We start from the raw sequence: 115,343 nt of genomic DNA, 5'->3' as shown, positions 1-115,343 counted from the left end.
GGCCTGCCTGACGATCATATCCACTTTATGGCCCTGCCTTTTTATGAAACCGGTAAAACCAAAAAGAACACCGTTGGCGAGGAGGATATCCTGTTAACTATCGACCTGTTACAGAAAATAAAACCACACCAGATCTTCGCTGCCGGTGATTTTGCCGACCCTAACGGAACCCACCTGGTTTGCTTCAATATCATTTTAGCTGCCCTTGACCGTTTGAAGGCAACCGAAGAATGGGTAAAAGATTGCTGGTTATGGATGTACCGCGGTGCATGGCACGAGTTTGAAACTCATGAAATTGAAATGGCTGTACCGCTTTCTCCACAGGAGGTTATCCGCAAGCGTAACGCTATCTTCAAACACCAATCTCAAAAAGATCGTCCGGTTTTCCCAGGTGATGATGCACGCGAATTCTGGGTTCGTGCAGAAGACAGGACACGAGATACCGCGAAGAAATATGATAGACTTGGTTTAGCAGAATATGAAGCCATGGAAGGATTTAAGCGATTTATTTTTTAAAATAGGTTATGTCATGTGTACTGCGAATAATTGGAGAAGACTTTGATGTAGATAGCTTTATCTTAAAGACCGGAATTGATCCATATAAAGTTTTCTACAAAGGGGATCCTAAAGTTAAGTCGAAGCCAGATGGAAAAAAATTTGAACACTCTGGCTGCGCGATAGATGCCAGTGAGGCCGATTTTACCGACTTTAAGCAACAGGTGAAAGATGTTATTGAATTTTTGGAAAGTAATAGGAATAAATTGCTGTTCATCAATTCTGGTTCTGAAATTCAATATGCAGTTTTGGATTTTGGAGTTGCATATAACCCTGATAAGTTCACGCAAACCCAATATCTACCAAAGGAATTGTTAAAACTGGCAGCTGATTTAGGTATAGGCATCGAAATCTCCATTATCAACCGAGCGAATGATTGAACATGCCATAGCGATGGGTTTCAAATCCATCGCTATATTTATAAAATAACACCAGTATTTAAATGAGCGAAACCAATACTCAAAAACCAGTAAGACTTCTCTCCCTCGACGTAATGCGTGGGGTCACAATTGCCGCCATGATACTCGTGAACGATCCCGGCGATTGGGGCCACATCTATGCACCGCTTGAACATTCCAAATGGAATGGATGTACGCCTACAGACCTGGTATTCCCATTTTTTTTGTTTATGGTTGGGGTATCGGTTACCTATGCCATGGAAAGCAGGAAAGCAACCGTTTCTCATTCCAAACTAATTCTGAAGGCCCTGCAGCGCACCGCTATCTTAATTGCCATCCCCTGGATAACGCAATTGATATTTCATTGGGACCGTGGCTTTTCGCATTTAAGGTTTCCCGGCGTATTGCCCCGTATTGCTTTGATCTATTTCATTTGTACCATCATCTATCTAAAAACGTCACAAAAAACACGCGATTGGATTTTTGCCGGCGCGTTAATTGGTTATTTTATCATCATGACATTTATCCCCGTTCCGGGTGTAGGTTATGCCAACCTGGAGCCGGCCACCAACATGGGGGCCTGGATAGACAGGTTGGTATTTACCACCAATCACCTCTGGAGTGAATCGCACACCTGGGACCCCGAAGGTTTATTGGGCACCTTACCTGCTGTGGCAACCGGATTGTTCGGTATCAGGATTGGCACCTGGCTGAAGCGGAAAGATGTAGATGACAATGTTAAGGTTAGCTGGATGTTTACCTATGGTGTTATCGCCGTTGTTGCGGGCCTGGTTTGGGACTTATTTTTCCCAATCAATAAAGCCCTGTGGACAAGCTCTTTTGTGCTTTATACCGGCGGATTGGCCACCATTGCGCTTGCACTAAGCTACTGGCTTATTGATGTGCAGGGGCGTAAAAGGTTTACCTATCCTTTTGTGGTTTTTGGGGCCAACGCCATAACGGCGTATGTGCTTTCGGGTTTTATTCCGCATTATATGAACATGATAAAAATTGGCGGTTTATCTATTTATCAAACCTTTTTTGCGCCCCATTTCTCGCCCCTGAATGCCTCATTGGCAAGTGCCATATTTACAGTTATTATATTATGGCTGGTGATGTGGATATTGTATCTTCGAAAAATAATTATCAAAATATAGTAAATGAAATTTAAACCAACCCTTATCGCCTTAATGGGCATTTTGCTCTTCTGCATCACCAACTCAAAGGCGCAAACCACCACTCCATCCTTCAGTGCATCGCAATTAAAAGCGGCCGAAAATTTTTTAATAGCCACCGGTATAAACAGCCAATTTGGAGGAATTGTTGATAACATGATAAATACGTCAAGCGCCCAGGTTCCTGAAGCGCAACGAGGCGAATTTGTAAACGTAATGAAACGTTTTATGGTCAAATACTATTCGTGGGATATATTGAAAGGTGAATTTGCAAAAATATACGCCACAGAGTATACCGAAGATGAACTCAATCAATTAACGGCCTTTTATAATTCGCCGCTTGGCAAAAAGTTAAGCGCGAAAACTCCAATTTTAATGCAAAAGGGCATGGCTTTAGGACAAAAAACCATAGCCGACCACAGGCCTGAGCTGGAGCAAATGATGCAAGATGCATTTGCGAAAAAAGAAGCGCCCGCGGCCAGGCAATAATTAAGAGCCACAATTTGTAACTAATACTTTCGTTTAGCATCTTAGCATAAAATATTCCCTATAATAATATGAATTTAAATAAACAGCTTTCTGTAGCTGCTTTAGCTTTCCTTATAGCTTCAGGAAGTGCTTTTGCACAAGTTAAAAAAAAGCCGGCGCCATCGCCTAAAAGCAAACCGGTAGCATCGCAATTGCTTGCAAAAGCAGATGTATTGCCTATAGATAATAAGGTAATTATTGGCAAACTGTCCAATGGCCTTACTTATTACATCAGGCAAAATGTTGAACCTAAAAACAAAGCAGAACTTTACCTGGTAAACAAGGCGGGGTCTGTTTTAGAAACCGACGATCAGCAAGGCCTTGCCCACTTCACCGAGCACATGGCATTTAACGGCACCCGCGATTTTCCTAAAAACCAAATGGTTGATTACCTGCAAAAATCGGGTGTGAAATTTGGCGCCGATTTAAATGCATACACCTCATTCAACGAAACCGTTTATCAGCTACCCATTCCTACCGATACGGCAGCTATTTTTAATAATGGCTTTAAAATATTGGCCAACTGGGCGGGCTACGTAAGCTTCGACCCTGCTGAAATTGATAAAGAACGCGGTGTTGTTTTAGAAGAGCAGCGGCTACGCGGCAAAAACGCGCAGGAGCGTTTGCAACAGCAGATATTACCGGTGTTGCTTAATAATTCCCGCTACGCCTTGCGTTTGCCTATAGGTAAAGAAGATATCCTTAAAAACTTTAAACCCGAGACAATAAAAAGCTTTTACCATGATTGGTACCGCCCGGATTTACAGGCTGTAATTGCTGTAGGAGACTTTGATCCGAAACATGTTGAAGAACTGATAAAACAAAACTTCTCGGGCCTGCAAAATCCAACTGCCGAAAAACCACGCACAAAGTATACCGTGCCTGCTACCCCGGGGACTGCTGTTAAAATAGCTACCGATAAGGAATTTCCTTACACGCTGGCCGAAATCATTGTAAAACATCCGGGTACAACGGTTAAAAATACAGTTGACTATATGCAGAGTGTCAGGATCCGGTTGTTTAACCAGATGCTGAATGCCCGTTTAGGCGAATTGATGCAAAAACCAAATCCACCGTTTTTGTTTGGCCGCTCAAGCTATGGTGGCTTTTTGGGCGAACAGGATGCCTTTACTTCCATTGCCGTTGCCAAAACGCCTGCCGAGTTAGAAGGCGCCATTAAAGCCGTTGTTGCCGAAACAGAACGCGCCCGCAAGTTTGGCTTTACCCTTACTGAGTTGGAACGCGCCAAGCAGGATGCGCTGGTGCAAATGGGTAATGCCTATAAAGAGCGCGATAAAACACGGTCAGCAAATTTTGTACGTGAGTATCAGCAACACTTTTTAGAAGGCGAAGCAATCCCCGGTATTGAGTATGAATACAATTATTATGTAAACAACATTAACAAGATTACGGTAGACCAGATGAATGCTTTGGCCGGTAAATTTATTGGCGACCAGAACAGGGCCGTGATTGTTGAAGCCCCCGAAAAAGACAAAGCTACCTTACCAACTGAAGCTACTTTGCTGCAATGGATAAGTGCGGCAGGACAAGGTGTTACAGCCTATGTTGACAATGTATCATCAGAGCCTTTGTTGAGTAAATTACCCGAGGGTACCAAAGTTGTGAATACCGTTGTCGATTCTCTGATCGGTACTACTACATTGACCCTTGGCAACGGTCTTAAAGTGATATTAAAACCAACCGATTATAAAAACGACCAGATCTTGATTAACGGCTATGCCTTTGGTGGCTCGTCGTTAGCAAGCGATGATGATTTTACATCGGCTAATTTGGCTTCGTCTATCATTAGCAGCAGCGGTATTGCCCAGTTTAACCAGGGCATGCTTGATAAAAAAATGGCTGGCAAAAATGTGAGCATTACGCCTTACATCAGCGAATTTGCCCAGGGTATCTCGGGTAACTCTTCGCCTGCCGATTTTGAAACGGCGTTGCAGTTAATTTACCTGTACTTTACCCAGCCACGTAAGGATAACGATATCTGGCAATCAACAATTGCCCAAACAAAATCTGTATTGGCTAACAGGGGCCTCGATCCGCCGAGCGTGTTCCAGGACACGGTATCAGCAACATTAAGCAACCACAATTTCAGGGGAATGGTTACCACGCCCGAAAGGCTGAGCAAAGCATCGTTGGATAAGGCCTATAGCTTTTATAAAGCAAGGTTTGCCGATGCAAGCAATTTCACCTTTACCCTGGTGGGTAATTTTGATGTGGAAACGGTAAAACCATACCTGGAGCACTATTTAGGAGGTTTGCCATCAACCAATAGCAAAGAAACCTACAAGAATTTGAACATTCAACCTCCGGCCGGCCAGATCACCAAAATAGTTAACAAGGGTGAAGCCGAAAAAAGCAGCGTGCAGCTGGTATTTAGCGGAGATTATGAGTATAACGATGCCAATAACATCCAAATGGATGCGTTGGAGGAAGTATTGAATATTAAATTGATTGAACGCCTGCGCGAGCAGGAAAGCGGTGTTTATGCTCCTGGTGTAAGGGCCGGTTACCACAAAACGCCAAGCGGCAGGTACAGTATCACCGTTTATTTTGGATGTGCGCCGGAGAATGTAGACAAAATGATAGCCTCTACCCTGGATGAGATAGCCAAGCTTAAACAAAATGGTGCCCAGGCAACCGATATCCAGAAGTTTGTAGCCGAAGAAGCCCGCAGCACACGCGAGCAAATGAAAGAAAATGTTTTTTGGGCTGGATACCTGGCATCATCGTCACAAAATGGCGAAAACCCGGATCAAATTTTGCAACACGTAGGTAACCTTGAACAGGTAACCGTACAAAGCACCAAAGATGCCGCCAACAAATACTTAAGCGGCAAAAACTTTATCAAATTGATTTTACTGCCCGAGAAGAAATAATTATTTCTTGCTGATGGTAAAAGCGCCCTGTTGGTTTATCCGGCAGGGCGCTTTTTGTTGACTGAGAAAAACTTGCGAAGTTTTTGAAACTTCGCAAGTTTGGTTAGCTAATGCATATTGATATAAGCAGAAGCCGCCTCATGTGCTTTGTGCACCACAACGGCTACACATTTTTTAGTAACGTCATCTACCTCGAAGGATATGCCCTTATCGGCATCTGTATAAACCTGTACATTGTGGCCGTTGGCTTTATACCTGGTAACAGGTTTTAACGAATAATTTCTTTTAACAACATCTAAAGCAGCACCAACACCCAAATGACCGGCAGTTTTAAACCACGGCGATGTTACCAGTATTTTTTGGACACGGCTGATAGATTCATCTTTGCCACCCATGTTACGGTGCGAATAAATGCTGGTGCGGTAGCCTTTGGTATCGTGTTTGGCAAACCATACCATTAATGAGCTGCCCATGGCTGCATCCGAACTATCGGGCTTGCCTAATTGCTTTAAGGCCAGCTCCAGGTCCTGGTCAATCAGGATATGGCCTACTCCTTTTCCCGGCAAAATAAGTCGGTCGGTAGCAACGTTACTCATAGTTGAGGTATCTGACGTTATCAGCTTATCGGCTGCAGAATCGTCGACAATAGATTTATCGGTTAGTGTAGTATCAGCTGCCCCGGTTTTGGAGGTATCGGCAGTTGGTTGTTTTTGGGCTGGCTGGTTACAGGATAACAGGCCTGTTGCCAGCAATATGATCAGGCTATTTTTTATCATACTATAGCTAACAGGATTTATCACTAATTTGTTGGCGCGTATTTGTTGCACTGGCTAACTAAACGCAAATTAAATTGTTAGGCAAAAAATGAGTACAAAAGGCCGGCAGGTTATACAGCATTGGTACAAGCAAAAAAAATGGCAGCAATTCCCCTTTCAGCAGGAAATGGAAGCGGCCTACCTGGGCGGCTACTCCGGCTTGCTTAACGCACCTACGGGGAGCGGTAAAACATTTGCTTTGTTTTTGCCTTTCCTGGTCGATTTTATTAACAAGCACCCGGATAGTTACACCACGCAAAAAAACAATGGCTTGCTGATGCTATGGATAACCCCATTGCGTGCGCTCACCAACGATATCCGCAAAGCCATGCAGGAAGCCTGCGACGAAATGGGCCTGCCCTGGCACATAGCTACCCGCACGGGCGATACATCTGCAGCAGAAAAAGCCGCACTGAAACGGAAATTGCCCGAGGTGCTGCTTACCACCCCCGAAAGCCTGCACCTGATGCTGGCCCAAAAAGAGTACCCCAAATTATTCAGTAACCTGCAGGTTGTAGTGATTGACGAGTGGCACGAACTACTGGGCACCAAACGCGGTGTGCAGGTGGAGCTGGGGTTGTCTAAGTTGAAAGTTTTGGGTTCGGGGTTCGGGTTGCGAGGTTCGGGAATTGATAGCGTAAATATAACGCGAGGCGAAAGGCAACCCGAACCTGATAACCCGAGCCTCGAACCCGGCTCCCCTAGCCCCACTTCCCGAACCTCGCTCCGCATCTGGGGCATCAGCGCAACCATAGGTAACCTGGAGCAGGCGGCCGAGGTTTTGCTGGGCAATAATTTCCCGGCAGATCAGATCAGGATGGTGCGGGCCAACCTGGAGAAGAAACTGGATATCCAGTCCATCATCCCCGATAATGTGGAGAATTACTCATGGGCAGGCCATATTGGTTTAAAGCTGCTGCCGCAAGTGATGGAGATTGTGGCCAAAAGCAAAACCACGCTGATATTTACCAATACACGGTCGCAATCCGAGATCTGGTACCATGCTATTTTAGATAATTACCCGGAATATGCCGGCATTATGGCCATGCACCATGGCTCGTTAGATAACGAGCTGCGCAACTGGGTAGAGCAGGCCCTGCATGCCGAGGCCCTGAAACTGGTGGTGTGCACATCCAGCCTCGATCTTGGCGTCGATTTTAGGCCGGTTGATTGCGTGATACAGGTGGGCAGCCCCAAGGGCGTGGCCCGTTTTATGCAGCGCGCCGGGCGAAGCGGCCACCATCCGGGTGCGGTATCACGGGCGTATTTTGTGCCCACGCACTCGTTGGAATTGTTGGAAGGGGCCGCGCTTAAAGCCGCCATCAAACGCGGCATATTCGAAAGCCGCGACCCCATGCTGCTTACCATGGACGTGCTGATACAATACATGGTTACCTTGGCCGTATCCGACGGTTTTAGGGCCGATGACCTGTTTAACGAGGTAAAGGGCACTTACGCCTTTGCCGACCTTACCCGCAACGAATTTGGCCAGTTATTGGAGTTTATAACCACCGGCGGCAAAACACTGGCCCAATACGACGAGTTTTTAAAGGTAGAAATAGAGAACGGCCTGTACAAAGTAAACAGCCGCCGGGTAGCCATGCGGCACCGGCTAAGCATAGGCACCATCACCAGCGAGCTGAGCATCCGGGTAAAATGGCTGAGCGGCGGCAGCCTGGGCACTATCGAAGAATCCTTTGTATCCAAGCTTAAGCCGGGCAATACCTTCTGGTTTGCAGGCCGGAGCCTGGAGTTTATCCGGGTAAAGGAAATGACGGCCTTTGTCAAAAAATCCAACTCCACCAAGGGTTTAATACCCAGCTGGAACGGCGGGCGCATGCCCCTGTCGTCACAATTGGCTGCGGTGTTCAGGGATAAGCTGGACGAGGTGGCGCATGGCATCGAAAAAGATGTGGAGGTGCTTGCCCTCAAACCCTTGTTCAAATTGCAGCAGGAGTTATCGCACCTGCCCCAGAGCCACGAGTTTTTGATCGAGTCGTTTAAATCCCGCGAAGGGCACCACTTGTTGTTTTATCCTTTTGAAGGGCGGCTGGTACACGAGGGGATGGCATCATTGCTGGCCTTCAGGATCAGTAAGATCAGGAATGCCAGCTTCAGCATTGCCATGAACGATTATGGCTTCGAACTACTTACCGACGAGGACGTACCCATTGAGGACGTGCTGGAAGACGCCAGTTTTTTTTCGATAGATAACCTCATTGATGATATCCAGCACAGCCTTAATGCCAATGAAATGGCCCGCAGACGGTTCAGGGATATAGCGCATATTGGGGGGCTGGTATTTACAGGCTACCCCGGTCAGCAGGTTAAGAATAAGCATTTGCAGGCATCTACGTCCCTATTGTTCGAGGTGTTTACCGAGTACGAGCCGGATAACCTGCTGGTGCGCCAGGCATATAACGAGGCTTTGGCTTTCCAGCTGGAGGAGTTTAGGCTGCGTGCAGCTTTACAACGGATAGCCACCCAAACCATCATCCTGAAAACCATTGAGCGGCCTACGCCACTTGCCTTCCCGATAATGGTTGACAGCCTTGGCCGTGAAAAACTGACTACCGAAACTATGGAAGAACGTATTGCCAAAATGGCCCGCCGCTACGGCGCAGAAGGCGTTGGCGAAGTTGATGAAACCCGCAAAAACCGCAAGCCCGGCATCACCCGGAAGAAGGGATTTTAAAGTGCCTGTAAAACCTGCACTTTACAAATATCCACCTGTAGTTAATTAAACATGCCATGTAAATAAAAGCTGTTTAGCAGCGCGGTATATCATCGCATATTTTTTATATTTATAAGCAGTCAATCACCTCAAAAACCTATCGCCATGGCCTCAAAAATTAGCTTCAATACCGATAAAATACCGCGTTTAAATACGTTTATTCCACAGGCCGTAATAGCAGGAGGATTAATATACGTTTCGGGCATGGCGGGGCTTAATCCCGAAACCGGCAAACTGATCGACGATACTTTTGAAGGGCAGGCCCGGCAGGCTTTCACAAACATCCAAACCATATTGCAGGAAGCCGGCAGCAACATGGATAACATCGTAAAAACCACCATCTGGATGGTTAGCGGCCAGGACCCAACCTTTGCAGCCATCAATAAAATTTATGCCGAGTTCTTCCCCGAAAACCCGCCGGCACGCAGCGCCCCGCAGGTAATGCCTTTTCCGGGCGGCATCCTGGTTTCGGTGGAGTGTGTGGCGCTGGTGTAAGGGAGATTGCAGCACATCACGTTATAATTTGCAGCGCAAATATTTGGATTGTTTAAAAAGAATAAAAAACGGAGAACCTGGCCGATAACCGAATGGGAAATGTGCATCATGTACAATGCCCTAAACCAGTTGCCGGCCGGGTTTGCGCACCTGAAACAGCAACTTGAATACCCGCTGTTTACAGTAGCTTCTACCGGCAATAGCACATACGATCCTGATTATATATCATTCAGCTTCGACCCGGATATCTACCGCGATTTTGAAAACCGGCGCGTGCAAGATTATATGATCAGCAATATTAAAGTATCCAACATCGATAAAAGGATTTTTGATTATAGCATCCTGGTTGCTGCCGATGTGATTTGCGGCTATTCGTTAAAAGGCTACGATCAGTCGGTTATCGACCTGAATAGCGTTGATGCGAGCGCCTATACCAAAGTTTACTACCCCAATGCCGATTTTGATAAACTGGCCACCCTGTTAAACGCCGATAATATTAAAGAAATTAACCCCAGCGAAGTATACGAAGTAGTTTTAAACGGAAGCACCTATTACCACATTAAAGACCTGGAAGACGGCGATTTCATCGGCATCAGCACCGATAAAGTGATTTATACCATTACCCATGATCCGTTTGAGATTGTTCCGATGAATGAAAGTTTGAAAGAGCTATTTAATGACAATAAACTCGATCAATAAAGTTAAACAGGGCAATGCCTTCGGCCCGGGCTATCCGCTCATACGCGCACAAGCTTTAGGCGCAGGCCGGTACCCGCTGCTATCCCTATTGCTGAATTTTGTTTAAAAAAGAACCCCGCCGGAACCGTGAACAACTGAAATAATATTAACAACCCCTATACATTGAAAAATAAAACTATTCTATCCATCATTGTGCTATTCTTGCTTTTGCCGGGCTTTCATGTTTTGGCTGCAAAAAGCATTGGGCGTATTTTGGGCATCACAAAAACCGATACCTCCCGTAAGCCAAAGCTAAATCCGCGGCTTGAAGATGACCCCACACCCACGCTAAAAAGCATCTTGCACGATGAGCTCAAACACCATCATGAAATTACTAAGGTGGATACACTGTTTGTATTGAAACAGGGTGATACCCTGAAAGTTAAATTAAGGCACTATTGTACTTATGATGGTAAAATAAACCTGCCGCCCCGGTACTTACGCATGTACGGCCTCAAAAAGTTTAAAACGCATAACTTTATAACCGCGTTACTGGTAAAGCGGAACAGCAAGCTGATATTTAAAGGATTTATCAAAAAGGATGATTTTTTACACTTACTGGACGATAGCTTAAAAAAGTATGGTGTATTGTTATTCCCGAACGTCGAATTTGACCAGGACAACCTTAATATACAGTATAGCATATCGATACCCTTAACTGATGTTGGTAGGGGTTTTACTTTGACAATTAGCAAGCTGGGTGAAAAAACGGTGAGGGTAGATTGAGCGGTCGGTGTTATCATTGCACCAGCCAAGTTGTATTTTACGTATATTTCAGTGCCAGAACTATAATGCGGCGTTTCTGTGAGCTAAACGAACAGTGATGACGCGATCACAGTCTGAACTGACGGTACTTACATTAGCTGAAGATCAAAAACAAATAAGATGGAAGATATCGAAGATATATATGTAGCTATTGAATTTCCCAAAAGAAACGAAAGTATAGAGGCATTCACCCAAAACTACTTAAAAGGCTTTAAGGAGACTAACGGTTACTACGAATACCCACGTTTCAGAGGTGAAACCGAATTTGAAACGGACGATTACAAATTAATGTTATCATATATTTTGCAAAAGGAAAAGAGCAGATTCTGTTTTTATTTTGAAAATGAGGAAAATAGTGAAGCGCCCTTCGCGATGATGTTTTTTAACGAAGACGGATCGTTGTTTTTAGGCCTCGGGGTTCATGAACAGTTTGAGTCGAAATATGAACAGATGCTAAAAAACGATTTTAAATCATCGTTAATTATGTTTTGCTATAACGTCATGCCGCCAAATAATTTGGCCGAATTTAAATCGATAATAAAAGGTATATGACGATCATCCTTAGCTACAGTTGGGGTTTTGCTTCTATTTTAGTCAATCAAAATTCACCTATTCAGCCTGTGTTCGGTGTTATCACACCGACCCCTCAGGCTGAGTCAGCGGAAAAACTTGCGCATTGTCTTGCCATGGTAGTGGCAGAGCCGGTCATAGGCGTCTATCAATAGCCAGATCTAAACCAAAGCCCCAAAAATCAGATGCCGGTATACCACGACCATCCTGAAGTAATGTCGGGCCCCGGATCAGTGAATTTATCAGTCAACACAATGCGCTGCAAAAATTTAACGTTTTTGTAGCCCAGCTGCGTTTCTACCCTCAGGCGTAAGGGCGCGCCGTTACGCGCAGGTAGGTCTTCGCCGTTCATGGTATGGGCCAGGATGGTTTGCGGGTGAAATGCATCAAGCATATCAATGCTTTCGGCATAATTATCGAAGCCGTACAGGGCTACATAACGGGCGGTTTTTAAAATACCGGCATCTTTTAGTAGGGCGCTTAGCGGTACGCCTGTCCATTCGGCAATGGCGCTCCAGCCTTCCTCGCAGGTGTGCCGGGTTATTTGGGTTCGCTCGCCCAGTTTTTTGAGCTCATCTATTGAATACTTACGCGGTGTGGCCACGCAGCCTTCTACAACAAGTTCAAAATCTTTAAAATTATTGAGTTGCAGCTGCTGATAGGCTTTGCTGTAGGCTTTTTTGCTCGCCGGATCGGCGGGGTCGCCAATATCGGTTACCGGGAAGCTGGTTATCTCGCTTTTTTGATACTCCACAGCCAGGGCCCGCTGCGAAAGCAGGCCGCGCTGGGCAATGTAGGTTAAATCGTCGCCCATCCGCAAAATATTGCCGTAGGTGGGCGGTGCTTTTTTAAGGCAGCCCGAAAGCAAAAGCGCACCAGCAGAGGTAAGTCCTGTTAAAATAGCCTGGCGGCGGTTCATCAGTAGTTTTCTTTTCATAGCTACCTGCCAAAAGTTATTGCCCAAATATTTCGTTTAAACCCCGATCTGATCACCATAACCACGTGTACCAGCAAAAACAGCAACAGTAAAACTGCCGCAAAAAAGTGGATAGTGCGCGCCGATTGGTGGCCGAAGAATATTTTCAGCAAAAAGGGATAAGATGCTGTAATAGCCGGCGACATGGCAAAGCCGGTTAAAATAACCACCGGGAACAGTAAAAAGATAACTGATAGATAGGTAATCTTTTGCAATAGCCCATATTTGCCCGTGTAGTGCATGTGCCTGCGCAAATGTGCGGCAACATCGCGCCAAAGTAGTTTTAAACTAAATTCGCGGCGGCGCGGCAGCAGGTTGCGCCAAAAATGACCGCTGTAAAACCCAGCTATAAAATAAATAAGGCCGGTTAATACCATGAACCAGGCGGCCAAAAAGTGGGTACTGCGCCCCCAGCCGTTCTCATTAAAAATATCATAAGTGCGGGCGGCGGTAACCTGCTGCCCGGTTACGTGCTTAAACGGTATGCTTTTATCCCAGCCACCATGGTGGTAGTTGCGGCTTATCGGGAGCTCAAACAGTGCCGGGGTAAGGTCGTTACCTGCCTTGCCCCAGTAAAGCCTGGGATGCGACATCAGGATAACAAAACCGCTAACTGTAAGCGCCAGGAAACTTAGGGTGATGATAAAGTGCGCGCCTTTAACCCAGGGTTTGTGTGGTACAACTTCGATTTTAGTGCTTTGCGATAAGTTCATTCCTGCGGCGGTGATAACTACGTTTATATAAACAGAATAAATATAATGGTATTGGTTTAAAATATCAAGAAGCCAGGGCTTTGCCGCAGGGTAAATGCATATAATTGGGTTAACATAACTTAACACATTTCGAATATATTTATTATAAATATTTGATAATAAATGTTTTATATTTTATCATGGTTAACACTAAACTGATCGCCTTCGCTGCCTCCAGGCTTGTGTGCCCGCTGATAACGCTATGCTAAATAATACATATGCAACTCCGGAATGTTTAATTTCGTCCGGGAGTTTTTGTATTTTTAAACGGGGCATAAGAGTAATACGAAAGCATTAAGGTTAACAACAAACATTCTTGATTGTCCTAAAAGCATGGCGTGTACTTAGCACGCGGGCCACAAGTGAGGACACTTGCGGTAGCGTGGGGCTGGTTTTGTGACAAGGCTGAAAAAGAAATAAAACAGACATGCTATATTCTCTCAGGGAAAAATGTGCAGTAGCGTGAAAGTCGGTTTTGTATAAAATAAAGTCTGTTTGGAGTAATTCAGCATGGTAGACTTTATATAGTTTTGTTTTAATCAAATAGCCCGACTGACCAACATATGAGTTATTTGCAAAAGCCTTTATAAGCCAACCGATAAATAGACCACACTTTAAAAACAGCCGCGACCGGTATTGAAACGAAGCCTGTATTAATTGTGCAAGGTTTTTATGGATACCAGCCAGCTCAGTGTTTTCACAACCACGCCATGCGCCTAAATTTTTCATCGGAGTTTATATGACAATTTTTAACGCTAAGTTAACCAGTTCAACTATAAATAGGCGAAAAAGATGGCAGCGTTGGCCAATTATTTAAATAGTTCAAATTTTGAAACCAAAATGATATACAAACGAAAAATAACGATTAAGGTGACCGGCCTGTTGTTAATACTATTGAGCCATTCTTTTGCCGTAAAGAGCCAGCAGATGGGCGACGCAGAAAAAAAATCAATGGAGAAAGGAACGATCTACACTGCATTAAAGGGTGCAGGGCAAGGCGTATCCGGTCCGGGTTCCAATCTTCCGCCCGAAAAGATGCAATGGTGGGAAGATCAGAAATTTGGAATGTTCATACATTGGGGCTTATATGCAATTCCGGCCACAGGCGAATGGACCATGTTTAATCAAAAAATACCGGCTGAGGAATATGCCAGACTTGCCGGTCAGTTTGATCCGAAACACTTCAGCGCTGCGGAATGGGCAAGGGTAGCCAAAGAAGCCGGAATGAAATATATGGTAATGGTTTCCAGGCACCATGATGGTTTTGCGCTTTGGAACAGCCCGTCGAGTTACCGGCATTTTGATAGTTGGGAAACTGCCGCTCACCGCGATTTTGTAAAAGAGTACACCGATGCATGCCGTAAGGCGGGCCTCCATGTAGGGATCTATTACTCGCCGCTGGATTGGCGCTTTCCTGGTTATTTCGACCCTAAGGGACTTCCTGACAATGCCGCGCTGCTTAAGAAACAAACCTATGGGCAGGTAGAAGAGTTAATGAAAAATTATGGCAAAATAGATATTTTGTGGTACGATGGCGGCTGGTTGGCACATAAGGGTAGCGATGCGGATGCAGCCTGGTTTTGGGAACCCTTAAAACTTAATGCAATGGTACGTAGCTATAACCCGGATGTGGTTATTAACCCAAGATCGGGAATGGTTGGAGATTTCCAGACCGACGAAGGCGGCGCGGATGTTAAAGGGCCGATTATTCCTTTTCCATGGGAAAAATGCCTCAACCTCAATTCAACAAGCTGGGGGTATAATAGAGCTCAGCAACTGATGCCCTTGAAACAGATTATAGATATGCTTGTTAATACGGTTGACCGCGGGGGAAATATGTTATTAAATGTTGGACCAGACCCGGATGGTGTCATTCCTCCTACTCATGTGGAGCGTCTGAAAGAAGTGGGGCAGTGGTTAGCCAAAAATGGCGAAGGTATATATCAAACGCGTCCGGGGCCATTTCAACCCGTTGATGATTTTTATGGAGCTACGTACAGAGGTAATAATATATATATCCACCTGCTGAAAATTCCGGAGGGAACTGCTGTTATTAAATTACCACCAACCAGGCAGATTATTACAGCGTGTACGGTTCTGCATGGTGAAAAAGTTAAATTTCAACAGGACGCGACAGGCATCACCCTTGACCTGGCTACAATGCAATTAGATTCACTGGTAACCACCCTGGTATTAAAAACAAAAGACAGATAACAGCCACCAGCTCCCGCAAGCATTTTTCGCTGCCGTCTCCAGGCTTGTGCGCCCGTTGAGAGGTTAAACGCCTTGCTAAGTAATAAATATGCAACTCCCGGATGTAAGTTTCATCCGGGGGGGGTGGCGTTTTAAACAGGGCAAAAGAATAATACAAAAGCGCTAAGCTTAACAACCTATATTGTCGATTGTCCTAAAGGCATGGCATGTACCTGGCATGTGGGCGCACAAGCCAGGAAGCTTGCTGCAGCGCGGGCAACCTTTTTGTCTTTAAACTATGTGTTTTGCGACAAATTATTCTGATATTTGGATAGAAATAAAGTTGTTTAATTTATTATTTACCAAACCTTATCGTGAAAAAATACTTCCCACTTTTAATTGCGTTAGTTGCTATTGCACTGTTTAATGCGTGTTCGAAAAAACACGATCCCGTGCCGGTTGAATTAAAAACTATAAGCCTCGGCCGGGATACCCTGACTCTTGTTGCAGGACAAACTTATCAACTTAATTTAGCGGTTACACCTACAGATTATGATCAATCGCTGCTTCGTTTATCGTCGTCGGATACTACTGTTTTAACGGTGACTAACAAGGGCAAAATTGTTGCCATAAAAGCGGGTATTGCCATTGTTAAAGCTACCAATGATAAACAAACCATATCTGTAACATGCCTTGTGAATGTAGTTCCAAAAACCATTATAGATAGCTTAAAAGTGGGCTTGCTTGCATACTTTGCTTTTAATAACAGTGGTGTTGACTCATCCGGCAATGCCAACCATGGGATGGTTTACAATATTAGTTCGGTCCCAAACCGGTTTGGAACAGCAAATAGCGCTTATTATTTTAATGGCACAACAAGTTACATCAAGGTAAAAGATAATCAGTCGCTTAGATTGAACAATACCGATATTACCTTAAATAGCTGGGTCAAATTAGATGTTTATAATGCTTCTTATGGTGTCAATTTATTATCTAAACGTATTTCCGGAGTTGACAATGGATGGGCCTGGGGCATAACGGGCTATTCAATAGCCACTCAAGGCATCGTTACATATGGCCCGGGCGGCGGAAGCGCATTTGCCAGGGGTACAGCCATTATTGGTTTAAACCAATGGCACATGGTTACTACCGTGTATAATTTAACAAAACAACAAATAAGCATATATGTGGATGGTGCGTTAGACAATGTCACTTACGGCCTGCCTTCTCCTAATGCCAACATAACAACTGACTTGTATATCGGCAAGGACAATCCAGAAGTACCAACTAACGGCTATTATGTACAGGGAGCTTTAGACGAAATTCGAATCTATAAAAGGGCTCTTACATTGAATGAAATAAAAAAGCTATACAACCTGACATATTAAATTATTCGTTTAGCCAAATAAAGAAAGTGACTTCGTAAAAATGCCCCCTGTGACCGTAAGCCTTTTCCGCGCTGTTCAATTTCTCTGCCATCGAACGGCTATGCTTGTAGTTTGTAACTACTGTATTTCACGCGGCTGTAGCAAGAATTTTGCCAAGTAATGAATATGCAAAAACTCCCGGATGTTTAATTTCGCCCGGGAGTCTTTGTATACCGGCAGTTCGCGTTAAGGATTGCAGTGAAAAGCCCACAGCGTGTGCAGGACAGGGCGGCAAATGCAAAGCGAGGACTTGTAACGGAAAGCCTGACCGCCGCTTCTACCAGCGGGGAACGCTCTGTTAATTCAAAAGTCAAAAAGTTTGTTGCGGGTGGCTAGCAGGTGTGTTTTGGTCCAGCCTAAACATCAATTTTTTGAACCAACCAACACCAGCCCGCGCCCCATTACGGAGCGGTTAGGGTTTTCCTGGAAATTGGGTGCACGCTGAAATAGCCCAACGCGCCGCCGGTAATATTGCTAAGCGGGTTGGCCGGGGCGGCATTATTGCCATCGCCGGTAGCGCCGGTACTAAGGCTAAAAAAGTATTTGTACACGGCCGGGTCGATGCTTTGCATCTCGATGGTTACCTGGTTGCCGGGGCGGATGTCGCGGGCCGGGTCGTCATTATTGTTGTCGAAGTTAAGGCGGGTGTTTACTTCCTGGCCGTTGGTAAATTCATCGTTATCCAGGAGTACCGATTCTTCTTTGCGGTTGTTTACATATTGCACAAAGCGATAATAGTTTTTGGTAGCCACCGGGTCGTGGTATTTTACGGTTACAAATTTACGGATGCTGCCATCCTTGTTGTTGCCAAAGTCGCTTTTTACCAGGTAAATGCTATCCAGTGGTACCAATGCGGGCATGGCGCAGGTGGAGGTGAATGTTTTGCCCGCAACAAGCACATTCAGCTTATAAATATGGCCATAGGCCCCTGTCAGGGTGCTGTTTTTATAAATACCGCCGCCCGCTGCGGTAAGCGGGTAAACGGTATTATCGTCGGTAATGGTTACCTGTGCGCCATCAATACCTGCTATATCGTTATTATCGGTAAAGTTTTTGGTTTGGCTCAGGGTTACTTTGCATCCGCCGGTTTCGTTGGTGAGCACGCCTTCAACAACATATTGGGGTGTGGTATCTTTCAGTGTCAGGTTAATGGCCTTTTCGCACGAGCATAGCGCTATGGCAAACAGGGTGGGTATGATATATTTTATAGTGGTGTGCATACGGTTAAAATTTAAAGTTATAGGTGATGGAAGGCACAAAGGTGAATAGGGTAGTCCTCACGGCTTCAGTGCGGCTGGCATCGTCTTTATTATTGCGGAAATAAATGCGGTAGGCATTGTGGTTGCCCAGGGCATTGTACAGGCTAAAAGTTAAATCCGACTCAAATTTGCTGGTCTTTTTTAGCTGGCGGGTGGCGCCAAGATCAAGCCGGTTGTAGGCCGGCATCCTGTCGGCATTACGGCTGGTGTAGTAATAGTAATTGGCCCCATCTACCTGGTACTTGCCGTTGGGGAAAGTTACCGCATCGCCGGTGTAGTATATAAAATTGGCCGATAGGGTCCACTTTTCGGTAGCTTTGTACATGGCTACAATGGCCAGGTCGTGCGTACGGTCTTGCCGGGCGTTGTACCATTGGTTGTTGTTAATGCCATCAATCTGGCGTTCGGTTTTTGCCAGGGTATAGCTTATCCAGCCGGTTAAGCGGCCGGTTTTCTTTTTAAGCAGTACCTCGGCGCCATAAGCGCGTCCCTTGCCGTAAAGCAGCTGGGTTTCAATAGGCTGATTGGTAAAAATATTGGCGCCGTTACGGTAATCAACCTGGTTTTGCATTTTTTTATAATAAGTTTCAAAGGTGAACTCATATTTATGGTCGCCGAAATCGCGGTAATAGCCTACCGAAAACTGGTCGGCCAGTTCGGGTTTAATAATGTTGGTGCTGGCCACCCATTTATCTGTTGGCGAACCCGAGTTGGAATTGGATATAAGGTGCAAATTTTGCGCGTTACGTGCATACGATGCCTTTACCGAACTATAATCATTGAGCGAATAGGCTGCCGCGATGCGTGGCTCGGGGTTAACATAGGTTTTAACCGCCTGCCCCGTTGAATAGTGTTTTGTGCCCGTGATATTGCCATCGACATCAAGGGTATAATAATCGCCCTGCCCCAGGATGGTAAAGGCCGACAGGCGTACGCCATAAGTAAGACTAAAACGATCAGATGCTTTCCAGGTATTGGTAGCATATAACGAATTTTCGAGCGCGTACCTGTTTTGCAGGTTCTGCGATATAATACCCGAGTTGCCTGTCGACGATATTTCACCAGGCTTAATGGTATGATAAATGGCGTTAAAGCCAAAGCTGATGGTGTTTTTATCGCCGGCATAGTATTGCAGGTCTTCCTTCAGGTTAAGATCTCTTATTTGCGAATAGATCAGGAATTCGTTTACATCCTCCTTGATATTGATTTTGTAATCGTAATCGCTGTAGATAAGCGAGGTGTTTGAAAATAGCTGGCTGTTGAAAATGTGGTTCCAGCGGAGTGTGCCGGTGGTGTTTCCCCAGTTAATGCCTGCTATATCGCTTGCTTTCAATACATCTTTACCAAAGTATCCGGATAAAAAGATCCTGTCCCTATCGCCCAAAATATAATTGGCTTTGGCGTTGATATCATAAAAATACAGCTGACTTTTTTTGGCGATGGAATCTTTAGAGAAAGCCAGGAAAGCATCCGCATAAGTACGGCGGGCCGAGATCAAAAACGATGATTTGTTTTTTTGGATAGGGCCTTCCACATTAATGCGGGCGGCTATCAGCCCAACACCGCCGCTTACGCCAAACTTTTGATTGTTGCCCTCGTTCATTTTAATATCCAGCACGGATGATAGCCTGCCGCCGTATTGGGCAGGCATGTCGCCTTTATAAATGCTGATGTTTTTGATGGCGTCGGAGTTAAAGGTGGAGAAGAAACCCAGCAAATGCGATGCGTTGTAAACAGGTGCTTCATCCAGCAGTATCAGGTTTTGATCAGATGCGCCGCCACGCACATAAAAGCCGCCACTGCCTTCGCCGGCCGATTTGATGCCCGGCAACAGCTGTATGGTTTTGATGATGTCGCGTTCGCCCAGCAACACAGGGATATTTTTGGTTTCCTGTACGCTTAAATGTTCAACCCCCATTTGCGGGCTGGCCAAATCGCGGGTGCCGGGTGCTTTGGCACTGATGGTAACCTCCTGCAGGGCCTGTTCGTTATTATCCATGCTGATGTTAAGCTGCTGGTTGGCTGTAAGGTCTACCTGCACAAAAGTGCTTTTTTGACCAACAGCGCTGATGGCCAGCTGATGGCTGCCGGCCGGCAGGGTAATGGAGTAAAAGCCGTATTCGTTACTTGAAGTGCCCTGGCCGGCGTCGGGCACCCTGATGGTGGCGCCAATAATGGTTTCGCCGCTTTGTTTTGATTTAACGGTACCGCTTAGGGTGAATTTGCCGCCTGCCACGGCGGCCGGCAACTTTTTTATTTTAGCCGCATCATATTTAATCATGACGTCCTGGTCTAACACCGAAAAGCTGAAGGGGACCGATGCAAAAGCCTGTTTTAATACATCGCCTAAAGGCTGATTTTTGGCATCGATGCTGATTTTTGCGGGGCTTTGCGCGACGGTTTGGTTATAGGTAAACCTAACGCCGCAGGCGGCGGTTATTTTATCTAAGGCCTGTTTAACAGGTTCATTATTTATGCTGATGGTTACGGTTTTGTCCAGGGGGCTTTGCGCGTAAACCTGTTGACTTGCTATCAATAAAACGATGGCGCAAAGTAACGTTCGGAACAGGATAGGTATTTGCAGTACAGCGCAAATCAACATGGATAACCATGTGGGTTTGGTTTTATTCATTTTGTGTAGGTTTTTTAAATGTGGGTAAGCCGGTAAAAAGCTTCCCTAATTTGAGTTGATTTTCATGCCCGGCAATTAGCCGGGCTAAAGGTTAATGTTTAGCAATAATTTCCCGGATGTAATACTGGTTGCCCACTTTTTGCCAGCGGGTGTTGTCCATTACGGTACAAAGCACATCAAGCTCGGTGCCGATAAGGCGTGTGGTGTTTAAGTGCCCGTAGTATAAACTATTGGCTATGCGCGGGTCGACGTTTATTTGCACGCCATACTGCCGGGCCAGTTCATCGGCAACGGTTTGCATTGATGCGCCTTCAAAATCGTAATTGCCATTACGCTGAGTAAGAAATTTTTCGGCGTCGGGATAGTTTTCTTTCACCAGCAAGCCATCAGTTTTGTTGAATACCGCCCTTTGCCTGGCTGTCATGATTTGCCGCTGATTTTTGCCGCTTGCCGATGTGAGCACGCCCACCTTCCCGCTTACCACCGTAACTTCGGCCGTTTTTGCATCCTTATAAGCTCTTACGTTAAAGCTGGTACCCAGCACCACGGTTTTGATGGCACCGGATTGAATGATAAACGGATGATTGGCATCGTGCTTTACATCAAAAAATGCTTCGCCATCCAGTTTTACTAAACGCTGCGCACCCCTGAAATTATCCGGGTAGCTGATGCGGGTCGACGGGCTTAGCCACACCAGGGTTCCATCGGGCAAACTGATTTGCCGGTGCTGGCCCGCTTTGCTCAATAAATCCACCTGTTTTACCGGGTCGACAATATCCAGGATAGCGTTTTTGTAAAAGGCCGCAAAGGCAACCAATACCACTATAGCCGCTGCAGCAACCATGTTACGCCATAGGTTAATAATCTTACGCTTTGGTTGCACCGGCGCTTCCATTTGCGATGCAATACGATTAAAAATGCTATCCTTAAGTTCACTGGTTCCGGAGTGCCTGCTGCCCGTGAGCAGTACTTCTTCATCATTAAACCCCTGGTACCATTGCTCAAACCAGGCCATTTCCTCGGGAGTAATGGTTCCGTTTTCAAGCTTATGGGCAAGCTCTTTAATATCGTAGGCGTTGTTTTCCATCGTAAAATATATCTACCTTTTGTACATATAGTCAACGGCAGGGCCGGATACCCTTAGTGAGAAATGAAATTTATTTTGCGTGTGGATTAAGTTAAGAGAAATATGAGGGTTTTGATTTCGCGCTAAGATCGCTAAGGCGCTAAGAGAAAATAAGTAAACGCCCCTACTATCTTGCACGCGACATCTAAGAAATAAGTTCTTTTGATGCTGTTTCCCAATCCAACAACAGGTCGGGATTTGTATCAGATTTACTTTTTCTATCCTCAACCAAGTTTTGATATCCAAGGGGGATAGCCATATCGTCATTCCAAATCAACTTACTAAGTTCAAGTTTTTTGGAGGGAGACAATTGCTTCACAGCATCCATCAATTGTTTGAGTGATAGTTTTACAGTTATCATAACAACATCAAAGGTCATTGGCTTTAAGCGATGCTTCTATTTCAACCAAGGCTTCTTTTGCATTTTGAAGCTGAATCTTACCTTCCTGGTGTAATTTGATTTGTTCAAACGAAGCTTTAAGATTGTTGTAGACACGTAACTCAACTTTATTTAAAGGATGTTTAACCGGGGTAATGCCAAGTTCTCGTTCAAACTCTTTGTTACTGATGTCTACAGATGGCGTCGTCATATCCCGGGTATATTAGCTGTTTATCTAAGGTACTAATTTCTCGCTACAAAAACCGGTCTGCATTAAGCAATATGAAAGCCAGTACGGGTGCCGATACGGCCAGCGTTTCCCTTAATTCGCGCAGGGCTTTGCTCATGTGTGCTTCTACTGTTTTTTGCGATATGTTCAGTTCGGCGGCAATTTCGGCATAAGTTTTATTTTCGTCGCGGCTGAGCAGGAAAACAATACGACATTTTTCGGGGAGCTGGCTGACGGTTTTCTCTAACAGTTGCCGCAATTCTTTTTCATGCAGCCAGTCGGCAGTGCTGTCGGCAACCACCGGCGATGTGATGGTAAGTTCATCATGCTGCAATTGCCGGCGGTGTTGTTTGGCCAGGTGGTTAATTACTTTATATTTTACAGCAACAGAAAGATAGGTAGCCACCGTATGGGTTAGTTGTAGCGTCGCGCGGCGCTGCCAGATGCTTAAAAATACTTCCTGTACCACTTCCTCGGCCTCGTGTTCGTCGTCAAGGCGGTGCAGGGCAACGGCATAGGTTTTATCCCAGTAACGGTTGTACAGTTCGGTAAATGCACCGCGGTCATCCGTCCTGATCAAATCCAGGAGCTGCTGATCGGTATAGGGCTTAGTGAGGGTCAAAATGGGCATGTTTTACTCATAGGATGCCCCAATTTGTTATTGGGTGATGTATTGATAGGACGAAGTTAAACGGCTAAAGTTACACTAAACGCAAATAATGGTAATTTTATATGTGTTACCGCAAAGAAATGTTGGGGCCCTGGGTTTGATGTAGCGGCTTCACCAAATCAGCTCTATTTAAAAGTGTAACCGCCGGTATCCAATGAGCAATTTTTTAGGCACATAATTTTCAATTATCATTTCAATCCCAAACAAAACATATAATTCCTAACTTTAGGTTATATGCTGCCTTTACTCCTCTCCGAACAAATACGCCAGGCCGATGCTTTTACCATCGCCAATGAGCCGATAGCTTCTATAGATTTGATGGAACGAGCTTCGAAAGCGTTTGTAGGATGGTTTATCAACCATTTTCCGGATAAAAATGTAGGTATATCCTTTTATTGCGGCACCGGTAATAACGGCGGCGACGGACTGGCCATAGCCCGACTGCTTAAAGATCATCAATATAAAAGACTAAGCGTTAAAATAGCTTACTTCAGCGAACGGCAGACCGACGATTTTAAGGCTAACCTGCAAAGGTTAAAGCAAACCGGTGTTACTATCATTAACATAAACAAAAGCGCAGAGCTGCCACCAGACGACGGCATTATATTAATTGATGCTTTGCTTGGCACCGGGCTAAACAAACCGCTTAGCGGCGACTATGGACGCCTGGTAAATTACATCAATAACCTTGACAGAACAATAGTTGCGGTAGATGTGCCAACCGGCTTTTTTTCAGAACGCGAAATATTACCGAACGCAGTAGCTATAAAAGCCGACCTGGTGATTACTTTTCAACAGCCTAAAATCAGTTTCCTGCTGCCCGAATCGGCACCTTACATCATTTGCTGGGAAGCCGTAAATATTGGCATTAATGAAAGTTTTGTGCAATCGCTAAACTCCGCATACCAGTTTATTGAAGAGAAAGACATTCGCAAAATATTGAAAGCCCGCCGCCCTTTTAGTAACAAAGGCACTTACGGGCACGCGCTGATTATAGCCGGGCAGGAAAAAACCATGGGAGCGGCCTTGCTTAGCGCATCGGCCGCGGCACATGCGGGCGCTGGTTTAACAACGGCCTGTGTACCCGCAAGCGGCCTGACTGCTTTAAATAGCTACCTGCCCGAAATTATGGTGATTGTACGTAATGAAAATGAATTGCCGGAGATTGAATGGGAGAAATTTAACGCCGCAGCCATTGGGCCTGGTTTGGGCAAGCACGATGATGCCGTAAAACTGTTAGCGGCCCTCATAAAAAACTATAAAAAACCATTAGTTATTGATGCCGATGCCCTTAATTTATTAGCCCAGGATAAAGAATTGCTAAAAAAATTGCCCGCAGGTAGCATTTTAACGCCCCACATGAAGGAGTTTGACCGCCTGTTCGGCCCGCATACAAGTTGGTGGAAAAGGCTTGAAACCGGACTGGAAGAAGCCCGGCAGCTAAATATTTATATTGTATTAAAGAACGACTATACTATAACTATAACACCCGGGGGCAAATGTTATTTTAACCCCACAGGCAACGCTGCTATGGCATCAGGAGGCATGGGCGACGTACTTACCGGGGTAATTACAGCTATGCTGGCTCAAAAATATACACCTTTAGAAGCCTGTTTGGCAGGGATTTATATACATGGAAAGGCCGGGGACGAACTTGCCTTACCAAGCCGGCTTAATGTAGTGTTGCCAGGCAAAATCATTTCTCAATTGCCGGTTACCATGGCAAAGTTGATGGCATAAAAAAAGGATGCAAGTATCATACATCCTTTTTTATTAACTATTAACTGATCTTATAAAGAACTAAATACTCATGTTTATGAGTTAGATCTATCACTTTCATTTTCGTTACTTCACAGGCTCTGTTTAATCTAACTGGTTATAAGACGTCGGTGACATCCTAATAGTTACAAAAAAACGAATAAATGGTTTGGCTTATTGTTAAATAAGTATTAAATATTTTGCAAACCGGGTATTAGCTTAACAAATACGCCTCAAATTACCTCAAAATGACAATTATTGGATATAAAAAGCCAGCAACATCCCGTGTTAGCTGCTTTAAATTATAATTATTAGGGAAGGACTGCGTGTTTTTTTTTAAAATTTGCCAATAACCATCATCTGATCCATAGTTGGGTTAACACTGCCGCCACGCGGTTCAAGTGTTACCGCAAATGCATCTGCCGAGGCCAGCGACCTCATCTCTTTAATATTGGTTAGGGTATCACCCGAATCAAAAACGCCCAGGTCAACCGGCTTACCGCCTACCAGGGCCCAAAGCTGGTATTGATGTGCTTTATCATTCACTGGCATTTTCATATTGGCCAGATCGATAACAACTTTTTTATGTACCGGGCTAAACGCAACAGTTAATACCGACTCCGGCGTTTTGGCTGTGCCCTTTAATCTTAGCAGTTTGTAGGTGGTATCGCGGTAAACCGTCAATTCTCCATCCATTAGCTTAACCTGGTTGGCAAAATGCTGTTTGTCGGCCTGTAGTGCAACCAGTTGCTCATTTGAGGCCTGCAGCTTGCTGTAAACATTTACCAATGCAATGGTACTTGCTACCAACAGCGCCAGGCTGGCCGCGAAAGCATATTTGTAAAAACCACTTTCCTTTTTTTGAACAGGCAGGGTTACAATATTATCTTCATTATCTTCATCCTCATCATCGGTCTCATTGTCCTTTTGCGGATGTGCTTTACTGAAATTCCTGTCATCGCCTAAGTTGGTGAGCAGGCTGCCTAAAACCCGGCTGCGTAAATTTTCTGATGGTTCAACAGCGTTTTCCTTTGCATATAATTCCATCGAGCGCTCAATTCCATCCAGCTCGGCTTTTATCTCCGGATGTTTTGAAGCCATCTCTTCCACCTGGCGCTTCTCGTCGGGGGTTACATCCCCCAAAACGTAAAGTTCCAGTATCCCTGTCTCTATATATGCTTTTAAATCTTCCACTTTCAATTAAAATGTTTTCTGAGTTCCTGTATACCCATTCTCAGCCTTGTTTTAATAGTACCCAGCGGAATACCCAGCTCTTCGGCTGCCTCCACGTGTGTGTACCCTTTAAAATAAACCAAGTCGATAATTGATTTCTGTTCAGGCTTCAAAGTCTGAACTAAATCTTTAACCCCCATTAACTCAGGCTTGTAAGCAGTGCTCCTTTGTTCGTCAATAAAAGTTACGTTATTTTCAATCTCCTGGTTTTTGTTTTGGTTTTTAAAATCTTTTGATCTGATTTTGTCAATTGCCAGGTTACGGGCAATGTTAACCATCCAGGTAAATAAACGGCCTTTTTCGGCGCTGTAACTGGAAAAGGAATGCCAGATTTTTACGAAAGTTTCCTGCAAAATATCTTCAGCTACGGCGGTATCAACAACAATGCGGGATATTACACCATATAACGACGATGAGTACATGTCATAAAGCGCCTCGACAGCAATTTTTTCATGCTTCCTCAATGCAAGCACCAACTCATCTTCCGAAAGCGATATTTTATGTTTCTTACTCAACGAGGTGAATATATAAAGGAATTGTTATAATTCAAATAAGTGTTTTTCGGCATGGTAAGATGATCTTACCAGCGGGCCGCTTTCTACATATTTAAAACCTTTTTCCAGGCCAATTTGTTTTAACCGGGCAAACTGATCCGGGTGAATCCAATCCAAAACAGGGTGGTGGTTACGGGTTGGCTGCAGGTACTGCCCCAGGGTTAATATGTGCACACCTGCCATCAACAAATCATCCATCGCCTCCAGCAAATCGTCCTCAGTTTCGCCCAGGCCAAGCATTATGCCCGATTTGGTACGCAAACCGGCGGCTGATACATGTTTCAATGCTTCCAAACTACGGTCGTATTTAGCCTGGATACGCACTTCCTTAGTCAGGCGCCTTACAGTTTCCAGGTTGTGGGATACTACCTCGGGGCGGGTTTCCAGTACGCGGGCAAGGTTATCCCAGTTACCACGAAAATCGGGCAGTAAGGTTTCCAAAGTAGTTTCAGGGCTTTCGCGGCGGATGGCATTGATAGTTTCGGCCCAGATGATGGAGCCACCATCTTTAAGGTCGTCCCTATCTACAGAGGTTATAACGCAATGTTTTACCTGCATTAATTTAACCGAAGTAGCTACGCGGTTTGGCTCATCAACATCAACAGCCAGCGGCCTGCCGGTTGCTACGGCACAAAATGAACATGAGCGGGTACAAATATTGCCAAGTATCATAAAGGTGGCCGTACCGGCACCCCAGCACTCGCCCATGTTAGGGCAGTTACCACTTTCGCAAATAGTATGTAGTTTGTGCTCGTCAACCAGGCCGCGCACGTGAGCGTATTCTTTTCCGATGGGGAGCTTCACCCTAAGCCAATCGGGCTTACGTTGGATCTGGCTCGCTGCAGGAACTACCGGCAATTCAATCATGGTGCAAATGTAGTTAAAAACCACTTAACCAATCACAAGGTTGCGTGCAGGTTGTAAGAATTATTACAGAATACTGATGTGCAAATAAGTTATGCAGAGTGGCCGTGCTATTACGCTTATTTCCCGGGGGGGATTAGTTGAAATGCAGCCCCGGGGATACTGCCAATTAATTAGGAGAAGTAAGGCTTTTCGTACCAGCGTTTAGAACCGGTACGAAAAAGCTTACATATATCAAGTTATTCGTTAATTGCTTTTACACCGGGCAGCTCTTTACCTTCCATATATTCAAGCAGTGCGCCACCACCTGTAGATACGTAGCTAACCTCGTCGGTAAGGTTAAATTTAGCAACTGCCGCTGCAGAATCGCCACCTCCTATTAAGGAAAATGCGCCATTTTCGGTTGCTTTAACTACGGCTTCGGCAATAGCCTTGGTACCTACCAAAAATGTTTCCATTTCAAAAACCCCCATCGGGCCGTTCCATAAAATGGTTTTTGATTCTTCAACTACCTTGCTGAATATTTTTACGGTTTCGGGGCCGATATCCAATCCCATCCAGTTATCTGGAATTTCGCCGGTTTTGGCCACACCTGTTTTAGCTTCATTTGAAAAAGCATCGGCAATAACGTTATCTACCGGTAAGTAAAGGTTTACACCTTTATCTTTAGCTTTTTGCCTCAGGCTTATTGCAAGGTCAAGTTTATCAGCTTCTACCAATGATGTGCCAATATTGCCGCCATCTGCCTTGGCAAAAGTATAAGCCATACCGCCACCAATAATCAGGTTATCTACTTTATCCAACAATTTTTCTATCAATTGAATCTTATCAGAAACCTTAGATCCGCCCATGATAGCTGTAAAAGGTTTGGTAGCGCCGTTCAATATTTTTTCGGCGTTAGCCAATTCGCCGGCCATCAGATAACCGAAATATTTGGCATCAGGAAAAAACTGCGCGATGATTGATGTTGAGGCATGCGCACGGTGAGCGGTGCCAAAAGCATCGTTCACATATATATCGCCTAATTTTGAAAGCTTTTCGGCAAAGGCAACGTCGCCTTTTTCTTCTTCTTTATAAAAACGAAGATTTTCCAATAAAAGCACCTCGCCGTTACCTAAGTTTTTTGACTTTTCAACCGCTTCTTCGCCAATGCAGTCGTTAGCAAACTGCACTTGCTGGCCCAACAAATCTGAAAGATGAGTAACTACGTGTATCAAAGAATCTTTTTCATTAGGGCCATCTTTCGGCCTGCCCAGGTGCGACATCAGGATAACCCTGCCGCCATCTTTCAAAATCTTTTTTATAGTAGGCAACGCAGCCGTCATCCGGTTATCGTCGGTAATGGTGTAATCTTTATCCAAAGGCACGTTAAAATCAACCCTGATAAGGGCTTTTTTGCCTGCAAAACTAATTTGATCTACGGTTTTCATATAAAATATGGGTCGTTTAATGGTAAGGCGCGCAAATTCAGCATTTTATTCTTAATTCTTAACTAAAAAAGTAAAAAGCTGTTCTAATTTGCCCAATATTTCATATTAACTTAACATACATCACAAAATGCGGCCCTATTCCCGGTACTTCAAACTCGGCCGAAACAACCTCAAAACCAGCGTTGAGATAAAATGGAACAGCTTTTTTGCGGGCATTGCACCAAACATAATTTACCTTTTGGCCGCGCAGATAGGTAAGCGCAAAATTCACCAGCCGGTTGCCCAGCCCCCGCCCTCTATATTGGGGGATAGTAGCCATTCCGCGTAACTGGTAGCCAGTGCCCCTAAATTCGCCATAGTTTTGTGGGTGAAAAGATGCGATGCAAGCCAATTCATCATTTTTGTAGTACCCTAAATGAAAAGCCGCTGCTATTACATCTGTCGGGAAACGGCATTCATCAGGGGTAAGCCGCCCCTCGCGCAATACTTCGTTCCTAATGGGTAGTAATGCTTCAACCTCAATAAATTTTATCATTCTTAAAACTAGTATTAAAAGTGCAAACCTGTGTTTTGTAAAGCGTTAAGCTAATAAAACACAACTGCAGGTGGCATATCAAGGCACTTTAGATTATGATTTTTTAAAATGGGCTATTTTTTCAACCAGGTCGGCAAGGCGGCTGCTGTAACCCATTTCATTATCGTACCAGCCAACAACCTTTACCAGCCCGCCAACTATTGATGTAAGCTGGGCATCAAAAATACAGCTGTGCGGGTTATCTAAAATATCGGTAGATACTATTGGATCTTCTGTATATTCCAGTACGTTTTTCATATCCCCGTAAGCCGCCTGTTTAAATGCCAGGTTAATTTCGCTTATAGTTGGCTGCTTTTTTAAGCTGCAGGTAAAATCGGTTAACGAACCATTGAGCACCGGCACCCTGATACCCGCGCCCCCTAAACGGCCGGTTAAATGCGGAAATATGGCAGTTATAGCTTTGGCGGCACCTGTGGTAGTTGGAATAATGGAGGCCGATGCCGCACGGGCCCGCCTCAAATCTTTATGCGGCGCATCATGTAAATTCTGATCGCCGGTCATCGAGTGTACAGTAGTAATATAACCGTCAATAATACCCCAGTTTTCATCAAGAATTTTTACCATTGCCGCAACATTATTGGTTGTGCAAGAAGCATTTGATAATATGGGCGATGATAAATCAACCTGCCCGTCATTAACGGCCAGCACCACTGTTGGCACACTTTTATCTGTTGCCGGCGCCGAGATGATTACTTGCTTTGCACCGGCGGTTAAATGCATTTGCGCACCTTCCCTTGACGTAAATTTACCGGTCGATTCGATCACGAGGTCTATATCCAGGTTTTGCCATGGCAATGCCAAAGGGTTGCTTTCGGCCAAAACCTTTATTGCTTTACCATCAATATAAAGATTACCGGCATCAAAATTTACCTTGCCTTTATAACCGCGATGAACTGAATCATATTTAAATAAGTGGGCAAGGGTTTGGGTATCGGTAAGGTCATTAATAGCCATTACCTCGATACCTGGCCGGTTTAGGATATTTCGCAAAAATATGCGCCCAATACGGCCAAAACCATTTATAGCTATCTTCATCTTCTTTTGTGTTTTTTTTATGGAGAGCGCAAAGTTAATGAAGATGAACGGGTATTTACAACGACACTGATTTAGTGACGTTGTAAATACTTTAGTTGTAAATACTTTACAAAAGATGGCAAAATAAACAAATGGGATTAAGCGAAAAAATTACGGAGAGCAACTCGCTCACGTTCTTTTGAGCGCAGGCTAAATGTAATAATCCAGTTAGTTATTATCGAAATAAACAGGATGAACACGATGAGCAACGAATTACTCAAGCCATCAAACATAAACACCATCCCTATTGATAATAAATTTATTATTGATAAGCACAGGGTTGTTTGCAGGTGATTAAGTCCTAACCTCAAAATACGGTGATGAACATGGTTCCTGTCGGCCTCAAAAGGCGATTTACCGCTTACTATTCTCAAGACAAACACCCTTAAAGTATCAAATACCGGGCCTATCAATATGGCTATGGCCAATGCGGGTGCATGGCTGATAGCCGGGATGTTTTTATGCTCAATTTTTGTTACCTCGATAAACTTAACAACCATCACTGCCGATATTAAGCCAATAAGCAACGCGCCTGTATCGCCCATGAATATTTTGGCAGGCGTAATATTGAATTTTAAAAACCCGATAACAGCACCCACCATTGCCAGCGAAACGGCGGCAAGCTCATATTGCCTGATATACATAAATAAAAACGCAAATGCGCCGTTTACAATAATGCCGGTAGTAGCGGCCAAACCATCTATCCCGTCAATTAAATTGAAAGAATTTACGATAAGCATAATAAGCAATACAGATAATGCAGCGCTTGGCAGGTAGGGCAACAGCGTAATGCCAAATACACCATACATACTGGTAATACGGATATCGCCCAGCAACACCAATATTAACGCAACTACAAACTGGATTAAAAACTTGGTGCTTGAATTAACGCCGGAAAGATCGTCCTTTAATCCCATTGCAAAAAGTATGATACACGAAATAAGCACATAACTGAGCGGGAGTGCTTTATCAATTATGCTAAATAACAGTGTAGTAATGGTAAAGCTTACAAAAATGGCCACACCGCCCAAACGCGGAATGCCATGGTCATGTTGTTTCCTGAAATGGCCAACGTCATCATACAAGTGCCTTGAACGCGCAACATGTAATATAGATGGGATACATAGCAGTGTAATTAATGCTGAAAATACTACTATTAAAATATTGTAAATTAAATGAGACGAATGTAAAAGTTCAAGCATTGTGTGGGGGTATTAAGATCAATTCGTTTTATTGTTAAGCCGTTATACGCAAGCGTTTAATAAAAGTTTAATTTCAAATTAAAAATATTGATAAATTTTCCGCAATGGTTTTAATACAAGTGCCAGCACAGGAACCATGATGTTATTTTGGCGCATCGCCTTTAAATCAAAGCTCCAGGCCTTAACCCTGTTTATTAAACTGCTGTTGCTAACTCCGCCACCCTGCATAATTACCATTACTTTATTTAAATAAAAGTTCCTGATTTTATACTGGTGCATAAACCTCAGCATTAACTCGTAATCGGCGGCAGAACCGTATTGAAGACTGTAAAAACCCAATTTTTGAAACAATTCCCGTTTGCAGTAAAAGGTGGGATGCGGCGGCATAAAGCCCAGGTTAAAGGAATTGACCCCGCATTGCTTAGAATTCCATTTGCGTTTAACCTGGCCGGCAAGGTTTACAATCAGCAAGTTGCCATATACAGCCTCGGCGCTATTTTCAATAAATTCCTTAACTACTGCCGATAAAACATCAGCACCGGCCAAACTATCATCGGCATTCAGCGTCCCTATAATTTGGCCGGTAGCCAACTTAATGCCTTTATTCATGGCATCATATATTCCCTTATCAGGCTCGGAAACCAAATGGCTGATTGATGAACGGTACCGATTGATGATTGGAAGGGTGTTATCTGTTGATCCGCCATCGATGATTATGTGTTCGATATCGGGATGTTTTTGGCTGATAACAGATTCGATACATCTGGCAATTGTATCCTGGGCATTATAAACAACTGTAATTAACGATACCTTCAAACCCTGAAAATTGAAAAAATACACCGCACTAATACCCGCAAATTATGTATTTTTGAAAATATTGCAAAATTATAAACACATTAAGCATAAGTTATCGTCCCTATGCGTATAATAATCTACTTTTTTTCCTTCTTTTTAATAACTCTTGTTTTAACCTCATGTTCGGGTAAACAATACCAAATACTTTTTGAACAAAAAGCAACTAATATTAATCCTGATACATCACAAAGGAGCAATGGTGATTTGACCAGCTACCATATAAAGCCCCAGGATTTACTGCAGATACGAAACCTGCAAAATATCAAATATGTTGTTGATGAAAGTCCGTCGGCTTCGGGCACCGGTGGTGGCGGAGTTGCCGGTACAGGACAGGTTTACCAGGTAGAAGAAGATGGCACCATAGCGCTGCCTGTTATTGGGCATATACTTGTATCGGGACTTACACGTGTACAGGCAGCAAAACTTATTGAGGACCTTTACCGTAAAAACCTACTTAAAGATCCCATAATTGAATTAAAGATTACAAATTTAAAAGTGACGCTACTTGGAGAATTTAAAGGACAGGGAAACTTTCCTTTAGTAAAAGACAGGACTACATTAGTTGAAATGATTGGACAGGCCGGAGGCCTGTCAGATAAGGCAAACGAAACAAACATAAAAATTATACGCGGCGATCAAAAAAACCCGCAGGTAACCTATATTAATCTGAGGGACATACAATCCATAAACGATCCGAGGGCCATACTTCAAAACGGTGATATTGTTTATGCATCGCCCAACAAACGTTCCATACGTAACGATAATTTACAAAACATATCAACTCTTGTACAGCCCATATTACTTTTATTTAATACGGCCTTATTAGTTTTATCGCTTTCACGTCGCTAATGGAAGAGACAGAAAAATTTCAACGAAAACTACCCAATCAAGAAATTGATTATTTTAAGTTAGGTAAAATATTATTGAGCCGATGGTACTGGATAGCAACATCTGTAGGTATTGCCGTAGTCATTTCATATGCTTATTTGTGGTATACACCAAAAACATATGCAACATCCGGTACGCTTAAAATAGAAGAAAAAAAATCTGAGGTATCTGACCTGATAACTGTTATGGCAGTACCCGAGCGCGGTCCCTCAAAAATACAAAGCATCACATCGGTGCTGCAAAGCCGCAACGTTATACTTAGCGCTATTAAGGATATGGATTACCGGGTAAGTTTTTACCTCTCGGGCCGCGTGCGTACTACAGAAACCTATCCATCAAAACCATTAAACATTCAGTTAATAAAATTTGACAGCTTAAATTTTTTTCATGAACAAATTAGCTATAGGCCAATTGACAGGCAAACGTTTAGCCTAAGCTATAAAGCGGGCGATAAAGAAATAAAAAATAATTACAGGTATAACAGCCCTGTAACCATTGGCAATACCAGTTTCAATATAAAATACCCCGGAGCCATTGATAATAGCACCATTTACCTTTTTAATTTCAACATCCCCGAAGATTATATAGGCAGGGTACAGGGTGGCCTAAGGGCCGGAGAAACAGGAAAAAATACCAATATCATCTCCATCCAGGAAACCGACTCGAACCCACAGTTTGCGGCCGATGTGCTTAACAATATCATGAAAGAATACGTGATATTCGACCGTAACCAAAAAGCACAATCGGCCTCGCAAATGATCGATTTTATCGATAGTCAGCTATCATTCTTATCAAATGAGGTAAAAGGGTCCGAAAGCTCAATAGAAAAATATAAAAATAAAAACAAGATACTTGATGTAAACTCGGCATCAGCCACATCGGCATCAAAAGCCGCCGAGATTGAATCGAACAGATCGTTGCTAAAAATCCAGCTTATTTCGCTCGATCAGCTCAAAGATCAAATTACCAAAGAAAAAGATAACGTCACATTAAACTTCAGCGCCGGCGGAACTGATTTACCTGCGCTAAACGCCCTGATTACTAAGTTAGATGGGCTGATATCTGAAAGATCGGGTCTATTAAAAACATTTACCCCCAACTCGCAACCTTTACAAGAGGTTAACCAACAAATTTTACAAACCAAGCTTACCGCGTTAAATAACATAAAAGGTATTCGCAGCAGCATCGAAAAAAATATGGCTTATTTAGATAGCCAGCTATCGCAGGTAAACCAAACAATAATGGCCTTACCCGCTGCCCAGCGCGACCTGGTGAGCTTGCAACGCGACTTCGAAATTAACGATAAAGTATACTCTTTCTTGTCCGAAAAAAAGCTGGAGGCGCAAATAAGTCGCGCTGGGATATTGCCGGGCGCTACGGTAATTGAATTTGCCCAACCCAACTTTAACGCGGTATCGCCAAATGAGCATGATATCCACCGGTCGGCAATTATTTTTGGCCTGGCTATTGGTCTGGGGCTTATTATTTTAATACGCGTGCTAAACCCTTATATTTATGATAAGGAGACTATCGAAAGCCTTACGGCCATACCTATCCTGGGTATTATAAGAAAATACCCCGACATAATTGACGAAAACAGCAAGCAGGTTTTGGCGTTGAGCAAACCACGGTCTATTTTCGCCGAGTCAGTACGTTCGGTACGCACAAATCTTAGTTTCCTTGCCTCAGAAAAATTGAGTAAAGTAATTTGTATTACATCCGAAGTTGCCGGTGAAGGCAAATCGTTTGTAGCTGTAAATTTATCGAGCACCTTATCGCTTATTGATAAAAAAGTAGTACTTATAGGCGCAGATTTAAGACGCTCAAAACTACATAAAACCTTCCATGTACCTAATGACCTGGGATTAAGCAATTACCTTGCCCATCAAAACGAGATGGAAGACATTATACTACATTCTGACCAACAGAACCTCGATTTTATAGTTTCGGGACCAGTGCCCCCTAACCCATCTGAATTATTACATAGTGACAGGATGCAGGCTTTGATAAACCAGCTAAAATTAAAATATGATATCGTAATGATTGATACCGCTCCTATAGGCCTGGTATCTGACGCTATTCCGTTGATCAGGATTAGTGATATTAATGTTTTTGTAATCCGATCGGGCAAGTCAAAATTTTATGCGGCCAGTGTTCCGCAGCGGATTGCCCAGGAATATCATCTTGATAATACAGTAATAGTGCTCAACGCTTTTGAAGAGGACCTTTTGCATTCAAGATATTACACTACCAAATTCAGTGGCGATAGCGCCGGAGCCCGGTATTACTATTATTCAGATTATAGCGGCTATTCAGGATCAGGATATTACCTGGAAGACGACAAAAATAAATGGTGGGACATACGGCGATGGTTTAAATAAAATTTGCATACTTATATAGAGAATGGATTTAAATGCACGCTCAACAAAAAACTGGTATCCGGTTTATACTCAGCCACGTGCCGAAAAAAAAGCATACCAGGCACTAACCGGTAAAGGGTTTGAAGCTTACCTTCCCTTGCACCGCCAGTTAAAACAATGGAGCGACCGCAAAAAATGGGTTGAAGAACCCTTCATTAAATCGTACATATTTGTTAACATTGCCCAACATGAGCAGGCTGATATATTGATGACAAAAGGTATATCAAGATTTTTATATTTCATGGGAAAGCCCGCCTCAATGCCCGATCGCCAGATAACAGAGTTAAAGTTATTAATGGCCAGCCCCTATGAATTAGAGGTAACCGAACAGGACCTGCAACCCGGGGAAAAAATCATGATAAAAGGCGGGCCGTTAAAAGGGATGACCGGTGAAATAATATCACAACGATCACAAAAGCAATTGATATTGAGGCTTGAAAGTATTGGATGCTCCATAATAGTACATGTTGCTGCCTCATACATTGAAAGATTTTAACTGAATTTTACTTTATTTTAAATAAAAGTTAAATTGAACCCATTTCGGGTCGACAACATAATAAACAGCAGCTAAATAAAAACACAACAGGCTGTTTAATAATAAGTTACAAATAATACATGTGACTTACCGGGCGAAGCTATGAACAGACTTAACTAAAAATGTGCCGGATAACAGGTGTAATTAACAATCGCTTACAGCCTCAACTAATCAAAGAACAAGTTAAGGCCATGTGCCAGGCATTGAAGCACGGCGGTCCTGATGATGAGGGCGTGTTTTTCGACGAAAAAAACAGCCTTGCTTTTGGGCACCGCAGGCTATCAATCATTGATTTGAGCATAAACGGGCACCAGCCAATGGCCGATCCCGGGCAAAAAACGTGGATAACTTTTAACGGCGAAATCTATAATTACCTGGAAATCAGAAACGAGCTTTTAACCCTTGGTGCACAATTCACCTCGGTTACCGATACCGAAGTTATCATAGCCGCATACATGCAATGGGGCACCGAAGCCTTCTGCAAGTTTAGGGGCATGTTTGCTTTTGCATTGTTTGATAGCATTAAAAAACTCACCTACCTGGTACGTGATACCGCGGGCGTAAAGCCCTTGTATTATTTTGCCCAGGCCGGCCAGTTAAGCTTCGCATCTGAAACAAGGGCTTTTATTGCTGCCGGTATAACTAATAGTAACGATGCTTCATGGCCGATACGTTTTTTGGCTTTTGGACATATACCGGAACCTTATACTACGTTAAAAAACGTATTCAGCCTTGCCAAAGGCCATTATTTATGCTGGGACCATACATCGTCTACCTATTTTATAGCTGCCTACAAAATAACAGGAGGATACAACAATCAGATAACAGATGCTGATGAAGCGCGGCACCTTATTAAACAAGCTTTGATAAACGGAGTAGGACGCCAGCTAATAGCCGATGCCCCGTTAGGGGTATTTTTAAGCGGCGGTACCGATTCGAGCCTGATTACGTTACTGGCCGATAAGCAAAAAAAAGAACAGCTTAAAACTATATCCATTTTTTTTAATGAAAAAAGCTATGACGAGCAGGCGTATCAGCGCCTGGTACTTGATAAACTAAGTGGCCAAAACTTCTCGCATTTAGTAAGGCAACAGGATTTTGAAACCCACCTGCCGCAAATTATCAGCGCCATGGATATGCCGACCACTGATGGCATCAACAGTTGGTTTATCAGCAAATACGCGCACGAGGATGGCTTAAAAGCAGTATTGTCTGGCATAGGCGCCGATGAATACTTTGGCGGTTACCCCTCATTTACCCGGATCGGATATCTAAAATATTTAAAAAAAATCCCTCCTTTCCTGTTCTCGGCCGTTCAGGAATTATTGCCCGATCCGTACAAAAAGCTTACTTTTTTGGCAAATGACAACCCGATAGCCGATTATCTTTTATTGCGCGGATTATTTTCAACGGGCGATATTGCGCGGATGCTTGACATTGGCGACAGAGAGGTAAAAGAAGTACTTTTTGACAGTCAGGAAGTGCAAAAAGGTGTTTACGACGCAGAACAAGCTTCATGGTTTGAGGCAAACCTTTATATGAAAAATCAGTTATTAAGGGACACCGATGTAATGAGTATGAACCATGGCCTGGAAGTAAGGGTACCATTTTTAGATGAAGATTTCACAACCCTGGCCGAACGCATTTCGCCCGCAATACGTTTTAACCCGCTACAACCCAAAAAAGTACTTATTGACAGTTTTAACGACCTGTTGCCACAGGCTGTCTGGAACAGGCCCAAAATGGGCTTTAGCTTTCCTTTGCAGCGCTGGATGAGCCAGTATAAGCCAATAGGCGATAGTAATTTATATAAAGGCAAGCTGGTAAAAAAAACAATAAAAAAGTTTACGAACAATCAAATCCACTGGTCAAAAGCTTTTGCACTTTACCAGATACAACCCTATGTCTAAAAAAGTGATCCTTTTTACCTTACAGACGTTTAGCAGCACCGGTGGAATTCAAAAAATGACCCGTACATTGGGGCATTCCTTATATCAGCTTTCGCAAAACATTAACTGGCATTTTGAGTTATGGTCGGCCTATGATAAAAACAACGACCTGATGCCACAATACCTGCCATCCGGCGCGTTTAAGGGTTTCGGTGTAAACAAAATAGGCTTTGTTTTAAGGGCCATAAGCAGGTCTGTAAAGCCCGATATAGTTATTTTGAGCCACATTAACCTTGCAGTTATTGGTTTATTTATAAAATTAGTTAATCCTAAATGCAAAGTATGGGTTATTGCCCATGGCATAGAAGTTTGGCGGCCACTCTCGCCGGTTAAAACATACATGTTAAAACGTTGCGACAAGGTTATATGTGTAAGCAATTTTACCCGTGGGCAAATGATAATAAGGCACAATCTTAACCCCGCTGTTTGCACCGTACTGAATAATGCAATTGACCCTTTTATGAAATTGCCTGTCAATTTTCAAAAACCGCGGCATTTGTTGGCCCGCTATAAATTAAACCCGGAACAGCCTGTAATTTTCACCCTCACCCGCCTGGCATCTACTGAACAATACAAGGGTTACGAGCATGTTATACAAGCTGTAAGTAAAATAAAAAGCTGCTATCCCGATATCAAGTATATCCTGGCTGGGAAGTACGATGCCAAAGAAGAGGTCAGAATAAAAAAACTGATAGCAGAACACGACGTAACCGAACAAGTAATTTTGACCGGCTTTATTGAGGAAGATGAGCTATCTGATCACTTTTTACTGGCCGATGTGTTTGTGTTGCCAAGCAAAAAAGAAGGATTTGGCATTGTATTTATCGAGGCGCTGGCCTGCGGCCTGCCTGTTATTTGCGGCAATGCCGATGGTAGCATTGATGCTATAAGGGACGGTGAATTGGGCAAAGCCATCAATGCCGATGATCCTGCCCAGCTATACAATTGTATTACCGGCTACTTAGACACCCCATTAACACCGGCAAGACGGGAAAATTTACAAAAAAAATGCTTGATGTATTTTAATGAAACAGATTATATGAAAAAATTACAACTGCTACTAAACGAATGAGCTTACCTATAGAAGAAGAATGGGATATTGAATTAAGCCCGAATGGCAGCCTGCTCGATTTAAAGCTGAAAGACGTATGGCATTACCGCGATTTGCTGATGCTGCTGGTACGCCGCGATTTTGTTTCTTTTTATAAACAAACCATCCTTGGGCCGCTATGGTTTTTTATCCAACCTGTATTTACAACCATTATATACACTTTTGTATTTGGAAACCTGGCCAACATATCTGCCGATAATTTAGACAAGCCTTTGTTTTACATGGCCGGTATTACCGCCTGGAATTATTTTGCTGATTGCCTCATCAAAACGTCGGCAGTATTTGTAACAAATGCCGGCTTATTTGGTAAAGTTTATTTCCCCAGATTAATTGTTCCGTTAAGCATTGTTGTTTCCAACCTCATCCGTTTTGCAGTGCAGATGGCGCTTTTTGTGCTAACCATGATATTTTATTCTATAAAAGGTTCAAATGTTCATCCCAATGCCTACCTTTTGCTGTTTCCGTTTTTGCTTATATTAATGGCTATGCTGGGCTTAGCGCTTGGTATGATCATATCTGCATTAACCACAAAATACCGCGACCTTAGTTTTCTGATCACTTTCGGCATTCAGCTTATGATGTATCTGACAACGGTTATATATCCTTTGTCTGCCGTAAAAGAAAAATACCCCCAATATGCCTGGCTGGTAGAGTACAACCCGATGACGCCCATAATAGAAGCTTTCAGGTATGGTTTTTTGGGCAAGGGAACATTTAGCATGTTATCGCTGGGTATAACAACCCTGATAACTACTATTATACTTTTAGCTGGAATAATAATTTTTAACCGCGTTGAACGCACCTTTGTTGATACTGTATAAAAAATATGTCACCGGTAATTAAAGTCGAAAACCTTTCAAAAGCTTATCAACTGGGCGAAATAGGCACCGGTACCTTATCCCGCGACCTGGAACGCTATTGGGCCAGGATCCGTGGCAAAGAAGACCCCTTTTTGAAAATAGGCGAGGTTAATGATCGCTCAAAAAAAGGCGATAGTGATGTTGTCTGGAGTTTGAAAGATATAAACTTTGATATTCAACAAGGCGATGCTATTGGAATTATAGGCCGCAATGGTGCTGGCAAAAGTACACTTCTGAAAATATTAAGCCGGGTTACTGCCCCTACAACCGGATCGGTAAAAATAAAGGGGCGTATAGCCAGCCTGCTTGAAGTTGGTACGGGTTTCCATCCCGAATTAAGCGGCCGCGAAAACATCTACCTCAACGGCGCCATCCTGGGAATGCGAAAAGCCGAAATAAAACGAAAGTTTGATGAAATAGTTGATTTTTCGGGCGTTGAACGTTATGTTGATACGCCGGTAAAACGCTACTCGTCTGGAATGTATGTGCGCCTGGCTTTTGCAGTGGCCGCCCACCTGGAATCGGAAATTTTGATAGTTGACGAAGTGTTGGCCGTTGGTGATGCGGAATTCCAGAAAAAATGCCTGGGCAAAATGGGCGATGTAAGCAAAGGTGAAGGACGAACAATACTATTTGTAAGCCACAATATGGCGGCTATACAAAAGCTTTGTAAACATGGCATGTTACTGGAAAACGGGAAGCTGATATGCGTCGGAAAAACAGAAAGCGTTATTGACCAGTACTTACAGGATTCGAAGGTAAAAAAGGCCGTGTTCGAAATCCCGTTGCCCCATAACGCCGACGAAATGATTGGCTATACTTCAAAAATACAAATTGAAAATAGCTACGGCGACGTTATCCAGGAGATACCGGTTGGCCAAAATTGGCAAATACGCGTATTTTTTAAAATCAATAAAAAAGCACAACACTTTATTATTGGATTGGGCATCAATAGTTTTATCGATGTTAATATTAGCACCTCCTGGAGCACAAAAACAGATTTGGATGAAGGTTATTATGAAGCCGTTTTTAAAGAAACGCACTTAATACTTGCGCCTGGCAATTATAACTTAACAGTTGGGCTTTCTAACTTTGAACGATCAGTTCATTACCTTGAAAATGTGGCCTCATTTGTCATATCAGAAGCAACAGATACGTTCATAGATAGCTCAATTGTCAGAACGACTAATGTTGGGTTCCTGCTCAATCCCATGCAGGTAGAAATTTCTTCGCTATAATAAATTGCAAAAGGTATCCCGGTTTGGCAGCGGCAACAATTTATTAAAAAACAATAATGCTTATTGTTAAACTACAGGGCGGCCTTGGTAACCAAATGTTTCAATATGCTGCCGCCAGGAGCATATGCGGCAACAAACCGGTATATTTTGATCTGAATTTTTTAAGCAGCAATACCACAAGCACAAACACACTTACTGCAAGGCATTTTGAATTAGCCATTTTTAACAATATCCGGTTCAAAACGGCAAACAGGTTTATGAAACCTTTAATAGAAAGCAGGAAAGTTTTTTACAGGTATCTTAAACGCATCCTGATGCCCCGGGCAGTGTTCATCTGTCAAACAGAAAATAATGAGTTTATCAATCTTCAGGCAATAACCTCACCTGCGATTTATTTGGATGGCTATTTTCAAAATGAAGATTATTTTAAACCGATAAGAGAACAACTTTTACACGATTTTAAATTTCCGGCAGGAAACATCGAAAAAAAGGATGCGATACTCGAAGCATTAAACCCGGTAAGCATTCACGTACGCCGCGGAGATTATTTGAGGCCCGAGGTAAACGCATTTCATGGCACGCTACCTCTATCTTACTATCAACAGGCAAAAGATAAATTAGAAATGCAGGTAAGCAGCCCTCATTATTTTGTTTTTTCGGATGACCCGGAATGGTGCAGGTTAAACTTTGATTTCCTGGGTGATAAGGTTACCATTGTTTCAGAAGCCTCGGCCAACACCTGGGAAGATATGTACCTGATGAGCCTGTGCAGCCACAACATTATTGCCAACAGCAGCTACAGCTGGTGGGGCGCCTGGTTAAATAACAATCCCAATAAGGTGATTATTGCACCTGATAACTGGTTTGTATCGGCCAAAACAGACATTGTTCCGTTAAATTGGATAAAGATTTAGTTTCTGTAATAATGCCCGCGTATAACGCGGCAAATTATATTGCCGAAAGTATTGAAAGCGTTATCAACCAATCATATCCTCACTGGGAATTGCTTGTTGTTGATGATGGATCCACAGATGACACAGCCACAATAATAAAACGTTTTGAAACTACCGACCAAAGGGTTAAATACCTGTATCAACAAAATGGCAGACAGGGAAAAGCCCGTAACCTGGCCATACAAAATAGCAAGGGCAAATACATAGCCTTTTTAGATGCCGACGATAAATGGACAAGCGATAAACTGACCATCCAGACGAAATTGACATCAGAAGATAAAAACACCGACCTGCTTTTTTCACAAGGCTATAGCCTTACAAACAGCCAGGTTGAAGATTATAATGTAGAAGTAAAAACGGCTTGGAACAGCGATAATTTCGCCGATTTTGTTCAGCAAAACCGTATCCCTATTCTTGCTGTATTGGTAAAAAAAGAAGCTTTGCTACAGGTGGGCGGATTTACAGAGGATGCTGATATCCAAAACGCAGAAGATTACCACCTTTGGTTAAAATTACTTATTGCGGATAAAGTGTTTAAATCAATTCCCGACAGGCTTTTTTATTACCGGGTACATAGCAACCAATCAACCTTTCAAAATACAGGTATCGCTGCGCCTATATTTCACGCTTATAGCAATTTGCTTAAAGAACACGCCCCCGATAAATTCAGGCAGGTACTTATAGATAAAGTAAAATGGTACATCTTTAATCAAGACTTCCATTCCCAATGTCTCAATCTTATCATATCCCATCTTAATTACAAAGGGAAGAAGGTGGCGCCCTTTATTATTAAAAAACTTTTTGCAAAGCCCGAACCCATATCCCAAAGGGCAGTGTTTAAACTCGTTTCTGTTTTTGGGTGATGTGTATATTCAAACCGGTTATATCCCCATTCATTAAATCATGTATAAATTATCAGTCATAATTTGCGTGTTTAATGAAGAAATGTGCTTAATTGAGGCATTAAGATCGTTATACCACAACGATATTTATAAACAAACCGAGGTAATTATTATTGACGACTGCTCAACAAATCCGGTTACATTAAGGCTTTTGCAATTGCTGGCAAAACACACCAAATACAACGTGATTTATAGCCAACAGAACCTTGGCCTATCCAATTCACGTAACATTGGTTTTGCAAACGCCACCACCCCCTACATATTACCGCTTGATGCCGACGATATTTTCCCCGAACATGCCATTGATGATATTTATACGGCCTTTACTCAAAATCCTGGGTTTGACTTTATAGTTGGCAATTATTACCTTAATGACGTACAAACCGGCCAAACCGGGGTTGTAGATTGCAGCGGCATAACAACGGCAGGCACAGTTGACATTAAAAAACTGGGGATAGATTGGAAACTATTGGGTACAAGCCCATGCAAAAAAGCCGCCTGGGAAAAAGTTGGCGGCTATAACCTCAAATACTCCTACTCGGTACAGGATGTTGATTTTTGGATCAGGGTGATAACCAGTGGCAACCAAGGTTTTTACTTAAGCAAGCCCATTTACACCTGGAACAAATCGGCAACGGGCATGAATATGAGTTTTAACCGGCTTGATATGGTTAAACTTATGGAAGATCACCGGGAGTTTTATTTGTTAAATAATACCGCTGCCAACCTGGACAACAGGATATTTGAGGCCTACTATCCATATAAACAAAAAAGTGTTTTACTGCTACTGGGCAAAAAATCCTTCTGGAGGCTAAGGCCCGTTAATAAGCTTAGGCTGATCCGTTTTTACGCTACAACCATATTTAATGGCGCTTAAAGCTGTTAACGATCCCAAAATTTCTATCATAATCCCAACGTACAACGCGGCGGGAACTTTGGCTAATTGCCTGGACAGCATTGTTAACCAGGACTACGCCAATATGGAGGTATGGTTGATGGATGGACTATCTACTGATAATACGTTAAACATTATCAAACAATATCAATCTGCATTCCCTTATATAAACTTTGTATCCGAAAAAGACAATGGCATTTATGACGCCATGAATAAGGGAATAAACAAATGTAATGGCGATTGGCTATATTTTTTGGGGAGCGACGATACATTATACAATGATAAGGTAATTACGTTGGTTGCAAATGTTTCTAAAACAACCGCTGCCGGTGTTATTTACGGTAACGTAAAAATGCGGGGCCAAAATCAGTGGAACCTGGATAATGTAATTTTCAACGGCGAATACAATCTTGAAAAATTACTCGACCTTACCATAAATCACCAGGCCATGTTTTACAATAAGACGGTGTTTGAAAAGTGCGGTTTTTACAATTTAAAATATAAAACCAATGCCGATTATGATTTTAATTTACGATGCTATACCGCAACGGCATTTGAATATGTAAACATTATTATAGCAAACTTTTTTGTTGGTGGCCAAAGCACCAATTTTCCTGACAATGAATTTCATAAAGACCGCGGTGCACTGTTTTTGAAATACTTTGGTAAAAAGATTTTTGGCAAAGAATTTGTCAACTCCCGGCTTTACTTACAAAGAGCGGCCTTATCGGCCAACTCGCCGCTAAACATTTGGAAACGGGCCATATGTTTAATTGCTTATACAAAATTAAAACTCCAATCCGCCCTCACCTAACGTGTTAAGTACGCCTATTTTATTCCTGATATTTAACCGCCCGGACACCACGGAGAAGGTTTTTGCTGAAATCCGAAAGCAACAGCCAAAATACTTGTTCATTGCTGCCGACGGGCCACGGGAACATAAACCTGCCGACATCGAACTGGGCAATCAGTGCAAGCAAATAGTATCACAAATTGATTGGGACTGCGAGGTAAAAACACTATATCAATCTAAAAACCTGGGCTGTGGGTTCGCGCCGGCTACAGCCATCACCTGGTTTTTTTCGCAGGTGGATGAAGGCATCATACTGGAAGATGACTGTATCCCTAATCAGAGTTTTTTTGAGTTTTGCGAAAATCTGTTAAAAAAATATCATAATGATGCCAGCGTAATGATGATTTGCGGTACCAGCTATCAGCCCAAACCATTAAATGCCGATACATACTATTTTTCACGATATCCGCATGCCTGGGGTTGGGCAACCTGGAAGCGGGCCTGGGCCAATTACAACTTTAAGCTGGATGATGAAACCGAAGCTGTAAGGACCAATGTGATACAAAACACATTTGCCAACAGCAGGGAACGCCGGCTTTGGGAAGGCAGTTTAAAAATGATTATCAACGGGCTTGATGCCTGGGATTATCAATGGATGTATTGGATTTGGAAAAATAACGGTCTATGCGCCGTACCATGGAAAAATATGGTTTCAAATATAGGCTTTGGCCCACACGCCACACATACTTTTGATAGCAACTCGCACCAGAGCCAGATGGAACAACATACAATTATGGCTATTCACCATCCTCAAAAAATCAGCATTAATAAACAAGCCGATAATTATGAGCGATACAATATATTGATAGGCTCAAACGCAGGGTATTACACCAATAAATTAAAATCTGTTATTAGCAGGTTTAGCAAACTTTGGGTTCAAAAAAATGGCAAATAAGCTTACCGCGGTAGTTATCCCAATATACAAACAACAGCTTTCTGATAATGAGGTTATTTCGCTAAAACAATGTTTATCTGTCTTAAAAAAACATCCTATCATATTTGTAGGCCCAAACAGGCTAAATCCGGATGCCTATAAAAGCATTTGCGCAGATGCCGGGTTTAACTTGTTAACTTTTGATGATTGTTATTTTGAAAGCATAGCCGGGTATAATCAATTAATGTTATCGCCCAGCTTTTATAAATCATTTTTTGACTATAAGTTTATCCTTATTTATCAGCTGGATGCCTATGTTTTTAAAGATGAGCTAACCTACTGGTGCAATAAAAATTACGATTTCATTGGCGCACCGCATATGCCACATGAAAACCGGGACGGGCGAATGCAACTTTTGAAAGGTTATACAAAGTTTATAAATCTTATTAACCACCTTTTTAAAACAAACCATAAAATAAGCAATGTTGGCAACGGCGGCTTTTCTTTACGAAAAACCAAAGCCTGTTACTGGCTGCTTAAGATATTAAAGGGAAAAGTTAAAGCCTGGGGAACCCATAATGAAGATGGCTTCTTTAAATATTGGGGAAACGTTTTTTACCCGTTTTTTAAATTACCGGCCGACGGAGTGGCTTTAAGGTTTTCGATAGAGGAATCTCCCCTCCTATCATTAAAAAAACTAAATGGCGAACTGCCCTTTGGCTGCCATGCTTTCGAAAAACATGATTGGGAAACATGGAAGCCCCTGATAATAAAACATCATCGAACACTAAATTGAACTTCCCGCTTCCTGACCTTGCCGCATACCGGTCGTCATTCCAAAAAAAAGGCGTAGCCTACCCTGTCCCGGTGGTGCCATCAGCAAAAAATGGTTTATTAAAATCACTACCTGCCCAGCCCGCCGGTAAAACCGGCTGGCCCTGGACAGAAGAAAGCAGCCCGGTCATTTACAACAATAACACAACATGGCCTAAGTTAACTATTGTTACGCCCTCTTATAACCAGGGCCGGTTTTTAGAGCAAACCATCCGCTCGGTATTGTTACAAAACTACCCTAACCTGGAGTATCTTGTAATTGATGGCGGCAGCACAGATAATTCTAAAGATATTATCGAAAAATATTCGCCCTGGCTCAGTTACAGTCAAAGTGAAAAAGATAAGGGCCAAAGTCATGCCATTAACTTAGGCTTTAGCCTGGCATCGGGCGACTACATGGCCTGGATAAACAGTGATGATTATTATTTGAAGGATGTATTTGGGTTAGTAGCCCGTGGCTTTATAGCGGGCAAGGTTGATTTTATATATGGCTATGCTTATAATTTTCACGTTAACACAGCGCGATTTGAACTTTTAAAAGTTAATCCGTTATTAGATTATTTTATCCGTATCCCTGCGCTGCCACAGCCCTCGTGCTTCTGGGCTGCCCGCATCCATCAGCCAATTAATGAGGCCTTGCAATGCTCGTTAGATTATGAGCTTTGGCTTCGCATTATTAAAGGCAATACACGGCGGTTAATTAAACAGCCATTATCGGTTGCCAATGTGCATGAAGATGCCAAAACATCGAGTCCCTACCTGGATGCGGCACGAGAAAAAGACCACCAGCTTATTTGCAGCCAGGATGGCCATGGCCCGGTTTATGACTGGGATAAGAAAATGTTACTTTACCGGGCATACAACAGGATCATTAACATTTTAGACAAAATTAGCCTTAAATAAAACCAGTGAAAGTTGTTTTTTGTGCTTACGACGGAAAAAACATCATTAACGGGATAAATACCTGGCTAATAAGGTTACTGCCTGATTTACTAAAAAACAATATTGAAGTAAGCGTAATTTTTATAGCCTGGGCGGCCGAGGGAGATTGTACTACAATTCCCCAGCTAAGGGCAAAAGGTATAAAATGTACAATAATACCCACCCCGCACTATACCGGGAAGCAGGTTAACTGGATACTGAAATATTTAAAGGCCGAAAACGCTGATGTATTTGTACCGGGAAACATGGTACCAGCCCTGCACGCCGCCAAATGGGCAAAAGAGGCCGACTTACCAACTATTGCAGTACTACACAATGACGATGCTGAATATGCCGCGATAATTGACCAGTTTGTTGCCGAAGGTAACCACACCAATGTCAGTGTAGTTGTAACGGTATCAGAAGCATTATACAAAAACGTAAAACAACGCAACCAGCACATCAAGCTATATAAAATACCATGTGGCGCCCCTGTACCTAAACAGAAGGCCTTATTAAAGCCGGGGGAAACATTTAATGTAGTGTACATTGGGAGGATAGTTAAGGACCAAAAAAGGATAGATGATATAACAACTTCTTTTTGCAGATGTGCGCAAAAGTTACCCGATGTTGCCTTTTATATTTATGGTTCCGGTCCTGACACTTTTTTGGTAAATAGTATTATTAACGCGTACAACAACCCCGAAAATGTTTTTTTTAAGGGAAGCATTTTACCAGATGATGTTCAACGGGTGCTGCTTTCCAGTCACGTCTTTGTATTGATGTCTGATTATGAAGGCATTCCTGTAGCTTTAATGGAAGCGATGGGCTGCGGTGTAGTACCGGTTTGCAAATCCATCAATTCGGGCGTCCCCGAATTGGTACACGATGGCATTACCGGCTTACTTACCAATGGTCCGGAAGGCCTGTTATCGAAAATTGAATACCTAAAGCACAATGCCGGTAAATGGGAAGAGATCTCTTTAAACTGTCAAAAATTGATAAATGACCAATTCTCTTCAGATAAAAACCTGGCCAGCTGGATTAAGTTGTTTAACGATTTAGCGGGTAGGCAAAAAAAAACAATCGCAATTCCATCCAGGCTCAACCTGCCACCGGCTCACCCCTACTTTGCAGGACTCGACAGAAGAGAGCCGCCAATGCTGGTTAAAGCTTACAAAAAATTAAAACGGATTTTGCACAATTAAACAGTGTATAGCTTATTAGTTCCATGTTATAATTCAGAAAAATTCATTGACGGCTTTTTAGCCAACATCAGTAATTTAAACAAAGCATTCGACGAGGTGTTGTTTTATGACGATGCAAGCACTGATAATACGGTTTCGATACTGCAGGCAAGGGGCTGCACGGTAATAAAGGGAGAAACCAACCGGGGGCCCGGTTTTGCACGGAATACACTTGCATCGGCGGCAAAAGGCGATTGGTTTCATTTTCACGATATTGATGATTTTTTAGATCCCGATTACCTGGTAAAGACTGTGGCCGTTGCGCAAACCGGCAATTACGATGTTATACTCTGTAATGTTGACTGGTACAGCACCGATCAAAAAAATATTTTGCTTAGCTGGAAATACTCGAACGAGCAAATAAATCAGTCCCCTGTTTCATATACCATCGGCCATCCTATCGGCGGCATTAATGGTTTGTACCGAAAAGAAAAATTTTCAGTGGCAGGCGGCTTTGATACCAGCTTACGTATTTGGGAAGATGCCGATCTTCATGTCAGGCTGGCTGGCGCAGGCGCAAGGTTTTATGTTATTGAGGAGGTACTTTCTATTTCTATCCGATATTCAAACTCTGCAAGCGCAGATCAAACATCTGGCTGGCTAACCAGGCTGACGCTTTTAAAAACATACCAGAAACATTATACTGATAAAAACGTTCTGCGCACGATAGGAAAACAAGCTCAACTGACGGCCAGTAAACTTATTCTTTCGCGCCGATATCCCGATGCCAAATCTGCCTTAAGGCTAAGTGAGCTATGCGGATTAAAGGTTCCGGATAGCAAAAGCCCGGTTTGGGGTGTGATAAACACTATATTGCCAGCATGGTTAAGGATCAACCTGCGGATGACTCAACTCAAAATTGCATTTAAAAACAGTGCCGATGACTAAACAACAACAATCGGGTTATGACCATAAATTGGAGGGATTGAGAGGATTATGCGCGTTGGTTGTCGCCATATCCCACTTCCTGACCTTCGATTTTTTTCATTCATTCCAAATTCCGCATTATGATTTTTTTGTGCACCTTGAGTTTGCGCATGAAGCGGTGCTCATATTTTTCGTGCTTTCGGGTTACGTAATCGGATTAAATCATATCTATACGCCCTTTAATAAAATAAATGTTATTGCTTATCTAAAAAAAAGGGCCGTCCGTTTATACCCTATATATATTTTAGCAATCATCATTTCGTTCCTGGTTTATAAAGGCGGAGCTTTTTCGGTACGGCAACTGTTAGGGCATCTTTTTTTTATGCAGGAGTTTTTTGTAAGCACCATTTCGTCAAATAGTGCTTTATGGTCTCTTAGCTATGAGGTAACGTTTTATATACTTTTTTTAGCTTTATGGAAGGCTGGCAGATACAACGTGCATTGGTGCTTAGCCATTAGTGTTTTATCAGTTGCATTTGTATTGAGCAATCGGGATGCTACAATTTTAAAATCACTGTTAGTTGGCGCAATCTTTTGGATGCTTGGCCTTTATATAGCCCAAACTAAAACTACAGTTATAGTCGCAACCAAAAAAAGGTGGCATTCATTGATCAGCTATTTCGCTCTTCTCCTGGCGATCCATAGTTTTGATACCCGCAATCTTATCCCTCACTTTGTACATTTAAAACTTGACTTTGCTTTTAAAGTTTCTTTTGGGGATTTGGTTTATTTGCCTGTCTGCTTCATTATAATTATGGAACTAACCAACAGGTCAGTAAAATATATGAATTGCATAAAGCTTTTGGCCTACTCCATTCCGGTATTCCACTTATTGTTATTACTTTACTTCAAACACCCTTTATTTTCGCAGATTAATTGGATTTATGGCATATTTTATTTTGCCCTTGCAATTATCACACTGCCCATCAATTTCAAAATTGACTTTTTAGGGCGGTTAAGTAAATTAGGGCGCATCTCATATGCCCTGTATGTTTTCCATTTCCCGGTGCTTTATTTTTTAAATAGCTGCCTTACAAAATATCTTTCGGGCGTTACTTTATTAATAGTTGGCCTATCGGCATCGGTGTTAATCGCCGGTGCCCTGTCAACAATTGCCGAACTCGTTATTCAACCCAGGATAAAAAAACAGCTCATTGGTAAAGGTTAACTTTGATGATACAATTAAAAAAAGCCAGCTTATAAAATGATCTCGAAACTTTTAAAAAAAATATGGATCAGATGCTTCACCGGCAACCCATATCAAATTAAAAGTTTTACAGACCTGTACCGCCCCAAAACCGGCGAAGCCATTGACCGTCCCGAATCGCTTACCGGCATTTTACTGCACGAAGCGGGCCAACCAATAGCTTACGATTTACCGCTTATAACTTACAACCAAACCGTCCCGAGGCAAACAGTTGGGAAAAAGCCAAGGTTTAAAACCAATGGTGTGTTTAAAGAGCCCCACAGGTACTTATATAGTGTATCAGAGGGTACAGTTTGGTGCGCTATCGGATTGGTATACGATAGCCAGCGGAGATGCTTTATTGATGAATCTGCCAAGGAATGGACGGTTGATTTAAGCGATTCTGCTTTAACCAATGTTGTCCATTTCCCGCAAAAAACGTACCTGGATGGCACCACACTCTCCTGCCTGACAAATGGTGCCGACGGTGGTTTTTATCATTTTTTATTTGAATCGATAGTTAAAATCCATTTTGCCATGCCACTAATGAGGCATGTTGACCATATATTGTTTAATGGACCGGCAACCGACTGGAAATTAAAGTGGCTTCAAAGGGCAAACGTCGATACCTCAAAAATAATCTGGGCCACTAACACCGCACATTACGAATGTGAGCAGCTGTTATTTACCGGCAGATTGGTTAACGATCAGCAGATAAACCCATGGAGCATTGACGCCTTAAAGGCCCTGTTCAATATCACTCCAACAGAACAACCCGCTCCATGCAAAATAATTTGGATCAGCCGTAAAGGGGCCGCTTCACGGGATATTGTTTGGGAACGCCCATTGCTGGAGCATTTCCCATCGATTGAAACCATCGACCTTTCGGGACTGAGCGCTATCGAAACTATCGAAAAGATGCAGTCGGCCACACACATTATTGCGCCCCATGGCGCAGGTTTAAGTAACATTTATCTATGTAACAAGGGTACACATATTTTGGAGTTATTCCCCGATGGGATGCTTTTTAAACCTTGTTTTTACAGGCTATCGTCAGTATGCCAACTGAAACATCATGTAGCCTGGCTCAATTTTGAAGATGAACACGACAGTAAGAAGGGCCTTGCCTTTTTGAAAACATTATTGAATGATTTTGTATGTCAAAACTAATAAGTAGCCTGTATGCCACGTTTTTTAGGTTATTAGGCATAACTATTCATCAACCTGTTATCATAAAACCAAATACCTTTTTGTCACGGGGTTTTTTGAACGGCAAAAAGGGTGAAATTACAATCGCGCCTCAATGCGAACTTTCGCGGGGCGTAATTATCAAGGCTTATGGAGGAACCGTCAACATACAAAAAAACACTTTTTTAGGCGAATACGTGTGTATCTACGGCCATGGCGGGGTCGACATAGGCGAAAATACATTGATTGCTATGCATACCTGTATTGTAAGCGCTAACCATACCATTCCCGATAAGGGCACGCTAATCCGCTCGCAGGGTGATATTTTGCTGCCGGTTAAAATTGGCAGCGACGTTTGGATAGGCGCCGGGGTTAAAGTTTTAGGCGGCGTTACCATTGGCGATGGCTGCGTTGTTGGCGCCGGTTCGGTGGTTACCAAAAACCTGCCGCCCTATGCTATAGCAATGGGTGTGCCCGCAAAAGTAGTTAACTACAGAAATGGCTGATATGCTAAGTGTTATCATCCCCACTTACAACCCTGATGCAAACAGGCTTGCTAAAACGTTAACCGGTTTACAAAAGCAAAGCCTTCCATTGCAGGCATGGGAATTAATAATAGTTGATAATAACTCCAACCAACCCATTAATGCAGACCTTGGATGGCAACCTAATCATAAAATTGTCAGGGAAACAGCGCAAGGGCTAACCTACGCCAGGCTAAAAGGCTTTAAAGAAGCCCAGGGGCAAGTTTTGATATTAGTTGATGATGACAACATACTCGAAGATAACTATCTGCAAAATGCATTAAAAGCATTCCTGGAACAACCTAAGCTTGGTGCTATAGGGGGCAAATCGCTTGCTGTATTTGAAGGCACACCACCGGCATGGCTACCGGAGTTCTATTCAAGCTTAGCTTTGCGCGACCTTGGCGATGAGATTTTAACTGCTTCATGGAATCATAAATACCCCGTTTGTGCACCCATTGGTGCAGGGATAGCTATCAGGAAAGTGGCGCTGAACACGTATATCAAAAAAATTGAAACACAAAAAAATGTTATTACCGATAGAAAGGGCGATTCCCTAAGTTCGGGTGGTGACAATGATATTGTTTTAGAAATACTGAAAGCAGGCTGGCATGTGGCCTATTTACCAGGCCTGGTATTACACCATATTATCCCGGCCCAAAGACTGGAAACCGGCTACATGGCGCGGTTAATCAATAACAGCAGCAACTCATGGGTGCGGCTGCTGCAAAGCCACGGGATAAACCCCTGGCCGCAAATTGCCGGTTGGACAGTATTTCCACGCAAGATAAAAGCATGGTTTACTTATAAAGCCTGGAAAAATAAGGTAAACTACATCAGGTGGCAGGGTGCCTGCGGCACTTTTGATGGCCTGGCCAAACAATGAAAATTTCTTTTATCTACTTAAATCGGCATTTTATAAGTGTTGCAGTCAGTAATTAATGTTTTATATCGTTACCCTAAGGCCCGGTTAAAACACTTTAACCGTTTTGGTGGATATTTTAATTACCGTAAAATGCTGCAGGGTCAAAAACTGATGCAGCATGCGGCCACTCATTTGCCGCCCGTTCAATCCGCGGCAGATGGCCTGGAGGTTTACTTTTTAACCGGGAAAAAGTACCTGTACCAAACACTGTTCTGCATACAGTCATTAATAAAGGTCAGCCAAACTCCTTTTAAATTTATATTGGTTGATGATGGTAGTTTTGACGAACAGCTAATTAAACAAATAAATACCCAATTACCCGGTGCCGGTATAGTGAGCAGGCAAATGATAGATCAAAACATTAATAAAATATTGCCCAAACACCAATACCCGGTTTTACACCATAAACGCCAGGTTTATCCGCATATTAAGAAACTGACAGATGTACATACCATCCCCGGTGAGGATTGGAAATTGGTTTTAGATTCGGATATGATGTTTTGGAACGATCCGTTGGCCATCGTTAATTGGCTAAAAGAACCCCAAAACCCTATATATATGCAGGATTGCCAGGAATCATATGGTTACAGCAGACAATTGATGGAGCAGCTTTGTAAAAACAAGATTCCGTCATTGTTAAATGTAGGCGCAATTGGCCTCAAAAGCAGTGCTGTAAATTGGGCCCATTTAGAAAGCTGGACAACAGGACTGGAGGAAAAGGAAGGCAGCTCGTATTACCTTGAACAAGCTTTAACGGCCATGTTATTAGCCAACGTAGAAGCAGTGGTTTTACCGGCAGACGAATATATTGTTAATCCTGATACGAACAGGATTAACAGTCATATTGGGACACTTCATCATTACGTAGATTTATCAAAAGAAGGATACTTTAAGAAAGCATGGAAAGCGATATAAATAAACATATCCAATCCTTATGGATAGGCGGCCAGTTATCAAAGGTTGAACAATTATGTATACAATCGTTTATTGATCATGGGCACAATTTTCATTTATATGCCTATGAAGAAATAACCAACGCACCTAAAGATACCATTATCCATAACGCAAGAAGTATTATTGGTGAAGAGGCTATTTTCAAATACAAAACCGGCTGGGGCGCTGGTTCTGTATCAGGCTTTGCCGATTTGTTCCGTTTGCTGATGGTTCAAAAAAACGGGGGATGGTGGGTTGACATGGATATCATTTGCCTCAAAAAATTCGACTTTGAAGCCGATACCGTTTTTTGTTCGAGCTATGAAGGTGAATATGACCAACTGGTAAACAACTGCGTTTTTAAAGCACCAAAGGATAGCGATTTTGTACAATACTGCCTTGACCAAATTGCCCTGATTGATCTCAAAACCATGTCTTTCGGTTTAGCTGGTCCGTTTTTATTTCAAAAAGCGGTAAAAGAACTGGAGTTAGAAAAACTTGTACTGCCATATCGTTATTTTAACCCTATTGCCTGGAAAAATGTAAGTGAATTGATTTTGGGGAAAATGAGCACAAGCAGTAAAGTAAAAGAAGTGTTAAGGCCTCTGTTAAAGCCTGATACCATGCCCGGCAGAAAAATAGGCCCGGAATCGTACACTGTACATTTTTGGAACGAAATATGGAATACCGGCAAACTTGATAAAAATGGCCAATACGATAAGGGTTCATTGTTCGAGAAGCTAAAGCGTAAACACGGTATCAAATAAAATGTCTGTTTCCGCTCCTTTAGTTTCTGTGTGCATCCCGGTTTATAATGGTGAAAACTATATCATTGATACGATTAATGCGGTAGTTAATCAAACCTACAAAAACATCGAGATAATAGTAGTTGATGATGGCTCTACAGATAGCACCAAAAGTTTATTAAAAAGCCTGCAGCATCAAAATATCAGCATTTATTATCAGCAAAACCGTGGTGCTGCCGCTGCCCGTAATTTGGCTTACAACAAATCAAACGGGCAGTATATCAAATTTTTAGATGGCGACGATATCATCAATCCTCAAATGATTGAAAGCCAAGTTAAGCTGGCCGTTGAAAACCCGGATTGTATTATTTCGGCAAAATGGGGGAGGTTTTACGATAACAGCCTGGATACTTTTAAGCTGAGCCCCGAAGATTGCTGGCAAACACTGCCTGCATATGATTGGATTTGCTCATCATGGAAAAACGGCCACTCCATGACACAATCGGGCATTTTTTTATTGCCCAGGCAAATCATTGAAAACGCCGGCCTTTGGGACGAGCAGCTTACCTTAATTGACGACCTTGATTTTTTTACCCGGGTTATATTAAAGTGCAAATTGGTAGTGTTCGACCCCAATTCTATATTATACTACCGGTCGGGCAATAGCGGCAGTTTATCCGACCGTAAACAGCAGGAGGCCATGCAATCGGCGTTTACCGCTATTGATAAAGCCACAAAAAATCTGCTGGCAGTAAGGTCAGGTGCCGAGGCAAAACTGGCATGCGCCAACACCTGGCAGCATTATGTATACATTGCTTATCCCAAACATTCCAGCCTGGCAAACGAAGCGCAAAAACGCGTATTCGAGCTTGGCGGTTCTACATTAAAATTCATGGCAGGGGGCATAACCAAAATAATTGCCGGTTTAATTGGCTGGAAGGCTACAAAACGAGTTAAACATCTATTTAATATCCCTTAATTGAGGATCCTCCTTTCATTCTTACAGGATAACGGCCACCAGCCACATGCCATACCGGCGTACCGCTTTTGGACATACTATATCAAAAACGGGATAGAAGAAGCCGGGATGCAATGGACTGAAGTACCAAACCTTGACTGGGCTGCCGGCCTTGTACCTTATGAAAATGACCCGGCCCTGCAACAATGGCAACAGCAGGCATGGGAAAAAACGATAAACCACATTAAAGCAAACCGCGCGCAAATAGATATTTTTTTGTGTTATTTATATCCCAAACAAATTGATACCGGGGCAATAAAACAAATTAAAGCGATGGGAATACCATGCGTTAATTTTTATTGCGATAATGTGCGCTCGTTTACTAAACTGCCACTCCAGTTTAAGGTATTCGACCTGGTGTGGGTGCCTGAATTTGAAGCCCTGCACCTTTATCAAACCGCCCGGGTTCCGCACGTTAATTTGCCCATGCCCATGTGGGTTGATCCTAAATACCGCCATTTTAATGAGCAGGAAACTGACATCATCTCTTTCATCGGATCAAGAGATGATTTACGCGCGCAGCTTTTGGCAGATGCGATTACCAGGGGCCTCCCAATACAAATAAGGGGAAATGGCTGGAATGATACAAACGAGCCTGCAGCACAGCAACTGTCGCCAAAACCCTCATCCAAAATTAAAAATCAATTCAACCTGCTGCGTAATGCAGGGATCAAGGTGTTTGTAGCGTATCATTTTCAACGCAATAAAAAAGTAATACCTGCGAACATACCTGTTGAAAACATATTTGAAAAACCTGGTTTCGACGAATACATCCGCCTTAGCCGTGAAAGCCTAGTAACACTTGGCATCAACCGGGTGCCAACATTCAATACGCTTGGCAAAGATATCATAACCTATAGCCGGCTTCGTGACCTGGAAGCGCCTATGCTGGGTGCCTGTTATCTGACGGAATATACTGCCGGCTTATCCCAGTTATATGAGTTGGGCACCGATATGGAAACCTATACCAATGCCGATGAACTGGTTTACAAATGCCGGGAACTTATTGCTTCAAAAAACAAGCGCAAAGAACTGAGAATGAAAGGGCAGCAACGCGCGCTTAACTCCCATTCCATTCCGCAATCATTACAACTCATAAAAACCAGGCTGTTTAGCTAAACAATTAAAGCATTTGCAAAAAAAAATCTGCATCATCACACAATCGCACCTTTGCCGAAACCCCAGGGTTTTAAAAGAGGCAACCACTTTGGCTACTGCAGGTTATGATGTTCATATTTTAACAGGCATTATTTCGGAAGACCTTTACCGGCAAGACCTGTTAGCTATAGGCTCCTTTGCTAACATTAAGTTACAGTTAATCTCAAATGTTTCTGCATCAACCCTTAATTCATTTACTGATAAGCTCCTGAGTAAAATTGGCCGCGTGCTTGTGCGTAACTTTAAAATAGAAAACAGCCTGGCACTTGGTTATGGCGCTATGCGCTATTATAATAAAGCTAAGGCTGCAAAAGCAAATTTATACATCTGCCACCAGGAGCTGGCTACGTACATAGGTACCAGGTTGTTAAATGAAGGTTACAAAGTGGCGTTTGATTTTGAAGACTGGTACTCGGAGGACTTGCTGCCCGAAGCACGCGCCGAAAGGCCCATCAGCTTACTCCAGCGGATAGAGGCTATAGCTTTAAATAAAGGCTCCTGTTGCATTACAACCTCAAATGCCCTGGCTAACCAATTATCGAAGGTGTATTTATGCCCGCAACCAAAAGTCATTTATAATGTTTTTCCGTCACCTGGATTCATTCATAATAAAATAAAAAAATTTAGCACGCCACTCAAATTATTCTGGTTTTCACAAACCATTGGCCCTGGCCGGGGGCTTGAACAATTTATAAACGTATTGAGCACGTTGAAAACAGGCATTGAACTACACTTGCTGGGCAATATAACTACAGACTATCGCGAAATACTCACCACCCTAATGCCCACTCAGTACGGGCTATATTTCCATCCCCTTGTTGATGAAAATCAGCTGGCCGCAAAAATAGCCGGTTTTGATATTGGCCTGGCATTGGAACTGGATACCCCCCCAAGCCGTAATTATACCATTACCAATAAATTTTTCCAGTATATCCAATCGGGACTGCCTGTTATCGCCAGTGAAACAGAAGGCCAGGATGAAGCCTTTGATAAATTTAAACCGGGTTTCAAATTAGCGCAACAGCCATCGGCACAGCAAATAAACGAGTTGGATAGGTGGCTTAGCAATCCCGTCGAACTACAATTAGCCCAACAACAAGCCATTGAGGCAGCTGCGTTTTACAATTGGGAAAACGAGTCGAAAAAATTGCTTCAATTAGTAAACAACGCCCTTGGAGAATAAGGTAAGCCTACAAATAAACCTGGCGCCCGGCGATTATCCGCATGCCAGGTATATCCTTAAACATCAGTTAGCTATTTTAAGTACGCAGGTAGATGAGATTATATTAACGGTTGATACCCGGCCAAGCAAAGGCCGCTTTGCCGAGGGATGGGAGGAAAACAAAGAGTTGCTAAACCAATTCCTGTCAACAGAAATTGAAACCAAGTATAACGTTAAAGTTATCCCGGTTGATTATTCTGTAGTAACCAAACAAAAAGTTGCAGGCTACTTCTTCGGTAAAAAGGATATGCCCGAAAAAGACTTCAGGGGCGGTCCTTTTTATGCTTATTTTTTCGGAATCTATTCGGCTGCCAATAACCTCGTTTTCCATTTAGATTCCGATATATTTTTAGGTGGCGGAAATGGCGGATGGGTTGCCGAAGCCGCACATTTTTTTGAAACAGATCCCGCCTGCTTTGTTATGGCACCTTTGCCTGGCCCGCCCAATAGTATGGATACTTTAACCGGGCAACAGGTGGTTAATAAAATTGCCCCTTACGCCTGGCAACTGGCAGGCATGAGCACAAGGATTTTCATGATTAATAAAAGCTGGTTTAAAACCGATAAGTTAATACTAGCCAAACCGCCGGTACGAGGGCAGATAAAAGCCATAATTGAAGGTAACTCCAACGCCGATTTGCCCGAACACCTGATCTCTGCCTATATCACCGGCCATCATTTAAAACGGATTGATTTTTTAGGCAGCGGCAAAGGATTATGGTCGTTACATCCACCCTATCGTACCAAGGCTTTTTATGATGGGCTGCCGCAACTGATTAAAATCATAGCGACAAATAACCTGCCCGAAAAGCAGCAGGGTTTTTACGATATTATTGATGAGGTTTGTGATTGGTCGGCAGCGCGCGAAAAAATCAGCAACAATCGCTGGTGGAAAAGACTGATAAAATAATCCTGTGAAGAAACTGCTCATCATATCACCCTACTTCCCGCCCGTAAACGGGGCCGATATGCAGCGCATCCGCATGAGCCTGCCCTATTTTGCGGCCAATGGCTGGGAAGCCGAAGTAATAATGGTGGATGAACAATATGCCGACCTACCTACCGATTACCTGCTATTACAAAGTATTCCCGAGCAGATCAGGATCTATAAAGTTAAAGCGTTAAAAAAAAGCATTACATCTAAACTGGGTTTGGGCAGTATTGCTTTACGCTCACTGTGGTTTTACAGGCAAAAAATAAAGGAGCTTTTAAAAACACAATCCTACGATCTGATATATTTTTCGACCACCCAATTCCCGGTTTGCATTTTAGGTGCCTATTTTAAAAAACGATATGGTATCGCTTACGTAATTGACATGCAGGATCCCTGGTTTTCTGATTATTACGAGGATAAGCCCAAAGCGCAAAGACCACCCAAATACTGGTTCTCTTATCGCCTCAACAAATACCTGGAACCCATTGCTATGAACAGTGTAGATGGCATCATCAGTGTATCTGATAATTACATCAGCGATCTTAAAAACCGTTATCCTTTAATTAAACACATCCCATCAGCAACTATAACCTTCGGGGCATTTAAGCCGGATATGCAGATAGCCGAACAGAACAAGAATGCCTTCCCCAATCTGCTCGACTCAAATTACACCAACGTAGTGTACATAGGCCGTGGCGGTGCCGACATGCACCCGGCGATTACTCCACTGTTTAAAGCCCTTAAAGCAGTGTTGGATAATGGCAACGAGACTTTAAAATCATTGCGATTTTATTTTATAGGTACAAGTTACGCCCCCAACGGGCAAGGCAAGCCAAGCATTTCACCGCTTGCCCGGCAACTGGGCGTTGCTGAAAGCGTAATTGAAATTACCGACAGGATAAGCTACTATCATACATTAATAACCCTGCAACAGGCCGATGCATTATTTATTCCGGGCTCGGATGATCCTAAATACACGGCTTCAAAAATTTATCCGTATTTACTTACCCCCAAGCCACTATTAGCTATATTTAACAAGGCAAGCTCGGTAATAAACATTATGAAGGAATATGGCGTTAAACAGGTATATGATTATGAAACTGTTACCGAGGCCAACATCAGCGCTTTTTTTTCTTCCCTTATCAACGGCAGCCCGGAACCGCCCCAATATCATGCCGGGGCCGTAGATAAATATTCGGCAAGGCAAATGACTATAAACCAATGCAAACTTTTTGACAGCGCTACCGGTGGGAAAAATTAAAAGAACATTCGGTTTTATATTAAACCATCCTTTAGGTAAAAGGCATCCGCTTAAAGCCTTCATCCGTTTTTTAACCTGGCAGGCTCAAAGCAGTATGCAACCGGCTAAGTTTATAGTGAAACCCTATATTGCCGGTATCAATTTTTATGCGCGCAAGGGCCTTACAGGTATTACAGGCAATATTTATACGGGCTTGCATGAGTTTGATGACATGGCGTTTCTGTTGCATTTTTTACAACCCGGCGATGTTTTTTTTGACATAGGTGCCAACGTTGGATCGTACACCCTATTGGCTTCAGGAGTATGTAACGCCAAAACTTTTGCCATCGAGGCATCGGCAAATACTGCGGCCATAACTACAAAAAACATTAGCCTGAATAAACTGGAGAGTAAGGTTACTTTAATAAACGCGGCCGCAGGCGCCAAGGAAGGCATATTAACTTTTTCAAAAAACGAAGACACCACCAACCACATTATCAGTGCCAGTGAAAGCCAGGCAACGGATGTAGAAACGGTAAATGTGATCAGCGTTGATTCTATCAGCCTTAATGATAAACCAGCCCTCATAAAAATTGATGTGGAGGGCTTTGAAACCGAAGTATTGAAAGGGATGAATGACACCCTAAAGCCGCCCACACTCAAAGCAATCATTATTGAATTGAATGGTAGTGGTTTGCGCTATGGCTTTAATGAAGATGATATACACAAAGCACTTTTGTCAGTAGGTTTTAAGCCATACCAATATGATCCTTTTAAACGGGAACTAAATTTGATGGATTCATTTGGCAGTTATAATACCATTTATTGCCGCGATGTGGAGTTTATAAAAACACGTATAAAAGCGTCGAAAGGATTTAAAATCATGGGCGAGGCTATTTAAAATGCGTTTGGCAATCATTACTACTCATCCCATCCAGTACTACGCCCCTGTATTTAAATTACTGGCAGATAAAATTGATGTTAAAGTATTTTATACCTGGGGTAATGAGGCGCAGGAAAAATTTGATCCAGGCTTTGGCAAAACCATCTCATGGGATATCCCATTGCTGGATGGTTATTGTTACGAGTGGATAAAAAACACATCCACCCAACCGGGTTCCCATAATTTTAAAGGCATTGTAAATCCGGGTCTTATCAATCAAATAAAATCATGGCAAGCCGATGCGGTTTTGGTTTACGGTTGGGCATATGATAGCCATTTAAAGGTTATCAGGCATTTTAAAAATAAAATACCGGTTTACTTTCGTGGCGACTCAACGCTGCTGGATGTTAAACCGGGCGCTAAACAATTATTGCGGACTATTTTTTTAAGATGGATTTATGGCCACGTTGATCATGCGTTTTATGTGGGCAGCAATAATGACGCTTACTTTAAAAAATACGGATTGAAAGATAAACAGCTCACTTTTGCGCCGCACGCTATAGATAACGACAGGTTTGCTGCCGAAAAAGGTGAGGAAGCTTTCAAAATCAGGTCGAATTTAGGCATCAAGCCGGGTGACATTTTAATATTGTTTGCCGGTAAATTCGAAGAAAAGAAATCGCCAGATTTATTACTAAATGCTTTTTTAACTTTGGACGTGCCAAACACTCATTTATTATTTGTTGGTAACGGTATTTTGGAAGAGACGTTAAAAACAAATGCCTGCAGAAACAGCAATGTTCATTTTTTAAGTTTTCAAAATCAATTGGCAATGCCGGCTACTTACCAGGCCTGCAACCTGTTTTGCCTGCCCTCACAAGGTCCTGGCGAAACATGGGGGCTTGCAGTAAATGAGGCCATGGCAGCTGGTAAACCAGTATTAGTATCAAACAAATGCGGTTGCGCTACCGACCTGGTAAACCCGGGCGTTACTGGCGAAATATTTGAAGCCGGTAACGCATCATCACTTAAAAAAAAGCTGCATTCGCTCATCGGGGAAAAAAATGGGCTAACAATTTTGGGTAGCAATGCCGAAGCTAAAATAGCAGGCTGGACCTTTAGTAAACAGGCCGATGCCATGTTAAACGTAATTAATAACAGCCATGCAAACTAAACAGGCCCCGATGGAACGCATTATTATGTTATATGTCCCCTGGGCATTGGCTGCTTTGTTAAGCAGCGATGCCCAGCTGTCATATATCATAGCCTGGCTTGGATCATTCCTAATATTTTTTTTAACACTAACGGGGTGGGTTAAGCCTATACCTAATGACATGAGCGTAGCCGAACAATTGATGCGCCCGATTTTTTTGGTACAGATCATTTTTGCAGGCTACATGGCATGTACCTCCATATTTTACTTTTTGGATGTATTGGGCTATCAAAACTTTGAAAAAGTGAGCACCACCTTGGTTGATCAGAACCGCTTGCAGTATACCGCGCAATGTCAGCGCTATTATTGTTTAGGGCATGCTGCTTTCGTATCGGGTATTTTGATTTTTATGGATTATAGTACCAAATCAAAATACTACATCGCCAAAGATAAGCTGGCTAATTTACTGATGATGTTTGCCGTTGTCAGTTTCCCTGCATCAATATTTTTCATTCGCATTCCGGGCTTATCGCAGTTTGCCAACCAGTTTAGTTCGTTGAGTTTTATAGCCGGCACCCTGGCGCTCGCTTTTGCTATCCCTCAAAAAAAAATCGGCAATACCCTTATTTGCCTGGCCTTTTATTTTTTTAACTTTTACACCGCCTTAACTTCGGGATTTAAGGAGCCTATTATTATTAGCGTACTGGTTTTGGGGGTTTTCCTGTATCCCAATTACAAAAAAATGGTGGCAGGCATATTTATACCTGCGTTGCTTATTTTATTTATGTTTTTGCCTACCTATAACCGAATTTTCAGGCAAAACGCGTGGTCGGGCGATGCCTCGGCAGATGAGGCCACCCAATTGGCACTTGATGCCGCGTTGAATAGCGATTCGGGCGATGAAGATGATTCAAACTGGGGCTTTATGGTTTACAGATTAAGCGAAATTGATATGTTCATCAAATTCACCCAGTCAACGCCCAAGACTGTTGATTTTTACCGCACAAAATTGCTTGCCCAATCGGGTATGGCTATCATTCCGCGCATTTTCTGGCCCGGTAAACCAAGCACCGAAGATTTGATTATGGAGCGGGTGTATGATGCCGGAGTAGTTAACAGGGCCTCGTCGGTATCAGCAAAGCCCGCTTTTATAGTAGATGCCTACCTTACACTTGGTGGTTGGGGAGTTTTTGTCATGATGCTTATTTACGGGGCCGTTGCACAAATTATCTCGGTAAAAGCCGAAAAACTTTTTGGTGGATATATTTTAGGAACCGCGCTTGTATTTAGCGGCTTGTTCCAGATCATGTGGCGCGGCCTTAGTTTTGAGTTCCTCATCAATACGGTATTCTGGAGCTATATCAGTATGCTGGCTATCCATAAAATACTTACGGCATCTAACATTTTAAAAGAAGTTTGAGGATTTTACAAATTTCGGCATCATACAAACCTGCTTACGTTTATGGCGGGCCAACTATGTCGGTAGCGATGCTAAGCGAACAGTTGGCAAATGCAGGTTGCGACGTGTGCGTATTTGCAACAACAGCCAACGGCGTTTCCGAACTTGATGTAACCCCTAACCAAACGGTAATGGTTGATGGTGTAAACGTTACTTATTTTAAGCGCATCACTAAAGACCATAGCCATTTATCGCCTGCCTTGTTAAAAGCCGTTTGGAAAAACGCTAAAACTTATGATGCCGTACATATCCACGCATGGTGGAATTTGGTTTCGGTAATATCCTGCCTTATAGCGGTAATACGTGGGGTACCGGTGGTGGTATCGGCCAGGGGTACTTTAAGCCCCTACTCTTTTCAAAATAAAAACCGGGCAATCAAATCACTCATTCATAATCTATTGAGCAAACCCATACTGAAACGCTGCCATATCCATGCCACTTCGCAGCGGGAGAGTGATGCTGTCAACAGTATTATCAGCCCAAAAAGTTCGGTTATCATACCTAATTTTGTAAAACTGCCGGTTTATCATCCATCGGTACAAAACGCAACAACAGCTTCAATTAAGCTCATATTCTTTTCCAGGATAGAAGAAAAAAAAGGCCTGGATATATTGATCGATGCACTGTCTTTAGTCAAAGCCGCCTTCCATCTTACCATTGCAGGCAGTGGCAGCGAAGCCTATGTTGATAGCCTGAAACAGTTAGCTGCCGATATAAGCGTTAGCGATAAAATAACCTGGACGGGCTTTATAAATGAGGACAAGTTTGAGTTATTACAAAAACATGATCTTTTTGTACTGCCATCCTATGATGAAAACTTTGGCAACGCCGTAATTGAAAGCTTAAGTGTTGGCACGCCGGTACTCATTAGCCGCGAAGTGGGCCTTGCTGATTATGTTAATAAAAATAAGCTTGGCTGGCTGTGCGAAACAAGCGCGATATCTGTCGCCGGAATGATTGACCAAATAGTGGCCCAGCCCCATGAACTGGAACGCATCAGGCAACAAGCACCCGATATTATTTATACCGATTTTAACGCGGGTAGCATAGTTGAAAAATATATAGGTTTGTATACTAAAATTAGCACACAGCATTGAACCCGGCATATTCATTTATCATCATTACCCATAATGAAGCGCAGCACCTGCCCCGTTTGCTGGATTCCGTCGGCGGGCTTGATGCGCCTGTTTTTATTTTAGATTCGTGCAGCGATGATGATACTGTAGCCATAGCCAAAAAAGCTGGAGCAACTGTTTTGCAGCACGCCTTTGAAAATCATCCTAAACAATGGGACTTCGCCCTTAAAAACTTCGATATCAAAACTCCCTGGATTATTTGTTTAGATGCCGACCAGGTTGTTACCCCGGAACTGAAAGAAAAACTGGCGAATTTCAGAGACCAGGATTACCAGGGCGTTAACGGCATTTACTTTAACCGGAAGAATTTTTTTAAAGGCAGCTGGATAAAACATGGCGGGTATTATCCCTTTTACCTGCTTAAAATGATCCGCTTTGGTGTCGGCTACTCGGATCTGAATGAAAATATGGACCACAGGTTCATCGTACCTGACAAAACCGAAGTATGGAAAGACGGGCATATCCTGGAAGAAAACCTGAAAGAGAACCACATCAGTTTCTGGATAGCCAAACATAACCGGTACAGCGATTTACTGGCGCAGGAGGAGGTAGAACGTATGCAAAAAACGCGGCAGCAAACCCTTAAACCATCAATATTTGGCTCGCCGGACGAGCGTACCGCCTGGCTTAAGCAGTTGTGGTGGCAATTGCCCCGCTATGTAAGGCCAATGCTTTACTTTACCTATCGTATGATATTCCAATTGGGTATATTAGATGGACGTACAGGCGTAATTTTTCATTTTTTACAAGGTTTCTGGTTCAGGCTGATTGTAGATGTTAAAATTGATGAAATCCTGAGAAACGGGCAACAAGGCAGGGCAGCAACAACAGGCCATATCTCGCCAGTGAAATTTATCTTCAGGTTTCTTGCGTTGTTTTTGATATTCTATTACTTTAACATTTTGTTTTTTGGGATAACCAATCCGGGCAAACATTACTACCCGTTTTTGGCTAATCACTTAAATTACATACGGGGCCTCCGTTGGTTATTGCTGAGTATCAGCGCCCAGGTACTTAACTGGTTTGGTTTTTCGGCTATTCATAATGGCACCGAATTGCTGGTGGCAGGCAAAGGGGCTATAGTGCTGGTATACTCCTGCCTCGGGCTTGGGCTGATGAGTTTTTTTGCGGCATTTGTTATTGCCTATCCTACAAAAACAAAGCAAAAAGTTATCTTTTTAGTCACCGGGATTTTAGCCATCCAGCTTTTAAACATTTTGCGTTTTGTGCTGTTGGCATTATTCTGGAATAAAAATTCAAGCCGGATTGTTGACCATCATACGGTATTTAATATCATTTTATACATCATTATAATGGCAAGCCTGTATTTTTGGGTTAAACAAGGCGACAATCACTTAAACAAACATGCACAAAACCAACCTGTCAACTTATAACAACCACCCTTTTCACCCGGGTGGCAATGCGTTAAAAAGGCTGTTATGGTTTTATGTGAATGCCGTTTTCTTTAAAACCAGCTTTATACCATCAAGTGGTTTTAAAGTATTTTTATTGCGGCTATTTGGCGCCAGGATAGGCAAAAAAGTAACTATAAAGCCTTGCGTAAATATCAAGTACCCCTGGTTTTTGCAAATTGGCGACCATACCTGGGTTGGCGAAAACGTTTGGATAGATAGCCTTGTAATGATTACCATTGGCGCCAACGTATGCTTATCACAGGGGGCAATATTGCTAACCGGCAGCCATAACTATAAAACAGCATCGTTTAACCTGATAACCAAAAGCGTTGTTTTGGAGGATGGGGTTTGGATAGGCGCCGGCGCTATGGTAAACCTGGGTATAACTGCCGGAAGCCATGCTATGCTTACCGCCGGCTCAATAGCCACAAAAAACATGGAATCTTACAGCATTTACCAGGGTAACCCGGCAGTAAAAATCCGCGACCGCGAAATTAGCCTGTAAAAAACAACCACTATATATGATCGCACAGCAATCTCAAACGCATAAAATTATACTGATAGCATTAAGCTTGTTTGTGCTCATTTTAGGAATAATGATATTTATAGCCCCGGCAGCCATTTTTCCGGATCCGGCCTGGGGTTTACAGGTTATGCATAAAATGCAGGCAGGCGGGGCTTTTAATATTACAAACAAGCCAGACCGTACTGATATCGGCAAAAACTATAGCGAGTTTTTATCATGGTGGTCGCCGGGGCAATATCTGGCTCCGTACTTTTTTAAATCATTGCCAGGTGTTAACGATGGGGGCGCAGCGGCCATTACTACTGCTGTATGCGGTTTGTTAGGCATAGCCGGGCTGTATGCCTTTTTTAAAAAGGTAGGCTTTACAAAGCTTTTAGCTGCCGTGAGCGTGCTGATTATAGTTATTCAGCAGGCTTTTTTTGTACCTTATGTATTTTATAATGGTGGCGAGGTTTTACTTTTCGGCTTCCTGGGCTGGTTTTTGTATGGTTGTGTTAGCTTCGACAACGCCAACTGGAAGCTTGCCTTATTTTTGCTGCTATCCGGCTGGATAGGGTTCTTCTGTAAATCATCTTTTTTGTGGATGTACGGCGCCGGGTGTATCTACCTGTGGATCAGCCTTTCTAAAAATAAAACAGCAGTGCTTGATTGGATTAAAAATGGCATCTGGATTGGTATTCCCGCCGCGCTATCATTTGCTGTAATTTATTTTCAATATATGTCAAAAGGGGCAAACCCGGCCGGCATATCATTTGGGTTTAAATTTAGCTGGGAAGCATTAAGTTTTCCTTTAGCTTCGCCGATATTGACGGGCTTTTCTTTAGATGATATATTAAATGGCCTCATAACGCATAGCAATACACCCATACTTAATCCGTTGTGGTCGTTAGTGGTTTTGATATTGGCCGCGGTATTAAGCGTAATTTTAGTAATACGTATTGTTAGGGTTGTTCCTGATAAAAACTATACGCTGCTGCTTGCCGTTTTTTATTCGGTATCAATATTGTTTTTTGGGTATAGCTTTTTAAAGCAGGCCAATATCTCTTACGAGGGAAGGCATTTGCGGATCATAGGCTTGCTGATAACGCCGGGCATTGTTTACCTGGTAAGTTTAAGTAAGCTGCCTGTTAAAATTGGTTTTGGTTTGGTGTGCCTGTTTATTACTGCTTTAAGTATCAGGTATTTTGCCCCCAGCTATTATCAAAATTCAACCAAAAATGCCAGGGGAACATCTGGTATAGCGCAGCTGTTTATTGATCAACAATCGTTAGACCAGATTATGGAACTCGACCGGAAAAACACCGATGCTATCTTTGTATTTATCAGCCCCGACCTGGGCCTGGAGATAAACCATAACCGCTACGTAATATTAGACCCCATTGGCCCCGATGTAAAAATTGCGTTTGATGACTATGTACATTATGGCCATGCCGGTCCCATCTTTATCATGCTCCCGGCAAGTTACATGGGACCAAAATCAAACATCATACGCAAATGTTTCCCGGGTTATAAGGGTTTTCGTATGGACATGCTGAGTGACAAATATGTACTGTATTCAGCTAAATGAGCTGAAGGCGTAAAGCTGAAAGCCTAAAGTTTTTAGTTGGGTGTACAACTTATTGCGGAAACCAGCTTTCTGATTTGGGACCTAAACTCTCTGCTTTTAAACGCTCGCTTTATTAATCTCGGCCCAAAGCAAATCTTTCAATCCGGTAAGATTTTTTTGGGCTACCGACGAGATGAAAATCGAAGGCACTCCTTCCGGCAGCTCCCTCTTCATTTCGGCCTGAAGTTCGTCATCCAGTAAATCCATTTTTGTTACAGCTAAAACGCGGGGCTTGTGCATCAGTTCGGCATTGTATTCCTGCAGCTCGTTTAGTAATATTTCATACTCTTCCTTGATGGTGCGCGGCGTATCAGCGGGTACCATAAACAACAGTACCGAGTTGCGCTCGATATGCCTCAGGAACCTAAAGCCTAAACCCTTGCCCTGCGATGCACCCTCAATAATGCCCGGTATATCGGCCATTACAAATGAGCGGTTATCACGATACGATACGATGCCCAGGTTGGGTACCAGGGTTGTAAAAGCGTAATCGGCAATTTCGGGCTTGGCGGCGGATACTACCGAAAGCAGGGTTGATTTTCCCGCATTGGGGAATCCTACCAAACCAACATCAGCCAGGATCTTTAGTTCCAGTATATTCCAGTCTTCCTTACCATCTTCGCCGGGTTGGGCAAAGCGGGGGGTTTGCTGGGTTGGGGTTTTAAAGTGCCAGTTGCCAAGGCCGCCACGGCCGCCAGGGGTTAAAATCCGGGTTTCGCCGTCCTGGGTTATCTCGAAGATCACTTCGCCGGTTTCGGCATTTTTAACTGTAGTACCCAAAGGTACCTCCAAAATCTCGTCTCTTCCGGTTTTGCCGCTGCGTAATGAGCTGCCGCCCGAATCACCGTCGCCGGCAATAACGTGTTTGCGGTATTTAAGGTGCAGCATGGTCCATAGCTGGGCATTACCTTTAACAATAACATGGCCGCCACGACCGCCATCGCCACCATCGGGGCCACCCTTTGAAGTTAATATATCACGGTGTAAATGCGCAGAGCCCGCCCCTCCGTGGCCACTGCGGCAACAGATTTTCACATAATCAACAAAATTGGAACCTTGCGACATAATTTTTTCTTTTTTTGGAGACCGAAAGTCCGAAAGTCAGTAAAGTCCGAAAGTTTAAGAGTTTTAACTTCCTAACTTTCGGACTTTACCGATTTCCTCTCTTCCCGACTTTATCCTTCCTAACTTCCGGACTTTACTGACTTCCCGTCTTCCGGACTTTAAATATTAATCTTTTAACCAGGCTTCAATAATGGCATGTATCTGGCCAAAAATCTCATCTACCGAGCCTATGCCATTAATACTTTTAAATTTACCCTGGTTTTTATAAAAACCGGCCACAGGAGCCGTTTTATCATTGTATTCATGGATGCGTTTGCTAATCACTTCCGGATTAGCATCATCGGGCCTGCCCGAATCTTTACCACGAAGCAATAGGCGACGCAATAATTCATCATCATCAACCTCAAGCGCTATCATGCCGGTTATAGCCGACTGTTTGCTGGTTAGCAGGCTATCCAGCGCTTCTGCCTGTGCAACCGTGCGGGGGAAACCATCAAAAATGAAACCCTTGCCATCTTTATTACTGTCCAGCTTATTGCTGATCATGCCAATTACAACCGCATCTGGAACCAATTTACCATCGTCCATCAGCTTCTTGGCCTCTAACCCAAGTGTTGTTCCTTGCGCAATTTCGCCACGTAAAAGATCGCCGGTTGATAAATGGATCAATCCATATTGTTCAATAAGCTTTTGTGACTGAGTCCCTTTCCCGGCTCCGGGAGGACCAAACAATACCAGGTTTAGCATGCTCGTTATAAATTAAAAGCCTTTCGGTACTACACAGAAAGGCTTAGGATTAACTTTGTACCCGTATGGACAAAACCATTTAAAGGCATATTTTATGTGCACTCGAAGGGAGTCGAACCCCTAACCTTCTGATCCGTAGTCAGACGCTCTATCCAATTGAGCTACGAGTGCTTTTCGAAACGGAATGCAAAGATAGAATTTCTTTTTAATCTCTCATACTTTTTTTCAAAAAACCCATAAACCGCAGTATTGCATAGTCTTACTTTGCTTCATAATTAGTTATTTGTTTTTATATCTTTAATTTTTTAACCGGATAATAACCAACGTGAAGTTTAACAATAGCGCCAGCCTTTTCTCCGAAATAAAGTCGGTGCCTGCTATTTTAGATCAAAAAAAATATCCGTCGCTTGATGGGTTAAGGGCCGTTTCAATCATCATGGTGCTTATCCATCATTTCATCCTCAACTACAACCCTTATTTTCAAAGCCTTGTATTTATCGGCCCCCTGGGTGTTGATGTGTTTTTTGTGATCAGCGGTTTTTTAATCACCACTTTATGCATTAAGGAGAAAATCACAACCGGCGATTTATCGCTCAAAAACTTCTACATCCGCCGCGCGTTAAGAATCCTCCCGGTGGCTTACCTGTACATAGTGGTGATTGCCATACTTAATTATTTTTTTAAATTGCAGGTAGGTGCGTTAAGCTTTATTTCATCGGCGCTGTTCATCGCCAACCTTTCCTATTTCAGAAGGTTACAGTTCGACTGGAGCCTGGCCCATTACTGGTCGCTATCGGTCGAAGAGCAGTTTTATTTGTTATTTCCGGTATTTATCAAAAAGAAATTCCAGCTATACGTAAGCATTCTATTAGTGATCATTCTGTTGGTACCGACACTGGTTTACCTACAAACCATCGTAAGCTTTTTAAATAACGGCGTGCTCTCCGCTGCTTTACGTTACCTGGTTAAATTCCAGGGCATCGCTGTGGGTTGCCTGTTCTCGGTTTTGTTATTTAAAGGTTATTTAAACTTTGGCAAATTGAGCCTGGCGGCTACGCTGGTATCCGTTTTTATGATATTTTACCTAAAGTTCGATGCCTTTTTTACGCTGCAATCCTGCTTTATCAATTTGTTCATATCTATTTTTGTCGGCATTATCATTGTCAATAACATCAGCCCTAAAACTAATTTGATCTATAAATTTTTGAACTTAAAGGAGTTGAGCTTTATAGGCGTCCTATCGTACAGTATCTATATCTGGCAGCAACTATTCCTATCTAACGATACCCGGTTCCCGCTTACCAAATATCCCATCAACCTGCTGTTCCTGGCGCTGGTGCCATTGTTATCGTATTTTTATTACGAGAAGTTTTTCTTAAAGCTGAAGAAACATTTTGCCAAAAACAAAAAGGCATAAAAAAAACCTGCCAGGCATTTCTGCTTAACAGGCTCGGTGTGCTATAGTATACAAAATTATTTTACCACTTCGGCAATGGCCGCAAAGTTTGGCAGGTCGGTAGCAACTTCCAGTACTTCGGCGTAAATGATATTTTGCTCCTCGTCGATAACAAATGCGGCACGTTTTGAAACGCCTTTTAAGCCCATTACAAAATCGGCATAAATGGCTTGGTAAGCGGTAGATACCTCTTTGTTAAAGTCCGACAACAAATCAAACTGGTAGCCATTTTCTTCTTTAAACTTAGCCAGCGAAAAAGGCGAATCAACAGAGATGCCCAGTATGGTAGCATTTAAACCATCGTAATAGCCAAAGCTATCGCGCATGGTGCACAGTTGCGTGGTACAAACGCCTGTAAATGCCAAAGGGAAAAAGTGTAATACCACTTTGCGCCCCTTAAAATCGGACAGTGATACAGTTTTCAACCCTGATGATACTAATGTAAATTGAGGTGCCGCCTGGCCTGGTTGTAATGACATGATGCGTGTTTTTATACTGCAAATGAATGATAATTAAATGAAAACATAGTAAATAAAGGGTCAAAATTTCACTACGATCTTTCTCGAGTGCGCCGCCATAATATCTCTGTTTACTGATATGGCAAAAACAAATCAGATCCATTTTCTTTCAACCCTTGATTAACTAAATATTTAGTTATAGCTTTATCCTATCAACCAATAAAGCTATGATCAGGAATTACCTCAAAACCGCGTTCCGTTCCCTTTTAAAAAATAAGGGTTTTACTTTTATCAATATTTTAGGGCTGGCGATGGGCCTGGCAACCTGCCTGCTCATTGTTTTATATGTGGTTGATGAGTTGAGCTACGATAGGTACAATGCAAAATATGAACGCATTTACCGGGTAAACACCGATTTAAAATATGGCGGCGTTATAACCTCATTTGCAATTGCCGCGCCACCCGTGGGCGATGCTTTAAAAAGTAATTTCCCCGAGGTAGAAAACGCGGTAAGGGTCTCGCCTGCATTAAATATCCGCTTTAAAAAAGGCAGCCAGGATATTGCCGAAGATAAAGTGATCTATTGCGACCCATCCCTGTTTTCGATATTTACCTTACCCATGATTAATGGTGACCCGAAAACCGCGCTGAACGACCCGAACGCCATTGTACTTACCGAATCGTCGGCCATCAAATACTTTAACAAAACCGACGTGGTGGGCCAAACACTCACCATTAATACAGATAGCGTTCCCCATAAAATAACCGGGGTTGTTAAAGATGTACCCGTGCAATCGCATTTTACGGCCGGTTTCTTCTTGTCAATTTTGTCGCAGGAGTCATCGCGCGATAAAACGTTTAATCATTTTAGTTTTAGCACATATATTTTATTGAAGCCCGGTGTAAGCGCTTCCCGCCTCGAAGCCAAGCTCCCGGCCATGATGCGCCAATGGCTTAACGGCAGTATGAACATGGATAAGTTTGAAAAAGGCGGTAATTATATCCGCCTGAATTTAACGCCGCTAAAAGACATTCACCTGCAATCAAACCGCCAGCGCGAACTGGGGCCAAACGGCAACATTCAGTATGTATACATCTTCTCGGCCATTGCATTGTTTATTTTGGTGCTGGCCTGTATCAACTTCATGAATCTTTCAACCGCCCGCGCCGCCAACCGCGCCCGCGAAGTTGGGGTGCGCAAAGTACTGGGCTCCTCGCGCTGGTCGCTCATTGTACAGTTCCTGTCCGAATCATTTATTGTTACCATGGCAGCTACCATTATTGCGGTATTAGTGGCATGGGCGTTGTTACCTGCATTTAACCACTTGGCCGGTAAACAAATAACGATAAGCACGCAAATGGTTAGCTGGCTGGTGCCTGCTTTGGCGATTATTATCGTTATTGTTGGCATTGTTTCCGGCTCGTACCCTGCATTTTTCCTGTCGGCCTTTCATCCTGCCCATGTTTTAAAGGGAAAAATATCAACCGGGTTTAAAGGAGGCATGCTGCGCAGCTTTTTGGTGATATTCCAGTTTTCGATTTCCATTTTCCTGATCATTGGAACCATGGTAGTTTACAACCAACTCAGGTATATCCAAAATAAAGACCTTGGCTTTAACCGCGACCAGTTACTACTGGTAAAAAATGTAAACGCCTTAAACAATCCGCAGTTGTTAAAACAGCAGGTAAAGCAATTACCGGGCGTTGTTAACGCCACACTTAGCACCTACTACCCTACCAACACAACCCATTTCCCAAACAGCATCAGCAGCGAACATAAAAGCGGTTTGATGGCCGAATATTGGTCGGTTGATGAAGATTACCTGCATACAATGGGCATGCACCTGTTAACAGGCCGCGGATTTTCGAGCCAGTTCCGTTCCGACTCATCGGGAATGGTCATCAATCAAACAGCTGCCAATATGCTGGGCTTTAATAACAATGCCTTAAACAAAACGCTTACTACCGGGCAGGGGCCAAATGCCAGAACATATCACGTTATTGGTGTGGTAAAAGATTTTAATTTCAGTTCGTTAAGGGACAACATCAGTCCGCTGGTAATGGTGATGGACCAGGATTGGCGGCAGTTGCTTTGCGTTAAAGTGGATACCAAAAACCTGCGGCTTTTTTTAAACCATGCAGAACATGAGTGGAAAAAGCTTGCCCCTAACCAGCAATTCGAATACTCGTTTATGGATGCCGATTTTGACGCCCTTTACCGCACCGAGCAGCGCATGGGGAGCCTGTTTGTGGCATTTACCACCCTTGCCATCATGATAGCTTGCCTGGGCTTATTTGGCCTTGCAGCTTATGCCGCCAGCCAGCGTAACCGCGAAATAGGCATCCGCAAAATATTAGGTGCCGGGGTATTTAGCCTGGTAACCATGTTATCAAAAGATTTTATCAAACTGGTACTTATTGCCATCGCTATTGCTACCCCCCTGGCCTGGCTGGTCATGCAAAAATGGTTGCAGGGATATGCTTACCGGCAAAATATCCAATTGTGGGTATTTGTGCTTACCGCACTGGCGGCCGTTGTAATTGCCATGATAACCGTGAGTTTTCAATCTATCAAAACAGCAATAGCCAATCCGGTGGATAGTTTAAAGGAGGAAGGTTAGTTCATTGGTTCGGTTAGTTCACTGGTTCATTGGTTCATTAGCTCATTGGTGAAAAGCTGGCAAAACTTTGCGGGGATATAACATCGGCGGGTTGACTCACCCCGACGAGGCTACGCCCGTCTGCCCTCTCTCCGACTGCGGTGGCTGTTGCACAACTTAGTCGCGAGAAAAAATACACTTTTTGTAGTCGTTTGACATGCTGAGATTTCAATACTGGCAAACTTGTTTCTATCAATTGTTGAATATTTAAATCTCAGACGATTGATCGGCAAGATTTCAAGCCTTGTAATTTATGTCCACCTACGTCGCATAGAGGGGCGAAAAAATAATAAAATAAAAATGGAGTTAACCCTCTTTGCGGCGCCAGCCGGAGAGAGGGTCGGCCAGCGAAGCGTAGCCGGGGTGAGTAGTGGCCAGCGTTCGACAAACACTACATTAAAGTCAATCTGCCCTTACGGCCCCACAACTTTAATCCCCTGATTATCTCGTCCGTAGGGTTACATAAATGGCCTTTTTGGTATCAATAGTAACCAAAAAACAAATTAACATCATGAAAACAAAAATTTTTACTGCCCTTGCGGCGGGAGTATTGCTGCTGGGCGCTTGTAAGGGAGGCAGGTCGGGAAATTACGAAGCTATTAACAACAGCAGCAGCGCCGATTCGGCTAAGTCAGATAAAGAAACGATGGCCGATACCTCCCTATTTGTACAGCCCAAGCTTGTAAAATCGGCCGATATGCGTTTCAAAGTAAAAAACGTACAGCAAACGGCCGAGAAAATAACAGCACTGACAGTTAAACACAACGGCATGGTAATGCATCACCAAATGGAGTCATCGGCTCAGGGCAGCCAGGATTACCGCATCAGTGGTGACTCCGTACGCAGGGTATCGGCATTCAATACCAACGAGGATATGACCATTAAAGTCCCCTCGGATAAACTGGAGGATTTTATGTACCAGGTGGCCCATATGGGTACGCATGTTACCTTAAGCAAAATGGATATTGAAGATAAATCGCTCGATTATTTATCTGCCAGACTAAAACTCAAAAGCCGCAAAGAACTGGTAGATCAGCAAAAGAAAGGCAAGGTGACCATCAAAAATCCGCTGAATGTATTGTTGTTAAAGGATGATATGGTAGACGGGCAGATTGACAATCTTAAAATAGATGCTGCCGTTAAGTTTAGCGTAATTACCCTTAACTTTTATGAAAGCAATACCATCATCCAGGAAAACATCGCCAACGATGATCCATCGGCCTATCAGCTATCTTTCGGCAAACGTTTTTTCAATTCGGTGGCTTACGGTTGGTTTTTGTTTACCGAATTAATTTTGGCGCTTACCAATCTTTGGGTATTTGTTTTAGCCGCGATAGGCGTATGGATGTTATTCAGATTTTATAAAAGAAAACACCCGGCTTTTTTAGGTGCGATAAAACCCTGAATAGCATTTTCATTCCTTTCGGCAAAGGCGACGAAGGGTGTTGAAAATGGCGTGGAGCAGATTATGGTTAGATAATACCCATGAGCGGGGTGAATCTTTAACCAACGTCCAGGCGCTCGTCATAACTTACTGATTTTCTAAAAACATAACGGTTACCTAAATACCCTTTTTGGTATCAATAGTAACCAAAAAACAAATTAACATCATGAAAACAAAAATTTTTACTGCCCTTGCGGCGGGAGTATTGCTGCTGGGCGCTTGTAAGGGATCTGGCGGAAGTTACGACAACGAAAAAAGCACCAATAGCGCAGATACGGCCAGCGTATCGCCTGCTGCAGTTACGGCCAAAACCGACAAACTTGACGATGCTAAGCTGGTTAAAACGGCCGATATGCGTATTAAAGTAAAAGATGTTGGCAAAGCCACAGAAACGGTTACCGCCTTAACTGCAAAATATGGAGGCATGGTAATTCATCACCAAATGCAAACCACAAACGAAGGCAGCCAGGACCTTAGCGTCGGTAATGATTCTATGATGCACATTTCTTCGTTTAGCAGCGTTGCCGATATGACAGTCAACGTTCCACCAAATCACCTGGAAGATTTCATGAACCAGGTTGCGCAAATAGGGCTATATGTCGAGAACAGGAAAATGAACATCGAAGATAAATCTCTTGATTATTTATCATCAAAGCTCAAGCGCGAAAACAGAGAAAATGCGGTGAAGCAGGAGGCGAACACCGGTGAAAAGATCGACCCGGAAAAACAACTCACGGCTAAAGATGACATTGTCGACAGAAAAATTGCTAACCTTAAAACAGACCAGGATGTAAAGTTTAGTACCGTAATATTAAGTTTTTACCAAAGCAGAACGGTATTAAAAGAGGTACTGCCAAGTAATGATGCATCAGCATATCAGTTGCCTGCTTCTAAACGTTTGGTTAGCGCATTAATTTATGGATGGTCGCTTTTTATCAATCTGGCCGTTGGTTTCGCCAATATCTGGGTATTCGTTTTAGCTGCCATCTGTTTATGGCTATTGTTCAGGTATTATAGGCGAAAACACCCGGCATTTTTCGGCACTATAAAATCATAAAAATTTAGTAGCATTTTCGGTAAACATTTCTATTTTTGCGGTACAAAAAATATCGGTATCATGGAGTCAATGGAAAACGCTAACGCAGAGAAACATTACAAACTATTAGTTGTCGCAATCATCATAGGCATTTTTGGTGTATTTATCCGTTTTGCAGGTGATGAAAACTCAGCTTATTTCTCATGGATAGCCAACGCAGCATTGTTAATTGGTACCCTGATAGCTTTAAAAGCTGTTTTCGCAATTATGAAGTAAAGCCCCCTGCCCCCTGAAGGGGGAGTTTGGGAAAATACATATTATAAAGAAGCCCCGTTCATTTTTTGGATGGGGCTTTTTTGGTTTAGGTGCATTTTTAAAAAGTGGTCATATTCAGTTATAAAATTGTCAAAATACCAAAGCGGAAATGACTTTCAAAAATAAAAACTGTCATGCTGAGGAACGAAGCAATCTATTCGCGAACTTTTCTATCGGTTATGCACGGTTGATAGATCCTTCGTGCCTCAGGATGACAGGGGAATTGGATTCGTCATGTATCCTATCGAAGCATTGCGGGCAAAGGCCTCTCCGCGCGAGTCTTCGACAGGCTCAGACTGACAAGCCCTCTCTATATCTTATAAAACTTTCTTTATCCGCAAATCAAAAACTTCCCCTTCAGGGGGTCGGGGGGGGGGGGCCGTCCTACTTAGGCCTGTACTTTGATTCATTCAATATTTTCTGCGCATCCTTATTGGCCATCAACTGTTGCAGGGTAACTTCGGGATGTTTATCCATATAAGCGCGTACAATTTGCCAGCCCGTCCATACGGCCAGTTTTGGGGCCGATTCATTGCGTTCGCCAAGGCCGGGGGTAAAGGGTGCTTCGGTAAGGTATTTTTGAATTTTGGGATAGTCGGTTTCGTACAGCAGGTTTTCTTCTAAAAAGTAAGCCCATATCTTAGGCTCAAAATCGGTACACCATTTTAGCTGGTCGCGGGTGTAGCTTATTTTCAGGGTATCGCCGGCATCGGGCAAAATTTTGTCCATAAAATACATGATCTTACCATTGTAAATCATTTTTGTCAACAACGATTTATCATCGTCACTTTCGGGGAACATATCTTCGCGGGCAATGCCTTCAACCACCCGCGGCGTAATGTTTTCGGGCGTAAAATGCTTTGATAAATAATGCGGGAACGCGCTGGTGATGGAAGGGTAAAACCGCGAATTAGCACCCAAAAACAAATCGAGCCCGATAGCAAAATACCCATCGCCTATGGATGTTTGCGCCTGGAAGCCCGAAAAATAACTGTAAACCTTAGGAATCCTTTTTTGGGGGTAATAATATTTAATATGCTTAAAGGCATCGGTAAGTTCGGCTTCCTGCTTATCCAGCTTGGGGTAAGTAGCCTCCACATCGTGCCTTAGGTCGTTATAGGCTTTGTTGGCAAAAACATTGCGCAGGGTTTTAAAATAAGCGGTATCCTTAATGCTGCCTACCGGTAAAATACGTTCAATAAAATCCTGGTAAAACACCTTGTACTTATTATGCAGGTGGATAGCCTGCTGTGCCATAGGGTGGGTGCGCATGGCGTCGAAATCCTGGTCGAAGCGTTCAATCTTCACCTCAAGGTCAATATTACTTACATCAACCTTTTTGTTGCCGCGGCAGGCCGACAATATCATACCGATAAAAAAAATTAAGTAAATTTGTTTTGCTTTATACCGGGTAGTTATCATATTTATCCTTTGAGCAAAAATAATTTTTATTTGCATTAATACGTTACTATACCATCCATGAAAATTGCATTAGCCCAGCTTAACTATCATATAGGTAACTTCGAATCGAACACAGCCAAAATAATTGACCACATATTAAAAGCCAAACAAAACGGCGCCGACCTGGTGGTTTTTGCCGAGTTGTGCGTGTGCGGCTATCCGGCGCGCGACTTTTTGGAATTTGACGAGTTTATTGGCCTGTGCGAAGAATCGGCAAAAAAAATAGCCGAAGTGTGTATTGATATCGCCTGTATTATCGGCCTGCCTACAGTTAACAATAAAACCGAAGGCAAGGACTTAAATAATTCGGCCTATTTTATTGAGGATGGTAAAGTAAAGGCAATTGTAAACAAAGCGCTGCTGCCCAACTATGATGTATTTGACGAATACCGCTATTTTGAACCGTCAACGGATTTTAACTGTATTGAATTTAAAGGCAAAAAAATAGCGCTTACCATTTGCGAAGACTTGTGGAACACGATTGAAAACCCTTTATACATCACCCGACCTATGGATATCCTGATCCATCAGCGGCCTGATGTAATGATCAATATCGCAGCTTCGCCATTTGCCTATAATCATGATGAAACACGGGTTGCTATTTTAAGCGATAATGCCAGCCGTTACAAGCTGCCTCTTTTATATATCAATAATATAGGCGCACAAACCGAACTGATTTTTGACGGCGGATCGCTGGTGTTTGATAATAAAGGGACACTGATAGATGAAATGCCCTATTTTGAAGAAAGTACGGCATACTATACCCTCAATGAGGATAACAGTATCAGCTTTGAGCATCCGTCAACCATGAAAACAGACCGTCCCGGCGATATTGAGCAAATTCACCAGGGCATCATATTAGGCATCCGCGATTACTTTTATAAATCGGGCTTTAAGCAGGCAATTTTAGGTCTGTCCGGCGGTATCGATTCTGCCGTGGTTTGCGCTTTGGCTGCCGAGGCCCTGGGCGCACAAAATGTAATGGCAGTATTATTGCCATCCCGTTTTTCAACCGATCACTCGCTCAAAGATGCCGAAGACCTGGTGGCTAACCTGGGTTGCAAGAGCGAGACCATCGCCATAAAAGATATAACCCAGGCTATAGAAACATCGCTGCATCCCCAATTTAAAAACCTTCCGTTTAACATTGCCGAAGAAAATATCCAATCGCGTACCAGGGCGGTATTGTTAATGGCCATGTGTAACAAGTTTGGCTATATATTGCTTAATACCAGTAATAAAAGTGAAGCCGCCGTTGGCTACGGAACTTTATACGGCGATATGTGCGGCGGCATTTCTGTTATAGGCGATGTATACAAAACCCAGGTATTTGCCCTGGCCCGCCATATTAATAAAGACAAAGAGATTATCCCGATAAATTCCATTGTAAAACCGCCATCGGCCGAGTTAAGACCCGATCAAAAGGATACCGACTCGTTGCCCGAATACGATATACTGGATAAGATATTGGAAGAATATATTGAATATCGCCGCTCATCTGCCGAGATCATTAAAATGGGATACGATGAAGCAACCGTGCGCCGGGTGATCAAGCTCACCAACTCCGCCGAGCATAAACGTTACCAAACCCCGCCAATATTACGGGTATCCCCCAAAGCATTTGGCATGGGCCGCAGGATGCCAATAGTAGGGAAATATTTGTCTTGAGACAGTATCAAGTAGCTAGTATCAAGTATCAAGACCGCTTCATAAAAAATTTGGAAACAAAAAATCTTGATACTTGATACTAACTACTTGATACTAAAAATACCTATATTTCAAGTCTATGAATAAGCGATACGCCGCGGTATGTACTTCTTTTTTTTTGCTGTGTATTGCAGTTCAAACATTTGCTCAGCAACCGCTGGTTAGCGATGCAAAAAAAGCCGAATTAAGCAGTTTTTCTTCGCAATTGAGGAGTACTTTCAATGTAAATAAGCAACAGGCCCTTTCATTGGCGACGCAAAAAGGCTGGCCGGTTACACGTCGGTCGCGCAACGGTAACCACGTGTTTTTACAGGGTGTTAACAGCCTTGGTTTTCCTATATATCTTACCACACACAACAATACAACGGCTGCGGCCACAACGGGCACTAACGCCGTGCAGCCAGGTGGCTCATTAGGGCTAAACCTTTCAGGATCTGGCAGCAACCTTGTTGGTAAGCTGGCCATTTGGGATGGCGGTTCGGTATATGCCGCGCACCAGGAATTTGCAGGTAAAACCATTACGATAAAAGATGGCGCTTCGGTGCTTGATCATACTACTCACGTGGCCGGCACCATGATTGCCAAAGGCGTTTACGCGCCGGCTAAAGGCATGGCGTTTAACGCGAGCAGCCTGTTGTCATGGGATTTTGATAACGACGTATCTGAAATGAGCGGCGCTGCAGCGGGGCTGTTATTATCAAACCATTCTTATGGCGATGTTGCCGGCTGGGATTATAACAGCGATGCCAGCCGCTGGGAGTGGTATGGCCTGCCGGGTGATACTGTTGATTACACTTTTGGATTTTACGATACCCGCGCCCAGTCATGGGATAAAATAGCCTATACGGCCCCCTATTACCTTATTGTGGAATCGGCAGGAAACAGCAGGGCCAGCAACGGGCCGGCCATAGGTGCAACTTACTACGGCTACCGCAGCCGCACCGATCAAACTATGGTAAATAAAGGCGCCCGCCCCTCAACAATAAGCGACAATAGCGACTATGATATCATCAGCACCACAGGTAACGCCAAAAACACGCTGACGGTTGGTGCAGTAAACCCCTTGCCATCGGGCCCTACCAACAGGAACGATATAAGCGTTGCCTATTTCAGCGCCTGGGGGCCTACGGATGATGGTCGCGTAAAACCGGATATTGTGGGTGATGGGGTAAATGTAACTTCTGTAGGGATAGCTAACAGTTCATCGTACCTTACGCTATCGGGCACATCGATGGCCGCGCCCAATATCACCGGTTCGTTGTATTTATTGCAGGAATACTATGCTCAAAAAAACAGTGGGAATTTCATGAAATCGGCCACACTGAAAGGCCTGGTTTGCCATACCGCCTTTGATGCCGGCAACGTTGGCCCAGATTATATTTATGGCTGGGGATTGCTTGATATGCCCAAGGCGGCACAGGCCATTACCGATAATGGCGTTAAAAGCATGGTAAAGGAAAACTCACTTGCCCAGGGCCAAACGCAAACCTTTAACGTACTGGCATCGGGCGCCAGCGCCTTGATTGCCACCATTGCCTGGACAGACCCCCAGGGAACAGTTTCGCCCGATGGCACTATCAACAGCCGCACACCAAAACTAATTAACGACCTTGATATTAAAGTAAGTGATGGCACCACAACTTACAACGCCTGGGTTTTAGATCCCGATCATCCATCGGCAGCCGCTACAACCGGCAACAACATTAGGGATAATGTGGAGCAGGTATATATTGCCAATACAGTACCGGGTAAAGCTTACACCGTAACTGTATCGCATAAAGGCAATTTAACATCCGGCCCGCAGGCTTACTCGCTTATAGTTACCGGGATAGGCGGCACTGCCTATTGCACGTCTGCCCCTCTAAGCGATGCCGATTCGCGCATTAACAATGTCAAGCTGGCCAATATCGATAACAGCCCGGCAGCAGGCTGCAAAAGCTATTCTGACTACACCAATTTAACCATTCAGCTCGAGCAGGATAAATCATACCCGCTTAGCCTTACACTGGGCACCTGCGGCGCCAACTTCAATAAAGCCGCCAAAGTTTTTATTGACTATAACGAGAACGGCATTTTTGAAGATACGGAACTGGTAGCAACCACCGGCATTATAAATGGCACAGGCACCTATACTACAAACATCAAAATACCGGCAACCGTTGTAGCCGGAACTTATAGCCTGATGCGGGTAGTACTCAGCGAAACCAACAGCGCGGCCAGCATTACAGCCTGCGGCAGCTATGCCAAAGGCGAAACGCAGGACTACCGGGTACAGTTTTTACAAACCAGTATTGATGCCGGCGTGCTATCTATAGTTAATCCGGGTTCAAGCGGGGCATGTTCGGCAAGTACGCCGGTTACTATAGCGGTTAAAAACTTTGGCAGTGCGGCTATCACCAACGTGCCATTGACCGTAAAAATAACCGCCGCCGATAATACGGTAACTACATTTAACGGTACTTACACAGGTACCCTTGCCCCCGGCGATCAGGATAACTTTACCTTCGCCCAAAACTTTAATGCCCTGGCCGGCGCCACTTATACCATAACGGCCATCAGCAATTTAACCGGCGATCCGGTAAAAAATAACGATACGGTTACCACAACCATTGTCATCAACAGCCCATCGGCAATAGGCGATTTAAGTGCCTATTATTGTACCGATACCAAACAATACCAACTATTGGGGCAGGGCGATGGCACCATGCTTTGGTATCAAAATGCGAATGACGCTGTGCCAATTGCGGCAGGCAGCCCTGCAAATACTACTACAACGCCTGTAAACAACATCTTTTACGCGGGTGTAAATGATTTTAAAGGCACTGTTGGGCCGGCAACAAAAAATATTTTTACCGGTGGCGGATATAACCAGTTTACGCCATCGGTGATTGTTAACACTAAAGTTCCGGTGGTTATACAGTCGGCACGTTTATATATTGGCAATTCGGGCAAAATAACATTTAACGTAAGTGACAGCAGCGGGCAAATAGTTGCCACTACCACCATTAATGCCCAGGCCACACGTACCACCCCATTACCTGGTGCCCAGGCCGATGACCCTGCCGACCAGGGCAAAGTGTATGACCTTAACCTTGAATTGCCTGCGGCCGGCAATTACCTGATATCCATCGCCTATGACAACACAGCCACTATATATCGTAATAATGCAGGCGTAACAAGTTACCCGTTTAGCATCGGCAAAATCTTCAGCATAGTGGGCAATGATGCCACGGGTGATAATGCTGCCGATACTACTTACTACAAAGGCTTTTACTATTACTTTTATGACATGAAGGTACAAAGCCTGGGTTGTGCTTCGGCAGCGCGTAAGGCGGTTACCTTAACCAAACCGGCTATTACACAAAATAACAACACCTTAAACTCCAGCTTTACAACAGGCAACCAGTGGCTGTTAAACGGCAAACCCATACAGGGTGCAACAGGCGCTACGTTTGACCCTTTGCAAAGCGGAAATTACCAGGTTGTTGATACACTGGCCAGTGGTTGCGCAGTTATATCGGATGTGTTTGCTTATGCCCGTACGGCATCCAACGTTGATAAATCTACCGATATTGGGTTAACCGTTTTCCCGGTACCTGCAAGTGCCAACCTGTATGTTGTTTTTAAAGCAAATACCGCTGCCGATCTTGACTTATCGCTGGTAAACTCCGTGGGGCAAACTATAGTTTCCGAAAAGCAAAGCATCCCGCAGGGCAATTTCAGCACGGTAATAAATGTAACAGGAGTGCAGCCCGGCGTGTATATATTAAGGGCGATAATGGGGAGTAAAGCTTATGCCAAGAAGGTGATTGTGGTGCATTAAGCCTCACCCAAACCCTCTCCAAAGGAGAGGACTTTTGATTTGCGTGATGGCGAATTTCGAGATATTTAAGAACCCTCTCCTTTGGAGAGGGCAGGGTGAGGCTCTTTACTGAAACGTATACTTTACGCCAACACCGGGTGCAATATCAAAAAACGGACCGGTAGCTATTTCAAGGCGTGGGTTCAAATCAAGGCTTACAGCTATGGGGCTGTTGGGTATTACCCATTCCAGGCCTGCAACGCCATCGGCGCCAAACAAAAGATGCCTGTCTTTATAATACTGGTCATCGCTGCCAAAACGTTTGTAATAGCCGCTGCCTATCGAGCCTAAGTGGCCGCCAAAGCCATAAAAAAAGTTCAGTTTATCAACATTAAAAGCACGGGTATGAATTTCGTACAAACCGGTAATTACTATACCATGATCGCGGATGCCCAGGATTCCTTCAATAGCGGTTGTCTGGTTCAAAAAATATTTTCCTGATGGGCCTATCTCATAAGCGCCAAACTTTAAACCGGCCGCGGCCTTGTAATCCTGCGCCTGCGAACGCTGGTTTATCAATAAAAACGAAACCGATAACGACAGGATGTAAATGATTTTTTTCATGTAGTAGTTTTAGTAAATGAATTAAACAGGTAATGCAATGACATTTGAATTTAACATAGGTTTAACCAATTTTCGACCCGAATGTTCAGGTAAATAAACGTTCAAATATGCTTTTTATGCTATTTCGGCTTAAAAAGGGCGCTAAATTGTGTGCAGTCAACTGATTCTCAATCCTAAATAATGAGCTTTTTCCGTGGGTTTTTGCCTATAAATAGGTTACTTTAGTGAAAATAATTTTAGTTGATAATGATATTACACTCCTTTAAAATAAAAAACAACAAACATCTTGGCCTTGCTATGGCGGTACTTTTGTTTATACCCGCCGGATACGTACATGGGCAATCAGGTATAAGCAATACTGGTCAATACAGTAATGGGATGGTGGTTTGCGCCTATCCGGATGCTTCGCAGGTGGGGGTTGATATTTTAAAGAAAGGCGGCAACGCTGTTGATGCTGCCGTAGCGGTACAATTCGCGTTGACCGTAACGCATCCGCAGGCCGGTAATATTGGTGGCGGCGGCTTTATGGTTTTCCGGTCGGGCAAAGGCAAAACCAAAACGCTTGATTTCAGGGAAAAGGGCCCTGGTGCCGCCAGTGCAAATATGTATCTCGATTCAGCGGGGAATGTAATTCCGGATATGAGCCTCTATACCCACCAGGCCTCCGGAGTTCCCGGATCGGTAGATGGGATGGTAACCGCCCACAAAAAATACGGCAAGCTTAAATGGGCCGACCTGGTACAACCATCCATTGATCTGGCCCGCAACGGTTTTAAAATAACCAAACACCTGGCCAGCGACCTGAACCACACCCAGGCGCAATTTATAAAACTGAACCCTGGTAAAAACTATCTTTTAAAACAAGGAGGTTGGAATGAAGGCGATGTGCTGGTACAGGAAGACCTGGCCAAAACGTTCGAGTTTATCCGCGATAAAGGCCGTAAAGGTTTTTACGATGGCATAGTAGCCGACCAGATTGTTGCCGAAATGAAAAACGGCAGCGGGCTGATGACCAAAAAAGACCTTAAACGTTATCATTCGGTTTGGCGCAAAGCCATAACTGGCAATTACAAAGGCTATAAAATTATTACCATGCCGCCGCCATCAAGCGGGGGGATTGCTTTATTGCAACTACTTCAATCTGTAGAAAAATATCCCTTAAAACGATGGGGCTATAACCAGGACTCGACCATCAGGTTAATTGTTGAGGCCGAACGCCGTGTGTATGCCGACCGCTCCAGGTATCTCGGCGACCCTGATTTTTATAAAGTCCCTGTTGATAGCCTGCTTAAGCCGGCCTATATCACATCGCGCATGAGCACATTTAGCTGGGATGCAGCCACACCGAGCGCCAGTATACAACCCGGCACTTTTGTTGGGTACGAGAGCGACCAAACCACCCATTACTCGATAGTAGATAAGGACGGCAATGCGGTATCCATCACCACTACACTAAATGATAGTTTTGGGTCTAAGATTTTTGTAAATGGCGCCGGCTTTTTATTAAATAATGAGATGGACGATTTTAGCTCGAAACCCGGCGTGCCCAACATGTATGGCTTGGTTGGCGGTAAAGCCAACAGCATTCAGCCCGGCAAACGCATGCTATCTTCAATGACGCCAACCATCATCGAAAAAGAAGGCAAGCTGTTTATGGTAGTGGGCACCCCAGGCGGATCTACCATTATAACTTCTGTTTTTCAAACGATATTGAATGTGATAGAATTTGACCAGACCATGCAGCAGGCGGTAAGTTCTAAACGCTTCCACTCGCAATGGCTGCCAGACGAGGTTACTATTGAAAAGAATGGGGTTGATGGCGCCACAATTTTAAAACTGCAAGGTAAAGGCTACAAAATAACCAACCGAGGGGCAATCGGCCGGGTAGATGCCATCCTGAAAACCCAATCGGGCTACTACGAAGGCGGCGCTGATCCAAGGGGAGATGATACGACGGTAGGGTATTAGGTTGTACGTGATACGTTTTAAGTTGTACGTTTTATATTCGATAATTTTTTGAGGGTAGAAACTTATAAACCAGCAGGGTAAAAAACATGTAACTTAAAACGTATCACGTAAAACTTACAACGTCCCGCGTCAGCTAAGGTTGAAGAAAATAAAATGTACCTTCGTACCATCGTTTACATCTGCAGCCTATATTTGTTGGGCAAAAACTTATAAACCAGCAGCGTGAAAAAACGTATCACTTAAAACGTATCACGTACAACTTATAAAAATGCATAAAAGCGTAAAACACCAGGAAACCATCGATTATTTTTTGAAGATTGTGTGGCAAACTGTGGCTAACAGGTATAACCAGTTGGTTACCGAGTTTGGCATTACGCAATCAATTGGTTACCTGCTGATCAATATTGACGAAAAAGAGGGCACCACCGTATCGCAGGCGGCAGCTTTGTTGGGCCTTAAGTCAACCAGTTTATCGAGGATGCTCAGCCAACTGGAAAAAACAGGGCTTATTTACCGGGAATCAAACCAGGGCGATAAACGCTCGGTAAAAATTTACCTGACCGAACTCGGCAAAGAAAAACGCCACCAGGCCCGCGCCATAGTAAAACAGTTTAACAACTACCTCAACGAGCACATTAGCGAAGCTGATAAAGAGTACTTAACCGAAATGCTCAAAAAGATCAACAAACTCACCCTTAACTATAAACCTTAATTGGTTCATTGGAACGCGGGCATGGCGGGCAAGTGGCTTTTTGGCTGAATGCCTCCTATTTGACAATCCCACCAGAAAAGACCAATGAACTAATGAACCAATGAACTAAAAAAAGCACAGATAATTTTTTTGATTGAAATACGTTTTTTGCTGATACAGATGTTTTTGTATACCGGCTTGGTGCTTTTTTTTATTGATTGTGTTAAAAAATGTTAAGCTGCCGTTTTTCTATTATAAAAGAATAAATTTGCCTTTTGAAAAAATGAACAGGTTACTGGTTTTGTTATTGGTTTTGATGGCTGGCTTGGGCGCATGTAAAAAATCTGTCGACCCGATGGTGCAGTATAATATTCAAAAGGGTATCGACGATAAGATCATAAGCGATTACATAGCAGCACACCCCGGGGACAGTGCCAAACGAATTGATACTACGGGGGTATATTATATCATTAAAACAGGTGAGCAGGGGTCAGGGAACGATTTGTTTACCAGTTCCACAACCATAACTGTAGGATTTACGGGACAGATATTGACTACGGGCTATACATTTGCGCAAACCAATAATTTTCACCCTTCGTACACATTAGGGAGTGTGATAAAGGGATGGCAGTTAGGCGTTCCACAGATAAAAAAAGGGGGCAAAGTGCGTTTATTGATACCATCGCGCTATGCTTACGGGCCATATGCACAGGATTCGATACATTTGCCGGCAAATTCGGTGCTTGATTTTAATATACAGCTTTTTAACATAACAAACTAAAAGACAATAATGAAGGTAAAGGCTGATAATTACGCGCCGTTTACCGGTAACAAATAATATAAATGAGAAAAATTACTTTTACGCTTTTATTCCTTCTTTCTGTAGGGTTATTATCTTGCCGCAAAACCAGCGACGATCCGAATATCACGCAATACGACGCCACCAATATCCAAAACTACATTAAAGCCAATGGTCTTACCGGAATGGTTCGAGATACGTCAAATGGCGACACCAGCGGCATATACTACCAGATCTTATCGCAGGGCGCAACTACCACGCCCATTGCCTACTCCGATACCGTAAAGTTTGTATTTACCTTAAAATCGTTTGACGGCAAGTACAACTCACTCGATTCGCTTACCAATAACCACTTTGATGGCTTTGCAGGACACATCAGCCAAAGCGGCTATCCTAAGGGGTTGCAATTGGCTATACATAATATTATCAAATATAAAGGTACAAGGGCACGCATATTGATTCCATCGCGCCTGGCTTATGGTGTAAATGGTTACGGATCGGGCAGCTCAAGCAATGTAAACACCCGTATTGCAGGCAATCAATGCCTTGATTACTATGTAAATGTAGTATCCGATCAAAATCTATATGACGATCAGATCATCAAAAACTACATTGCCACCAATAGTTTAACTGGTTTTGCCAAATCTGCTGGCGGTTATTATTACAAAGTAACTATACCGGGCACAGGCACAGATCCTATTGATCAATACTCTACTTTTACAGCAACGTATAGTGGTAAATTTTTAACGGGCACTGAATTTGATGCCAATACTACCGGAGCGTCTCTTTCCATTGATAGTGTAGTGCCAGGTGTAGCACAAGGCCTGCAAGGACTTACAACTGGTGCAGCAGTTACATTACTGTTGCCTTCAAGGTACGGTTACGGCAGGGCTGGTACCACAGGTATTGCAGGGAACACCAGCCTGCGGTTTGATTTTACAATAGTTACTATTACAAATTAAATTACTTAGCCAAGGCGGCTTTAAATACTTTTAAACAGCGATCACGCGCAAATGTGTGATCGATAATGGGTTTAGGATACTTGCTGAAATCGGCATATTCCGGAACCCATTTTTTTATGTACTTCAGTTCAGGGTCAAACTTTTTGGTTTGCGATTCGGGATTAAAAATTCTGAAGTAAGGCGCAGCATCCGTGCCCGATCCTGCAGCCCATTGCCAGCCGCCAACGTTGCTGGCCATTTCATAATCTAACAGCTTACGGGCAAAGTAATGTTCGCCCCAGCGCCAGTCAATCAACAGGTCTTTAGTTAAAAAGCTGGCTGCTATCATGCGTACCCGGTTGTGCATAAAGCCGGTTGCATTTAACTCCCGCATGCCTGCGTCAATAATCGGGTAGCCGGTTTGCCCCTCGCACCAGGCTTTAAACTGGCCTTCATCATTTACCCATTTTATCCGGTCATATTCGGATCTGAAAGCATGATCCATCGTATGCGGAAAATGGTGCAGTATCATCATATAAAATTCCCGCCATATCAATTCATTCAGCCACGTTTTATTTTGATAGCCATGCGCTGTTTTAGCCAGCTCGCGGATACTTGCTGTGCCAAAACGGAGGTGTAAGCCAATATGCGAGGTACCTTTGATGGCAGGAAAATCCCGCCTTTCTGCATAGTCGCCAATTACCTCTTTATATTCCTGATCGGGAAAGTGGGCTTCACTTTGCACAAAACCCATTTCATTTAATGACGGCAGCGGCAGGTGATGAATTTTCACCAGGTTGTCGAGGTATTTTTCGGTAGGATAGCTTTTTAAATAAAATGGCTTAAGTGTTGCGTACCATTTGCGCTGATAAGGCGTGTAAACGGTGTAAGGCTTACCATCATCCTTGATAACCTCGTCCTTTTCGAAAATTACCTGGTCTTTAAAAGTATGGAAGGCGATTCCGTGCTGTTTTAGTTTTTCCCTTACAGCGTCATCGCGTTTCGTCGCATAGGGTTCATAGTCATGGTTGGTATATACCGCGGCAACGGGGTATTCTTTGATGATCTTGTCCCAGGCATTTGCTGCTTTGTCATACACCACCAGCAAACTGCTACCGTGTTTGTGCAATTGGCTGCGTAGGTTTTCGATGGTATTGTAAATGAAAGTTACCCTTGCATCGTTCTTATCTTCCAGGTTGTCCAGTATCTCCTGATCAAAAATAAATACGGGCAAAACCGGGTTGTCACTTTTTAGCGCCCGGTACAAACCGGCATTATCATTTAAACGCAAATCGCGCCGAAACCAGAATATGGTAACGGGTGTATTATTATCCATAAATCTCCTTTAACGCATCGGCTACTTCGGGGTATTTAAAACTAAAGCCCGCATCCGTAATTTTTCGTGCCGATACTTTAGTACTTCCCAAAACCAGCGAACTCATTTCGCCCAACAATAATTTCAATAAAAAAGCCGGAACCCTGGGAGCCCACAGTGGCTTACGCAACTGGCGGGCCACGGCTTGTACCATTTGCGCATTGGTAATCGGGTTTGGCGCCACCATATTGTACACGCCTTTCAGTCCCTTATTTTCGATGCCGAAAAGGTACATATCAATTACATCCTGCCAATGAATCCAGGGGACCCATTGCTTACCACTGCCTATGGGCGAGCCAACGTATAATTTAACTGGTAGGGCCAACATTGGTAATGCCCCTGCATCTTTATCCAAAACCACACCGGTACGGAATTTCAGTATCCGCAGCCCCAGCTTTTCGCCTTCATCAACAGCGGCTTCCCATTCAACACAACATTGGGATATAAAGTCACGGGTAGCTGCGCTGGATTCTGTCAGCAGTTCATCGCCCCTATCGCTATAATAGCCAATACCCGATGCGGATATTATCGTTGTAACCTTATTGGCCCGATTTTTCATCAGGTTATAAATAAGCGTTATTGATTTGGTACGGCTTTCAACTATCTCTTTTTTACGTTCATCCGTCCAGCGTTTATCGGCAATACCGGCACCGGCCAGGTGAATAATAGTATCTACTCCATCAATGCAATGTTCATCAAGGGTACCTTTATTTACATCCCACAAAAAGGTTTTAATAGTGTTGTCGCCACCCGGTGTCCGGCTCAACACGCTTACATGGTAGCCTTTGCCCAGCAAATGCTTACTTAACCGTTTACCTAAGCCTCCCGATCCGCCTGTTATTAATATGTTAGTCATTAGTCATTAGTCATTAGTCATTAGTCATTAGTCATTAGTCATTAGTCATTAGTCATTAGTCATTAGTCATTAGTCATTAGTCATTAGTGGGAATTGGCCGGGGCTTTTATTGTTTTGATTATCTAAAGTATTTTTGCAAACCATCAATGACCAATGACAGCGAAGCGAAATGACCAATGACAAGCGCAGCGACAATGACTAATCAACCTCCCCATAGTGTACAATCTCTTTGGCCATGCCGTTGAAAATAAACAGGTGGAATGGCCACATGGCATACCAGTATAACCTGCCCCAAAGGCCGCTGGGTCTAAAGGTAGCTACCTGGCTCAAATTTTTAGAGCCATTACGTTCTATTATTTTAAATTCAAGCCAGGCCTCGCCGGGCAGCTTCATTTCAGCATATAGTAAAAGGCGTTTATTTTCTTTATCGGCTAATAATACCCTCCAAAAATCTATCACATCGCCCGGCGCTATATTAATGCTGCTGGTACGGCCCCGGCGCGAGCCTACCCCGCCGAATAATTTATCAAGAAAACCGCGCAGGTTCCATATCCAGTCCCAATAATACCAGCCCCGGTTGCCCCCTACCGACATAAAATTAACAAACACATCCTGGCTATCACGTTCAAAGGGTACTTTTACTTTATATTCAAGTGTACCATTTTGGGGCACCTTTATCTGATCCATGAAGCCGGTGGTAAGGTAGCCCATATTCAGGGCATCCTTCCAGCTGGATACTATCGAGTTTTGTTCTATTTTAACAAAGGCCAGGTTTAACGCTTCTTCATACGTAAGACATTTGCGTGGTACAACATCGTCAATGGCATGGTCCTTCATGATGGTTTCGTTCTTCATACTATTTACCAGGCTTTGGGCAAGGGTATAACTGGTGGAGGTTACAAAGTAAAGCCAGTACGACGATATTTTTGGCGACAGAAACGGCACGATAAATATGTGCCGTTTAAGCTTACGCACCTTGGCATACACCAGCATCATATCTTTAAAAGATAAAATGTCCGGGCCGCCAATATCAAATGTTTTGTTAAATGTTTTGGGGTTAAGCATTACGGCTTCCAGATAGCCCAACACATCGCGAATAGCAATGGGTTGGCAACGGGTATTTACCCAGCGTGGAACAGTCATGACAGGCAGCTTCTCGGTAAGGTCACGGATGATCTCGAACGACGCACTGCCCGAGCCGATGATGATAGCGGCCCTTAATACCGTAAGCGCAGCCTTGCCCTCCTTCAATACATCCTCTACATGCCTGCGCGATTCAAGATGCCTGCTCAGGTTTTCATCGTTGGTAATACCACTTAAAAATATGGTTTGCCTGCAATTCGTTTTATCAAGGGCCTTTATAAAATTATAAGCCGATAGCACTTCCAGGGCAGCAAAATCCTGCGCCTGCGCCATGGAATGAACCAGGTAATAAGCGGCATCAATATCTTCGGGAAAAGCTTCAATATCCGCCTCCTTAAGCAAATCGCCATTAATCAGGGTAACCCGTTTACTAAAATCACTATGTTCATGAAAGCGGCGCTTATCGCGCACCAGGCAAATTACATCGTGACCTTTCTCCAGCAAAACCGGGATAAGCCTTGTTCCTATGTAACCATTGGCACCAGCAAGTAAAACTTTCATATGCTTTTAAACAATAGAAAAGGCAAGGTGTTTTCCAAAGCCTATTTAAAACCAAGCTAATAATTATTACAGCAAAATCAACGTTAATAAAACCTTTGCTTTATACGCCCGGCACATGTGGTTTAAAACTAACATAAGTTAAAAGATGTTAAAAGCGCGCGCGACGTATAAAAGGAGCACCAAACACGTTATATATTAGCACCTAAATAAATAATTGACTGATTTACATTAATCACCTATCTTTGCAAAATGTTTAAAAAACAACTAACGTTATTCGCCTGTGTTTTAGCCCTGTTGATTATTACATTGGGAAGTTGTAAAAGCAAATACGAAAAGTTAAAAGCAAGTAACGATTACGCAAAAAAATACCAGGAGGCTATTAAATACTATAATAAACAGGAGTACGAAAAAGCGCTTGGTTTATTTGATGTGCTGGTTGAACGCTATCGTGGTCGCAGTGCTGCCGAAGACCTGTTTTATTACTATGCCTTCACCAACTATAAGCTAAAGGATTATACATCTGCAAGGTTTCATTTTAAAACATTTGCTGACACTTATCCATCGAGCCCAAGGGCCGAGGAATGCCGTTTCTTTTCGGCTTATTGCTACTACCTCGATTCGCCTACTTACTCGCTTGACCAGGAAAACACGTTAAAGGCTATTGAAACGTTACAATTGTTTATTAACCTTTACCCTAAAAGCGACCGTGTAACAGAGGCAAGCAAGCTGATACAAAACCTGCGCGATAAGCTGGAGCAAAAGGCTTATGAAAACGCCAAATTATATTTAACCATCAGCGATTATCAATCGGCGGTTATTGCCTTTAATAATGTGCTGCGCGATTACCCGGATACCAAATATGGTGAAGAGATTGAGTTCCTGATCATAAAGGCACAATATCAATACGCCAGCCATAGTTTTGAAGCCAGGCAGGAAGAACGTTTTGAACAGGCTGTAACTTATGCCGATCAGTTTACCGACAAGTTTCCTAAAAGCAAATATAACCACGAAGTTGCCGGGCTAAAAAAAGACAGTCAAATAGGTATAGTGGATGCCAAACGCGTAATGGCCGAAGCATTGGCAGATGATAAACTGGCAAAAAAACTGGCAAAAAAAGATACCATCAAAACGCAGCCACCATCAGAAAAGAATCAGAACCAGAGGATACCATAATTAAAAAAATTAAGATATGACAGCTAACAACACCAACAAACCAGCAGTAGCAAGCAGCACTGTAACCCGCGATTTACGCGAGCTGGACGTTAAAACGGATAACATATATGAGTCGCTTGTGATCATGTCTAAAAGGGCGAACCAGATATCAAATAATATTAAAGAAGAGTTACACCAAAAACTTTCTGAGTTTGCATCATCGAACGATAACCTGGAAGAAGTTTTTGAAAACCGCGAACAAATCGAAATCTCTAAATATTACGAAAAACTACCAAAACCATCATTGGTTGCCGTTCAGGAGTTTTTAGACGATAAGATTTACTACCGTAACCCGGCTAAAGAAGCGTAAGCTTCGTTAAGGCAAAATTCAAAAGTCAAAATTCAAAAGTGATCTGTATGGTTACTTTGGGTTTTGACTTTTGTTTTTTTAGCTATATTCACATGGTTATTTAAATTATCTTTTTTGAATTAGCCATATCGATGTCGTTGACTAAGTCATATTTTTTGACTTTTGAATTTTGAATTTTGAATTTAAAAAGTAAAAACATTATCCTGGGAGTTTGCGGCAGTATAGCTGCGTATAAATCGGCATTGCTGGTTAGGCTATTGGTTAAGGCCGGGGCAAGCGTGCAGGTGGTGATGACACCAGATGCTGTTAATTTTATAACACCGCTTACCCTTTCTACCCTATCTAAAAAGCCCGTACTGGTTGATTACTACAAAACCGAAACCGGCGAATGGAATAACCATGTGGAGCTTGGCCTATGGGCCGATATGGTCATTATAGCCCCTGCTACCGCAAATACCCTGGCAAAAATGGCCAACGGGTTTTGCGATAACTTGCTTACAGCCGTTTACCTATCTGCCAAATGCCCGGTGTACTTTGCCCCCGCTATGGACCTGGATATGTGGTTGCACCCGGCAACCCGCCAAAATGTTGCCAGGCTGCAATCATTTGGCAACATCATGATAGCTCCCGGCAGCGGTGAGCTGGCCAGCGGACTGTACGGCGAAGGGCGATTAGCCGAACCCGAAGAAATTGTGGATTTTTTGTCGTCGGCAATTAAAAAAAAACTCCTTTTAGCGGGGCATAAAATCATGGTAACCGCCGGTCCAACCTATGAAGCTATTGATCCGGTACGTTTTATAGGCAATCATTCATCTGGCAAAATGGGTTTCGCTATTGCCGATGAGCTGGCTGTAATGGGCGCCGATGTTATATTAATAAGCGGCCCAACAGCACAGGTTAGCAAACAAAAATCTGTTAAACGCATAAACGTTACATCGGCAGCCGAAATGCTGGATGCCTGTTTAACCAATTATAAAGATGCAAAAGTCTGCATCATGAGCGCAGCCGTTGCTGATTATACTCCAACCGAGGTAGCACCGCAAAAAATCAAAAAAAAGGATGCCACGCTTAATATCAGCCTGAAAACCACTACCGATATTTTAAAGACCCTTGGCGAACAGAAAGCTGATGGCCAGATCCTGGTTGGTTTTGCGCTGGAAACTAACGACGAGGAAACAAATGCAATAACCAAACTGCAAAAGAAGAATTTAGATTTTATTGTATTAAATTCGTTGAATGATGCCGGCGCCGGTTTTAAACAGGATACCAATAAAATTACCATTATTGACCGTAACCTGCAAAAAACAATCTTCGCACTAAAAAGCAAGGAGGCAGTGGCACATGATATTTGCCTTAAACTTGCACAACTTATAACCGGATGAAACAACTGGCCATTTACGCTATCCTGATTTTTTGGGGTTTCAGGTGCACCGCACAGGACCTGAATGCGCGGGTATCGGTAGTTTCGCCAAAAATACAGGTGAGCAATAAGCGGGTTTTCCAAACACTGGAAACGGCCATGAAAGATTTTTTAAATGGCCGTAAGTGGAGTGCCGACCCTATTTTGCCACAGGAGCGTATTGATTGTAATTTTGTATTGAACATTACAAACTGGGATGGCGGCAGCAACTTTAGCGGCGAATTGCAGGTACAATCATCAAGGCCTGTTTTCGGGTCGTCATACAGCACAACCCTGATTAATATTAACGACCGCGACGTTGATTTCACCTATAATGAAGGCCAGACAGTTGACTATAGCGATCAGAATTTTCAAAGTAACCTAAGTTCGGTAATGGCATTTTACGCCTACATTATTGTAGGGATGGATTATGATACCTTTTCGCGCTTTGGGGGCAGCCCATATTTTGCTGCAGCGCAAACAGTGGTAAACAACGCCCAAACCGGATCATACAAAGGCTGGAAAGCGTTTGACGGCAACACCAACCGTTATTGGTTATCCGAAAATTTAAACAACAAACTTTACGCCCAGCTACGCGGTTTTATGTACGATTACCACCGCAACGGCCTCGATTTAATGGCCGACAATGTGAATAAAGGGCGTAAAGCTATCTCTTCCTTTTTACCCACCCTGCAGCAGGTTGACAGGCAGCGCGTGGGCTCTATGTTCCCACTCATATTTTATACCGCCAAAAGCGATGAGCTGGTATCCCTATACAGCAAGGCCGATCCGCAGGAGCGCGTACAGGCCATGAACTTATTTTTACAAGCCGATCCGGCTAATGGGAATAAGTACCAGGCGCTGAAGTAGGAAAAAGAGTCAAGATCCAAGAATCAAGAGTTAAGACAAAAAGTTCTATGACCAATTATTCTTGCGACTCTGTTTTTTTGTCTCAAATCTCACATCTAATCTCTCACATCTAAATAATCGTGTTGCCTGCGGCCCGGGCTGTACGCTTATACTGCACGGGCATTACCCACGAGGCCGGTATTCGCTGCCATCCCTAACACATTTGTCTGAACCTGAATTTACAGAATTAAAGAATTAACAGAATAAATAAAGCGATATTCTGATAATTACAAAATTCTGTAAATTCTGATTCAGACAAAATCGCCTGTACATCAAAAAAGTCTTACTACTTGATACTTTTTTTTCACAAAACCCTTGCATATACGAAATCTATCGTAGATATTTGTACGAAGAAATTCGTATTAAACTAAAATGGATATAAAAGCAACAGAAAGCGAGCTGGAAATTTTACAGGTGATCTGGAGAATGGGACAATGTACCGTACGCGATGTACACGAAGAATTGGCCAAAACTAAAGATGCAGGCTATACTACTACCCTTAAATTAATGCAGATTATGCATGATAAAGGTATGGTTGAGCGCGATACCACCTCAAAAACACATTTATACAAAGCTTTATTCACACAAGAGCAGGCGCAAAGCAACGCTCTGGATAAAATATTGTCTACTGTGTTTAAAGGCTCCACATCCGATCTGGTGATACAGGCGCTTGGCCAGCACCGGGCTTCAAAGGATGAGATAGATGCCATTAAAAACTTTTTAAATCAGTTTGATCAGGATAAAAAATAAAACGTTATGGAAAGTGTGTTCTATAATATAAGCCAGGTTTTGGGTATCACTATTATCCACTCATTATGGCAGGGGTTATTGGTTTGGTTTGCTTTGCGCCTGTTACTAACCTGCGCACCGTCGCTATCAACCATAAAAAAACATAACACCGCTATGGTTGCCATGTTGGCTATTAGCGTGTGGTTTGTTTACACCTTTGTAAACCAGCTACAGGCGCATGTGTGGGTAAATTTGGCAGCTGCAAATGCCCCTACCCTGTTACCTGCGCTTAACCTGCCTTTGGTTAACATCCATTATACAGCGCAACATAACTATTACTATTATGCTATTGAGGGCTATTTGCCCTACATATCGGCCATCTACTTCATCGGGCTCACTTTTAATATTTTAAAAATGGGGCTCAACTGGCAAAAAATCAGCCATATTAAACGCACCATGATGCCATCTGATACCGTGCAGGTTTACGTGGATACCCTCTGCCGGCAAATGAACATTAAAAAGTACGTAAGCGTAAACATCAGTCGTTTTGTGGATGTGCCCTGCATGATTGGCTTTTTTAGCCCGATAATATTGCTGCCTATTTCGCTCACTACTTACTTATCTGCCGACGAGATAAAATCTATTTTATTACATGAGCTATCGCACATCAAACGTAACGATTACCTGCTCAACCTGTTGCAGCAGTTTATGAGCATATTGCTTTTCTTTAACCCCTTTGCCCAATTAATTAATAGGATAATAAACCAGGAACGCGAAAACCGGTGCGATGACCTGGTAGTACAAACCACTGCCCAGCCCTTAGTGTATGCGCATGCACTATTAAAACTGGAGCAAAAAAGGCAGGTAAACCTGCAAATGGCCCTTGCCGCCACCGGGAAAAAATATCATTTATTAAACAGAATTGAACGGATCATGAAAACCCAAAAACCAATAGGCAACATACGCCACCTTTTAGTGGCTGTTGCAATACTTACAGCAGGCATCAGCAGTATTGCCTGGCTTAACCCAACCATAGCCGATGGTAAAATAGCTATCAAAAAAGTAAAAATTACCTACCCAGCCGCATTAAAAGAATTACTAACCGATACTACCCGAAAAAAGGTTCTTAAAGCAAAAAAGGTTGTAGCCAATAAAACCGCCATCAGGAACAAAAGGCTTGCCGAAGAGCGTTACAATAACTTTGATGACAAAGAGTTGAACAGGCTAACTGCCGAAGTTGATAAGTACGCAAAACAGATTGATAAGTACTACAACAGCGCCGATTTTCAAAAACTGCAAAAGCTGATGGAAGAGAAAGGCGAAGCTATGGAGAAGTTTTACAACAACCCGGAGTTAAAGAAGATACAGGAAGAACAGGAAAAAATGGCCGAAGATTTTCAGAAAAACTGGGCCGAAACCGGTGAAACCACCAAGATGAGCGAGCAGATGGGCAAGCTGGGCGAAAAGGTTGGCGCCTACTATAACAGCGCCGAGTTTAAACGGATGAATGCCGAGCTCAGGAAAAAGTACGGCATAAAAGGCGAGTACCATGACGACCGGAAAGATGAGAACTACCGCAAATACCAGGATGAACTGCAAAGCAAAATATCGCCCGAGGTAAAAGAGCAAACCGAACAACTGAAAAAAATGGGCGAGGAAATGCGCGGTCATTATGACTCACCAGAATTTCGCAAAAAAAGCGAGGAGCTTAGGGTAATGAGCGATAGTTTGAGAAAAGCCTTCCGCAACCCGCAAATGGAAGAGCAAAAGCAGGAGATGAGAAAACTTGGCGAACAAATGCGTGGCTACCAGGATAATGCCGAAATGAAACAGGCAAAAGCACAATTACGTGAAGCCAGCAAAAAACTGCGCGAATATACCAACAGCCCCGAATTTAAAAAGCGCATAGCCGAAGCCAAAAAAGAGGCTTACCTAATGGGCGACGACAAAGAATAACTGAAGTCCGAAAGTCGGAAAGAGCTAATTCTGAATTGCATTTTTGACTTTCGGACTTGCGGACTTCCCGACTTGCGGACTTCCGACCAAAGATCAACACTAAATTATTTAGCAATAATTTATTAAATTTTATTTTAAAGAAGCTTAATGCTTAATTTAGTATCCTTAATAAAATTAAGGATACTTTTTTTATGCTTCAAAAGCTAACCATCAATAATTACGCGCTGATTGATAACCTGGAGATAAGTTTTGGCGAGGGCCTTAACATACTCACCGGCGAAACCGGCGCAGGTAAATCGATCATTTTGGGTGCACTATCGCTTATTTTGGGGCAGCGTGCCGAAAGCCGTTATTTTTTTAACCAGCAAAAAAAATGCGTTATCGAAGGTTCGTTTAAAATCAGCGGCTTTCACCTCAGCTCCTTTTTTGAAGAGAACGACCTGGATTATGAAGCAGAAACCGTTTTGCGCCGCGAGATATCTGCCGATGGCAAATCGCGTGCTTTTGTAAATGATACACCGGTGAATCTTACATCGCTTAAACAATTAGGCGAAAAGCTGATTGACATCCATTCGCAACACGCTACATTAGAGATTAACGACCCGGAATTTCAACTATTGGTGGTTGATTCGGTAGCCAAACACGATGATTTGCTGAACGACTACCGCACTAAATACCGCGCATTTAAAAAAGACACCGGCAAGCTTACCCAATTGATTGCCGAAAGCGATAAGGCCAAAGCCGACCTGGATTATTACCAGTTTCAGTTTGATGAACTTGAAAAAGTTAGCCTGGCTGCCGACGAGCAGGAGCCGCTTGAAAAAGAACTGTACGCCTTAAACAATGCCGAAGAAATAAAACGTAACCTGTACGGAGCCTATTACCTGGTACAGGAAAGCGAAACCGCCGCCCTGGCGCAACTGCGCGAGGCCGGACAGCAATTAGGCGCAATAGAAAAATTTGATGCACAGATTGAGGAATTGCACCAGCGATTGAACAGCACGATTATCGAACTGAAAGACATTGCCGCCGAAGTAGAAGGCATCGAACAAAAAACACATACCAACGATGCCAGGGTTGATGAAATTAACACCCGGCTTAGTTTGATATATAACCTGCAAAAAAAGCATCGGGTAAATAGTAACGCCGAACTATTGCAGATACAGGATGACCTATCGGAGAAAATACAACAGGCTTTATTTGGCGATGAAACCATCGAAAAATTGCAAAAACAACTTGCTGCCGATAAAGCTGAGCTTGAAAAACTGGCAGGCAAATTAACTGCAAACCGCCTGAAAGCCATCCCTGCCATCGAAAAACAGGTAATTGATACCCTTACCGAAATGGGGATGGGAAGCTCGGCGTTGAAGATTGAAAATATAGTCCGAAAGCCGGAAAGTCCGGAAGTCGGAAAGTCAAACCATCTTCCGGACTTGCGGACTTCCGGACTTGCGGACCATCTCACGAAAAACGGTGTCGACCAGGTACGGTTCCTTTTCTCAGCCAATAAAGGGCATGCTTTGGCCGAAATGAGTAAGGTAGCATCCGGTGGCGAGCTATCCAGGCTGATGCTGAGCATCAAATCTATCATTGCTAAATACACTGCGTTGCCAACCATTATTTTCGATGAGATCGATACCGGGGTGTCGGGCGAAGTAGCCAATAAAGTAGGAACTATTATGGAGCGCCTTGCCGATAATTTACAGGTGATAACCATTACCCACCTGCCGCAAATTGCCAGCAAGGGTAAAAACCATTACTTTGTTTATAAGGACGATAGCGCGGCAACTACCTATACCCGCATGAAACAACTGGATGCCCGGGAGCGCATATTGGAAATTGCCAAAATGCTGAGCGGTGATAAACCGGGCGAAAGCGCTTTGCAGAATGCCAGGGAACTACTTAGTAGTAATTAGCAAGTATCAGGTAGTAAGACCGGAAGTCTGGAAGCCTTTTAGTCCGACAGTCAAAAATTTTGATACTTACTACTTGAAGAAAAAATCTTGATACTTGATACTAACTACTTGATACTAATATTATAACTTTACGCCCAATTGTAAAAAATCAAAACATGGCTTATAATTTATTAAAAGGCAAAAAAGGCATCATATTTGGCGCCCTTAATGAGCAATCCATCGCCTGGAAGGTAGCGCAGCGCGCTGTACAGGAAGGTGCCGAAATTGTATTATCAAACGCTCCTATTGCTTTACGCATGGGCGAACTCAATAAACTTGCCGAAGAATGCAATGCTCCTATCATAGGTGCTGATGTTACCAGCAATGATGATATCAACAACCTGTTTACCAAAACAAAAGAACATTTTGGCGGCGGTGTTGATTTTATCCTGCACTCTATCGGCATGAGCATCAACGTGCGTAAAAACATTCCTTATCCAGAAAACAACTACGATTTTACCCATAAAGGTTTTGATATCTCGGCCTTAAGCCTGCACCGCATTTTACAGGCAGCCATGAAACACGATGCCATTAACGATTGGGGATCTGTAGTTGCTTTAAGTTACATAGCCGGCCAGCGCTATTTCCCCGGCTATAATGACATGGCCGATAACAAGGCCGTTTTAGAAAGCATTGCCCGTAACTTTGGTTACGAATACGGCGTAAGCAAAAAAGTACGCGTAAATACTATATCACAATCGCCAACCCGTACAACTGCAGGATCTGGGGTTAAAGGCTTTGATGGCTTTATTGAATTTGCCGAAAAAATGAGCCCGCTTGGCAATGCCGATGCCGACCAATGTGCTGATTATTGCATCACCCTGTTCAGCGATTTAACAAAAATGGTTACCATGCAAAATCTTTTTCATGACGGTGGCTTCTCCTTTACCGGTGTAACGCAAGCTGTTATAGATCAGATGGCGAAATAAAAAAATACTATTCAACAAAGAAGCCCCTATGCAAATGCAAAGGGGCTTCTTTATTTTACTGTTTAGGCTTTATTGTACCAAAACTATCTTAACATTAAGCTTTGGGGGCGCAACTGTTAATTTACTACCATCGGCATTCTGAGCGTCAATATACACGTGCCCTTTGGTATAAACAAACCTGTAGGTAATCCCGTCAAACACATCCGGAAGCTGCTCATAAGTTCCACTGTCATCCAGATAAACTAATACAGCTCCGTGATTGTCATAATAATTATCAATTTCGGGCATCGGGATATCTGAAGTATAAGCTCCGTTATTGCCTATTGTGCTATCAAAACTCCAACCGGTAGTTGATGTAAAAACAGTTGTTGCACCAGGGCCGATAATTGTTTCTTTTTTGCAGGATGTAGCTGCCAATATCACTGTGCAGCAAATTAAAGTCAAGATTTTTTTCATAATGTTTCGATTGTATATATTGTAAGAACAATATAATTTAAAAAGGTTTAACGGAATCTGAGATAATTTATTTCAAAAACAGCATTAACTATTCGGCAATATATTTTTCCAGCTGCGTTTTCCATAAATAATAACCATAAGGAGTAAGGTGAGTACCATCGGTAGTTGCAAGGGCGTTTAGTTTATTATCAACTAAAAAATAGTCATACATATCTATGTAAACCACATGGTTGGCTAAACAATAGTTTGCCACCCTGCGGTTATAGGCTTTTATCTTTTGGTTAAACTGGCTGTTCAAAGTAGGCAATACCGATTGTACATACAGTTTGGTTGCGGGCGAAGCGGCTTTAGCTACCGTATTCATTTCCACAAAGTTATTGTAAGCCTTATCCATATTTTTGCCATTGCGTACATCGTTTATCCCGGCTTCCAAAAATATTTTCGGTGGTTTGCGTACAATGATCCTTTTCAGGTTTTCCAGAATTTCATCAGTCTCCAATCCGGCAAAACCCATGTTTTTCAGATGCATATTACCAAAGCTGCTTCTCAATTCAAAGCCTTCGGTTAAGCTTGTACCTATAAATATAATTTCTTGGTTATCTCTTTGAGTGTTGAAAAGCGCATCCCATTTTTGCTTCTCAAACTGGTGGCGGCGCATGTAACCAAAATAAACTTTACGATCGATAAAATAGCCCGCCGTAATCACGTTCAGCATAACCGAAACCACAAACAGCCATTTATAGATAACCTTTTTATTTACCCGCATTACCAATTAAAACAATGAATTAACCCGCATTTATAGGCTATAAAGATACAATTAACCATCATCCACAGGCGGTATACGAGGCGTGAATAAAAGCATTTTGAAATAACTAAAATTTTAGTTTAATTTATCTATGCTAAAGACCCTTGCCTTGCTCTTGTTGCTGATACCCGGAGTTTGCCTGGCGCAAATAAAAATTACCGGCAAAGTAATTAATACTGCCGACCAAAAGCCAATTGCCAATGCCAGTGTGTTTTTAAACAACGCCATAGTTGGCGATAAAACTGCCGACGATGGCACATTTACGCTTTGCAATGTAAAACCCGGCCAGTATACATTCATTGTTACCGCCATTGGTTTCGAAACCCATAGCGTTACCCTGATGGCGGGTGCGGCCAATATTGTGCTCGCTGATATTTCGCTGGCTCCAAAAACAATCATGCTACAGGAAGTTAATATCCGGCCAGACCCAAACCGGCAGCGTAATTATGCCGATTTTAAACGCTTGTTCCTGGGCACTTCAGATAATGCCGCCCTTTGTAAAATCCTGAACCCCGATGTTGTGGACGTTGATTTCGACACCAAAATGATGATCCTGTCGGCCACCAGCAATGACGACTTTATCGAGGTTGAAAACAAGGCCCTGGGTTATTTGATAAAGTATAAGCTTTCGAAATTCAGTTATGATGCTAAAGGCTTTTTTTATTACGAAGGTATTTCAGTATTCGAGGAAATGAAAGGAAGCAAATCGCAGCTGCGCAAATGGGCAAAGCAGCGCCAGTCGGCATATCTTGGCTCATCTATGCATTTTTTACGTTCGGTTATCAGCGGTCAAACAGACAAAGAAGGTTTCCAGGTTTTGCGGCTTGTGCGCAAACCAAATCCCGATTATAAAGAAGGGCAGCTGGGCAATAACAATTATAAATATATCCAGTCGCTATACACCAAACCACCGCTGGGCCCGCCAGACTTTGCGCACCCTACCGATCAGCCCGGGTTATTTGCCATTGGCTTTACCGACTGCCTATATATCATCTACACCAAAAAACGTGAAGAAACTGACCTATCTGTTTATCATCCGCTCGAGATCCCAAACCACCCGGTCACTATATTAGCGTTTGAAGAGCCTTATGCATTCTTTGATAACAACGGCATCATCGCCAATCCGCACAGTATCGTATTTGAAGGGGATTGGGGCAAAAGCCGGATTGCGGAGTTGCTGCCGGTGGATTATGGTCCCGCTGTTACCAAATAAACCCGACATATGGTACGTATAGGCTATTTATAAAATAAAATTTATTGGTTAGCTTTATTCATGTTAAAACCTTTACTCTTATTACTTCTATCGCTCCCCACGGTGTGTTTCTCCCAATTTAAGATCACAGGAAAGGTTGTTGATAAACGTCACAAAAATCCAGTGGCAAACGCCAGGGTATTTTTGGATAAGGATACAACAAAATACAAAACAGATGCTGATGGGGCGTTTAGCATTACCAATGTTAAACCTGGCGAGTATGTACTGGTAGTAAGTTCATCAGACTATGAAACATACGCCAATACGTTGATTGTATATGACAATAATGTTGTAGTACCAGATATTAACCTGTTGCTTTTAGATGAACTGGATGTTGTTAACAACAAATACTACAAGGACCGCGAACGCGATCTTAGTATTTTTAAAGAGGTATTTTTGGGCCGTTCTGACAATGCAAAACAATGTACCATTTTAAACCCGGATGTTATTTTTGTAAAATATAACAAACTGTTAAAAAAAATCACCGCTTTTTCTGACGAAGATATTGAAATTGAAAACAAGGCCTTAGGATATCTTATAAAATATAAATTAGGTATCTTTTATTATAGGCCGGACGGATCGGCATATATCGATGGGACTTCTGCTTTTGAGGAACTTAAGGGTAGCGACTCTGACAAGAAAAGATGGAAAAAGCAACGCCAGACGGCATACTTTGGCTCATCGATGCATTTCTTCAGGTCGGTAGTTGGCAATCAGGTAGAAGAAGAGGGGTTTAAGGTGTTAAAATTAACCCGGAAGCCTAATCCGGACTATAATACGCCCGGCTATTATGGCCTGCCGTATATCCAGACATTATATAAGGACGAACCATTGCTAATAGACAGCCTTGTTCATAAAACAGATAAGATAGGGACATTTGCACTGAGCTATATTGATTGCTTATATATTATTTATACAAAAAAGCATGACCGTACAAACGTAAATGCAATTAATCTCCCGGCCTATGCTCCGCCATATGCAACCACTATAATTACCTTTAATGAACAATATGCATTTTTTGGCGTCAATGGGATAATAAATCCGCAAAGCATTGTTATCGAGGGCGCTTGGGCCGCAGCTGGCATAGCAACGGTTTTGCCTGCAAACTATTTTCCTTAAAATCATTCCGGTGTCATGTATCTATAAATAGAAGGATAGTATTTAGTCCCAAGTCTCCGGTTCTAAAGAAAAAACTCAGCTTTAGGCTTATGGCTTAGTACTTTTCACTTAACTGCCACCCAACAAAAAACCCCGTCTGCTTGCACAAACGGGGTTGTATTTTTAAATAAGAACTTGCTTATTTGGTTTCCTCTTCGGTTGGGGTTTTGCTTTCGCCTTTTTCGTCGATGATGGTGATCTGGCTGGTTTCTTTGTCGAAATCAACTTTCATGATATCACCCTCGCTCAATTCGCCTTTCAGGATCTCTTCCGCAATTGGGTCTTCCAAATATTTCTGGATGGCGCGTTTTAACGGACGTGCCCCAAATTGCGAATCGTAACCTTTTTCGGCGATGAATTCCTTAGCGGCTTCAGTCAGCTCAATTTTGTATCCCAGGCCATTTACACGGCTAAACAGGAATGCCAGTTCAATATCGATGATCTTGAAAATCTCCTCTTTACCTAATGAGTTAAACACGATAACATCGTCAATACGGTTCAAAAACTCAGGGGCGAAAGCACGTTTCAAAGCGTTTTCGATAACGCCTCTTGAATGCGTATCGGCCTGTAAGTTTTTAGCATTGGTACTGAAACCTACACCCTGCCCAAAGTCTTTCAACTGGCGGGCGCCGATGTTCGAGGTCATGATGATGATGGTGTTCCTAAAATCAACCTTACGGCCCAAGGAATCGGTTAGCTGGCCTTCATCCAATACCTGTAACAATATGTTGAATACATCCGGGTGAGCTTTTTCAATCTCATCCAGCAATACTACAGCGTATGGTTTACGGCGTACTTTTTCGGTCAGCTGTCCGCCTTCTTCGTAACCTACATAGCCCGGAGGCGCTCCTACCAAACGCGATACCGCGAATTTCTCCATGTACTCGCTCATATCAATTTGTATCAGCGCGTCTTCGGTATCAAACATAAAGCGGGCAAGCTCTTTGGCAAGCTCGGTTTTACCAACACCGGTGGGGCCCAGAAAAATAAATGAGCCAATTGGCTTTTTAGGATCTTTTAAGCCTGCACGGGTACGTTGTATGGCACGGGTTAGCTTTTTGATAGCATCGTCCTGGCCAATAATTTTGCTGGCAACAGTATCTGCCATGTTCAATAGCTTTTGGCTATCGGCCTGGCCTACCCTTTGTACAGGGATGCCGGTCATCATAGATACTACTTCGGCAACATTATCTTCGGTTACAGTGTAGCGTTTTGATTTGGTTTCGGCTTCCCAAACAGCTTTGGCCTGGTCAAGTTCGGCAATCAAATTCTTTTCGGTATCGCGTAGCTGGGCAGCTTCCTCGTATTTCTGGCTGCGTACAACCTTGTTTTTCTCGATTTTTATCTGCTCAATCTTTTGCTCAATATCCAGTATATTTTGTGGCACATGAATATTGGTTAAGTGAACACGCGAGCCCGACTCGTCTAAAGCATCGATAGCCTTATCCGGTAAAAACCTATCGGTAATATAACGGGTGGTTAGGTTAACGCAGGCATTGATAGCTTCGGGGGTGTATGTTACACCGTGATGCTCTTCGTATTTCTCTTTGATGCGGTTCAGGATCTCGATCGTTTCAACCGGGGTAGCTGGTTCAACCATTACCTTTTGGAAACGACGGTCTAAAGCGCCATCCTTTTCGATGTACTGGCGGTATTCATCTAACGTAGTTGCGCCAATGCATTGAATTTCGCCCCTTGCCAAAGCGGGTTTAAACATATTTGATGCATCAAGCGAGCCCGAGGCACCACCTGCACCAACTATAGTATGAATTTCATCAATAAATAAAATTACATCAGGAGATTTTTCCAGTTCGTTCATTACCGCCTTCATACGCTCTTCAAACTGGCCACGGTATTTTGTACCGGCAACCAACGAGGCTAAATCAAGCGTTACTACTCGTTTGTTAAACAATACACGCGATACTTTACGCTGTACAATGCGTAGTGCAAGGCCTTCGGCAATGGCCGATTTACCTACACCTGGCTCACCTATTAGTATAGGGTTGTTCTTTTTACGGCGCGACAGGATTTGCGATACGCGCTCAATCTCTTTTTCGCGCCCAACAATCGGGTCAAGTTTCCCATCTTCGGCGGCGCGGGTTAAATCGCGGCCAAAGTTGTCCAACACCGGTGTTTTTGATTTAATGTCAGATACCTTTTTAGGCTGGCTGAATGATTCTTCTTCTTTAAAGTCGTCATCGCCGCCGGTTGGTGATCCGGGCATTTCGTCAGTTACATCGTTTTTATGTGATTCCACTTCACCTTTAAACACCTCGTAGTTTACGTTAAACTGTACCAATATCTGCGATGCGATATTATCCTCATCGCGTAATATAGATAGCAGCAGGTGCTCGGTTCCAATTACATCACTTTTAAATATTTTGGCTTCCAGATAAGTAATTTTTAATACTTTTTCGGCTTGCTTGGTCAGGGGGATGCTGCCTATGTGTACATTGGTTCCAATGGTACCTTTAACGGCATCTTCCACAGCACGGCGAAGCTTTGCAGTATCAACGTTCAAACCTTTCAGCAATTTAATTGCTACGCCATCACCATCCCTGATGAGGCCCAGTAAAAGATGCTCTGTTCCTATATAGTCGTGCCCAAGGCGTAATGCCTCTTCTCTGCTGTATTGAATGACATCTTTAACCCTCGGCGAAAATTTAGCTTCCATATATACCTTTCAATTATTATGAACGCCGCAATCTATAAATTTTGTTTTTACAAACCCGACGCACGGTTTAACATTTATCAACAATATTGCCAACATTTAACACTTTGCAGAAACAGACATTGATATGATATGCAAGCTATTAAAGTTTGGGTTTAAACAATAATTTTTATCAAAAAATCCAACAATGACCTAATTTTTTTACAATATACGAACGGAACTTACCATTTTGATACAAAAAATTCAAAATAGTTTAAACATTTTGTTAATAAATTATAACGATAGCAACAAAACAGGCATTTCGTCATAACATATGCCATAAAGGCATTAACATAATATTTACGTTGTGTTCATCTATATGTACGCAAAAACAAGCAAAACAGTTGCCATTTTACTGTGTTAAACGCAATTAAATACTTACAAGTATGTATAAAGTAACATGGAGTTGCATTTGGCAGTAAATAATTTTTCTGCCACCGGTTTTTTAAGCGAATCCATCTATTTTACTCATATTTGTTGCGATATTCATTTATAGTGTGAGTATAGTTCTTAAATAGAGAGTTGTTATTGGCTGAGGAAAATCGGGGCGCAGGTTACAGGCAAGTATGCCGTAAACTAACCAAGGAAAGACTCACCCGGCGAGGCTACGCCCGCCACCCTCTCTTCACCTGCAGTGGAAAGAGGGGCTTGAAGAGTGCTGATCTCCTTACCCTCTTTGCGGCGAAGCCGGAGAGAGGGTCGACCGGCGAAGCCTGGTCGGGGTGAGTCGTCGTCTGCGTTCAAAACGACACTTTTTATTTTTAGAAATAGCTACTCACACCATAAAATGTTCATCAGCATTTCAAATCAATTATAATGGCAGACGAAAAGATCATTTTTTCAATGGCTGGGGTTAGCAAAGTTTATCCCCCGCAAAAAACAGTATTAAAAAACATTTACTTATCGTTTTTTTATGGCGCCAAAATCGGCGTTATAGGCTTAAATGGTTCGGGTAAATCATCCTTATTAAAAATTATTGCAGGCATTGATAAAACCAATATAGGCGAGGTTGTTTTTTCGCCGGGTTATACTGTAGGATACCTGAGCCAGGAGCCCGAGCTTGATCCGGAGAAAACCGTTCGCGAAATTGTGGAGGAAGGCGTTGCCGAGACCACGGCCTTATTAAAGGAATATGAAGAAATAAACGAAAAATTTGGACTGGAAGAATACTACAGCGATGCCGATAAAATGGATAAGCTGATGAACCGCCAGGGCGAGTTGCAGGACCAGATTGATGCCGTAAACGCCTGGGAACTGGATACCAAACTGGAACGCGCCATGGACGCCCTGCGCTGCCCAGAGCCGGATACCAAAATTTCGGTATTATCGGGAGGCGAACGCCGCCGCGTAGCTTTGTGCCGCCTTTTATTAAAGGAACCGGATGTGTTACTATTGGATGAGCCTACCAACCACCTGGATGCCGAATCGATAGATTGGCTGGAGCAACATTTACAACAATATAAAGGTACCGTTATAGCCGTAACGCACGACAGGTACTTTTTGGATAACGTTGCCGGCTGGATCCTGGAGCTTGACCGTGGAGAAGGAATCCCATGGAAGGGAAATTATTCCTCATGGCTGGATCAAAAAGCCAAGCGTTTGGCCCAGGAGGATAAAACCGAAAGCAAACGCCAGAAAACCCTGGAACGCGAACTGGAGTGGGTACGCATGGGGCCAAAAGGCCGCCACGCCAAATCAAAAGCGCGTTTAGGTAATTACGAAAAACTGGCATCTGAGGAAACTAAAGAGCGCGAGGATAAACTGGAGCTGTTTATTCCGCCAGGCCCGCGTTTAGGTAACATCGTAATTGAAGCTAATGGTGTAAGCAAGTCATATGGCGATAAATTATTGTTTGATAACCTCAGCTTCTCGCTGCCTCCTGCAGGTATAGTAGGCATCATAGGCCCCAATGGTGCGGGTAAAACCACCCTGTTCCGTTTAATTACCGGGCAGGACCAGCCGGATGCGGGCACCTTCCGTGTAGGTCCAACGGTTGCCTTAGGTTATGTTGACCAGATGCATGATGACCTTGACCCCAACAAATCAGTATGGGAAAACGTCACCGGCGGACTGGAAACTATCATGGTGGGCAACAAACCCTTAAACTCCCGTGCATACGTATCAAAATTCAACTTTAACGGCGCCGATCAGCAGAAAAAAGTGGGCGTATTATCGGGCGGCGAGCGTAACCGCGTGCACTTATCCATCACCCTAAAAAAAGGATCGAACGTGTTACTGCTGGATGAGCCTACCAATGATATTGATGTAAATACCTTACGTGCTTTGGAAGAGGCCCTTGAAAACTTTGGCGGCTGCGCCGTAGTGATCAGCCACGACCGCTGGTTCCTGGACAGAATTTGTACCCACATCCTGGCCTTTGAAGGCAACTCGCAGGTTTACTTCTTTGAAGGCAACTACTCCGACTACGAAGAAAACCGCAAGAAACGCTTAGGTGATGTTGCGCCGAAAAGGATTAAGTATAAGAAATTGACGGTGTAAACCGAAGCCCCCTCTAAACGGCAAAGCCATCATGAATCCATTATAAAAACAATTCACACATGAATAATCTCCCCCTGAAGGGGGAGACTTTTGAATTACTCCCCGCCATGTCATTGAGAGGCACGAAGCAATCGCGAACTGTGCGGATCAACTTGAAAGATTCGCAATTACCATAGACATCCCAGACTTACGAAGTTTTTAAAACTTCGTAAGTCTTTCCCATTCTGTCAACCTAAATCATAGATCGGCATGCCATACAATTATTCTCGGCCCGCTACTATATATCCACCACCCAAATCAAAAATTCCCGGTATTATCATACTGATTGCTCTTTTCATTGGTATAGCTGCGTTGGTAGCAGAAATCAGCTTATTCAGGCTCACGTTTATATCGCTGCCGCGCGCCTTGACTATATGGGCCGGATTTTCGACCGTAGCGTCTTTACTGCTTCTTCGCATATTTCAGAAATATTATCCGCCCACATCGTCTTTGTTTTTTTTGGCCATAGGTTATGGAATTGCATGCGCCGGGCTGCCACTTTACCTGTTTATGGCCGCAAACTATTATTTTGCCGATGCCAAAACCACAACACAAACGTATATTGTTATTGCGGCGGATAATGGTAGCCCTATCGGCAAGTGTGTTGAGCCTTACATCGAAATAGAACATAAAGGACTAAACAAGCAGATCATTTATCCCTGCGGCACTGTTGTTGATAAACAGAAATCTCTCACTTTAACCACAAGCGAAGGTTTCTTTGGATACGATATCATAAGAAATTAGCAACCGCTACGATCAGTACTTAAACGCGGTAAGGAAAATTATGCTACATAATTTTAATAGTTGTCCCCTTATAACCCACACTTCCGTTTAAATCACTCCCTTGAAAAATAACAGCATACCCGGCATTACTATCCGATGCGGCATTTTTTACCCTTACACTCAATTCCTTACACTACCTAAACAAAAAAATTCCTAACTTGCCGTTTTCTAATTTATAATACTTAAGGCCATGACAGAGACGCTGGACATCAAGATCACCAAGACCACGCATTCCCGTTTAGCAGAAACGGATTTTGACAACTTACCTTTCGGAAAAACATTTTCTGACCACATGTTTGTGGCCGATTATGCTGATGGTGAATGGAAAAACCTGCAGGTCATTCCCTACGGCGAAATTGGTTTGAGCCCGGCAATTTCGGCCTTACATTACGGCCAGTCATTTTTTGAAGGATTGAAAGCCTACAAACATGCTGATGGAAAGGTTACCATTTTCCGCCCCGACAAAAACGCTATCCGTTTTAACAAATCGGCAGAAAGGCTTTGTATGCCTACCCTGCCCGAAGAAATATTTTTACAAAGCATGGCCGCCGTGGTTGACCTTGACCGCGAGTGGGTTCCATCAAAACCAAACCATGCTTTATACATTCGCCCGTTCATGTTTGCAACAGATCCTTACCTGGGTGTAACACCATCGGCAACGTATAAATACATGGTAATTTGCGGGCCTGTTGGACCATATTTTTCAAAAACCCTGCGTGTAAAAATTGAAACCTATTATACCCGCGCCGCCGAAGGTGGTATGGGTTACGCAAAAGCAGCCGGCAATTACGGTAGCGCGATGTTACCTTCGCGCAAGGCGGCCGAAGAGGGCTTTGACCAACTGATATGGACAGATGCCAAAGAACATAAATACGTTGAAGAAATGGGTGCCGCAAACGCCATGTTTATGCTGGATGGCAAACTAGTAACCGCCGAAGCAAAAGACACCATTTTAGATGGCGTAACCCGCGATACGGTTATTGCATTGGCCAAAGAGTGGGGCATTGAGGTTGAAACCCGCAAAGTTTCGGTTGCCGAAATTATCGAAGGCGCCAAAACCGGCAAACTAACCGATGCTTTTGGTGCAGGCACTGCCGCAACTATCGCATCGGTAGGCTCTATCAGCGTTGATGGCGAGGAATATTTCCTGAGCGATCCAAAAACGCGCGAGTTTTCGCAAAAAGTATTGGCCACCCTTGATGCCATTAAATACGGCCGTGCCGAAGATACCCATGGCTGGAATTATTTGGTTGGGTAATCAGGATATTTTTAAATAGAAAAGGTGCTCTGATGGGCACCTTTTTTTGTTTGTTATAGTGTTATAACCACCTGTTACCACCCGTCATTGCGAGTATCCATCAGCTTCGGCTGGAAAAAACAGTAATGACATGGTTGCAAATGGGGTTATTCTGGGTACCATCAGATTTGCGCTTCCTTTTAAAAAGCGGTGGAAAAGTGCGATTCCCCTCTTGAGAGGGGCGGAGGGGTGTGTTATGCACGCGCAATGAAACGCGGAAAAACACACCCCTGCCAACGCACCTCCTACCGCGCCCCCTCTCGAGAGCATAGCCGTCAACTTAAGCACAGAAGCCCCAATAAACGCAGGACAACCATAATTTGAACAGAGCGTAGTTTGCCGTAAAGGCAAACTATGTATTT

100 protein-coding genes and 1 tRNA gene (1 of these 101 running past the window's edge) are annotated in these 115,343 nt (G+C 43.2%); 71 read left to right on the top strand and 30 right to left on the bottom strand.

Annotation, left to right across the window (positions count from 1 at the left end; translation table 11 throughout):
* The 5 genes from nagB to BMX56_RS21475 all read left to right on the top strand — a co-directional run.
* On the top strand, positions 1-516 hold the end of the coding sequence (gene nagB, locus BMX56_RS21495) for a glucosamine-6-phosphate deaminase (RefSeq protein ID WP_090651745.1). It extends 1,407 nt beyond the left edge of the window; 516 of the gene's 1,923 nt are visible here — the last part of the coding sequence; its start codon lies off the left edge, out of view; its stop codon occupies positions 514-516.
* Positions 517-524: 8 nt separating this feature from the next.
* Positions 525-935 carry a DUF4279 domain-containing protein gene (locus BMX56_RS21490; RefSeq protein ID WP_090651744.1) on the top strand — a complete coding sequence of 137 codons (411 nt, stop codon included), beginning with the start codon at positions 525-527 and terminating at the stop codon, positions 933-935.
* 62 nt (positions 936-997) lie between these two features.
* A complete protein-coding gene (locus BMX56_RS21485; protein WP_090651743.1) occupies positions 998-2,110 on the top strand; it encodes an acyltransferase family protein in 1,113 nt (370 codons plus the stop codon).
* 3 nt (positions 2,111-2,113) lie between these two features.
* Positions 2,114-2,617: a DUF2059 domain-containing protein gene (locus BMX56_RS21480; RefSeq protein WP_090651742.1), complete on the top strand. Its 504-nt coding sequence runs from the start codon at positions 2,114-2,116 to the stop codon at positions 2,615-2,617.
* Between the two features lie 68 nt (positions 2,618-2,685).
* Positions 2,686-5,550 carry a M16 family metallopeptidase gene (locus BMX56_RS21475; RefSeq protein WP_090651741.1) on the top strand — a complete coding sequence of 955 codons (2,865 nt, stop codon included), beginning with the start codon at positions 2,686-2,688 and terminating at the stop codon, positions 5,548-5,550.
* A 107-nt stretch (positions 5,551-5,657) separates the two neighbouring features.
* Here BMX56_RS21475 and BMX56_RS21470 read toward each other — a convergent pair whose 3' ends face one another.
* Complete coding sequence (locus tag BMX56_RS21470) at positions 5,658-6,326, bottom strand: hypothetical protein (protein WP_143065501.1); 669 nt, start codon at positions 6,324-6,326, stop codon at positions 5,658-5,660.
* Positions 6,327-6,414: 88 nt separating this feature from the next.
* Between BMX56_RS21470 and BMX56_RS21465 the strand changes: the two genes are divergently transcribed.
* The 5 genes from BMX56_RS21465 to BMX56_RS21445 all read left to right on the top strand — a co-directional run bounded on the left by BMX56_RS21465 (position 6,415) and on the right by BMX56_RS21445 (position 11,649).
* On the top strand, positions 6,415-9,060 hold the full coding sequence (locus BMX56_RS21465) for a ligase-associated DNA damage response DEXH box helicase (protein WP_090651739.1): 2,646 nt from the start codon (positions 6,415-6,417) through the stop codon (positions 9,058-9,060).
* Between the two features lie 144 nt (positions 9,061-9,204).
* Complete coding sequence (locus tag BMX56_RS21460) at positions 9,205-9,594, top strand: RidA family protein (RefSeq protein ID WP_090651738.1); 390 nt, start codon at positions 9,205-9,207, stop codon at positions 9,592-9,594.
* Positions 9,595-9,702: 108 nt separating this feature from the next.
* On the top strand, positions 9,703-10,293 hold the full coding sequence (locus BMX56_RS21455; RefSeq protein ID WP_143065500.1) for a hypothetical protein: 591 nt from the start codon (positions 9,703-9,705) through the stop codon (positions 10,291-10,293).
* 162 nt (positions 10,294-10,455) lie between these two features.
* Positions 10,456-11,058 carry a hypothetical protein gene (locus BMX56_RS21450; RefSeq protein ID WP_143065499.1) on the top strand — a complete coding sequence of 201 codons (603 nt, stop codon included), beginning with the start codon at positions 10,456-10,458 and terminating at the stop codon, positions 11,056-11,058.
* Positions 11,059-11,217: 159 nt separating this feature from the next.
* On the top strand, positions 11,218-11,649 hold the full coding sequence (locus tag BMX56_RS21445) for a hypothetical protein (protein WP_090651735.1): 432 nt from the start codon (positions 11,218-11,220) through the stop codon (positions 11,647-11,649).
* A gap of 199 nt (positions 11,650-11,848) precedes the next feature.
* On the opposite strand, the gene BMX56_RS21440 is transcribed toward BMX56_RS21445, so the two are convergent.
* From BMX56_RS21440 to BMX56_RS21430, 3 genes are all read right to left on the bottom strand, one after another.
* Positions 11,849-12,604 carry a molybdopterin-dependent oxidoreductase gene (locus tag BMX56_RS21440; RefSeq protein ID WP_090651734.1) on the bottom strand — a complete coding sequence of 252 codons (756 nt, stop codon included), beginning with the start codon at positions 12,602-12,604 and terminating at the stop codon, positions 11,849-11,851.
* Between the two features lie 2 nt (positions 12,605-12,606).
* Positions 12,607-13,356 carry a cytochrome b/b6 domain-containing protein gene (locus BMX56_RS21435; protein WP_143065498.1) on the bottom strand — a complete coding sequence of 250 codons (750 nt, stop codon included), beginning with the start codon at positions 13,354-13,356 and terminating at the stop codon, positions 12,607-12,609.
* 339 nt (positions 13,357-13,695) lie between these two features.
* Positions 13,696-14,124, bottom strand: a complete 429-nt coding sequence (locus BMX56_RS21430) for a hypothetical protein (RefSeq protein WP_090651732.1) — start codon at positions 14,122-14,124, stop codon at positions 13,696-13,698.
* A gap of 111 nt (positions 14,125-14,235) precedes the next feature.
* On the opposite strand from BMX56_RS21430, the gene BMX56_RS21425 reads away from it, so the two are divergent.
* Together BMX56_RS21425 and BMX56_RS21420 are read left to right on the top strand one after the other, a co-directional pair.
* On the top strand, positions 14,236-15,609 hold the full coding sequence (locus BMX56_RS21425; protein ID WP_218152465.1) for an alpha-L-fucosidase: 1,374 nt from the start codon (positions 14,236-14,238) through the stop codon (positions 15,607-15,609).
* A 353-nt stretch (positions 15,610-15,962) separates the two neighbouring features.
* Positions 15,963-16,976 carry a LamG-like jellyroll fold domain-containing protein gene (locus BMX56_RS21420; protein WP_090651731.1) on the top strand — a complete coding sequence of 338 codons (1,014 nt, stop codon included), beginning with the start codon at positions 15,963-15,965 and terminating at the stop codon, positions 16,974-16,976.
* A 440-nt stretch (positions 16,977-17,416) separates the two neighbouring features.
* Here the strand turns inward: BMX56_RS21420 and BMX56_RS21415 are convergent, their stop codons facing one another.
* The 6 genes from BMX56_RS21415 to BMX56_RS21390 all read right to left on the bottom strand — a co-directional run bounded on the left by BMX56_RS21415 (position 17,417) and on the right by BMX56_RS21390 (position 23,271).
* Positions 17,417-18,235, bottom strand: coding sequence for a DUF4249 domain-containing protein (locus BMX56_RS21415; RefSeq protein WP_090651730.1), 819 nt, complete (start codon positions 18,233-18,235; stop codon positions 17,417-17,419).
* Between the two features lie 4 nt (positions 18,236-18,239).
* Positions 18,240-20,906 (bottom strand): TonB-dependent receptor, encoded by a 2,667-nt coding sequence (locus BMX56_RS21410; protein WP_255369887.1) that lies wholly within the window; start codon positions 20,904-20,906, stop codon positions 18,240-18,242.
* 91 nt (positions 20,907-20,997) lie between these two features.
* A complete protein-coding gene (locus BMX56_RS21405) occupies positions 20,998-21,993 on the bottom strand; it encodes a FecR family protein (protein WP_090651729.1) in 996 nt (331 codons plus the stop codon).
* A gap of 184 nt (positions 21,994-22,177) precedes the next feature.
* Entirely contained in the window at positions 22,178-22,411 is a 234-nt protein-coding gene (locus BMX56_RS21400; protein WP_090651728.1) for a hypothetical protein, read from the bottom strand.
* The gene (locus tag BMX56_RS21395) at positions 22,401-22,622 is read right to left on the bottom strand and encodes a hypothetical protein (protein WP_090651727.1); all 222 of its coding nucleotides are present in this window, start codon (positions 22,620-22,622) and stop codon (positions 22,401-22,403) included. Before BMX56_RS21395 ends, BMX56_RS21400 begins: the two co-directional genes overlap by 11 nt.
* Before the next feature lie 43 nt (positions 22,623-22,665).
* Positions 22,666-23,271 (bottom strand): RNA polymerase sigma-70 factor, encoded by a 606-nt coding sequence (locus BMX56_RS21390; protein ID WP_090651726.1) that lies wholly within the window; start codon positions 23,269-23,271, stop codon positions 22,666-22,668.
* A gap of 273 nt (positions 23,272-23,544) precedes the next feature.
* Between BMX56_RS21390 and BMX56_RS21385 the strand changes: the two genes are divergently transcribed.
* A complete protein-coding gene (locus BMX56_RS21385; protein ID WP_090651725.1) occupies positions 23,545-25,050 on the top strand; it encodes an NAD(P)H-hydrate dehydratase in 1,506 nt (501 codons plus the stop codon).
* Positions 25,051-25,404: 354 nt separating this feature from the next.
* Here the strand turns inward: BMX56_RS21385 and BMX56_RS21380 are convergent, their stop codons facing one another.
* The 8 genes from BMX56_RS21380 to BMX56_RS21345 all read right to left on the bottom strand — a co-directional run bounded on the left by BMX56_RS21380 (position 25,405) and on the right by BMX56_RS21345 (position 32,836).
* Positions 25,405-26,262 (bottom strand): anti-sigma factor, encoded by an 858-nt coding sequence (locus BMX56_RS21380; RefSeq protein ID WP_090651724.1) that lies wholly within the window; start codon positions 26,260-26,262, stop codon positions 25,405-25,407.
* Between the two features lie 2 nt (positions 26,263-26,264).
* Positions 26,265-26,816, bottom strand: a complete 552-nt coding sequence (locus BMX56_RS21375; protein WP_090651723.1) for an RNA polymerase sigma factor — start codon at positions 26,814-26,816, stop codon at positions 26,265-26,267.
* 24 nt (positions 26,817-26,840) lie between these two features.
* Positions 26,841-27,722, bottom strand: a complete 882-nt coding sequence (gene lipA / locus BMX56_RS21370; RefSeq protein ID WP_090651722.1) for a lipoyl synthase — start codon at positions 27,720-27,722, stop codon at positions 26,841-26,843.
* A gap of 236 nt (positions 27,723-27,958) precedes the next feature.
* The gene (pgk, locus tag BMX56_RS21365; protein ID WP_090651721.1) at positions 27,959-29,149 is read right to left on the bottom strand and encodes a phosphoglycerate kinase; all 1,191 of its coding nucleotides are present in this window, start codon (positions 29,147-29,149) and stop codon (positions 27,959-27,961) included.
* Between the two features lie 100 nt (positions 29,150-29,249).
* The gene (locus BMX56_RS21360) at positions 29,250-29,684 is read right to left on the bottom strand and encodes a GNAT family N-acetyltransferase (RefSeq protein ID WP_090651720.1); all 435 of its coding nucleotides are present in this window, start codon (positions 29,682-29,684) and stop codon (positions 29,250-29,252) included.
* Positions 29,685-29,777: 93 nt separating this feature from the next.
* The gene (gene gap, locus BMX56_RS21355; protein WP_090651719.1) at positions 29,778-30,779 is read right to left on the bottom strand and encodes a type I glyceraldehyde-3-phosphate dehydrogenase; all 1,002 of its coding nucleotides are present in this window, start codon (positions 30,777-30,779) and stop codon (positions 29,778-29,780) included.
* A gap of 137 nt (positions 30,780-30,916) precedes the next feature.
* Positions 30,917-32,020, bottom strand: coding sequence for an MraY family glycosyltransferase (locus tag BMX56_RS21350; protein WP_090651718.1), 1,104 nt, complete (start codon positions 32,018-32,020; stop codon positions 30,917-30,919).
* Between the two features lie 78 nt (positions 32,021-32,098).
* Positions 32,099-32,836, bottom strand: coding sequence for a glycosyltransferase family 2 protein (locus BMX56_RS21345; protein ID WP_090651862.1), 738 nt, complete (start codon positions 32,834-32,836; stop codon positions 32,099-32,101).
* 102 nt (positions 32,837-32,938) lie between these two features.
* On the opposite strand from BMX56_RS21345, the gene BMX56_RS21340 reads away from it, so the two are divergent.
* The 34 genes from BMX56_RS21340 (at position 32,939) to BMX56_RS21175 (ending at position 69,495) form a co-directional block, all read left to right on the top strand.
* The gene (locus BMX56_RS21340; RefSeq protein WP_090651717.1) at positions 32,939-33,724 is read left to right on the top strand and encodes a polysaccharide biosynthesis/export family protein; all 786 of its coding nucleotides are present in this window, start codon (positions 32,939-32,941) and stop codon (positions 33,722-33,724) included.
* Complete coding sequence (locus tag BMX56_RS21335) at positions 33,724-36,144, top strand: GumC family protein (RefSeq protein WP_090651716.1); 2,421 nt, start codon at positions 33,724-33,726, stop codon at positions 36,142-36,144. Before BMX56_RS21340 ends, BMX56_RS21335 begins: the two co-directional genes overlap by 1 nt.
* A 22-nt stretch (positions 36,145-36,166) precedes the next feature.
* Positions 36,167-36,679, top strand: coding sequence for a UpxY family transcription antiterminator (locus tag BMX56_RS21330; RefSeq protein ID WP_090651715.1), 513 nt, complete (start codon positions 36,167-36,169; stop codon positions 36,677-36,679).
* Positions 36,680-36,840: 161 nt separating this feature from the next.
* Positions 36,841-38,628: an asparagine synthase (glutamine-hydrolyzing) gene (gene asnB / locus BMX56_RS21325; protein ID WP_090651714.1), complete on the top strand. Its 1,788-nt coding sequence runs from the start codon at positions 36,841-36,843 to the stop codon at positions 38,626-38,628.
* Positions 38,621-39,739: a glycosyltransferase family 4 protein gene (locus BMX56_RS21320; RefSeq protein ID WP_090651713.1), complete on the top strand. Its 1,119-nt coding sequence runs from the start codon at positions 38,621-38,623 to the stop codon at positions 39,737-39,739. The genes asnB and BMX56_RS21320 overlap by 8 nt, the downstream gene beginning before the upstream one ends.
* The gene (locus BMX56_RS21315) at positions 39,736-40,599 is read left to right on the top strand and encodes an ABC transporter permease (protein ID WP_090651712.1); all 864 of its coding nucleotides are present in this window, start codon (positions 39,736-39,738) and stop codon (positions 40,597-40,599) included. The genes BMX56_RS21320 and BMX56_RS21315 overlap by 4 nt, the downstream gene beginning before the upstream one ends.
* 5 nt (positions 40,600-40,604) lie before the next feature.
* A complete protein-coding gene (locus BMX56_RS21310) occupies positions 40,605-41,876 on the top strand; it encodes an ABC transporter ATP-binding protein (RefSeq protein ID WP_090651711.1) in 1,272 nt (423 codons plus the stop codon).
* A gap of 56 nt (positions 41,877-41,932) precedes the next feature.
* Positions 41,933-42,790, top strand: a complete 858-nt coding sequence (locus BMX56_RS21305; protein ID WP_090651710.1) for an alpha-1,2-fucosyltransferase — start codon at positions 41,933-41,935, stop codon at positions 42,788-42,790.
* An 11-nt stretch (positions 42,791-42,801) separates the two neighbouring features.
* The gene (locus BMX56_RS21300) at positions 42,802-43,692 is read left to right on the top strand and encodes a glycosyltransferase family A protein (RefSeq protein ID WP_177183877.1); all 891 of its coding nucleotides are present in this window, start codon (positions 42,802-42,804) and stop codon (positions 43,690-43,692) included.
* Positions 43,693-43,732: 40 nt separating this feature from the next.
* Entirely contained in the window at positions 43,733-44,608 is an 876-nt protein-coding gene (locus BMX56_RS21295) for a glycosyltransferase family A protein (RefSeq protein ID WP_090651708.1), read from the top strand.
* Entirely contained in the window at positions 44,598-45,440 is an 843-nt protein-coding gene (locus tag BMX56_RS21290) for a glycosyltransferase family 2 protein (RefSeq protein ID WP_090651707.1), read from the top strand. Before BMX56_RS21295 ends, BMX56_RS21290 begins: the two co-directional genes overlap by 11 nt.
* 1 nt (position 45,441) lies before the next feature.
* Positions 45,442-46,374, top strand: coding sequence for a hypothetical protein (locus BMX56_RS21285; protein WP_090651706.1), 933 nt, complete (start codon positions 45,442-45,444; stop codon positions 46,372-46,374).
* On the top strand, positions 46,364-47,149 hold the full coding sequence (locus tag BMX56_RS21280) for a DUF5672 family protein (protein ID WP_090651705.1): 786 nt from the start codon (positions 46,364-46,366) through the stop codon (positions 47,147-47,149). Before BMX56_RS21285 ends, BMX56_RS21280 begins: the two co-directional genes overlap by 11 nt.
* Positions 47,107-48,090 carry a glycosyltransferase family 2 protein gene (locus tag BMX56_RS21275; protein WP_090651704.1) on the top strand — a complete coding sequence of 328 codons (984 nt, stop codon included), beginning with the start codon at positions 47,107-47,109 and terminating at the stop codon, positions 48,088-48,090. The genes BMX56_RS21280 and BMX56_RS21275 overlap by 43 nt, the downstream gene beginning before the upstream one ends.
* Before the next feature lie 5 nt (positions 48,091-48,095).
* Positions 48,096-49,316 (top strand): glycosyltransferase family 4 protein, encoded by a 1,221-nt coding sequence (locus tag BMX56_RS21270; protein ID WP_090651703.1) that lies wholly within the window; start codon positions 48,096-48,098, stop codon positions 49,314-49,316.
* Between the two features lie 3 nt (positions 49,317-49,319).
* Positions 49,320-50,243, top strand: a complete 924-nt coding sequence (locus tag BMX56_RS21265) for a glycosyltransferase family 2 protein (protein WP_090651702.1) — start codon at positions 49,320-49,322, stop codon at positions 50,241-50,243.
* A complete protein-coding gene (locus BMX56_RS21260) occupies positions 50,236-51,450 on the top strand; it encodes an acyltransferase family protein (protein ID WP_090651701.1) in 1,215 nt (404 codons plus the stop codon). The genes BMX56_RS21265 and BMX56_RS21260 overlap by 8 nt, the downstream gene beginning before the upstream one ends.
* A gap of 36 nt (positions 51,451-51,486) precedes the next feature.
* Positions 51,487-52,638, top strand: a complete 1,152-nt coding sequence (locus BMX56_RS21255) for a glycosyltransferase family 61 protein (RefSeq protein WP_090651700.1) — start codon at positions 51,487-51,489, stop codon at positions 52,636-52,638.
* On the top strand, positions 52,626-53,162 hold the full coding sequence (locus BMX56_RS30625) for an acyltransferase (protein WP_090651699.1): 537 nt from the start codon (positions 52,626-52,628) through the stop codon (positions 53,160-53,162). Before BMX56_RS21255 ends, BMX56_RS30625 begins: the two co-directional genes overlap by 13 nt.
* Complete coding sequence (locus tag BMX56_RS21245) at positions 53,155-54,066, top strand: glycosyltransferase (RefSeq protein ID WP_090651698.1); 912 nt, start codon at positions 53,155-53,157, stop codon at positions 54,064-54,066. The genes BMX56_RS30625 and BMX56_RS21245 overlap by 8 nt, the downstream gene beginning before the upstream one ends.
* Positions 54,067-54,102: 36 nt before the next feature.
* Positions 54,103-55,020: a hypothetical protein gene (locus tag BMX56_RS21240; RefSeq protein ID WP_090651697.1), complete on the top strand. Its 918-nt coding sequence runs from the start codon at positions 54,103-54,105 to the stop codon at positions 55,018-55,020.
* Positions 55,005-55,805, top strand: coding sequence for a glycosyltransferase (locus BMX56_RS21235; RefSeq protein WP_090651696.1), 801 nt, complete (start codon positions 55,005-55,007; stop codon positions 55,803-55,805). Before BMX56_RS21240 ends, BMX56_RS21235 begins: the two co-directional genes overlap by 16 nt.
* 1 nt (position 55,806) lies before the next feature.
* The gene (locus BMX56_RS21230; protein ID WP_090651695.1) at positions 55,807-56,763 is read left to right on the top strand and encodes a glycosyltransferase family 2 protein; all 957 of its coding nucleotides are present in this window, start codon (positions 55,807-55,809) and stop codon (positions 56,761-56,763) included.
* Entirely contained in the window at positions 56,764-57,921 is a 1,158-nt protein-coding gene (locus BMX56_RS21225) for a glycosyltransferase family protein (RefSeq protein ID WP_090651694.1), read from the top strand.
* Positions 57,922-57,934: 13 nt separating this feature from the next.
* Positions 57,935-59,143, top strand: coding sequence for a glycosyltransferase family protein (locus BMX56_RS21220; protein WP_090651693.1), 1,209 nt, complete (start codon positions 57,935-57,937; stop codon positions 59,141-59,143).
* Positions 59,133-60,092: a hypothetical protein gene (locus tag BMX56_RS21215; RefSeq protein ID WP_090651692.1), complete on the top strand. Its 960-nt coding sequence runs from the start codon at positions 59,133-59,135 to the stop codon at positions 60,090-60,092. Before BMX56_RS21220 ends, BMX56_RS21215 begins: the two co-directional genes overlap by 11 nt.
* A gap of 4 nt (positions 60,093-60,096) precedes the next feature.
* Positions 60,097-61,377 carry a glycosyltransferase family protein gene (locus tag BMX56_RS21210; RefSeq protein WP_255369886.1) on the top strand — a complete coding sequence of 427 codons (1,281 nt, stop codon included), beginning with the start codon at positions 60,097-60,099 and terminating at the stop codon, positions 61,375-61,377.
* Positions 61,364-62,257: an FkbM family methyltransferase gene (locus tag BMX56_RS21205; protein WP_090651691.1), complete on the top strand. Its 894-nt coding sequence runs from the start codon at positions 61,364-61,366 to the stop codon at positions 62,255-62,257. Before BMX56_RS21210 ends, BMX56_RS21205 begins: the two co-directional genes overlap by 14 nt.
* A gap of 1 nt (position 62,258) precedes the next feature.
* Positions 62,259-63,413, top strand: coding sequence for a glycosyltransferase family 4 protein (locus BMX56_RS21200; RefSeq protein ID WP_090651690.1), 1,155 nt, complete (start codon positions 62,259-62,261; stop codon positions 63,411-63,413).
* Positions 63,403-64,812 carry an exosortase Y-associated Wzy-like protein gene (locus BMX56_RS21195; RefSeq protein WP_255369885.1) on the top strand — a complete coding sequence of 470 codons (1,410 nt, stop codon included), beginning with the start codon at positions 63,403-63,405 and terminating at the stop codon, positions 64,810-64,812. The genes BMX56_RS21200 and BMX56_RS21195 overlap by 11 nt, the downstream gene beginning before the upstream one ends.
* A complete protein-coding gene (locus BMX56_RS21190) occupies positions 64,809-65,948 on the top strand; it encodes an XrtY-associated glycosyltransferase XYAG1 (protein ID WP_090651689.1) in 1,140 nt (379 codons plus the stop codon). Before BMX56_RS21195 ends, BMX56_RS21190 begins: the two co-directional genes overlap by 4 nt.
* Positions 65,945-67,381 (top strand): exosortase Y, encoded by a 1,437-nt coding sequence (gene xrtY, locus BMX56_RS21185; protein WP_090651688.1) that lies wholly within the window; start codon positions 65,945-65,947, stop codon positions 67,379-67,381. Before BMX56_RS21190 ends, xrtY begins: the two co-directional genes overlap by 4 nt.
* Positions 67,353-67,907: a putative colanic acid biosynthesis acetyltransferase gene (locus tag BMX56_RS21180; RefSeq protein WP_090651687.1), complete on the top strand. Its 555-nt coding sequence runs from the start codon at positions 67,353-67,355 to the stop codon at positions 67,905-67,907. Before xrtY ends, BMX56_RS21180 begins: the two co-directional genes overlap by 29 nt.
* A gap of 16 nt (positions 67,908-67,923) precedes the next feature.
* Complete coding sequence (locus BMX56_RS21175) at positions 67,924-69,495, top strand: hypothetical protein (protein ID WP_090651686.1); 1,572 nt, start codon at positions 67,924-67,926, stop codon at positions 69,493-69,495.
* Between the two features lie 96 nt (positions 69,496-69,591).
* Here BMX56_RS21175 and obgE read toward each other — a convergent pair whose 3' ends face one another.
* The 3 genes from obgE to BMX56_RS21160 all read right to left on the bottom strand — a co-directional run bounded on the left by obgE (position 69,592) and on the right by BMX56_RS21160 (position 71,517).
* The gene (obgE, locus tag BMX56_RS21170; RefSeq protein ID WP_090651685.1) at positions 69,592-70,599 is read right to left on the bottom strand and encodes a GTPase ObgE; all 1,008 of its coding nucleotides are present in this window, start codon (positions 70,597-70,599) and stop codon (positions 69,592-69,594) included.
* A 165-nt stretch (positions 70,600-70,764) separates the two neighbouring features.
* Positions 70,765-71,346, bottom strand: a complete 582-nt coding sequence (locus BMX56_RS21165; RefSeq protein WP_090651684.1) for an adenylate kinase — start codon at positions 71,344-71,346, stop codon at positions 70,765-70,767.
* A gap of 97 nt (positions 71,347-71,443) precedes the next feature.
* Positions 71,444-71,517 (bottom strand) — tRNA-Arg (locus tag BMX56_RS21160).
* 154 nt (positions 71,518-71,671) lie between these two features.
* On the opposite strand from BMX56_RS21160, the gene BMX56_RS21155 reads away from it, so the two are divergent.
* Positions 71,672-72,763 (top strand): acyltransferase family protein, encoded by a 1,092-nt coding sequence (locus tag BMX56_RS21155; RefSeq protein WP_090651683.1) that lies wholly within the window; start codon positions 71,672-71,674, stop codon positions 72,761-72,763.
* A 56-nt stretch (positions 72,764-72,819) separates the two neighbouring features.
* Here the strand turns inward: BMX56_RS21155 and BMX56_RS21150 are convergent, their stop codons facing one another.
* The gene (locus BMX56_RS21150) at positions 72,820-73,281 is read right to left on the bottom strand and encodes a redoxin domain-containing protein (protein WP_090651682.1); all 462 of its coding nucleotides are present in this window, start codon (positions 73,279-73,281) and stop codon (positions 72,820-72,822) included.
* A gap of 206 nt (positions 73,282-73,487) precedes the next feature.
* Between BMX56_RS21150 and BMX56_RS21145 the strand changes: the two genes are divergently transcribed.
* The 4 genes from BMX56_RS21145 to BMX56_RS21130 all read left to right on the top strand — a co-directional run bounded on the left by BMX56_RS21145 (position 73,488) and on the right by BMX56_RS21130 (position 78,676).
* Entirely contained in the window at positions 73,488-75,881 is a 2,394-nt protein-coding gene (locus BMX56_RS21145; RefSeq protein WP_090651681.1) for an ABC transporter permease, read from the top strand.
* A 550-nt stretch (positions 75,882-76,431) separates the two neighbouring features.
* Positions 76,432-77,325, top strand: coding sequence for a DUF4349 domain-containing protein (locus BMX56_RS21140; protein ID WP_177183876.1), 894 nt, complete (start codon positions 76,432-76,434; stop codon positions 77,323-77,325).
* 205 nt (positions 77,326-77,530) lie between these two features.
* Positions 77,531-78,421: a DUF4349 domain-containing protein gene (locus BMX56_RS21135; protein ID WP_090651679.1), complete on the top strand. Its 891-nt coding sequence runs from the start codon at positions 77,531-77,533 to the stop codon at positions 78,419-78,421.
* Between the two features lie 60 nt (positions 78,422-78,481).
* Positions 78,482-78,676, top strand: coding sequence for a hypothetical protein (locus tag BMX56_RS21130; protein WP_090651678.1), 195 nt, complete (start codon positions 78,482-78,484; stop codon positions 78,674-78,676).
* A 423-nt stretch (positions 78,677-79,099) separates the two neighbouring features.
* On the opposite strand, the gene gldB is transcribed toward BMX56_RS21130, so the two are convergent.
* Positions 79,100-80,137, bottom strand: coding sequence for a gliding motility lipoprotein GldB (gldB, locus tag BMX56_RS21125; RefSeq protein ID WP_090651859.1), 1,038 nt, complete (start codon positions 80,135-80,137; stop codon positions 79,100-79,102).
* 57 nt (positions 80,138-80,194) lie between these two features.
* Between gldB and BMX56_RS21120 the strand changes: the two genes are divergently transcribed.
* Positions 80,195-81,844, top strand: a complete 1,650-nt coding sequence (locus BMX56_RS21120; RefSeq protein WP_090651677.1) for an NAD+ synthase — start codon at positions 80,195-80,197, stop codon at positions 81,842-81,844.
* Positions 81,845-81,962: 118 nt separating this feature from the next.
* Positions 81,963-85,706: a S8 family serine peptidase gene (locus BMX56_RS21115; RefSeq protein WP_090651676.1), complete on the top strand. Its 3,744-nt coding sequence runs from the start codon at positions 81,963-81,965 to the stop codon at positions 85,704-85,706.
* Between the two features lie 105 nt (positions 85,707-85,811).
* Here BMX56_RS21115 and BMX56_RS21110 read toward each other — a convergent pair whose 3' ends face one another.
* Positions 85,812-86,309 (bottom strand): hypothetical protein, encoded by a 498-nt coding sequence (locus BMX56_RS21110; protein ID WP_090651675.1) that lies wholly within the window; start codon positions 86,307-86,309, stop codon positions 85,812-85,814.
* Between the two features lie 246 nt (positions 86,310-86,555).
* Here BMX56_RS21110 and ggt point away from each other — a divergent pair, with 246 nt between their 5' ends.
* From ggt to BMX56_RS21090, 4 genes are all read left to right on the top strand, one after another.
* Positions 86,556-88,277 carry a gamma-glutamyltransferase gene (gene ggt, locus BMX56_RS21105; protein WP_255369884.1) on the top strand — a complete coding sequence of 574 codons (1,722 nt, stop codon included), beginning with the start codon at positions 86,556-86,558 and terminating at the stop codon, positions 88,275-88,277.
* 268 nt (positions 88,278-88,545) lie between these two features.
* Positions 88,546-88,989 (top strand): MarR family winged helix-turn-helix transcriptional regulator, encoded by a 444-nt coding sequence (locus tag BMX56_RS21100; RefSeq protein WP_090651674.1) that lies wholly within the window; start codon positions 88,546-88,548, stop codon positions 88,987-88,989.
* Positions 88,990-89,251: 262 nt separating this feature from the next.
* A complete protein-coding gene (locus BMX56_RS21095; protein WP_143065497.1) occupies positions 89,252-89,749 on the top strand; it encodes an FKBP-type peptidyl-prolyl cis-trans isomerase in 498 nt (165 codons plus the stop codon).
* Between the two features lie 62 nt (positions 89,750-89,811).
* Positions 89,812-90,729: an FKBP-type peptidyl-prolyl cis-trans isomerase gene (locus BMX56_RS21090; RefSeq protein ID WP_090651672.1), complete on the top strand. Its 918-nt coding sequence runs from the start codon at positions 89,812-89,814 to the stop codon at positions 90,727-90,729.
* Position 90,730: 1 nt separating this feature from the next.
* Here the strand turns inward: BMX56_RS21090 and BMX56_RS21085 are convergent, their stop codons facing one another.
* The 3 genes from BMX56_RS21085 to BMX56_RS21075 form a co-directional block, all read right to left on the bottom strand.
* Positions 90,731-92,044 (bottom strand): cryptochrome/photolyase family protein, encoded by a 1,314-nt coding sequence (locus BMX56_RS21085; protein ID WP_090651671.1) that lies wholly within the window; start codon positions 92,042-92,044, stop codon positions 90,731-90,733.
* Complete coding sequence (locus tag BMX56_RS21080; protein ID WP_090651670.1) at positions 92,037-92,939, bottom strand: TIGR01777 family oxidoreductase; 903 nt, start codon at positions 92,937-92,939, stop codon at positions 92,037-92,039. The genes BMX56_RS21085 and BMX56_RS21080 overlap by 8 nt, the downstream gene beginning before the upstream one ends.
* Positions 92,940-93,137: 198 nt before the next feature.
* A complete protein-coding gene (locus BMX56_RS21075) occupies positions 93,138-94,583 on the bottom strand; it encodes an SDR family oxidoreductase (RefSeq protein ID WP_090651669.1) in 1,446 nt (481 codons plus the stop codon).
* A gap of 249 nt (positions 94,584-94,832) precedes the next feature.
* On the opposite strand from BMX56_RS21075, the gene BMX56_RS21070 reads away from it, so the two are divergent.
* The 8 genes from BMX56_RS21070 (at position 94,833) to BMX56_RS21035 (ending at position 103,982) form a co-directional block, all read left to right on the top strand.
* On the top strand, positions 94,833-95,756 hold the full coding sequence (locus tag BMX56_RS21070) for an outer membrane protein assembly factor BamD (RefSeq protein WP_090651668.1): 924 nt from the start codon (positions 94,833-94,835) through the stop codon (positions 95,754-95,756).
* A gap of 16 nt (positions 95,757-95,772) precedes the next feature.
* On the top strand, positions 95,773-96,105 hold the full coding sequence (locus tag BMX56_RS21065; RefSeq protein WP_090651667.1) for a DNA-directed RNA polymerase subunit omega: 333 nt from the start codon (positions 95,773-95,775) through the stop codon (positions 96,103-96,105).
* A 176-nt stretch (positions 96,106-96,281) separates the two neighbouring features.
* Positions 96,282-97,487: a bifunctional phosphopantothenoylcysteine decarboxylase/phosphopantothenate--cysteine ligase CoaBC gene (gene coaBC, locus BMX56_RS21060; protein ID WP_090651666.1), complete on the top strand. Its 1,206-nt coding sequence runs from the start codon at positions 96,282-96,284 to the stop codon at positions 97,485-97,487.
* On the top strand, positions 97,484-98,374 hold the full coding sequence (locus BMX56_RS21055) for a type IX secretion system protein PorD (protein WP_090651665.1): 891 nt from the start codon (positions 97,484-97,486) through the stop codon (positions 98,372-98,374). The genes coaBC and BMX56_RS21055 overlap by 4 nt, the downstream gene beginning before the upstream one ends.
* 411 nt (positions 98,375-98,785) lie before the next feature.
* Positions 98,786-99,163 carry a BlaI/MecI/CopY family transcriptional regulator gene (locus BMX56_RS21050; protein ID WP_090651664.1) on the top strand — a complete coding sequence of 126 codons (378 nt, stop codon included), beginning with the start codon at positions 98,786-98,788 and terminating at the stop codon, positions 99,161-99,163.
* Positions 99,164-99,169: 6 nt separating this feature from the next.
* Positions 99,170-101,098: a M56 family metallopeptidase gene (locus tag BMX56_RS21045; RefSeq protein WP_090651663.1), complete on the top strand. Its 1,929-nt coding sequence runs from the start codon at positions 99,170-99,172 to the stop codon at positions 101,096-101,098.
* 191 nt (positions 101,099-101,289) lie between these two features.
* Positions 101,290-103,014: a DNA repair protein RecN gene (recN, locus tag BMX56_RS21040; protein ID WP_090651662.1), complete on the top strand. Its 1,725-nt coding sequence runs from the start codon at positions 101,290-101,292 to the stop codon at positions 103,012-103,014.
* Positions 103,015-103,169: 155 nt separating this feature from the next.
* The gene (locus BMX56_RS21035) at positions 103,170-103,982 is read left to right on the top strand and encodes an enoyl-ACP reductase FabI (RefSeq protein ID WP_090651661.1); all 813 of its coding nucleotides are present in this window, start codon (positions 103,170-103,172) and stop codon (positions 103,980-103,982) included.
* Between the two features lie 69 nt (positions 103,983-104,051).
* On the opposite strand, the gene BMX56_RS21030 is transcribed toward BMX56_RS21035, so the two are convergent.
* Together BMX56_RS21030 and BMX56_RS21025 are read right to left on the bottom strand one after the other, a co-directional pair.
* On the bottom strand, positions 104,052-104,438 hold the full coding sequence (locus BMX56_RS21030) for a hypothetical protein (protein ID WP_090651660.1): 387 nt from the start codon (positions 104,436-104,438) through the stop codon (positions 104,052-104,054).
* 88 nt (positions 104,439-104,526) lie between these two features.
* Positions 104,527-105,204 (bottom strand): GDSL-type esterase/lipase family protein, encoded by a 678-nt coding sequence (locus BMX56_RS21025; protein ID WP_090651659.1) that lies wholly within the window; start codon positions 105,202-105,204, stop codon positions 104,527-104,529.
* A gap of 130 nt (positions 105,205-105,334) precedes the next feature.
* Here BMX56_RS21025 and BMX56_RS21020 point away from each other — a divergent pair, with 130 nt between their 5' ends.
* Both BMX56_RS21020 and BMX56_RS21015 read left to right on the top strand, forming a co-directional pair.
* Positions 105,335-106,456 (top strand): carboxypeptidase-like regulatory domain-containing protein, encoded by a 1,122-nt coding sequence (locus BMX56_RS21020; protein ID WP_090651658.1) that lies wholly within the window; start codon positions 105,335-105,337, stop codon positions 106,454-106,456.
* 60 nt (positions 106,457-106,516) lie between these two features.
* Positions 106,517-107,614 carry a beta-sandwich domain-containing protein gene (locus tag BMX56_RS21015; protein ID WP_090651657.1) on the top strand — a complete coding sequence of 366 codons (1,098 nt, stop codon included), beginning with the start codon at positions 106,517-106,519 and terminating at the stop codon, positions 107,612-107,614.
* Between the two features lie 178 nt (positions 107,615-107,792).
* On the opposite strand, the gene BMX56_RS21010 is transcribed toward BMX56_RS21015, so the two are convergent.
* The gene (locus tag BMX56_RS21010) at positions 107,793-110,327 is read right to left on the bottom strand and encodes an ATP-dependent Clp protease ATP-binding subunit (protein WP_090651656.1); all 2,535 of its coding nucleotides are present in this window, start codon (positions 110,325-110,327) and stop codon (positions 107,793-107,795) included.
* A gap of 852 nt (positions 110,328-111,179) precedes the next feature.
* Between BMX56_RS21010 and ettA the strand changes: the two genes are divergently transcribed.
* From ettA to BMX56_RS20995, 3 genes are all read left to right on the top strand, one after another.
* Positions 111,180-112,862: an energy-dependent translational throttle protein EttA gene (gene ettA / locus BMX56_RS21005; RefSeq protein ID WP_090651655.1), complete on the top strand. Its 1,683-nt coding sequence runs from the start codon at positions 111,180-111,182 to the stop codon at positions 112,860-112,862.
* A 249-nt stretch (positions 112,863-113,111) separates the two neighbouring features.
* Positions 113,112-113,645: an NfeD family protein gene (locus tag BMX56_RS21000; protein WP_090651654.1), complete on the top strand. Its 534-nt coding sequence runs from the start codon at positions 113,112-113,114 to the stop codon at positions 113,643-113,645.
* Positions 113,646-113,874: 229 nt separating this feature from the next.
* Complete coding sequence (locus BMX56_RS20995; RefSeq protein ID WP_090651653.1) at positions 113,875-114,942, top strand: branched-chain amino acid aminotransferase; 1,068 nt, start codon at positions 113,875-113,877, stop codon at positions 114,940-114,942.
* Positions 114,943-115,343 lie beyond the last annotated feature (401 nt).

Source organism: Mucilaginibacter sp. OK283, assembly GCF_900110415.1.
Taxonomy (GTDB): Bacteria; Bacteroidota; Bacteroidia; order Sphingobacteriales; family Sphingobacteriaceae; genus Mucilaginibacter.
Note: the sequence above shows the minus strand (reverse complement) of the source record. Positions and strands in the feature narration are given on the sequence as shown.

What these genes read in the sequence shown, in the direction of transcription:
- BMX56_RS21405 (WP_090651729.1), bottom strand. Translation starts at nt 21,993, where the DNA reads ATGGAAAACAACGCCTACGATATTAAAGAGCTTGCCCATAAGCTTGAA.
- BMX56_RS21435 (WP_143065498.1), bottom strand. Translation starts at nt 13,356, where the DNA reads ATGAACTTATCGCAAAGCACTAAAATCGAAGTTGTACCACACAAACCC.
- BMX56_RS21030 (WP_090651660.1), bottom strand. Translation starts at nt 104,438, where the DNA reads ATGAAAAAAATCTTGACTTTAATTTGCTGCACAGTGATATTGGCAGCT.
- BMX56_RS21430 (WP_090651732.1), bottom strand. Translation starts at nt 14,124, where the DNA reads ATGAAAAATTTAGGCGCATGGCGTGGTTGTGAAAACACTGAGCTGGCT.
- BMX56_RS21320 (WP_090651713.1), top strand. Translation starts at nt 38,621, where the DNA reads ATGTCTAAAAAAGTGATCCTTTTTACCTTACAGACGTTTAGCAGCACC.
- BMX56_RS21180 (WP_090651687.1), top strand. Translation starts at nt 67,353, where the DNA reads ATGCACAAAACCAACCTGTCAACTTATAACAACCACCCTTTTCACCCG.
- BMX56_RS20995 (WP_090651653.1), top strand. Translation starts at nt 113,875, where the DNA reads ATGACAGAGACGCTGGACATCAAGATCACCAAGACCACGCATTCCCGT.
- BMX56_RS21455 (WP_143065500.1), top strand. Translation starts at nt 9,703, where the DNA reads ATGTACAATGCCCTAAACCAGTTGCCGGCCGGGTTTGCGCACCTGAAA.
- BMX56_RS21015 (WP_090651657.1), top strand. Translation starts at nt 106,517, where the DNA reads ATGTTAAAACCTTTACTCTTATTACTTCTATCGCTCCCCACGGTGTGT.
- BMX56_RS21140 (WP_177183876.1), top strand. Translation starts at nt 76,432, where the DNA reads ATGAAAACAAAAATTTTTACTGCCCTTGCGGCGGGAGTATTGCTGCTG.
- BMX56_RS21175 (WP_090651686.1), top strand. Translation starts at nt 67,924, where the DNA reads ATGATCGCACAGCAATCTCAAACGCATAAAATTATACTGATAGCATTA.
- BMX56_RS21110 (WP_090651675.1), bottom strand. Translation starts at nt 86,309, where the DNA reads ATGAAAAAAATCATTTACATCCTGTCGTTATCGGTTTCGTTTTTATTG.
- BMX56_RS21300 (WP_177183877.1), top strand. Translation starts at nt 42,802, where the DNA reads ATGCCCGCGTATAACGCGGCAAATTATATTGCCGAAAGTATTGAAAGC.
- BMX56_RS21165 (WP_090651684.1), bottom strand. Translation starts at nt 71,346, where the DNA reads ATGCTAAACCTGGTATTGTTTGGTCCTCCCGGAGCCGGGAAAGGGACT.
- BMX56_RS21440 (WP_090651734.1), bottom strand. Translation starts at nt 12,604, where the DNA reads ATGAAAAGAAAACTACTGATGAACCGCCGCCAGGCTATTTTAACAGGA.
- BMX56_RS21460 (WP_090651738.1), top strand. Translation starts at nt 9,205, where the DNA reads ATGGCCTCAAAAATTAGCTTCAATACCGATAAAATACCGCGTTTAAAT.
- pgk (WP_090651721.1), bottom strand. Translation starts at nt 29,149, where the DNA reads ATGAAAACCGTAGATCAAATTAGTTTTGCAGGCAAAAAAGCCCTTATC.
- BMX56_RS21310 (WP_090651711.1), top strand. Translation starts at nt 40,605, where the DNA reads ATGTCACCGGTAATTAAAGTCGAAAACCTTTCAAAAGCTTATCAACTG.
- BMX56_RS21045 (WP_090651663.1), top strand. Translation starts at nt 99,170, where the DNA reads ATGGAAAGTGTGTTCTATAATATAAGCCAGGTTTTGGGTATCACTATT.
- ettA (WP_090651655.1), top strand. Translation starts at nt 111,180, where the DNA reads ATGGCAGACGAAAAGATCATTTTTTCAATGGCTGGGGTTAGCAAAGTT.
- BMX56_RS21230 (WP_090651695.1), top strand. Translation starts at nt 55,807, where the DNA reads ATGTCTGTTTCCGCTCCTTTAGTTTCTGTGTGCATCCCGGTTTATAAT.
- gap (WP_090651719.1), bottom strand. Translation starts at nt 30,779, where the DNA reads ATGAAGATAGCTATAAATGGTTTTGGCCGTATTGGGCGCATATTTTTG.
- BMX56_RS21480 (WP_090651742.1), top strand. Translation starts at nt 2,114, where the DNA reads ATGAAATTTAAACCAACCCTTATCGCCTTAATGGGCATTTTGCTCTTC.
- BMX56_RS21290 (WP_090651707.1), top strand. Translation starts at nt 44,598, where the DNA reads ATGGCGCTTAAAGCTGTTAACGATCCCAAAATTTCTATCATAATCCCA.
- BMX56_RS21100 (WP_090651674.1), top strand. Translation starts at nt 88,546, where the DNA reads ATGCATAAAAGCGTAAAACACCAGGAAACCATCGATTATTTTTTGAAG.
- BMX56_RS21315 (WP_090651712.1), top strand. Translation starts at nt 39,736, where the DNA reads ATGAGCTTACCTATAGAAGAAGAATGGGATATTGAATTAAGCCCGAAT.
- BMX56_RS21395 (WP_090651727.1), bottom strand. Translation starts at nt 22,622, where the DNA reads ATGACGACGCCATCTGTAGACATCAGTAACAAAGAGTTTGAACGAGAA.
- BMX56_RS21400 (WP_090651728.1), bottom strand. Translation starts at nt 22,411, where the DNA reads ATGACCTTTGATGTTGTTATGATAACTGTAAAACTATCACTCAAACAA.
- lipA (WP_090651722.1), bottom strand. Translation starts at nt 27,722, where the DNA reads ATGATTGAATTGCCGGTAGTTCCTGCAGCGAGCCAGATCCAACGTAAG.
- BMX56_RS21000 (WP_090651654.1), top strand. Translation starts at nt 113,112, where the DNA reads ATGCCATACAATTATTCTCGGCCCGCTACTATATATCCACCACCCAAA.
- BMX56_RS21335 (WP_090651716.1), top strand. Translation starts at nt 33,724, where the DNA reads ATGGAAGAGACAGAAAAATTTCAACGAAAACTACCCAATCAAGAAATT.
- BMX56_RS21305 (WP_090651710.1), top strand. Translation starts at nt 41,933, where the DNA reads ATGCTTATTGTTAAACTACAGGGCGGCCTTGGTAACCAAATGTTTCAA.
- BMX56_RS21080 (WP_090651670.1), bottom strand. Translation starts at nt 92,939, where the DNA reads ATGACTAACATATTAATAACAGGCGGATCGGGAGGCTTAGGTAAACGG.
- BMX56_RS21070 (WP_090651668.1), top strand. Translation starts at nt 94,833, where the DNA reads ATGTTTAAAAAACAACTAACGTTATTCGCCTGTGTTTTAGCCCTGTTG.
- BMX56_RS21075 (WP_090651669.1), bottom strand. Translation starts at nt 94,583, where the DNA reads ATGAAAGTTTTACTTGCTGGTGCCAATGGTTACATAGGAACAAGGCTT.
- gldB (WP_090651859.1), bottom strand. Translation starts at nt 80,137, where the DNA reads ATGATAACTACCCGGTATAAAGCAAAACAAATTTACTTAATTTTTTTT.
- BMX56_RS21255 (WP_090651700.1), top strand. Translation starts at nt 51,487, where the DNA reads ATGATCTCGAAACTTTTAAAAAAAATATGGATCAGATGCTTCACCGGC.
- recN (WP_090651662.1), top strand. Translation starts at nt 101,290, where the DNA reads ATGCTTCAAAAGCTAACCATCAATAATTACGCGCTGATTGATAACCTG.
- BMX56_RS21120 (WP_090651677.1), top strand. Translation starts at nt 80,195, where the DNA reads ATGAAAATTGCATTAGCCCAGCTTAACTATCATATAGGTAACTTCGAA.
- BMX56_RS21025 (WP_090651659.1), bottom strand. Translation starts at nt 105,204, where the DNA reads ATGCGGGTAAATAAAAAGGTTATCTATAAATGGCTGTTTGTGGTTTCG.
- BMX56_RS21010 (WP_090651656.1), bottom strand. Translation starts at nt 110,327, where the DNA reads ATGGAAGCTAAATTTTCGCCGAGGGTTAAAGATGTCATTCAATACAGC.
- BMX56_RS21470 (WP_143065501.1), bottom strand. Translation starts at nt 6,326, where the DNA reads ATGATAAAAAATAGCCTGATCATATTGCTGGCAACAGGCCTGTTATCC.
- BMX56_RS21035 (WP_090651661.1), top strand. Translation starts at nt 103,170, where the DNA reads ATGGCTTATAATTTATTAAAAGGCAAAAAAGGCATCATATTTGGCGCC.
- BMX56_RS21135 (WP_090651679.1), top strand. Translation starts at nt 77,531, where the DNA reads ATGAAAACAAAAATTTTTACTGCCCTTGCGGCGGGAGTATTGCTGCTG.
- BMX56_RS21260 (WP_090651701.1), top strand. Translation starts at nt 50,236, where the DNA reads ATGACTAAACAACAACAATCGGGTTATGACCATAAATTGGAGGGATTG.
- BMX56_RS21275 (WP_090651704.1), top strand. Translation starts at nt 47,107, where the DNA reads ATGGAAGCCCCTGATAATAAAACATCATCGAACACTAAATTGAACTTC.
- BMX56_RS21145 (WP_090651681.1), top strand. Translation starts at nt 73,488, where the DNA reads ATGATCAGGAATTACCTCAAAACCGCGTTCCGTTCCCTTTTAAAAAAT.
- BMX56_RS21350 (WP_090651718.1), bottom strand. Translation starts at nt 32,020, where the DNA reads ATGCTTGAACTTTTACATTCGTCTCATTTAATTTACAATATTTTAATA.
- BMX56_RS21475 (WP_090651741.1), top strand. Translation starts at nt 2,686, where the DNA reads ATGAATTTAAATAAACAGCTTTCTGTAGCTGCTTTAGCTTTCCTTATA.
- BMX56_RS21095 (WP_143065497.1), top strand. Translation starts at nt 89,252, where the DNA reads ATGAACAGGTTACTGGTTTTGTTATTGGTTTTGATGGCTGGCTTGGGC.
- BMX56_RS21415 (WP_090651730.1), bottom strand. Translation starts at nt 18,235, where the DNA reads ATGCACACCACTATAAAATATATCATACCCACCCTGTTTGCCATAGCG.
- BMX56_RS21235 (WP_090651696.1), top strand. Translation starts at nt 55,005, where the DNA reads ATGGAAAGCGATATAAATAAACATATCCAATCCTTATGGATAGGCGGC.
- BMX56_RS21085 (WP_090651671.1), bottom strand. Translation starts at nt 92,044, where the DNA reads ATGGATAATAATACACCCGTTACCATATTCTGGTTTCGGCGCGATTTG.
- ggt (WP_255369884.1), top strand. Translation starts at nt 86,556, where the DNA reads ATGATATTACACTCCTTTAAAATAAAAAACAACAAACATCTTGGCCTT.
- BMX56_RS21485 (WP_090651743.1), top strand. Translation starts at nt 998, where the DNA reads ATGAGCGAAACCAATACTCAAAAACCAGTAAGACTTCTCTCCCTCGAC.
- BMX56_RS21195 (WP_255369885.1), top strand. Translation starts at nt 63,403, where the DNA reads ATGCAAACTAAACAGGCCCCGATGGAACGCATTATTATGTTATATGTC.
- BMX56_RS21050 (WP_090651664.1), top strand. Translation starts at nt 98,786, where the DNA reads ATGGATATAAAAGCAACAGAAAGCGAGCTGGAAATTTTACAGGTGATC.
- BMX56_RS21200 (WP_090651690.1), top strand. Translation starts at nt 62,259, where the DNA reads ATGCGTTTGGCAATCATTACTACTCATCCCATCCAGTACTACGCCCCT.
- BMX56_RS30625 (WP_090651699.1), top strand. Translation starts at nt 52,626, where the DNA reads ATGTCAAAACTAATAAGTAGCCTGTATGCCACGTTTTTTAGGTTATTA.
- BMX56_RS21150 (WP_090651682.1), bottom strand. Translation starts at nt 73,281, where the DNA reads ATGTCATTACAACCAGGCCAGGCGGCACCTCAATTTACATTAGTATCA.
- BMX56_RS21090 (WP_090651672.1), top strand. Translation starts at nt 89,812, where the DNA reads ATGAGAAAAATTACTTTTACGCTTTTATTCCTTCTTTCTGTAGGGTTA.
- BMX56_RS21330 (WP_090651715.1), top strand. Translation starts at nt 36,167, where the DNA reads ATGGATTTAAATGCACGCTCAACAAAAAACTGGTATCCGGTTTATACT.
- BMX56_RS21360 (WP_090651720.1), bottom strand. Translation starts at nt 29,684, where the DNA reads ATGATAAAATTTATTGAGGTTGAAGCATTACTACCCATTAGGAACGAA.
- BMX56_RS21055 (WP_090651665.1), top strand. Translation starts at nt 97,484, where the DNA reads ATGAAACAACTGGCCATTTACGCTATCCTGATTTTTTGGGGTTTCAGG.
- BMX56_RS21390 (WP_090651726.1), bottom strand. Translation starts at nt 23,271, where the DNA reads ATGCCCATTTTGACCCTCACTAAGCCCTATACCGATCAGCAGCTCCTG.
- BMX56_RS21130 (WP_090651678.1), top strand. Translation starts at nt 78,482, where the DNA reads ATGGAGTCAATGGAAAACGCTAACGCAGAGAAACATTACAAACTATTA.
- BMX56_RS21490 (WP_090651744.1), top strand. Translation starts at nt 525, where the DNA reads ATGTCATGTGTACTGCGAATAATTGGAGAAGACTTTGATGTAGATAGC.
- BMX56_RS21445 (WP_090651735.1), top strand. Translation starts at nt 11,218, where the DNA reads ATGGAAGATATCGAAGATATATATGTAGCTATTGAATTTCCCAAAAGA.
- BMX56_RS21465 (WP_090651739.1), top strand. Translation starts at nt 6,415, where the DNA reads ATGAGTACAAAAGGCCGGCAGGTTATACAGCATTGGTACAAGCAAAAA.
- BMX56_RS21280 (WP_090651705.1), top strand. Translation starts at nt 46,364, where the DNA reads ATGGCAAATAAGCTTACCGCGGTAGTTATCCCAATATACAAACAACAG.
- BMX56_RS21425 (WP_218152465.1), top strand. Translation starts at nt 14,236, where the DNA reads ATGATATACAAACGAAAAATAACGATTAAGGTGACCGGCCTGTTGTTA.
- BMX56_RS21295 (WP_090651708.1), top strand. Translation starts at nt 43,733, where the DNA reads ATGTATAAATTATCAGTCATAATTTGCGTGTTTAATGAAGAAATGTGC.
- BMX56_RS21385 (WP_090651725.1), top strand. Translation starts at nt 23,545, where the DNA reads ATGCTGCCTTTACTCCTCTCCGAACAAATACGCCAGGCCGATGCTTTT.
- obgE (WP_090651685.1), bottom strand. Translation starts at nt 70,599, where the DNA reads ATGTCGCAAGGTTCCAATTTTGTTGATTATGTGAAAATCTGTTGCCGC.
- asnB (WP_090651714.1), top strand. Translation starts at nt 36,841, where the DNA reads ATGTGCCGGATAACAGGTGTAATTAACAATCGCTTACAGCCTCAACTA.
- BMX56_RS21020 (WP_090651658.1), top strand. Translation starts at nt 105,335, where the DNA reads ATGCTAAAGACCCTTGCCTTGCTCTTGTTGCTGATACCCGGAGTTTGC.
- BMX56_RS21115 (WP_090651676.1), top strand. Translation starts at nt 81,963, where the DNA reads ATGAATAAGCGATACGCCGCGGTATGTACTTCTTTTTTTTTGCTGTGT.
- BMX56_RS21340 (WP_090651717.1), top strand. Translation starts at nt 32,939, where the DNA reads ATGCGTATAATAATCTACTTTTTTTCCTTCTTTTTAATAACTCTTGTT.
- BMX56_RS21065 (WP_090651667.1), top strand. Translation starts at nt 95,773, where the DNA reads ATGACAGCTAACAACACCAACAAACCAGCAGTAGCAAGCAGCACTGTA.
- BMX56_RS21245 (WP_090651698.1), top strand. Translation starts at nt 53,155, where the DNA reads ATGGCTGATATGCTAAGTGTTATCATCCCCACTTACAACCCTGATGCA.
- BMX56_RS21410 (WP_255369887.1), bottom strand. Translation starts at nt 20,906, where the DNA reads ATGAATAAAACCAAACCCACATGGTTATCCATGTTGATTTGCGCTGTA.